The organism is Enterobacter cloacae complex sp. SHL020 (assembly GCF_049236945.1).
GTDB classification, from domain to species: domain Bacteria; phylum Pseudomonadota; class Gammaproteobacteria; order Enterobacterales; family Enterobacteriaceae; genus Enterobacter; species Enterobacter dykesii.
Map to the genome: position 1 here is coordinate 173,850 of NZ_JBMKJF010000005.1, position 115,343 is coordinate 289,192.

The 115,343-nt window shown below is 56.0% G+C and carries 99 protein-coding genes and 4 tRNA genes (1 of these 103 only partly in view); 33 read left to right on the forward strand and 70 right to left on the reverse strand.

Translation table 11 applies throughout. The features are described from left to right. The 13 genes from rpoS to cysG all read right to left on the reverse strand — a co-directional run. Nucleotides 1-711, reverse strand: partial view of an RNA polymerase sigma factor RpoS gene (rpoS, locus tag ACOTZB_RS14665; protein ID WP_008499600.1) — the 5' portion only. 282 nt of this gene lie to the left of the window's left edge; 711 of the gene's 993 nt are visible here — the first part of the coding sequence; the start codon lies at nt 709-711; its stop codon lies beyond the left edge, outside the window. A 59-nt stretch (nt 712-770) separates the two neighbouring features. Then, on the reverse strand, nt 771-1,895 hold the full coding sequence (nlpD, locus tag ACOTZB_RS14670; protein ID WP_045286502.1) for a murein hydrolase activator NlpD: 1,125 nt from the start codon (nt 1,893-1,895) through the stop codon (nt 771-773). A gap of 116 nt (nt 1,896-2,011) precedes the next feature. Further along, on the reverse strand, nt 2,012-2,638 hold the full coding sequence (locus ACOTZB_RS14675; protein ID WP_126329613.1) for a protein-L-isoaspartate(D-aspartate) O-methyltransferase: 627 nt from the start codon (nt 2,636-2,638) through the stop codon (nt 2,012-2,014). Continuing rightward, a complete protein-coding gene (gene surE / locus ACOTZB_RS14680; RefSeq protein ID WP_023308990.1) occupies nt 2,632-3,393 on the reverse strand; it encodes a 5'/3'-nucleotidase SurE in 762 nt (253 codons plus the stop codon). Before surE ends, ACOTZB_RS14675 begins: the two co-directional genes overlap by 7 nt. Beyond that, nucleotides 3,374-4,423, reverse strand: a complete 1,050-nt coding sequence (gene truD / locus ACOTZB_RS14685; RefSeq protein WP_421627587.1) for a tRNA pseudouridine(13) synthase TruD — start codon at nt 4,421-4,423, stop codon at nt 3,374-3,376. The genes surE and truD overlap by 20 nt, the downstream gene beginning before the upstream one ends. Next, the gene (gene ispF / locus ACOTZB_RS14690; protein ID WP_008499607.1) at nt 4,420-4,899 is read right to left on the reverse strand and encodes a 2-C-methyl-D-erythritol 2,4-cyclodiphosphate synthase; all 480 of its coding nucleotides are present in this window, start codon (nt 4,897-4,899) and stop codon (nt 4,420-4,422) included. The genes truD and ispF overlap by 4 nt, the downstream gene beginning before the upstream one ends. After that, on the reverse strand, nt 4,899-5,609 hold the full coding sequence (ispD, locus tag ACOTZB_RS14695) for a 2-C-methyl-D-erythritol 4-phosphate cytidylyltransferase (protein ID WP_058841070.1): 711 nt from the start codon (nt 5,607-5,609) through the stop codon (nt 4,899-4,901). The genes ispF and ispD overlap by 1 nt, the downstream gene beginning before the upstream one ends. Before the next feature lie 19 nt (nt 5,610-5,628). Then, entirely contained in the window at nt 5,629-5,940 is a 312-nt protein-coding gene (ftsB, locus tag ACOTZB_RS14700; protein WP_008499609.1) for a cell division protein FtsB, read from the reverse strand. 166 nt (nt 5,941-6,106) lie between these two features. Beyond that, a complete protein-coding gene (locus tag ACOTZB_RS14705) occupies nt 6,107-6,433 on the reverse strand; it encodes a DUF3561 family protein (protein WP_214577215.1) in 327 nt (108 codons plus the stop codon). 58 nt (nt 6,434-6,491) lie between these two features. After that, a complete protein-coding gene (gene cysC, locus ACOTZB_RS14710) occupies nt 6,492-7,097 on the reverse strand; it encodes an adenylyl-sulfate kinase (protein WP_010434543.1) in 606 nt (201 codons plus the stop codon). Next, a complete protein-coding gene (cysN, locus tag ACOTZB_RS14715; protein ID WP_421627589.1) occupies nt 7,097-8,521 on the reverse strand; it encodes a sulfate adenylyltransferase subunit CysN in 1,425 nt (474 codons plus the stop codon). Before cysN ends, cysC begins: the two co-directional genes overlap by 1 nt. A gap of 9 nt (nt 8,522-8,530) precedes the next feature. After that, the gene (gene cysD, locus ACOTZB_RS14720; RefSeq protein ID WP_010434549.1) at nt 8,531-9,439 is read right to left on the reverse strand and encodes a sulfate adenylyltransferase subunit CysD; all 909 of its coding nucleotides are present in this window, start codon (nt 9,437-9,439) and stop codon (nt 8,531-8,533) included. A gap of 9 nt (nt 9,440-9,448) precedes the next feature. Further along, nucleotides 9,449-10,807, reverse strand: a complete 1,359-nt coding sequence (gene cysG, locus ACOTZB_RS14725; RefSeq protein WP_421627590.1) for a siroheme synthase CysG — start codon at nt 10,805-10,807, stop codon at nt 9,449-9,451. A gap of 237 nt (nt 10,808-11,044) precedes the next feature. Between cysG and ACOTZB_RS14730 the strand changes: the two genes are divergently transcribed. Continuing rightward, on the forward strand, nt 11,045-12,088 hold the full coding sequence (locus tag ACOTZB_RS14730; protein WP_047650262.1) for an aminopeptidase: 1,044 nt from the start codon (nt 11,045-11,047) through the stop codon (nt 12,086-12,088). A 71-nt stretch (nt 12,089-12,159) separates the two neighbouring features. On the opposite strand, the gene cysH is transcribed toward ACOTZB_RS14730, so the two are convergent. From cysH to cysJ, 3 genes are read right to left on the reverse strand one after another with little or no spacing between them, the layout of a single operon-like run. Continuing rightward, entirely contained in the window at nt 12,160-12,894 is a 735-nt protein-coding gene (gene cysH / locus ACOTZB_RS14735) for a phosphoadenosine phosphosulfate reductase (protein WP_202771666.1), read from the reverse strand. A gap of 15 nt (nt 12,895-12,909) precedes the next feature. After that, a complete protein-coding gene (cysI, locus tag ACOTZB_RS14740) occupies nt 12,910-14,622 on the reverse strand; it encodes an assimilatory sulfite reductase (NADPH) hemoprotein subunit (RefSeq protein WP_032640784.1) in 1,713 nt (570 codons plus the stop codon). Beyond that, the gene (gene cysJ / locus ACOTZB_RS14745) at nt 14,622-16,427 is read right to left on the reverse strand and encodes an NADPH-dependent assimilatory sulfite reductase flavoprotein subunit (RefSeq protein ID WP_421627591.1); all 1,806 of its coding nucleotides are present in this window, start codon (nt 16,425-16,427) and stop codon (nt 14,622-14,624) included. Before cysJ ends, cysI begins: the two co-directional genes overlap by 1 nt. A gap of 306 nt (nt 16,428-16,733) precedes the next feature. On the opposite strand from cysJ, the gene queD reads away from it, so the two are divergent. After that, nucleotides 16,734-17,096, forward strand: coding sequence for a 6-carboxytetrahydropterin synthase QueD (queD, locus tag ACOTZB_RS14750; protein ID WP_023309002.1), 363 nt, complete (start codon nt 16,734-16,736; stop codon nt 17,094-17,096). Here the strand turns inward: queD and ACOTZB_RS14755 are convergent. Further along, entirely contained in the window at nt 17,081-19,426 is a 2,346-nt protein-coding gene (locus tag ACOTZB_RS14755) for a helix-turn-helix transcriptional regulator (protein ID WP_421627592.1), read from the reverse strand. The two genes, queD and ACOTZB_RS14755, sit on opposite strands and share 16 nt — an antisense overlap. Before the next feature lie 171 nt (nt 19,427-19,597). On the opposite strand from ACOTZB_RS14755, the gene ACOTZB_RS14760 reads away from it, so the two are divergent. Next, nucleotides 19,598-20,767 (forward strand): M20 aminoacylase family protein, encoded by a 1,170-nt coding sequence (locus tag ACOTZB_RS14760; protein WP_045355771.1) that lies wholly within the window; start codon nt 19,598-19,600, stop codon nt 20,765-20,767. 27 nt (nt 20,768-20,794) lie between these two features. Next, complete coding sequence (locus tag ACOTZB_RS14765) at nt 20,795-22,192, forward strand: MFS transporter (RefSeq protein WP_348941391.1); 1,398 nt, start codon at nt 20,795-20,797, stop codon at nt 22,190-22,192. 17 nt (nt 22,193-22,209) lie between these two features. On the opposite strand, the gene queE is transcribed toward ACOTZB_RS14765, so the two are convergent. Genes queE through ACOTZB_RS14780 form a run of 3 tightly spaced genes read right to left on the reverse strand, consistent with a single transcriptional unit; the run spans nt 22,210 to nt 25,202 of the window. Next, nucleotides 22,210-22,881 (reverse strand): 7-carboxy-7-deazaguanine synthase QueE, encoded by a 672-nt coding sequence (gene queE / locus ACOTZB_RS14770; RefSeq protein ID WP_126329631.1) that lies wholly within the window; start codon nt 22,879-22,881, stop codon nt 22,210-22,212. Nucleotides 22,882-22,935: 54 nt separating this feature from the next. Then, complete coding sequence (locus tag ACOTZB_RS14775; protein WP_421627595.1) at nt 22,936-23,643, reverse strand: N-acetylmannosamine-6-phosphate 2-epimerase; 708 nt, start codon at nt 23,641-23,643, stop codon at nt 22,936-22,938. After that, nucleotides 23,643-25,202, reverse strand: coding sequence for a PTS transporter subunit EIIC (locus ACOTZB_RS14780; protein WP_421627596.1), 1,560 nt, complete (start codon nt 25,200-25,202; stop codon nt 23,643-23,645). The genes ACOTZB_RS14775 and ACOTZB_RS14780 overlap by 1 nt, the downstream gene beginning before the upstream one ends. Nucleotides 25,203-25,367: 165 nt before the next feature. On the opposite strand from ACOTZB_RS14780, the gene ACOTZB_RS14785 reads away from it, so the two are divergent. Beyond that, nucleotides 25,368-26,192 (forward strand): MurR/RpiR family transcriptional regulator, encoded by an 825-nt coding sequence (locus tag ACOTZB_RS14785; protein WP_421627597.1) that lies wholly within the window; start codon nt 25,368-25,370, stop codon nt 26,190-26,192. Between the two features lie 358 nt (nt 26,193-26,550). Next, nucleotides 26,551-27,660, forward strand: coding sequence for an SDR family oxidoreductase (locus ACOTZB_RS14790; protein ID WP_421627599.1), 1,110 nt, complete (start codon nt 26,551-26,553; stop codon nt 27,658-27,660). Between the two features lie 52 nt (nt 27,661-27,712). Here the strand turns inward: ACOTZB_RS14790 and eno are convergent, their stop codons facing one another. The 5 genes from eno to rlmD all read right to left on the reverse strand — a co-directional run bounded on the left by eno (nt 27,713) and on the right by rlmD (nt 35,394). Further along, on the reverse strand, nt 27,713-29,011 hold the full coding sequence (gene eno, locus ACOTZB_RS14795; protein ID WP_126329641.1) for a phosphopyruvate hydratase: 1,299 nt from the start codon (nt 29,009-29,011) through the stop codon (nt 27,713-27,715). An 82-nt stretch (nt 29,012-29,093) separates the two neighbouring features. Next, on the reverse strand, nt 29,094-30,731 hold the full coding sequence (pyrG, locus tag ACOTZB_RS14800) for a glutamine hydrolyzing CTP synthase (protein ID WP_023309013.1): 1,638 nt from the start codon (nt 30,729-30,731) through the stop codon (nt 29,094-29,096). 223 nt (nt 30,732-30,954) lie between these two features. Then, nucleotides 30,955-31,746 (reverse strand): nucleoside triphosphate pyrophosphohydrolase, encoded by a 792-nt coding sequence (mazG, locus tag ACOTZB_RS14805; RefSeq protein ID WP_047650251.1) that lies wholly within the window; start codon nt 31,744-31,746, stop codon nt 30,955-30,957. Nucleotides 31,747-31,812: 66 nt separating this feature from the next. Then, nucleotides 31,813-34,044 (reverse strand): GTP diphosphokinase, encoded by a 2,232-nt coding sequence (gene relA, locus ACOTZB_RS14810; protein WP_421627602.1) that lies wholly within the window; start codon nt 34,042-34,044, stop codon nt 31,813-31,815. Between the two features lie 51 nt (nt 34,045-34,095). Further along, entirely contained in the window at nt 34,096-35,394 is a 1,299-nt protein-coding gene (gene rlmD / locus ACOTZB_RS14815; RefSeq protein ID WP_421627603.1) for a 23S rRNA (uracil(1939)-C(5))-methyltransferase RlmD, read from the reverse strand. A 57-nt stretch (nt 35,395-35,451) separates the two neighbouring features. On the opposite strand from rlmD, the gene barA reads away from it, so the two are divergent. After that, nucleotides 35,452-38,211 (forward strand): two-component sensor histidine kinase BarA, encoded by a 2,760-nt coding sequence (gene barA, locus ACOTZB_RS14820; RefSeq protein WP_421627604.1) that lies wholly within the window; start codon nt 35,452-35,454, stop codon nt 38,209-38,211. Nucleotides 38,212-38,294: 83 nt separating this feature from the next. Here barA and ACOTZB_RS14825 read toward each other — a convergent pair whose 3' ends face one another. From ACOTZB_RS14825 to syd, 8 genes are all read right to left on the reverse strand, one after another. Further along, nucleotides 38,295-39,434, reverse strand: coding sequence for a glycerate kinase (locus ACOTZB_RS14825; RefSeq protein ID WP_421627605.1), 1,140 nt, complete (start codon nt 39,432-39,434; stop codon nt 38,295-38,297). Nucleotides 39,435-39,511: 77 nt separating this feature from the next. Then, entirely contained in the window at nt 39,512-40,849 is a 1,338-nt protein-coding gene (gudD, locus tag ACOTZB_RS14830) for a glucarate dehydratase (protein ID WP_421627606.1), read from the reverse strand. 15 nt (nt 40,850-40,864) lie between these two features. Further along, nucleotides 40,865-42,205, reverse strand: coding sequence for an enolase C-terminal domain-like protein (locus ACOTZB_RS14835; RefSeq protein ID WP_421627647.1), 1,341 nt, complete (start codon nt 42,203-42,205; stop codon nt 40,865-40,867). Continuing rightward, nucleotides 42,205-43,560, reverse strand: coding sequence for a galactarate/glucarate/glycerate transporter GudP (gene gudP / locus ACOTZB_RS14840; protein WP_421627607.1), 1,356 nt, complete (start codon nt 43,558-43,560; stop codon nt 42,205-42,207). Before gudP ends, ACOTZB_RS14835 begins: the two co-directional genes overlap by 1 nt. Before the next feature lie 294 nt (nt 43,561-43,854). Beyond that, complete coding sequence (locus ACOTZB_RS14845; RefSeq protein ID WP_029741558.1) at nt 43,855-44,304, reverse strand: flavodoxin; 450 nt, start codon at nt 44,302-44,304, stop codon at nt 43,855-43,857. 24 nt (nt 44,305-44,328) lie between these two features. Further along, the gene (gene truC / locus ACOTZB_RS14850) at nt 44,329-45,105 is read right to left on the reverse strand and encodes a tRNA pseudouridine(65) synthase TruC (protein WP_421627609.1); all 777 of its coding nucleotides are present in this window, start codon (nt 45,103-45,105) and stop codon (nt 44,329-44,331) included. Further along, complete coding sequence (locus ACOTZB_RS14855; RefSeq protein WP_023309024.1) at nt 45,102-45,431, reverse strand: YqcC family protein; 330 nt, start codon at nt 45,429-45,431, stop codon at nt 45,102-45,104. The genes truC and ACOTZB_RS14855 overlap by 4 nt, the downstream gene beginning before the upstream one ends. A 631-nt stretch (nt 45,432-46,062) precedes the next feature. Continuing rightward, entirely contained in the window at nt 46,063-46,608 is a 546-nt protein-coding gene (gene syd / locus ACOTZB_RS14860; protein WP_023309025.1) for a SecY-interacting protein, read from the reverse strand. A gap of 69 nt (nt 46,609-46,677) precedes the next feature. Between syd and queF the strand changes: the two genes are divergently transcribed. The 5 genes from queF to xni all read left to right on the forward strand — a co-directional run bounded on the left by queF (nt 46,678) and on the right by xni (nt 53,112). Continuing rightward, on the forward strand, nt 46,678-47,520 hold the full coding sequence (gene queF / locus ACOTZB_RS14865; RefSeq protein ID WP_023309026.1) for an NADPH-dependent 7-cyano-7-deazaguanine reductase QueF: 843 nt from the start codon (nt 46,678-46,680) through the stop codon (nt 47,518-47,520). 116 nt (nt 47,521-47,636) lie between these two features. Then, on the forward strand, nt 47,637-49,001 hold the full coding sequence (gene ppnN / locus ACOTZB_RS14870; RefSeq protein WP_421627610.1) for a nucleotide 5'-monophosphate nucleosidase PpnN: 1,365 nt from the start codon (nt 47,637-47,639) through the stop codon (nt 48,999-49,001). A gap of 514 nt (nt 49,002-49,515) precedes the next feature. Continuing rightward, a complete protein-coding gene (locus ACOTZB_RS14875; protein WP_024909280.1) occupies nt 49,516-50,811 on the forward strand; it encodes an HAAAP family serine/threonine permease in 1,296 nt (431 codons plus the stop codon). Between the two features lie 65 nt (nt 50,812-50,876). Continuing rightward, on the forward strand, nt 50,877-52,244 hold the full coding sequence (locus ACOTZB_RS14880) for an L-serine ammonia-lyase (protein WP_033146431.1): 1,368 nt from the start codon (nt 50,877-50,879) through the stop codon (nt 52,242-52,244). A gap of 112 nt (nt 52,245-52,356) precedes the next feature. Next, complete coding sequence (xni, locus tag ACOTZB_RS14885) at nt 52,357-53,112, forward strand: flap endonuclease Xni (protein ID WP_421627612.1); 756 nt, start codon at nt 52,357-52,359, stop codon at nt 53,110-53,112. A gap of 107 nt (nt 53,113-53,219) precedes the next feature. Here xni and rlmM read toward each other — a convergent pair whose 3' ends face one another. The 4 genes from rlmM to ACOTZB_RS14905 form a co-directional block, all read right to left on the reverse strand. Beyond that, nucleotides 53,220-54,320, reverse strand: a complete 1,101-nt coding sequence (rlmM, locus tag ACOTZB_RS14890) for a 23S rRNA (cytidine(2498)-2'-O)-methyltransferase RlmM (RefSeq protein WP_111965427.1) — start codon at nt 54,318-54,320, stop codon at nt 53,220-53,222. Continuing rightward, nucleotides 54,313-54,708 (reverse strand): DUF423 domain-containing protein, encoded by a 396-nt coding sequence (locus tag ACOTZB_RS14895; RefSeq protein ID WP_023309031.1) that lies wholly within the window; start codon nt 54,706-54,708, stop codon nt 54,313-54,315. The genes rlmM and ACOTZB_RS14895 overlap by 8 nt, the downstream gene beginning before the upstream one ends. A gap of 39 nt (nt 54,709-54,747) precedes the next feature. After that, entirely contained in the window at nt 54,748-55,665 is a 918-nt protein-coding gene (gcvA, locus tag ACOTZB_RS14900) for a glycine cleavage system transcriptional regulator GcvA (protein WP_048976042.1), read from the reverse strand. Between the two features lie 349 nt (nt 55,666-56,014). Further along, complete coding sequence (locus ACOTZB_RS14905; protein ID WP_008499648.1) at nt 56,015-56,242, reverse strand: YgdI/YgdR family lipoprotein; 228 nt, start codon at nt 56,240-56,242, stop codon at nt 56,015-56,017. Between the two features lie 192 nt (nt 56,243-56,434). Here ACOTZB_RS14905 and csdA point away from each other — a divergent pair, with 192 nt between their 5' ends. Both csdA and csdE read left to right on the forward strand, forming a co-directional pair. Next, entirely contained in the window at nt 56,435-57,640 is a 1,206-nt protein-coding gene (gene csdA / locus ACOTZB_RS14910; protein WP_193805701.1) for a cysteine desulfurase CsdA, read from the forward strand. Next, nucleotides 57,640-58,086 carry a cysteine desulfurase sulfur acceptor subunit CsdE gene (gene csdE / locus ACOTZB_RS14915; protein ID WP_421627614.1) on the forward strand — a complete coding sequence of 149 codons (447 nt, stop codon included), beginning with the start codon at nt 57,640-57,642 and terminating at the stop codon, nt 58,084-58,086. Before csdA ends, csdE begins: the two co-directional genes overlap by 1 nt. Here the strand turns inward: csdE and tcdA are convergent. Further along, nucleotides 58,077-58,883 (reverse strand): tRNA cyclic N6-threonylcarbamoyladenosine(37) synthase TcdA, encoded by an 807-nt coding sequence (gene tcdA, locus ACOTZB_RS14920; protein ID WP_008499651.1) that lies wholly within the window; start codon nt 58,881-58,883, stop codon nt 58,077-58,079. The two genes, csdE and tcdA, sit on opposite strands and share 10 nt — an antisense overlap. Nucleotides 58,884-58,958: 75 nt before the next feature. Next, a complete protein-coding gene (mltA, locus tag ACOTZB_RS14925) occupies nt 58,959-60,056 on the reverse strand; it encodes a murein transglycosylase A (protein ID WP_045332000.1) in 1,098 nt (365 codons plus the stop codon). A gap of 208 nt (nt 60,057-60,264) precedes the next feature. Here mltA and ACOTZB_RS14930 point away from each other — a divergent pair. The 4 genes from ACOTZB_RS14930 (at nt 60,265) to ACOTZB_RS14945 (ending at nt 60,704) form a co-directional block, all read left to right on the forward strand. Further along, nucleotides 60,265-60,341 (forward strand) — tRNA-Met (locus ACOTZB_RS14930). Between the two features lie 44 nt (nt 60,342-60,385). Continuing rightward, a tRNA-Met gene (locus ACOTZB_RS14935) sits at nt 60,386-60,462 on the forward strand. A gap of 44 nt (nt 60,463-60,506) precedes the next feature. Beyond that, nucleotides 60,507-60,583 (forward strand) — tRNA-Met (locus ACOTZB_RS14940). Between the two features lie 44 nt (nt 60,584-60,627). Further along, nucleotides 60,628-60,704, forward strand: a tRNA-Met gene (locus ACOTZB_RS14945). Nucleotides 60,705-60,791: 87 nt separating this feature from the next. Here ACOTZB_RS14945 and amiC read toward each other — a convergent pair. Beyond that, nucleotides 60,792-62,045 (reverse strand): N-acetylmuramoyl-L-alanine amidase AmiC, encoded by a 1,254-nt coding sequence (gene amiC / locus ACOTZB_RS14950; protein WP_029740496.1) that lies wholly within the window; start codon nt 62,043-62,045, stop codon nt 60,792-60,794. Nucleotides 62,046-62,272: 227 nt separating this feature from the next. Between amiC and argA the strand changes: the two genes are divergently transcribed. Beyond that, nucleotides 62,273-63,604, forward strand: a complete 1,332-nt coding sequence (argA, locus tag ACOTZB_RS14955; protein ID WP_421627615.1) for an amino-acid N-acetyltransferase — start codon at nt 62,273-62,275, stop codon at nt 63,602-63,604. Nucleotides 63,605-63,638: 34 nt separating this feature from the next. On the opposite strand, the gene recD is transcribed toward argA, so the two are convergent. The 12 genes from recD to rppH form a co-directional block, all read right to left on the reverse strand. Beyond that, nucleotides 63,639-65,459 (reverse strand): exodeoxyribonuclease V subunit alpha, encoded by a 1,821-nt coding sequence (gene recD, locus ACOTZB_RS14960; RefSeq protein ID WP_421627616.1) that lies wholly within the window; start codon nt 65,457-65,459, stop codon nt 63,639-63,641. Next, nucleotides 65,456-68,998, reverse strand: coding sequence for an exodeoxyribonuclease V subunit beta (gene recB / locus ACOTZB_RS14965; RefSeq protein ID WP_421627618.1), 3,543 nt, complete (start codon nt 68,996-68,998; stop codon nt 65,456-65,458). Before recB ends, recD begins: the two co-directional genes overlap by 4 nt. Then, the gene (ptrA, locus tag ACOTZB_RS14970) at nt 68,995-71,877 is read right to left on the reverse strand and encodes a pitrilysin (protein ID WP_421627619.1); all 2,883 of its coding nucleotides are present in this window, start codon (nt 71,875-71,877) and stop codon (nt 68,995-68,997) included. The genes recB and ptrA overlap by 4 nt, the downstream gene beginning before the upstream one ends. Before the next feature lie 138 nt (nt 71,878-72,015). Then, nucleotides 72,016-75,390, reverse strand: coding sequence for an exodeoxyribonuclease V subunit gamma (gene recC / locus ACOTZB_RS14975; RefSeq protein ID WP_193805695.1), 3,375 nt, complete (start codon nt 75,388-75,390; stop codon nt 72,016-72,018). A gap of 12 nt (nt 75,391-75,402) precedes the next feature. Continuing rightward, nucleotides 75,403-75,726, reverse strand: a complete 324-nt coding sequence (locus ACOTZB_RS14980; RefSeq protein WP_059446909.1) for a prepilin-type N-terminal cleavage/methylation domain-containing protein — start codon at nt 75,724-75,726, stop codon at nt 75,403-75,405. Then, nucleotides 75,711-76,112, reverse strand: coding sequence for a DUF2509 family protein (locus ACOTZB_RS14985; RefSeq protein ID WP_193805693.1), 402 nt, complete (start codon nt 76,110-76,112; stop codon nt 75,711-75,713). The genes ACOTZB_RS14980 and ACOTZB_RS14985 overlap by 16 nt, the downstream gene beginning before the upstream one ends. Beyond that, nucleotides 76,109-76,669, reverse strand: coding sequence for a prepilin peptidase-dependent protein (locus ACOTZB_RS14990; RefSeq protein ID WP_193805692.1), 561 nt, complete (start codon nt 76,667-76,669; stop codon nt 76,109-76,111). Before ACOTZB_RS14990 ends, ACOTZB_RS14985 begins: the two co-directional genes overlap by 4 nt. Beyond that, on the reverse strand, nt 76,660-77,124 hold the full coding sequence (locus tag ACOTZB_RS14995) for a prepilin peptidase-dependent protein (protein WP_421627620.1): 465 nt from the start codon (nt 77,122-77,124) through the stop codon (nt 76,660-76,662). Before ACOTZB_RS14995 ends, ACOTZB_RS14990 begins: the two co-directional genes overlap by 10 nt. Nucleotides 77,125-77,308: 184 nt before the next feature. Next, the gene (gene thyA / locus ACOTZB_RS15000) at nt 77,309-78,103 is read right to left on the reverse strand and encodes a thymidylate synthase (protein ID WP_014885081.1); all 795 of its coding nucleotides are present in this window, start codon (nt 78,101-78,103) and stop codon (nt 77,309-77,311) included. A 6-nt stretch (nt 78,104-78,109) separates the two neighbouring features. Then, a complete protein-coding gene (lgt, locus tag ACOTZB_RS15005) occupies nt 78,110-78,985 on the reverse strand; it encodes a prolipoprotein diacylglyceryl transferase (RefSeq protein WP_023309046.1) in 876 nt (291 codons plus the stop codon). A 193-nt stretch (nt 78,986-79,178) separates the two neighbouring features. Beyond that, nucleotides 79,179-81,425, reverse strand: coding sequence for a phosphoenolpyruvate--protein phosphotransferase (gene ptsP, locus ACOTZB_RS15010; RefSeq protein ID WP_023309047.1), 2,247 nt, complete (start codon nt 81,423-81,425; stop codon nt 79,179-79,181). A gap of 12 nt (nt 81,426-81,437) precedes the next feature. After that, the gene (rppH, locus tag ACOTZB_RS15015; protein ID WP_047650229.1) at nt 81,438-81,968 is read right to left on the reverse strand and encodes an RNA pyrophosphohydrolase; all 531 of its coding nucleotides are present in this window, start codon (nt 81,966-81,968) and stop codon (nt 81,438-81,440) included. Nucleotides 81,969-82,651: 683 nt separating this feature from the next. On the opposite strand from rppH, the gene mutH reads away from it, so the two are divergent. The 3 genes from mutH to ACOTZB_RS15030 all read left to right on the forward strand — a co-directional run bounded on the left by mutH (nt 82,652) and on the right by ACOTZB_RS15030 (nt 84,863). Further along, nucleotides 82,652-83,344 carry a DNA mismatch repair endonuclease MutH gene (mutH, locus tag ACOTZB_RS15020; RefSeq protein ID WP_038417291.1) on the forward strand — a complete coding sequence of 231 codons (693 nt, stop codon included), beginning with the start codon at nt 82,652-82,654 and terminating at the stop codon, nt 83,342-83,344. 128 nt (nt 83,345-83,472) lie between these two features. Then, a complete protein-coding gene (locus ACOTZB_RS15025) occupies nt 83,473-83,691 on the forward strand; it encodes a YgdI/YgdR family lipoprotein (protein ID WP_008499668.1) in 219 nt (72 codons plus the stop codon). Nucleotides 83,692-83,822: 131 nt separating this feature from the next. Continuing rightward, on the forward strand, nt 83,823-84,863 hold the full coding sequence (locus ACOTZB_RS15030) for an NADP(H)-dependent aldo-keto reductase (protein WP_023309049.1): 1,041 nt from the start codon (nt 83,823-83,825) through the stop codon (nt 84,861-84,863). Between the two features lie 93 nt (nt 84,864-84,956). Here ACOTZB_RS15030 and lplT read toward each other — a convergent pair whose 3' ends face one another. Beyond that, a complete protein-coding gene (gene lplT, locus ACOTZB_RS15035) occupies nt 84,957-86,150 on the reverse strand; it encodes a lysophospholipid transporter LplT (protein WP_421627621.1) in 1,194 nt (397 codons plus the stop codon). After that, nucleotides 86,143-88,302 carry a bifunctional acyl-ACP--phospholipid O-acyltransferase/long-chain-fatty-acid--ACP ligase gene (aas, locus tag ACOTZB_RS15040; RefSeq protein WP_045888657.1) on the reverse strand — a complete coding sequence of 720 codons (2,160 nt, stop codon included), beginning with the start codon at nt 88,300-88,302 and terminating at the stop codon, nt 86,143-86,145. The genes lplT and aas overlap by 8 nt, the downstream gene beginning before the upstream one ends. Nucleotides 88,303-88,727: 425 nt before the next feature. Between aas and galR the strand changes: the two genes are divergently transcribed. Further along, on the forward strand, nt 88,728-89,744 hold the full coding sequence (gene galR, locus ACOTZB_RS15045) for an HTH-type transcriptional regulator GalR (protein ID WP_047650225.1): 1,017 nt from the start codon (nt 88,728-88,730) through the stop codon (nt 89,742-89,744). On the opposite strand, the gene ACOTZB_RS15050 is transcribed toward galR, so the two are convergent. Then, on the reverse strand, nt 89,705-90,181 hold the full coding sequence (locus ACOTZB_RS15050) for a GNAT family N-acetyltransferase (RefSeq protein WP_240608891.1): 477 nt from the start codon (nt 90,179-90,181) through the stop codon (nt 89,705-89,707). The two genes, galR and ACOTZB_RS15050, sit on opposite strands and share 40 nt — an antisense overlap. Nucleotides 90,182-90,409: 228 nt before the next feature. Here ACOTZB_RS15050 and ACOTZB_RS15055 point away from each other — a divergent pair, with 228 nt between their 5' ends. Further along, nucleotides 90,410-91,447 (forward strand): LacI family DNA-binding transcriptional regulator, encoded by a 1,038-nt coding sequence (locus ACOTZB_RS15055; protein ID WP_421627622.1) that lies wholly within the window; start codon nt 90,410-90,412, stop codon nt 91,445-91,447. Here the strand turns inward: ACOTZB_RS15055 and lysA are convergent. Continuing rightward, complete coding sequence (lysA, locus tag ACOTZB_RS15060) at nt 91,417-92,679, reverse strand: diaminopimelate decarboxylase (RefSeq protein WP_126785827.1); 1,263 nt, start codon at nt 92,677-92,679, stop codon at nt 91,417-91,419. The two genes, ACOTZB_RS15055 and lysA, sit on opposite strands and share 31 nt — an antisense overlap. A 121-nt stretch (nt 92,680-92,800) precedes the next feature. Here lysA and ACOTZB_RS15065 point away from each other — a divergent pair, with 121 nt between their 5' ends. Next, nucleotides 92,801-93,727, forward strand: a complete 927-nt coding sequence (locus ACOTZB_RS15065; protein WP_047646287.1) for a LysR family transcriptional regulator — start codon at nt 92,801-92,803, stop codon at nt 93,725-93,727. Here ACOTZB_RS15065 and ACOTZB_RS15070 read toward each other — a convergent pair. From ACOTZB_RS15070 to ACOTZB_RS15095, 6 genes are all read right to left on the reverse strand, one after another. After that, entirely contained in the window at nt 93,722-94,414 is a 693-nt protein-coding gene (locus tag ACOTZB_RS15070; protein WP_421627648.1) for an aspartate/glutamate racemase, read from the reverse strand. The two genes, ACOTZB_RS15065 and ACOTZB_RS15070, sit on opposite strands and share 6 nt — an antisense overlap. A 131-nt stretch (nt 94,415-94,545) precedes the next feature. After that, a complete protein-coding gene (locus tag ACOTZB_RS15075) occupies nt 94,546-95,961 on the reverse strand; it encodes a sugar porter family MFS transporter (protein ID WP_032660200.1) in 1,416 nt (471 codons plus the stop codon). Between the two features lie 312 nt (nt 95,962-96,273). Beyond that, on the reverse strand, nt 96,274-97,035 hold the full coding sequence (gene kduD, locus ACOTZB_RS15080) for a 2-dehydro-3-deoxy-D-gluconate 5-dehydrogenase KduD (protein WP_421627624.1): 762 nt from the start codon (nt 97,033-97,035) through the stop codon (nt 96,274-96,276). Between the two features lie 63 nt (nt 97,036-97,098). Then, nucleotides 97,099-97,935, reverse strand: a complete 837-nt coding sequence (gene kduI, locus ACOTZB_RS15085; protein WP_421627625.1) for a 5-dehydro-4-deoxy-D-glucuronate isomerase — start codon at nt 97,933-97,935, stop codon at nt 97,099-97,101. A 235-nt stretch (nt 97,936-98,170) separates the two neighbouring features. Beyond that, nucleotides 98,171-99,349 carry an acetyl-CoA C-acetyltransferase gene (locus tag ACOTZB_RS15090; RefSeq protein ID WP_047650218.1) on the reverse strand — a complete coding sequence of 393 codons (1,179 nt, stop codon included), beginning with the start codon at nt 99,347-99,349 and terminating at the stop codon, nt 98,171-98,173. Nucleotides 99,350-99,442: 93 nt separating this feature from the next. Further along, a complete protein-coding gene (locus ACOTZB_RS15095; protein WP_421627626.1) occupies nt 99,443-100,309 on the reverse strand; it encodes a LysR family transcriptional regulator in 867 nt (288 codons plus the stop codon). Between the two features lie 105 nt (nt 100,310-100,414). Between ACOTZB_RS15095 and ACOTZB_RS15100 the strand changes: the two genes are divergently transcribed. Both ACOTZB_RS15100 and ACOTZB_RS15105 read left to right on the forward strand, forming a co-directional pair. Then, nucleotides 100,415-100,876 carry a multidrug/biocide efflux PACE transporter gene (locus tag ACOTZB_RS15100; protein ID WP_023333288.1) on the forward strand — a complete coding sequence of 154 codons (462 nt, stop codon included), beginning with the start codon at nt 100,415-100,417 and terminating at the stop codon, nt 100,874-100,876. Between the two features lie 119 nt (nt 100,877-100,995). Continuing rightward, nucleotides 100,996-102,225, forward strand: a complete 1,230-nt coding sequence (locus tag ACOTZB_RS15105) for an amino acid permease (RefSeq protein WP_421627627.1) — start codon at nt 100,996-100,998, stop codon at nt 102,223-102,225. Between the two features lie 40 nt (nt 102,226-102,265). Here the strand turns inward: ACOTZB_RS15105 and ACOTZB_RS15110 are convergent, their stop codons facing one another. Beyond that, nucleotides 102,266-102,718, reverse strand: a complete 453-nt coding sequence (locus ACOTZB_RS15110; RefSeq protein WP_029742214.1) for an Lrp/AsnC family transcriptional regulator — start codon at nt 102,716-102,718, stop codon at nt 102,266-102,268. Nucleotides 102,719-102,833: 115 nt separating this feature from the next. Here ACOTZB_RS15110 and ACOTZB_RS15115 point away from each other — a divergent pair, with 115 nt between their 5' ends. Further along, nucleotides 102,834-103,445 (forward strand): LysE family translocator, encoded by a 612-nt coding sequence (locus tag ACOTZB_RS15115; RefSeq protein ID WP_421627629.1) that lies wholly within the window; start codon nt 102,834-102,836, stop codon nt 103,443-103,445. Nucleotides 103,446-103,472: 27 nt separating this feature from the next. Here the strand turns inward: ACOTZB_RS15115 and ACOTZB_RS15120 are convergent, their stop codons facing one another. Then, nucleotides 103,473-103,745 carry a GNAT family N-acetyltransferase gene (locus ACOTZB_RS15120; protein ID WP_008499687.1) on the reverse strand — a complete coding sequence of 91 codons (273 nt, stop codon included), beginning with the start codon at nt 103,743-103,745 and terminating at the stop codon, nt 103,473-103,475. 10 nt (nt 103,746-103,755) lie between these two features. Further along, a complete protein-coding gene (gene yjdI / locus ACOTZB_RS15125; protein ID WP_008499689.1) occupies nt 103,756-103,986 on the reverse strand; it encodes a 4Fe-4S mono-cluster protein YjdI in 231 nt (76 codons plus the stop codon). Nucleotides 103,987-104,287: 301 nt separating this feature from the next. Between yjdI and ACOTZB_RS15130 the strand changes: the two genes are divergently transcribed. The 5 genes from ACOTZB_RS15130 to ACOTZB_RS15150 all read left to right on the forward strand — a co-directional run bounded on the left by ACOTZB_RS15130 (nt 104,288) and on the right by ACOTZB_RS15150 (nt 110,777). Then, nucleotides 104,288-105,928 carry an ATP-binding protein gene (locus ACOTZB_RS15130; protein WP_421627632.1) on the forward strand — a complete coding sequence of 547 codons (1,641 nt, stop codon included), beginning with the start codon at nt 104,288-104,290 and terminating at the stop codon, nt 105,926-105,928. After that, nucleotides 105,912-106,607, forward strand: coding sequence for a response regulator (locus ACOTZB_RS15135; protein ID WP_193805683.1), 696 nt, complete (start codon nt 105,912-105,914; stop codon nt 106,605-106,607). Before ACOTZB_RS15130 ends, ACOTZB_RS15135 begins: the two co-directional genes overlap by 17 nt. Before the next feature lie 168 nt (nt 106,608-106,775). Next, nucleotides 106,776-107,864: an ABC transporter substrate-binding protein gene (locus tag ACOTZB_RS15140; protein ID WP_421627634.1), complete on the forward strand. Its 1,089-nt coding sequence runs from the start codon at nt 106,776-106,778 to the stop codon at nt 107,862-107,864. 80 nt (nt 107,865-107,944) lie between these two features. Continuing rightward, entirely contained in the window at nt 107,945-109,714 is a 1,770-nt protein-coding gene (locus tag ACOTZB_RS15145; RefSeq protein WP_023309073.1) for an ABC transporter permease, read from the forward strand. Beyond that, the gene (locus ACOTZB_RS15150; protein ID WP_023333294.1) at nt 109,707-110,777 is read left to right on the forward strand and encodes an ABC transporter ATP-binding protein; all 1,071 of its coding nucleotides are present in this window, start codon (nt 109,707-109,709) and stop codon (nt 110,775-110,777) included. Before ACOTZB_RS15145 ends, ACOTZB_RS15150 begins: the two co-directional genes overlap by 8 nt. Nucleotides 110,778-110,986: 209 nt before the next feature. Here the strand turns inward: ACOTZB_RS15150 and ACOTZB_RS15155 are convergent, their stop codons facing one another. The 5 genes from ACOTZB_RS15155 to ACOTZB_RS15175 form a co-directional block, all read right to left on the reverse strand. Further along, complete coding sequence (locus ACOTZB_RS15155) at nt 110,987-111,439, reverse strand: hypothetical protein (RefSeq protein WP_337281381.1); 453 nt, start codon at nt 111,437-111,439, stop codon at nt 110,987-110,989. Nucleotides 111,440-111,990: 551 nt separating this feature from the next. Further along, nucleotides 111,991-112,323, reverse strand: coding sequence for a hypothetical protein (locus ACOTZB_RS15160; RefSeq protein ID WP_421627636.1), 333 nt, complete (start codon nt 112,321-112,323; stop codon nt 111,991-111,993). Between the two features lie 87 nt (nt 112,324-112,410). Further along, a complete protein-coding gene (locus ACOTZB_RS15165; RefSeq protein ID WP_421627638.1) occupies nt 112,411-112,761 on the reverse strand; it encodes a DNA/RNA non-specific endonuclease in 351 nt (116 codons plus the stop codon). Nucleotides 112,762-113,249: 488 nt separating this feature from the next. Then, nucleotides 113,250-113,735, reverse strand: coding sequence for a hypothetical protein (locus ACOTZB_RS15170; protein ID WP_421627640.1), 486 nt, complete (start codon nt 113,733-113,735; stop codon nt 113,250-113,252). Continuing rightward, nucleotides 113,732-114,844, reverse strand: coding sequence for a VENN motif pre-toxin domain-containing protein (locus tag ACOTZB_RS15175; RefSeq protein WP_421627641.1), 1,113 nt, complete (start codon nt 114,842-114,844; stop codon nt 113,732-113,734). The genes ACOTZB_RS15170 and ACOTZB_RS15175 overlap by 4 nt, the downstream gene beginning before the upstream one ends. Nucleotides 114,845-115,343: the final 499 nt, after the last annotated feature.

The following is a 115,343-nucleotide window of genomic DNA, read 5'->3' on the forward strand; positions in this document are numbered from 1 at the left end:
GATGTCCAGCAGCGCTTTTTCGGAGTCGCCACCCAGCGGGGTGTCAACGGAGGTAATGCGCTCGTTGAGACGCAGCATACGGCTTACGTCATCAACCGGTTTATCGAGTTGCTCAGCAATCTCTTCTGCGCTTGGCTCGTGGTCCAGTTTATGGGACAACTCGCGCGCGGTGCGCAGATAAACGTTCAACTCTTTGACGATGTGAATCGGCAGGCGGATCGTACGGGTCTGGTTCATAATAGCCCGTTCGATGGTCTGACGAATCCACCAGGTCGCGTAGGTTGAGAAACGGAACCCGCGTTCCGGGTCAAACTTCTCAACTGCGCGGATGAGACCTAAGTTGCCCTCTTCAATCAGATCCAGCAGAGCCAGACCACGATTGCCGTAACGGCGGGCAATTTTCACGACCAGTCGCAGGTTACTTTCAATCATGCGACGACGCGAGGCGACATCACCACGCAAAGCACGACGTGCGAAATAGACTTCTTCTTCGGCCGTTAGCAATGGGGAGTAACCAATCTCCCCAAGGTAAAGCTGAGTCGCGTCCAGTACACGCTGTGTGGCGCCCTGCGATAACAGCTCTTCTTCAGCCAAATCGTTATCACTGGGTTCCTCTTCTACTAAGGCTTTTTCGTCAAAAGCCTCTACTCCGTTCTCATCAAATTCCGCGTCTTCATTTAAATCATGAACTTTCAGCGTATTCTGACTCATAAGGTGGCTCCTACCCGTGATCCCTGAACGAGACACCCTGGCTGGCATGCCCCGTCAAATTATCGCTGCGGCAAGTACTGCAGCGGGTTTACGGATTTCCCCTTGTAACGAATTTCAAAATGCAAGCGTGTAGAACTGGTTCCGGTGCTACCCATGGTAGCGATTTTTTGCCCCGCCTTAACTTCTTGTTGTTCCCGGACCAGCATTGTGTCGTTATGGGCGTAGGCACTCAGGTAATCATCGTTATGTTTAATGATAATAAGATTACCGTAACCGCGCAGAGCGTTACCGGCATACACAACGCGTCCGTCTGCGGTCGCGATGATAGCCTGTCCTTTACTCCCTGCGATATCGATCCCTTTATTTCCCCCTTCGGAGGAAGAGAAGTTCTCGATAACCTTGCCGTCAGTTGGCCAGCGCCATGCAGAGATTGGCGAACTGGAGGTCATACTGCTGGCAGTCGGTTCAGTAGAGCTAACCACAGGTGCCGTCACCGGTGCTGTGACAACAGTCGCAGTACCTTTATTATTCGGCAACATTTTGTTAGCAGTCTGATCACCTGAATCCTCAGAATACGTAATTACAGGTTGTGAAGCAACCACCGTGGTGGATTTTTGTGCAGGCTTAACGCTGTTATTTTGAGCCGTCACATCGGCCGCTGAAACGGTGTTGCCAGGCGTAAGCGGCGTGCCCGTCGCGTTGCCCACCTGGAGCGTTTGCCCGACTTCCAGACCATATGGGGCCTGGACGTTATTGCGCTGCGCGAGGTCACGGAAATCGTTCCCGGTGATCCACGCAATGTAGAACAACGTGTCGCCACGCTTCACGGTATAGGTGCTGCCGCCAGTGTAACTGCCTTTCGGAATGTTCCCATACTGACGGTTATAGACTATGCGGCCATTCTGAGTCTGGACAGGCTGTTCGACTGGCTGAACCTGCATTGGCTGTGTAACAGGATGTTGCACAGGCTGAATTTGTGGTGTTTGCTGCGGCGCAGCCGTCCCCATTTTAGGTGGCGGCGTGATTAACATTCCGCTGGACGTGTTACCGGAGCCGCTGTTTCCGCCGACGGAACTGACGGGCGCAGGCGCGTTGTTAGAACTTGTACAGCCTGCCAGCCAGAGCGAAACCAGTGATAATGCCGCAACACGGCTGATGGTGAATTTAGGGCTTCCCGCGCTCATTTATCCCCCAGGAATGTGTTAACTACCAGTGACTTAAAATTTACCGTGAAGGCACGAATCTTTCGCGCCACACCATACGCTGAATTTGCCTTAATAACCCTGGATAATTCCGAGTCTCAGGCCAACTCCCCCTTCACCAGAGGCACAAAGCGCACGGCTTCCACGGTGTCGATAATATACTCGCCGCCGCGCCGACGAACGCGCTTCAACAGCTGCTGCTCGTCCCCGACGGGCAAAACCAGAATGCCCCCCTCATCCAGCTGCGACAACAGGGCTGAAGGAATTTCAGGCGGGGCCGCCGTCACGATGATCGCATCAAACGGGGCGCGCGCCTTCCAACCCTGCCATCCATCACCGTGTCGTGTCGAAACATTATGTAAATCAAGTTGTTTCAGGCGACGACGCGCCTGCCACTGTAAACCTTTAATCCGCTCAACGGAGCATACATGATGAACAAGATGCGCCAGGATCGCGGTCTGATACCCCGATCCGGTACCAATCTCCAGCACGCGGGAGTCGGGCGTCAGCTCCAGCAGCTCCGTCATGCGCGCCACCATGTAAGGCTGCGAAATCGTCTGACCCTGCCCGATGGGCAGCGCTACGTTTTCCCACGCTTTGTGTTCAAACGCCTCGTCTACAAATTTCTCACGCGGAACCAGGGCGAGCGCTTCAAGCACGTGCTCGTCGCGGATCCCCTGCGCGCGGAGTTGTTCCAGAAGAGTTTGTACACGTTTGTTTACCATTGCGCGTTCACTCCTGCGCGATCCAGCCAGCCCGACACCACATCATGCGCGCTATACGCGGTTAAATCTACGTGCAGCGGAGTCACCGAAACATAGCCTTCGTCCACGGCGGCGAAGTCGGTATCCGGGCCCGCGTCGCACTTATCGCCGGGAGGGCCAATCCAGTAAAGCGTGTTGCCGCGAGGATCCTGCTGCGGGATGACCTGATCGGCCGGATGGCGGCTCCCGCAACGGGTGACGCGAATGCCTTTAATTTCATCAAGAGGAAGATCCGGCACGTTGATGTTGAGGATGCGCCCGGTACGCAACGGCTCGCGGCCGAGCGCCCGCAGGATCGAACAGGTCACCGCGGCAGCAGTGTCGTAGTGCGTGTGTCCGTTTAGCGAGACCGCCAGCGCCGGGAACCCCAGATGGCGCCCTTCCATTGCGGCGGCCACGGTACCGGAGTAAATCACGTCATCGCCGAGGTTAGGACCGGCGTTAATGCCGGAGACGACGATATCCGGACGCGGACGCATCAGCGCGTTCACGCCCAGAAAAACGCAGTCGGTTGGCGTGCCCATCTGCACGGCAATATCGCCATTTTCAAAGGTAAAGGTGCGAAGCGACGACTCCAGCGTCAGAGAGTTAGACGCTCCACTGCGGTTACGATCGGGCGCCACGACCTGCACGTCCGCAAATTCGCGGAGGTGTTTCGCCAGGGTCTGAATGCCCGGCGCGTGGATCCCGTCATCGTTACTCAGCAATATTCGCATAATCACCCGAGGTGTTGATAAGTTCCCTGACAACACTGGTGGCAAAGCTACCTGCCGGTAGCCAGAAGCGTAACTCGACGGTTACGTCATCCCACCAGTTCCAGCTTAACTGCTGCGGATAGAGCAGCATCGCGCGGCGTGCCGCCTCGACTTTTTCCCGCACCAGCAAGGATTGCAATTCTCGCGCATCCGCTACGGCTGACTGCTCGGTGGCCAGCGCGTCGCCCTGCGTTCCCCAGTCGCCCGTACCGGGCAACGCGGCGGTAATCATCAGCGCTTTTGCGTCCACGCGCGACTGCACATCGGCCATCTCTTCGGCCGTTGCCACAAACCAGCTTCCGCGTCCCGCTAATTGTAGCGCATCGCCAACAACAACTTGATTCGCGTCCGGTTTTTTCAGCCTTTCGCTCACAATCTGATTAAACAACGCGCTGCGGGCCGCCGACAACCAAAAACTGCGTTTATTCCTGTCGCGAACCGGCGCATCGCTTTGCGCCCAGCGCAGCGCGCCCAGCAGGTTGCTGCCGCCAATGCCAAAGCGCTGCGCGCCAAAATAGTTAGGAACACCGCGTTCACTGATAGCGTTCAGACGTTTTTCAACGTCTTCGCGGTCGGTCACTTCACGCAGCACCAGCGTAAAGTTGTTCCCTTTCAACGCCCCCAGACGCAGTTTGCGCTTATGGCGGGCAAACTCCAGTACCTTACAGCCTTCAAGCTCAAATTTGCTTAAATCAGGCATCGTATTGCCGGGAACGCGCGCGCAGAGCCACTGTTCGGTGACGGCGTGTTTATCTTTCTGCCCGGCAAAGCTCACCTCGCGGGCATGAATTTTAAGGAATTTTGCCAGCGCGTCGGCCACAAAGCGGGTATTGCAGCCATTTTTCAGAATACGTACCAGGATATGTTCGCCTTCACCATCCGGCTCAAAGCCCAGATCCTCCACCACGAGGAAGTCTTCAGGGCTGGCTTTCAGCACCCCGTTCCCCTGCGGTTTACCGTGCAGGTATGTCAGGTTGTCGAAGTCCGTCATTTGCTCGCCTTCACCAGCAGCGCCACAGCTTCACAGGCAATTCCTTCGCCGCGCCCGGTGAAGCCCAGCTTCTCGGTCGTCGTCGCTTTGACGTTCACGTCATCCATATGGCAGCCCAGATCCTCTGCAATAAACACGCGCATCTGCGGAATGTGCGGCAGCATTTTCGGGGCCTGAGCAATAATCGTCACGTCGACGTTGCCGAGTGTGTAGCCTTTCGCCTGAATGCGGCGCCACGCTTCGCGCAGCAGCTCGCGGCTGTCCGCGCCTTTAAACGCCGGGTCGGTGTCCGGAAACAGCTTGCCGATATCACCCAGCGCGGCAGCGCCCAACAGCGCGTCGGTCAGCGCATGCAGTGCCACGTCGCCATCAGAATGCGCCAGCAGTCCTTTTTCATAGGGAATGCGCACGCCGCCAATGATAATTGGGCCTTCTCCGCCAAAGGCGTGTACATCAAAACCGTGTCCAATTCGCATTATGCCTTCTCCTGATGGGTCGAACGGGTAAGATAAAATTCCGCAAGCTGTAAATCTTCCGGACGCGTCACTTTTATATTATCAGCGCGTCCTTCAACAAGCTCAGGGTGGAAACCGCAATACTCCAGCGCGGAGGCTTCGTCCGTGATGGTCGCACCTTCTTTAAGCGCTCGCGTTAAGCAGTCGTGGAGTAATTCGCGGGGGAAAAATTGTGGCGTCAGCGCGTGCCATAAATCGACGCGATCGACGGTGTGGGCGATAGCCTGTTTGCCCGGCTCGGCGCGCTTCATGGTGTCGCGCACCGGCGCGGCCAGAATCCCGCCAACCTTGCTTGTTTCGCTCAGCGCCAGCAGGCGCGCAAGATCGTCCTGATGCAGGCACGGACGAGCCGCGTCATGTACCAGCACCCACGACGCGTTTCCGGCGGCCTGAATGCCCGCCAGCACGGAATCGGCGCGTTCGGCGCCACCGTCAACGACGGTAATGTTTGGATGATTTGCCAGCGGCAGCTGCGCGAAGCGCGCATCGCCAGGGCTGATAGCGATAATCACACGCGTCACCCGCGGGTGCGCCAGCAGCGCCGCCACGGCGTGCTCAAGGATCGTTTTATCGCCAATAGAGAGGTACTGCTTGGGACATTCTGTCTGCATGCGCCGGCCAAAACCTGCGGCCGGCACCACGGCGCATACGTCCGAAAAAGTTACTGCCATGTCGTAATCCTGGGCCTGATTATCGATTGTTTTGTGCTGAGCCCTGATTGCGTTTAGACGCATCCGGAACCAGACGATAAAAAGTTTCGCCCGGCTTAGTCATACTGAGTTCATTGCGTGCGCGTTCCTCAATCGCCTCTTGCCCGCCATTGAGGTCATCAATTTCAGCGAAGAGTTGATCGTTTCGCGCCTTAAGTTTGGCGTTTGTTGCCTGCTGAGCCGCGACGTCATCGCTTACCCGGCTATAGTCGTGCAGTCCGTTCTTACCGAACCACAGCGAATATTGCAGCCAGATTAGCAAAGCCAGCAACAGCAGCGTTAGTTTACCCATCCTGCCCCCTGAAAAACGGCATCATCATCCCAAGACTTCCCCAGAGCACTACGCCGGGGTAACAGAGATGCCGCAACATCGCGGGCAAATGTACCACATTTTTTCCGCAGAATCGTCCTGCACAATATCGTTACACAGTTGGTTACGGTTTGAATTATGGCTGAAGTTAGCCCATGAGCCACAAAAATAACAGACCAAACATCAGAACCACCGTCACAATCGTGACCACGGTGCTGAAGAGGAGCTTACCGTTGAGCAGCGAGTGCAGCGCAATGCCGACGACAACCGCCACGGGCATCAGCGCCAGAAAGAAAGGCCAGGTGTAGAGAAAGAAGAACAGCGTGTTGCCGCCGTAGATGAGAAACGGAATGCCAAGCGCCAGCAGCCATGAGACGAAGCCAATGATGGCCCCGGGAAATGACCAGGTCGTTTCGTCGTCGGTCGCTAGCGGCTCCGACCCGGTGGTGGTGATGTAATGTTCACTGTTGCGCATAGCTAATCCTGTGACCGTGACTCATCGTTCGGGAAGACAGCTCCCGAACGATACCGCCTCAGGATCTGATAATATCGTCCCGTCGGAGCAGGTCTAATAATTGGCTTACTAAATTTGTTACCAATTGTTGACCTTCCAGGTGAATTTCAGGCGATTCAGGCGCTTCGTATACCGCGTCAATTCCGGTGAAGTTGCGCAGTTCTCCGGCTCGCGCTTTCTTGTACAGCCCTTTCGGGTCGCGCGCTTCGCAAATCTCCAGCGGCGTATCGACAAACACCTCGATAAAGCGATCCTGGCCCACGCGTTCGCGCACCATCTGGCGCTCGGCGCGGTGCGGAGAGATAAACGCGGTCAGCACCACCAGCCCGGCGTCAGCCATCAGGCTGGCGACTTCGCCCACCCGGCGGATGTTCTCTTTGCGGTCGTCGTCGCTAAACCCTAAATCGCTGCACAGGCCGTGACGCACGTTGTCACCGTCCAGCAGGTACGTGCTTACGCCCTGCTGATGCAACGCCTCTTCCAGCGCGCCCGCCACCGTTGATTTACCCGAGCCGGACAGCCCGGTAAACCACAGCACAACCCCACGGTGACCGTGGAGCTGTTCGCGCTGGGCGACGGTAACCGGATGAGGATGCCAGACGACGTTCTCATCATGGGCGGCCATTATTTGCCTCCCAGCAGATCGCGTGCGCCCCAGTGCGGGAAGTGTTTACGCACCAGAGCGTTCAGTTCCAGCTCGAAGGCGCTGAATTCAGACGTCGCGGCAGCCTGTTTAATCGGTTCGCGCACCATACCGGCTCCGACGGTAACGTTGGTCAGCCTGTCGATAAAGATCAGCCCTCCCGTGACCGGGTTCTGCTGATACGGATCCAGCACCAGCGGTTCGTCGAAGGTCAGATCGACCAGACCAATGCCGTTCAGCGGCAGCTCGGTGACGTCACGCTGGGTCAGGTTGTTGATATCCACCTGGAACTGAATACCGTCCACGCGGGCGCGGGTTTTCTTGCCGGCAATTTTGATGTCATAGCTTTGGCCTGCGGTCAGCGGCTGTTCGGCCATCCACACCACGTCCACGGAAGCCCCTTGAACCGCCGCCAGCGTTTCCTGCGCGTCGACCAGCAGGTCGCCCCGGCTGATATCAATTTCGTCTTTCAGCACCAGCGTTACGGCTTCACCGGCGCCCGCGTCCTGGAGGTCACCGTCGAAGGTGACGATACGGGCGATAGTCGATTCCACGCCGGATGGCAGCACCTTGACGCGCTGACCTACCTTTACGGAGCCTGACGCTAGGGTGCCCGAGAAACCGCGGAAATCGAGGTTTGGACGGTTCACGTACTGCACCGGGAAGCGCATCGGCTGGGTGTCGACCACGCGCTGGATTTCAACGGTTTCCAGCACTTCCAGCAGCGTCGGGCCGCTGTACCAAGGCATGTTCGCGCTCTGGGAGGCGACGTTATCCCCTTCCAGCGCCGAGAGCGGCACAAAGCGAATATCCAGGTTGCCCGGCAGCTGTTCGGCAAAGGTCAGGTAGCTCTGGCGGATCTCATCGAACTTCTCTTCGCTGAAGTTGACCAGATCCATCTTGTTGACCGCCACCACCAGGTGTTTGATCCCCAGCAACGTCGAGATAAAGCTGTGACGGCGGGTCTGATCCAGCACGCCTTTACGCGCGTCCATCAGCAGGATCGCCAGATCGCAGGTGGACGCGCCGGTCGCCATGTTGCGGGTGTACTGCTCGTGCCCCGGGGTGTCGGCGATAATAAATTTGCGCTTCTCGGTAGAGAAATAGCGGTAGGCCACGTCGATGGTGATGCCCTGCTCGCGCTCCGCCTGCAGGCCGTCCACCAGCAGCGCCAGGTCGAGTTTTTCACCCTGGGTGCCGTGACGTTTACTGTCGTTATGCAGGGAAGAGAGCTGATCTTCGTAAATCTGGCGCGTATCGTGCAGCAGGCGGCCAATCAGGGTACTTTTCCCGTCATCCACGCTGCCGCAGGTCAGAAAACGCAGCAGGCTTTTGTGTTGTTGCGCGTGCAGATACGCTTCCACGCCGCCTTCGTTGGCAATTTGTTGAGCAATAGTGGTGTTCATGGCGGCTCCTTAGAAATAACCCTGACGTTTCTTCAGCTCCATGGAGCCTGCCTGGTCGCGGTCAATCACGCGCCCCTGTCGCTCGCTGGTGGTGGACACCAGCATCTCTTCGATGATCTCCGGCAGCGTCTGCGCGCTGGATTCCACCGCGCCGGTCAGCGGCCAGCAGCCGAGGGTACGGAAGCGCACCATCTGTTGTTTGATCACTTCGCCCGGCTGCAGGTCGATGCGATCGTCGTCGATCATCATCAGCATGCCGTCGCGCTCCAGCACCGGGCGCTCGGCGGCCAGATACAGCGGAACGATCTCGATATTTTCCAGATAGATGTACTGCCAGATGTCCAGCTCGGTCCAGTTGGAGAGCGGGAAGACGCGAATGCTTTCGCCTTTGTTGATCTGACCGTTGTAGTTGTGCCACAGCTCCGGACGCTGGTTTTTCGGATCCCAGCGGTGGAAGCGGTCGCGGAAGGAGTAGATACGCTCTTTGGCGCGGGATTTCTCCTCGTCACGGCGCGCGCCGCCGAAGGCCGCGTCAAAACCGTATTTATTCAGCGCCTGCTTCAGCCCTTCGGTTTTCATGATATCAGTGTGCTTGGCGCTGCCGTGCACGAACGGGTTAATGCCCATCGCCACCCCTTCCGGGTTTTTATGCACCAGCAGCTCGCAGCCGTAGGCTTTGGCGGTACGGTCGCGGAACTCGTACATTTCGCGGAACTTCCAGCCGGTATCCACGTGCAGCAGCGGGAACGGCAGCGTGCCCGGATAAAACGCTTTACGCGCCAGGTGCAGCATGACGCTGGAATCTTTACCGATGGAGTACATCATCACCGGGTTAGAAAACTCGGCGGCCACTTCGCGGATGATATGGATACTCTCCGCTTCGAGCTGCCGCAGGTGTGTAAGACGTTTTTGGTCCATAACCGTTCCTTAAGCCAAATTTACAACAGAAGAACCAAAGCCTTCTGTATCGGTTGTATGTTGGAACCAGGCGAGCGTGCTGTGCAGCTGCACCACTTCTCCCACCACGATCAGGGCGGGCATCGGGGCGTCTTTCGCCAGGGTTGCAAGATGTTCCAGCGTGCCCGTCGCAACGTGCTGATCGACGCGCGTGCCGCGAGAAATGACGGCAACGGGCGTCGTCGCCTCGCGACCGTGCTGAATAAGCTGTTCGCTGATGTCCGCCGCCTTCATCGTGCCCATGTAGATCGCCAGCGTCTGGCGGCTCTGGGCGAGATGCGACCAGTCGAACGGCGTGCTGTCGGCCTTGTAGTGGCCTGTCACAAAGGTGACGCTCTGGGCGTAATCGCGGTGGGTCAGCGGAATACCGGCGTAGGCCGTAACCGCAGAGGCCGCCGTGATGCCGGGCACCACCTGGAACGGTACGCCCGCTTCGGCTGCCGCCTGCAGCTCTTCGCCGCCGCGACCGAAAATGAACGGATCGCCCCCTTTCAGGCGCACCACGGTTTTACCCGCTTTGGCGGCGTCAACCAGCATCTGGTTGGTGTCGTGCTGCGGCACCGAGTGCTCGCCAGCCCGTTTGCCGACGCAGATTTGCTCCGCGTCCCGACGGATCAGCTCGCGCACGCCGTCGGTGACCAGATGGTCGTAGAACACCACGTCCGCGTCCTGCAGCACCTGCAGGCCGCGCAGCGTCAGAAGTCCGGCATCGCCCGGCCCTGCCCCCACCAGTATGATCTCCCCGCCCGTGCTGCCGGGGTTATCCAGTTCGTCCTCAAGGATCTTCTGCGCCGCCGTCTCATTACCGGCCTGCATCAGGCTGGCAAAGCGGCCGCGAAATACGCGTTCCCAGAAGCGACGACGTTCCGTTACGCTGGTCAGGCGCGTTTTCAGGTGGTTGCGCCAGTAGCTGGCTTTTTCCGCCATTCGCCCGAGGCTGGTCGGCAGCAGCGCTTCGATTTTTTCACGCAGCACGCGCGCCAGCACCGGTGCGGTACCGCCGGAGGAGATCGCCACCAGCAGCGGCGAACGGTCAACGATCGACGGGAAGATGAACGAGCATAACGGCTGGTCGTCCACCACGTTCACCAGGCGGTAACGGGCCTGCGCGGCGTCGGAAATCCGCCGGTTCAGGTCGCGATCTTCGGTCGCCGCAATCACCAGCACGACGCTGTCGATGTGTGATTCGTCAAAATCCGCTTCTGCGACTACTCGCACCTGCGCCCCTGCGCGCTGCAAAAACGCGATTTTGCGATCGGCAATTTCACCCGTGCCAACAACCAGCACCGGCTTCTCTTTTATCGCGGCAAATAAGGGCAGATAGTCCACAAGCAACAACTCACTAACAACGAGGAATAAAGGGACTATAGGGGGCGGCTTAGACCGAATGAAATTACGAATTGGAATGAGTAGTTACTCAATGGAATAACGCCGTGAAAAAGCTAATACCAAAAAGTGCTTAACACGCGAAATTTCGGGCATTTAAGAGCAATTCAAATTGTGTATGGGCGATCACAGTTTCATACTAGGCGGGTTAATATTTTGCTCTGTTTTTAAGGACTCACTATGTTTTCCGCAACGCGCCACCGTATTGCTGCCCTGGCGCTCGGCGTTTGCTTTATTCTTCCTGCCCAGGCAAAAAACCAACCTTATGGTGAAATCGCCACTATGCAGGCGCGGCATATTGCCACCGTCTTTCCTGGCCGCATGACCGGCTCGCCTGCAGAGATGCTCTCTGCGGACTATCTTCGCCAGCAGTTTGCCGGGATGGGCTACCAGAGCGATATCCGGTCGTTTCACAGCCGCTACGTCTATACCTCACGAAATAAAACGAAAAACTGGCATAACGTGACCGGCAGTACGGTTATCGCGGCGCATGAAGGTCGCGCGGCTGAACAGATTATTATTATGGCGCACCTTGATACCTACGCTCCGATGAGCGATGCCGATACGGATAACAACCTCGGCGGGCTGACGCTGCAGGGCATGGACGACAACGCGGCGGGCCTGGGCGTGATGCTCGAACTGGCCGAGCGGATGAAAGATATTCCAACCCAGTATGGCATTCGTTTCGTGGCCACCAGCGGTGAAGAAGAGGGCAAACTCGGGGCTGAGAATCTCCTTAAACGCATGAGCGCTGAGGAGAAGAAAAATACGCTGCTGGTGATCAACCTCGATAACCTGATCGTCGGCGATAAGCTTTATTTCAACAGCGGGCAGAGTACGCCGGGACCCGTGCGGAAACTGACGCGCGACCGGGCGCTGGCGATAGCCCGCAGCCATGGCGTTTTTGCCACGACCAATCCGGGCGGGAATCCTGCTTTCCCACGCGGAACAGGCTGCTGCAACGACGGGGAAGTCTTCGATAAGGCGGGCATTCCGGTGCTGTACGTGGAAGCGACAAACTGGGCACTGGGCAAAAAAGATGGCTATCAGCAGCGGGCTAAATCGAAAGCCTTCCCGGACGGGACAAGCTGGCACAACGTGATGCTGGATAATCAGCAGCACATTGATAGCGCGCTGCCGCAGCGGATTGAGCACCGCAGTCGTGATGTGGTGAAGGTCATGCTGCCGCTGGTTAAGGAGCTGGCGAAGGCGGGGAAAGCCTGAGGTCGTTAAGCATAGCGCGGCCTGATGCCCTCACCCAAACCCTCTCCCACCGGGAGAGGGAGGATAAAGGATTATCCTTCGTGCAGCCCGCACTCGCGCTTAAGGCCAAAGAATCGCGTCTCTTCTTCCGCCATTCCCGGTTCCCATTTGCGCGTGGTGTGGGTGTCACCCACCGACAGATAGCCCTGGTCCCACAGCGGATGGTACTTCAGCCCGTGTTTTTGCAGGTACTGATACACCGTTCGGTTATCCCAGTCGATAATCGGCAGCACTTTAAATACCCCGCGCTGGACCGCCAGCACCGGTAAGGTTGCACGACTGCCGGACTGCTCGCGACGCAGGCCCGCAAACCACGTCTGCGCATTGAGCTCTTTCAGCGCCCGGTTCATCGGCTCGACTTTGTTGATCTCATTGTATTTCTCAATGCCCTCAACGCCCTGCTCCCACAGCTTACCGTAGCGCGCCTCCTGCCAGGCCGCGCTTTCCGTCGCGCGGTACACTTTGAGGTTCAGCTTGAGCTTGTCCGTCAGCTCGTCAATAAACTGGTAGGTTTCCGGGAACAGGTAGCCGGTATCGGTGAGGATCACCGGAATGTCCGGACGGATCTGATTCACCAGATGCAGGCTGACCGCCGCCTGAATACCAAAGCTCGACGAGAGCACATAGTCTCCCGGCAGGTTTTCCAGCGCCCACGCCACGCGCCCTTCGGCGTCCAGCTTTTCAAGGTGGGCATTGGTTTCTGCCAGCGCCAGAATGCGTTCGACTTTAGGCAGATCGTTAAGGGCGTTTAGATCGAGTAAGGACATAATTACCTCTCGTGGTTACTCCCAGAAATCCCTTGCGGGATCGAGCACCGGGCGAATGATGCCCGCACGCACCGTAAAGTCGCCGAAGCCTTCACCCGCTTCGCGCTCTTTCGCCCAGCGCCCGACAAGCTCGTCGATGGAATCAAGAATTTCCGGTTCCGTAATATTTTCACGGTACATACGCGGAATGCGCGTCCCCATACGATTGCCGCCAAGGTGCACGTTGTAACGACCCGGCGCTTTCCCCACCAGACCCAGCTCGGCCAGCATCGCGCGACCGCAGCCGTTCGGGCAGCCGGTGACGCGCATAACAATATGCTCGTCCGGAATACCGTGTTTTTCCAGAATCGCTTCTACCTTGTCAGTGAATGACGGCAGGAAACGTTCCGCTTCGGCCATCGCCAGCGGGCAGGTCGGGAACGACACGCAGGCCATCGAGTTTTCACGCTGCGGCTTCACCGCATTCATCAACCCATGATCGCGCGCCAGCTTCTCGATCTTCGCCTTCTGGCTCTCCGGCACGCCGGCAATAATGAGATTCTGGTTAGCGGTAATGCGGAACTCGCCTTTATGGATCTTAGCAATTTCCAGCAGACCGGTTTTCAGCGGGCGGCCCGGATAATCCAGAATACGGCCGTTTTCAATAAACAGCGTCAGGTGCCATTTATTATCGATACCTTTCACCCAGCCAATGCGATCGCCGCGACCGGTGAATTCGTAAGGGCGGATGGGCTCAAACTTGATGCCCGCACGACGCTCCACTTCCTCTTTGAACGTCTCAACGCCCACGCGCTCCAGGGTGTATTTGGTTTTCGCGTTTTTACGGTCGGTACGGTTGCCCCAGTCGCGCTGCGTGGTCACTACCGCTTCCGCCACGGCCAGCGTGTGCTCCAGCGGCAGGAAGCCGAACTCGCTCGCGGTGCGGGCGTAGGTTTTCTTATTACCGTGTTCAATGGACAGGCCGCCGCCCACCAGCAGGTTAAAGCCAATCAGCTTGCCGTTTTCGGCAATCGCCACGAAGTTCATGTCGTTGGCGTGCAGATCGATATCGTTCTGCGGTGGGATCACAACCGTAGTTTTGAACTTACGCGGCAGATAGGTCTGGCCAAGGATCGGTTCTTCGTCCGTAGTGGCGACTTTTTCCTGATCGAGCCAAATCTCAGCATAGGCGCGGGTGCGCGGCAGCAGATGCTCAGAGATCTTCTTCGCCCACTCATAGGCTTCGGCGTGCAGCTCGGACTCATACGGGTTCGAGGTGCAAAGCACGTTACGGTTCATGTCGTTAGCGGTCGCCAGCGCGTCCAGCCCGACCGAGTGCAGCATCTGATGCACCGGCTTCACGTTCTTCTTCAGAATGCCGTGGAACTGGAAGGTCTGACGGTTGGTCAGGCGGATGCTGCCGTAGATCGTGTTTTCACCGGCAAACTTGTCGATCGCCTGCCACTGTTTGGTGGTGATCACCCCGCCCGGCAGACGGCAGCGCAGCAGCATCGCATGGCGCGGCTCCAGCTTCTGTTCGGCACGCTCGGCGCGGATGTCGCGATCGTCCTGCTGGTACATGCCGTGGAAGCGGATCAGCAGGAAGTTGTCGCCTTTGAAACCGCCGGTGAGACCGTCATTCAGATCTTCAGCAATGGTGCCGCGCAGATAGTTGCTTTCCAGCTTCATGCGCTCGGCGTCTGTCAGTTTACCTTCGACCACCAGTGGCCCTGGATGTTTTTCGCTCATTAGTAGACATCTCGCTGATAACGGCGCTCAACGCGCAGCTCACTTAAAAATTCATCCGCCGTTTCGGCATCCATACCGCCGAATTCGGCAATCACTTCCAGCAAAGTCTGCTCAACGTCTTTCGCCATGCGATTGGCGTCGCCGCAGACATAAATGTGGGCACCTTCATTGATCCAGCGCCACAGCTCTGCGCCCTGTTCGCGCAGTTTGTCTTGTACGTATACTTTTTCTTTCTGGTCGCGGGACCAGGCCAGATCGATGCGGGTCAGTACGCCTTCTTTCACATAGCGCTGCCACTCAACCTGGTAGAGGAAATCTTCGGTAAAGTGCGGGTTGCCGAAGAACAGCCAGTTTTTACCCGGCGCACCGTCTGCCGCGCGCTGCTGCATGAAGGCGCGGAACGGCGCAATGCCGGTGCCCGGGCCAATCATGATGACCGGGGTTTCCGGATTCGCCGGCAGGCGGAAGTTGTCGTTGTGCTCGATAAAGACGCGCACTTCGCCCTCTTCTTCCACGCGATCCGCCAGGAAACTTGATGCCCCACCCGCACGGGCGCGGCCTTCGATGTCGTAGCGCACCACCCCGACGGTAACATGCACTTCGCTCTCCACTTCGGCCTGCGAAGAGGCGATGGAGTACAGGCGCGGCGTCAGCGGACGCAGCAGGCCGATTAGCGCATCGGCATCCAGCTGCGCCGGAGAGAAACGGACCATATCGACTATTGGCGTCGTCGCGGCGTAATGCTGCAGCTTCGCCTTGTCGCCCACCAGCGGCAGCAGGGATTCGCTGCGCGTTAAGGTGGCATAATTTTCGACGATATTCGGGGTGTTCACCGTCAGTTCGAAATGCCACTGCAGCGCCTCTGAAAGCGGCTGGGTTTTGCCGTCAACGGTGACGGGCTCGTCGCCCTTCAGCCACAGCAGCTCAACCAGCTCTTTCACCAGAGCCGGATCGTTCTGATACCAGATACCCAGCGCGTCGCCCGGCTGATAGCGCAGGCCAGAGTCGCCGAGATCGATTTCGATATGGCGCACGTCTTTTTCCGAGTCGCGGCCGGTAATTTTCTGGTTCACCGACAGGCTCGCCGTCAGCGGCGCCTCTTTGGTGTACGGGCTGGTATGGATGTCGTTGACGGCACCCGTCGCGGTGAACGCGGCCTGCGCCGACGTCTCTTTCGGCACGCGCGCTTTTAGCACCTCAACGATGCGGGCGCGCCATTCGGCGGCGGCGGTCTGGTATTCAACATCCGCGTCAACGCGGTCCAGCAGGCGCTCCGCGCCCAGCTCCGCCAGCCTGCTGTCGAAGTCTTTACCGGACTGGCAGAAGAATTCATACGAGGTATCGCCCAGGCCAAATACGGCAAACGCCGTGCCGTCCAGCTTCGGCGCTTTTTTCGAGAACAGGAACTTGTGCAGCGCCACCGCTTCTTCAGCGGGTTCACCTTCGCCCTGGGTAGAGGCGACCACCACCAGCAGTTTTTCTGACGCGATTTGCTTAAATTTATAATCCCCGGCGTTGACCAGGTTCACGTTCAGTTTGGCGGCCAGCAGGTCGTCACGCAGCGCTTCGGCCACGCGGCGGGCGTTGCCCGTCTGCGAGGCGGAAATCAGGGTAATGGCCGGAATTTCAACGGCCGTTGCCGGTGCACCCGCCACAGCGCCAGGCTGCTGATTGAGCATTCCCCAGAAATAACCGGAGACCCAGGCAAGCTGAGTGGGAGAAAAATCAGAGGTGGCGGCCTGAAGGCGCGCCAGTTGCTCCGGGTTCAGGGGAAGCAAATTTGAAGGTGGGGCCTGTGTTGTCATGCGTCGTTATGTTCCAGTAGCCAAGCGGACTTTAAGCGAATAAATCCAAACTGAAGATAAGGTTAACGGCGAGGATAATAACAATTAAAGAAGGGATGGAAATAATAAATAACCAAATGGACTAACCTGTTTTAGTTGTCATACTTAACGATAAAAGCGATTAATTAACCCACTGAAAATTATCGATAAAAACATCAAAAAACGCCCGTTAACGAGACGCCAGGCTTCAGAGCCGTTTTAGTTAATGCTAAAAATTGTGCTTTCCGGTACTATGCGGCGGTTTTTTCCGCATTACTGAGAGCGATCATGTCCACCACACTGTTTAAAGATTTCACCTTCGAAGCCGCCCACCACCTTCCGCATGTCCCTGAAGGGCATAAATGCGGCCGTCTGCACGGGCATTCGTTCATGGTGCGTCTTGAGATCACCGGTGAAGTTGATCCGCATACCGGTTGGATCATGGATTTTGCCGAGCTGAAGGCGGCGTTTAAGCCGACCTACGATCGTCTGGATCATTACTACCTGAATGATATTCCGGGCCTTGAAAACCCGACCAGCGAAGTGCTGGCGAAATGGATTTGGGATCAGATGAAGCCGCTGGTACCGCTGCTGAGCGCGGTGATGATCAAAGAGACCTGCACCGCCGGCTGCATCTATCGCGGAGAGTGATCCTCTTCATCACGCCCGTTTAGCGGCATGAACTCATAGAGCACGAGCGCGTTACTTTCCAGTGATTCTGTCATTTGCCAGCCGTCATTAAGCCGTTCATCGCGTAAGGAAAGCGTTGGACGCGCTTTGTGCGCAATCCAGCGCCACATCTCTTCATCAGGCCCGCTGTCGCTGCGTACCCCTTCCAGCAGCGGGTAGAGCGCACCATTGTGCCGATCGAAAAGATGGCGCCTGATGCGCCACTCGCCGCACATCCCCTGTAGCTGCAGATGATATTGCTGTTGAAAACGTTGGATGAAAGCCTCCTCGCTGGAGAGCAGCGGATTGAACACCACCACGTTACGCAGCAGCAGCTGATAGCCCCCCTGATGGCGGAGCAGCAGCACGCTCTTGTCGTTGACGAGCACCTCTCCCCGCAGGCGTTGCCACAGCCAGAGCACCCAGTAGATGGGCCGCGGAAGGCCGTGATTATACTGAAGCGCAAGGCTCGATGTATCGAGGGTGTTGTTCGCCCTGGCTTCCCCCTGCAAACCGGAATTCAGCCAGAACCCCGCCAGCCAGACCTGTTCTGAAAGCCCGAGTAAATTTTGCATAAGCAGCGCGCCGCGAAAAAACCAGCCGTTGGTTGCCCGCGTATTCCCGGTAAGGGTATTCCACGAGAGTAACCATACCGGCAGCGTGCGCTGCCGCTGGCGAAGGGCGGCGAGTATTTGGCGGATCTTCAGCACGGGATAGTTTTCAGACGAGGAGAGATGTGTAGGATCCAGCCGCGCCAGATCGAGCAGCTCGTTGGCATCCGCCTGACAGGCGAGGAAATCGGCCTGGTCCAGAATGCCAGAATGGAACAGCGCGTCGTCGCCGAGTTCAGTACCCACGGGAGAGAAGCGATGCCACACCCCAAACTTTGCCTGTGGAAGGTAGGCCCCGACCGTCGCCCGCTGAGCCTGCCAGGCGTGCTCCTGGGTTTCCGCGCTTGCCTGAGGAGACCAGTGCATCACGACGTGCCAGCCTGCGGTAATATCGGGTAAAAATCGGTTAACCGACAGCTGCAAAAAGCGCTTCAGAAGATCGCATCGGGTGGTGACCCCCGTGTGCAGCAGGATCGTCCAACCTTTTTTTGCTACCCAGGTAAACAGCTGCTGCAAATTGTACCAGCAGGCGTAACCCGCCATATGGGGATCGTCCCATCCCGTGGCGAACAGACGGCTGCTGAGAAAAGGTTCAGCAATATCAATCCCCTCAATTGGAATCGCCTCGTGAAGCGCCTCCAGATGCTGGCGAACATCCTCCCGCAGTAAATCGTCAAGCTCGCGCAGGGTGACGACCAGCCTCGCACGGCGCAGCGCGGACGAGAGCGGATAAAGCTGCTGCAGATCAACTATTCGCTCCTGACGCGGGGAGTGGGTTAGCGGAGCGGGTTCCCAGCCGCGGTTCTCAGCGCCTCTAAGCAAACTAAACAGCCTATCCACCGCGATGGGAAAGCGCTGCTCGCCCGTGCCTGCCCGCAGCGGAGACGCATCGGAGCGATGCCGCCTGGCCTTACGAAACTCGCCCGGAGACATATTGTGATAGCGCCGGAACCGATCGGTCATCATGCGCGTGCTGGCAAACCCGTGCTCCAGCGCAATCTGATGCAAAGGACGGCTGGTGAGGCGCAGGGCGTCAGCCGCTTTTTCCAGCCGCAGGGCGGTGATGTACTGCATAAAACTGACACCCATCTCTTTTCGAAAGAGGCGGGAGAGCCAGGCTTCGGAGACGAACTCACTCGCTGCAATTTCGGCCAGCGTAATGCGCCGGGTATAGCTGGCGTTGATCCGCTCCAGCACGCGGGCAATGCGCTTGCTGACGTCGGCGTGCTGGTCCCGGGGTTTCTGGCGGGCAGGCTGCTGAAAGCGGCCAATCAGCAGCAGCAGGATCTCGCTCAGCCAGCGATTTGCCTCCAGCCTGAAGCGGTGCGGATCGTTCACCAGCGTCACCACCAGAAGCTGACGCAGCAGGTGCCGAAGTTCGTCACACTGCGGCCAGTTTCCACCGGACTCTGTCGGAACCGCGTAGTCATGGGCAAAAAAGTCATTGTACAGCTTGATTACCCACCGCCCGGAGAGAACGACACGAAGCGTTACGTTCGCGCTCTGGCTACTGAACCGCCAGCGCTGATAGCGGTTTATCACCGCAAGACCGTTATTTGACACCGTCTCGCGTCCTGCGGCGGTTTGCAGTTCGGCTTGCCCTTCCAGAACCCACAGTATCGTCAGCGAATCACCTTCATCCTGCGTGAGCAGGCGAATGTCTTCAACGACTACCGCAAACTCGTTCCCATGCTGCTCCATTCGGCTCCCCCGCATGGACAAAAAATGATGCGCCATTTTTTGTCATAACTGAATCGTATGAAAAACAATCAGAAAAAAGGCGTCGCTTTACAACAAAAAAGAGCATTTTCCGGCAATGCGATCGACATAAACTCGAAACTAACACCGTTTGGCAGGAAAAGGATAACAAAAATGACACATCCAATTGTTGACGCTCTGCGGGACACCGAAGATCGGTTCACTGAACTTCGTCGCGAATTCCACCGACACCCCGAAATTGGCTTCGAGGAGCACAAAACCAGCGACCGCGTCGCGTCACTCCTTCAACAGTGGGGCTATGAGGTCCACCGGGGAATGGCAAAAACCGGGGTGGTTGGCACCCTGAAGGTGGGCAACAGCAGCAAAAGCCTGGGCCTGCGCGCCGACATGGATGCGCTGCCAATGCAGGAAAACAGCGGCAAGGCGTGGAGTAGCACCGTCGAGGGAAAATTCCACGGCTGCGGGCACGATGGCCACACCACCACGCTGCTCTATGCCGCAGAATATTTGGCTCGCACCCGCAACTTTAGCGGTACGTTACATCTCATTTTTCAACCTGCGGAAGAGCTGCTGTATGGCGGACGCGTCATGCTGGAGGATGGCCTGTTTGAGCAGTTCCCCTGCGACCATATTTTCGGCCTGCACAATATGCCCTCCCAGCCGCTCGGGAAAATCGGCCTTCGCGATGGCGCCATGATGGCCTCTTCGGACACCGTTCATATTGAAGTCAACGGGGTGGGAGGACACGGCGCCGTTCCGGAACACACCGTCGATGCCACGCTGGTTGCCTGCCACATCACCCTCGCCCTGCAGTCGATTGTGTCGAGGAATATTACCCCGTTCCAGCCGGTCGTCGTGACCGTGGGCAGCATCCAGGCGGGTCATGCTCCGAATATCATCAACGACAAGGTGTTAATGAAGCTGACCGTTCGCACGCTGGATGAAACGGTGCGTCAAACCGTGCTGCAGCGGATCCATGATATCGCCGTGGCGCAGGCTGAGAGCTTCAACGCCACGGCCACGATCCGTCACGTGAACGGGAGTCCGGTGCTAAGGAATAACCCGCAGGCCAATGAAATGGTGCGTACGGTAGCGACCGACCTGTTCGGTCAGGATGCCGTCTCGTCGGTGAATGCCTTTATGGGAAGCGAAGATTTTGCGTTCATGCTCGAGAAAAATCCCAACGGCTGCTACTTCACCCTCGGTGCGGGAGATGAGCCTGAACGCTGCATGGTGCATAACCCAGGCTATGACTTTAACGACAAGCTTCTCCTCACCGGCGCGGCACTCTGGAGCGCGTTGACCGAACATTATCTGCGTTAATTCCCGCCCACCCCGGAGGCTTGCACGATGAGTACCGTTCCCCTGACAGGCACACCGACCTACGCCGGTAACGATCGGCTGCTGGCCGGTATTGTGATGAGCGTTCTGACGTTCTGGTTATTTGCGCAGTCGGTGATTAACGTTGTCCCGGCAATGAAAAATAGCCTGACTATCTCCCTCGAAACCCTCACGCTGGCGGTCAGCCTCAGCGCCTTGTTCAGCGGCTGTTTTGTCGTTGCCTGCGGGGGATTTGCCGACAAGTTTGGGCGTATGCGCATGACCTATATCGGCCTGACGATGAGCATCGTCGGAAGCGCCCTGCTTTTCATCTCGTGGGAGCCGGTTCTGTTTCTGCTGGGAAGAGCGATACAGGGGCTGTCAGCGGCCTGCATCATGCCCGCCACGCTGGCGCTGATTAAAACCTGGTATGAAGGAAACGCGCGGCAGCGGGCCATCAGCTTTTGGGTCATTGGTTCATGGGGCGGCAGCGGCCTGAGTGCGTTTGTCGGCGGGACAATTGCCACCACGCTCGGCTGGCGCTGGATTTTTGTTTTTTCCATGCTGGTCGCGGTGGCGGCGCTGCTGCTGATTCGCGGTACGCCGGAAAGCCGAAGCGACGCCGCGAGCCGCCATAAGCTGGATATCAGCGGCCTGGTGAGCTTTGTCTGCATGCTGGTGCTGCTGAACCTGTTTATCAGTAAAGGGCACAGCTGGGGCTGGAGCAGCGTTTTATCGCTACTTGTGCTGGGTAGCGCCGCGCTGGCAGCGGTCTGCTTTGTGCTTACCGGGCGACGTAAAGGTGATGTGGCGCTGATTGATTTTGCCCTGTTTAAAAACCGGGCCTACAGCGCGTCGGTATTCTCTAATTTTTTGCTCAACGGCTGCATTGGCACCATGATGATCGCCAGTATCTGGCTGCAGCAAGGACACCATCTTTCGCCGCTACAAACCGGCATCATGACGCTGGGATATCTGGTCACCGTGCTGGCGATGATTCGGGTCGGGGAAAAGCTGCTCCAGCGTTACGGGGCGCGCCTGCCGATGATGACCGGGCCGCTGCTGACCGCAACGGGTATCACGCTGATCTCCTGCACTTTCTTAAGCAAAGAGATCTATATTGTCACCGTTTTTCTCAGCAACATTTTATTTGGCCTGGGGCTGGGGTGTTACGCCACGCCGTCAACGGATACTGCGGTAATGAATGCGCCTGAAAACAAAGTTGGCGTGGCCTCAGGGGTTTACAAGATGGGCAGTTCGCTGGGTGGAGCAATGGGGATCGCCGTTACCGCGTCGCTGTATGCGCTACTGCTGCCGCTGGGAATGGCCAGCGCAGCACAGTATGCGCTACTCTTCAACAGCGCAATTTGTCTCGCTTCGGCGGGAGTCACCTGGGCATTGCTTCCTTCAGAACGGGCCCCGCGATAGGCGGGGCCGCGCAACGATCAGGCGATATTCAAATATTTGTGCGTCTGCATCGACAGGCGCCAGTTACGCGCAATACAGGTTTCAATGCACAGGCGCGTTGCATCCTCTTTCTGGCTGATAGGCTGCAGGGCAATCACCCGCTGCTTTTCATCCGTCAGCGTTGCCAGCAGTTCTTCGAGCGCTTCGATATCACGCACGCGCCCTACCGGGTGCTTAATCTCATCCGCGCGTTCCAGCGCCTGAGACAGCACGTCATACCCGCCGCGCATATTCACTTTTGGCGATACCGTTACCCAGGTGGTGTGTGAACAGCGCACTTCATGGGTGCCGCTGGTTTCAATCTGGCAGCTGTAGCCGTTCTTTTCGAGCAGCTCGGTCAGCGGCGTCAGATCGTGGATGCAGGGTTCACCGCCGGTGATCACCACGTGGCGCGCCGTCCAGCCCTGACGCCCAATAATGGCCAGCAGATCTTCTGAACTGCCCGCGCCCCACTTATCGCTCTCTTTGGTTTTCGCCAGAATGCTAAACAGCGACACTTCCCGATCTGCGAGCTTATCCCACGTATGTTTGGTATCACACCAGGCACAGCCAACCGGGCATCCCTGTAAACGAATGAAAATAGCGGGAACGCCGGTAAAGTAACCCTCGCCTTGCAGGGTCTGGAACATCTCGTTAATCGGGTACTGCATAGTCATCTCAGTAAAGGGGATAAACGATAAGTATCGCAGATCCCCGCCGGATGGTCATGCTCCATCGGTGCTTTGCGCGCCAATCGCCGCCATAAACCGTTCCGTAATTTGCTGCGGGCGGGTGATCGCGCCGCCGACGACGACCGTATGCGCGCCCAGCGCCAGGCATCTGGCCGCGCGTTCAGGCGTATCCACGTTCCCTTCGGCAACCACGGGAACGGTCACGGCAGCCAGCACGGCCTTCAGAAACGCGCAGTCATTGTCCGGAAGCGAATGGCCCGCCGTTTCCGCCGTGTAGCCGTAAAGCGTGGTGCCGACGCAGTCAAATCCAAGCGCCTGCGCCGTCACGGCTTCGCCCACGGAGGAGATGTCCGCCATCAGCAGTACCGCGGGATAGCGCGAGCGGATGCGCGAGACCAGCGTTTCCAGGGATTCCCCACCGGGACGCTCCCGCGCCGTCGCATCAAGCGCAATAATTTCCGGAGAGATGCTCATGAGCTCATCCACCTCTTTCATCGTGGCGGTGATAAACACCTCGCTTTCCGGGTAATCCCGTTTGATGATGCCGATAACAGGCAAAGAGACCTGCTGCTTAATGGCCTCAATATCCACCACGCTGTTGGCACGAATAGCGGCGGCTCCGCCCTGCGCCGCCGCCAGCGCCATCCGCGACATAATAAACGGGCTATGCAGCGGTTCATTTTCCAGCGCCTGACAGGAGACGACCAGTTTTCCCTTCAGGTTATCCAGTACAGTTTTCATTACGATAAGATCTCTTCCACTTCGTTTTTGATAATCGTGACGTGCGGGCCATAAATGACCTGAACACCGTTACCGCGCACGATAACGCCGCGCGCGCCGGTGGCTTTCAGCGCCGCGTCATTCACTTTGCTGCCGTCCTTCACCGTGACGCGAAGCCGCGTGGCGCAGCAGTCCACCTCTTCCAGATTCTCTTTTCCGCCTAATCCGGCGATTACCGCAACGGCGCGCTCGCTCTGCGAGAAGGTCACTTCATTGACCATCGCCTCCTTTTCCCGACCCGGCGTGGCAAAATCAAAACGGTTTATCAGGTAGCGGAAGGTGAAGTAGTAAAGGAAGAACCACGGCACGCCGACCAGCGGAACGAACATCCAGTTGGTTTTGGCCTCCCCCTGCAAAATGCCGAACAGCACGAAGTCGATGAAACCGCCGGAGAAGGTTTGCCCGATGGTGATATGCAGCATGTGCGCGAGCATGAACGCCAGCCCGTCAAACAGCGCATGAATGACGTAAAGCACCGGCGCAATAAACAGGAAGGAGAACTCGATAGGTTCAGTAATTCCGGTCAGAAACGAGGTTAACGCCGCGGAGAGCAGCAGCCCGGCAACGCGCTTTTTGTTCTCCGGTTTTGCCGTGTGGTACATCGCCAGACACGCGCCGAGCAGGCCAAACATCATCGTAATAAAGCGCCCGGACATGAAGCGCGACGTGCCCTCATAGAAATGCTGCGTGTTCGGGTCGGCCAGCTGGGCGAAGAAGATCCGCTGTGTGCCCTCAACGAGGTGACCGTTAACAATCTCACTGCCGCCGAGCGCGGTGGTCCAGAACGGCAGATAGAAGATGTGGTGCAAACCAAACGGGCCCAGCATGCGTAAAATAAAGCCGTACAGCAGGGTGCCCAGATAGCCGGTGGCATCCACCAGCCCGCCGAGACCAAAAATCAGCTTCTGGAAATGCGGCCAGACCACGGTCATGAGCGCGCCGACGAGTATCGCCGCCAGCGAGCAGATAATGGGGACAAAGCGCGAGCCGCCAAAGAACCCGAGGAACTGCGGAAGCGCAATTTTATTAAACCGGTGATGGAGCGCGCAGGTCACCAGGCCAATCACCACGCCGCCAAACACGCCGGTTTCCAGCGTCTGAATACCCAGCGTCATACCCTGCCCCACGGCGCCCGGGTTCTCGTGCGCCAGTTTGCCGGTGAGGATCAGCAGCGCGTTGATGGTGGCATTCATCACCAGAAACGCGAGAAGCGCCGCCAGCCCAGCCGTGCCCTTATCGCTTTTTGCCAACCCGACGGCGACCCCAACCGCAAACAGCACCGAGAGGTTCGCAAACACGATTGAACCGGCGCTGCTCATGATGGTGAAAATGGCCTGAAGCCAGCCCACATCTAAAAACGGATAAGCCGCCAGCGTATTGGGATTCGATAGCGCACCGCCTATCCCCAGCAGCAGACCCGCCGCGGGCAGCACGGCGATAGGCAACATAAAGGATTTACCAAAGCGCTGCGCTTTTTCAAACCATCCCCCCGAAGAAGCGCCACTGAACATTTGCATCATTTTTTCATCTCCCCATTAAACGATGAAAATTTTTACCATATAAATTACATTTAGTGAAAATTATCATCAAAAACCAGGAAGCCGATCATACTTTTTCAAAATGACTGGCATCTTTCCCCTCCTTTCCGCCACACTAGTCGCAGCGAAACACATTAAGGACGTGGCATGTCGGACCATGAAAATCTGCTGCTGAAGCTCCGCCAGGAGGCTTCCGGGTACAGCCCAACGCAACAAAAACTCGGCGAGTTTGTCCTCAGCGATCCTGCCCGGGTGCTCTACCTGACGATCACTGAACTGGCGCGCGAGAGCCACACCAGCGAGGCCAGCGTCACGCGCCTTTGCCGGACGCTGGGCTGCAAGGGCTATAACGAATTTAAAATGGCGCTTGCGCTCGATATTCAGCAGGGCCAGCCCGCGCGTCAGGCGGGGGATGAGATTGATAACGTCGTGGATGAGTCGGTGCAGGCTTTGCAGGATACCGCCCGACTCCTCGATCGCACGCTGCTTGAAAAGGCTGCGCTGGCGCTGCACCAGGCGCAATCCGTGCAGATTTATGGCGTCGCGGCCAGCGCGATCCTCGGGGAGTATCTGCATTACAAGCTGCTGCGGCTGGGCAAACCCGCACAGCTGTTTAGCGATATGCACCGCGCGGCCATGAATGCGACAACGCTTTCGAAAGCGACCCTGGTTGTGGCCATCTCCAGCTCGGGTTCAACGCGGGATTTGCTCCACGTGGTGAAGCTTGCCCGCAAGCGCGGCGTTAAGGTTCTGGCACTCAGCAATACGCCCCGCAGCCCGCTGGCGTCCCTGAGCGACATGCAGCTGGTTGCCGCCAAACCAGAAGGCCCTCTAAGTGCAGGCGCGCTCAATGCTAAGGTTGGGGTGATGCTGCTGGTCGAGCTGCTGACCACGTCCATGATTGCGCTGGATGGTCATTACGGCGACGTTAGCCAGCAAACAGCCAGCGCCACGCTTCCCCTTTTGCTCTGAAAATAATTCGCAGGCTAAATAAATCGGCCTGCGACTTATGTTGTCTGATTTGAGTTAAGTGGTATTTAAAACATTTATTCGATAAATGTTTGGTGTAACAAAGTATTATATTTATTACATTTTGAATTACGTTAACCATTCGACACAGACCTCACAAAAACATTAAAATTCAATAAGTTAAAATTTAAATTTTAATAGAGTGAATTTTTACCCTTGCGATAGTGTCCAATATCTCCACCTGATTCCCTTTCCTTAAAATAAGCTTAAGACGCCATTGATTTCGGCGTTTTATTATTTAAATGCCGTTTACTTTTGCACGCCTACAATCCGCCTCATCAATCATAATGAGACGGTATTAATGAAGATGTTATTGATTACAGGCGTGACCGGATTTCTGGGCGGTGCAGTTCTTGAAAAAATCCTGACCAGCGCTCAACCTGCAAAACTCCTTTTGCTTGCGCGCGCCGGCGATACGCAGAGCGGGCTGGAGCGCGTGCTGGAGAATATGCGCAAGTTCAGCGTTCCTGAAGACAAACTGGCCTCCCTGAGCGTGGATAATATCCTGATTGGCGATCTCAGCCAGCCTGAAGCCTTCCTGAACGATCCCCGTCTGGATCGGGTTACGCATGTCGTTAACTGTGCGGCCGTCGCCTCATTTGGTAATAACCCGCTGATCTGGAAGGTCAACGTTGAAGGAACGCTGGCGCTGGCGCGCCGCATGGAGCAGGTCATGGGCCTGCAGCGTTTCCTCCACGTCGGCACCGCGATGTCATGCACGCCGGAGCAGGATTCCCTGGTCGCCGAAAGCGCGGAATTCAGAGAGAATGCTGAACACCTGGTGGAATACACGTTTTCGAAGTCAACAATCGAACAGCTGATGCGCCAGGAGTGCCCTAACCTGCCGCTGCTCATCGCCCGTCCGTCCATCGTCGTCGGCCATACCCGTCACGGCTGCACGCCGTCGAGCAGCATTTTCTGGGTCTTTAGCATGGGCCTGATGCTCCAGAAGTTTATGTGCTCAATGGAAGACCGGATCGACGTTGTTCCGGTAGATTATTGCGCCGACGCAATGTTAATGCTGCTCAACAGCAACGCGCGTCCGGGAGAAGTGGTACACATTTCTGCGGGAGAAGAGAACAGCGTTCGCTTTGCGGATATCGATCAGGCAATGGCGCAGGCGCTGGAGAAAGCCCCCGTCGGGGATAAATATGCGCAGGTCAGCTACGAAACGCTGGTCAGAATGCGCCGCGAGCTGAAACATATTTTTGGGCCGTGCAACGAACGTCTGATGCTGAAAGCCATGCGTTTATACGGTGCGTTTGCCACGCTTAACGTGCGCTTCAGCAACGATAAGCTGCTGAGCATGGGAATGCCGAAGCCGCCCCGGTTTACGGATTACATCGCCCGCTGCGTGCAAACCACCCAGGGGCTGACCATTCCGGAGCAAATGGCGGTCGATTTTAAATAGCAAAAAAAATGCCAGTCTTTCGACTGGCATTTTCATTTTAAGGCTTAAGCAATTATGCCTGGCCTTTGATCTCTTTCAGACCGTTGTATGGTGCTTTTTCGCCCAGCGCTTCTTCGATACGAATCAGCTGGTTGTATTTAGCAACACGGTCAGAACGGCTCATAGAACCAGTTTTGATCTGGCCTGCAGCGGTACCCACAGCCAGGTCGGCAATGGTAGCGTCTTCAGTTTCGCCAGAACGGTGAGAGATAACAGCGGTGTAGCCAGCGTCTTTCGCCATTTTGATCGCAGCCAGAGTTTCGGTCAGAGAACCGATCTGGTTGAATTTGATCAGGATGGAGTTAACGATGCCTTTCTCGATGCCTTCTTTCAGGATCTTGGTGTTGGTTACGAACAGGTCGTCACCAACCAGCTGGATTTTGTCGCCCAGTACTTTAGTCTGGTATGCGAAGCCAGCCCAGTCAGACTCGTCCAGACCGTCTTCGATAGACACGATTGGGTACTGTTTGGTCAGGTCTTCCAGGAAGTGAGTGAACTCTTCGGAGGTGAACGCTTTGTTGCCTTCGCCAGCCAGAACGTATTTACCGTCTTTGTAGAATTCAGATGCTGCACAGTCCATCGCCAGGGTGATGTCTTTGCCCAGCTCGTAGCCAGCAGCTTTAACTGCTTCTGCGATAACGGCCAGCGCTTCTGCGTTAGAACCCAGGTTTGGCGCATAGCCACCTTCGTCACCAACAGCCGTGTTCATACCTTTAGCTTTCAGAACTTTAGCCAGGTTGTGGAACACTTCAGAACCCATACGTACGGCTTCTTTCAGGGATTTCGCGCCAACTGGCTGAATCATGAATTCCTGAATATCAACGTTGTTGTCTGCGTGCTCACCGCCGTTGATGATGTTCATCATTGGTACAGGCATGGAGTATTTGCCTGGGGTGCCGTTCAGTTCAGCGATGTGCTCGAACAGTGGCATACCTTTAGCAGCCGCTGCCGCTTTGGCGTTCGCCAAGGAAACGGCCAGGATTGCGTTCGCACCGAAGTTAGATTTGTTTTCAGTACCGTCCAGATCGATCATGATCTTGTCGATGCCAGCCTGGTCTTTGGCGTCTTTGCCAAGGATTGCCTGAGCAATAGGACCGTTTACAGCGCCAACCGCTTTCAGTACGCCTTTGCCCATGAAGCGGGATTTGTCGCCATCGCGCAGTTCCAGCGCTTCGCGAGAACCAGTAGAAGCGCCTGATGGAGCAGCAGCCATACCAACGAAACCACCTTCCAGGTGAACTTCGGCTTCAACGGTCGGGTTACCACGGGAGTCGATGATTTCACGACCGATGACTTTAACGATTTTGGACATTAGATTTTCCTCAGTACAAGTTAAACTAAAACTCCAGACAAACAACGCGTACCAAAGGTACGCGTTGCCGTTCTAACTTTTTTTACTTCGCCTGACGCTTCTGGTAGTCGCTGGCGGCCTTCACGAAGCCTGCAAACAGCGGATGCCCGTCACGTGGCGTTGAAGTAAATTCCGGGTGGAACTGGCAGGCGACAAACCACGGATGATTTGGCACTTCAATGATCTCGACTAACTGATCATCCCCGGAGCGGCCCGCAACACGCAGGCCCGCGGCTTCAATAGGTTTCAACAACATGTTGTTGACTTCATAGCGGTGACGATGGCGCTCGGTGATCACCGGCTCGCCATACAGCTTGCGAACCACGCTATCGTCAGACAGCTGGCAGGCCTGTGCGCCAAGACGCATGGTGCCACCCAGATCGCTCTTCTCGGTACGGACTTCGACGTTACCTTCTTCGTCACGCCATTCAGTGATAAGCGCCACAACAGGGTACTTACAGTCTGGCACAAATTCCGTAGAGTTCGCGTTTTCCATTCCCGCTACGTTGCGCGCAAATTCGATCAGCGCAACCTGCATACCCAGGCAGATGCCGAGGTATGGAATATTGTTTTCACGCGCATAGCGCGCGGTGGCGATCTTGCCTTCAACACCACGGTAGCCGAAGCCGCCAGGGATGAGGATAGCATCCAGATCTTTCAGGATTTCAACGCCACGCGTTTCAACATCCTGAGAATCAATCAGCTTGATGTTCACGGAAACACGGTTCTTCAGACCACCGTGTTTCAGCGCTTCGATCACTGACTTATAGGCATCCGGCAGTTCAATGTACTTGCCGACCATACCGATAGTCACTTCGCCTGCCGGATTGGCTTCTTCGTAAATAACCTGTTCCCATTCAGACAGGTTCGCTTCCGGACAGTTCAAGCTGAATCGTTTACAAATATAATCGTCCAGGCCCTGAGATTTCAACAGGCCCGGGATTTTATAAATGGAATCGACATCTTTCATTGAAATAACGGCTTTTTCAGGCACGTTACAGAACAATGCAATTTTCGCACGTTCGTTCGCCGGAACCGCGCGATCGGAGCGGCAAACCAGGATGTCTGGCTGAATACCAATGGAGAGCAGTTCTTTCACAGAGTGCTGAGTCGGCTTGGTTTTCACTTCACCAGCGGCGGCCATGTACGGCACCAGAGTCAGGTGCATGAACAGCGCGTGCTCACGGCCGATATCTACCGCCAGCTGACGAATCGCTTCCAGGAATGGCAGGGATTCGATATCACCCACGGTACCGCCGATTTCAACCAGCACCACGTCGTGGCCTTCGCCACCCGCTACAATGCGTTCTTTGATGGCGTTAGTGATGTGCGGGATAACCTGAACGGTTGCACCCAGGTAGTCACCACGGCGCTCTTTACGCAGAACGTCGGAGTAGATGCGACCAGTCGTGAAGTTGTTACGACGGGTCATTTTGGTGCGAATGAAACGCTCGTAGTGGCCAAGATCCAGATCGGTTTCAGCGCCGTCTTCAGTAACGAACACTTCCCCGTGTTGGATTGGGCTCATGGTGCCCGGATCGACGTTGATGTACGGATCCAGTTTCATCATGGTCACATTGAGGCCACGGGCTTCAAGAATGGCTGCGAGGGAGGCTGCGGCAATGCCTTTACCCAGAGAGGATACGACCCCGCCGGTCACAAAAATATAGTTCGTTGTCATGCTGAACCTGAGAAGTTAGGGTGAAACGATGGAATAACCAGGACGGGAAAGTAGTATACCCGAACACGGCGAGCGCCACAAACTTTCATTCTCCGTCTCCACTCCAGGCCATGACAATCATAAGGAGTGAGAAAATAGCCCCTTTTGGGTAAATGTTTTTGACGCAAATCAAGCGCTTGTCATTTAAAAAATCACACAAATTGCGCTTGATCGCAAAATTTCGTTAGAGATCAGATTCCTGGCGCTTTACTTCCTGCCAGACTTCTTCCATTGCCTCGAGGTCAATTCCGCTCATTTCCAGGCCTCGCGAGGCGACAATCCGCTCAACTTCGCGAAAGCGCCGTTCGAATTTTAGGTTGGCTTTTTGCAGGGCGGTTTCCGCTTTTACACCCAGGTGGCGAGAAAGGTTGACGGTCGCAAACAGCAGATCGCCCATCTCCTCCTCAAGCTTTGCTTCATCCACCACCGCCTGCTGCGCTTCGTGCATGACTTCGTCAATCTCTTCGTGCACTTTATCCAGCACCGGGCCGAGGGAGGTCCAGTCAAAACCCACGGCGGAGCAGCGTTTCTGGATTTTGTGCGCGCGCATCAGCGCGGGCAGGCTCAGCGGAATATCGTCCAGCGCCGAATGCTGGGATTTTTCCGCTCGCTCGGCGCTTTTGATCTGCTCCCAGCGGGCCAGCACCTCCGCGCTGTTCCCTGCGGTGGCGTCACCAAAAATATGGGGATGACGGCGCTCAAGCTTGTCGCTGATGGCAGCGCAGATATCGTAAAAGTTAAAGCGCCCCTCTTCCTGCGCCATTTGCGCATAGAACACCACCTGGAACAGCAGATCGCCCAGCTCGCCGCGCAGGTCGTCAAAGTCTTCGCGGGAAATGGCGTCCAGCACCTCGTAGGTTTCTTCGAGGGTATAAGGCGCAATGGTGGCGAAAGTCTGCTCTTTGTCCCACGGACAGCCATTTTCCGGGTCGCGCAGGCGTTTCATGATGCCGAGCAGGCGGTCGATTTGAGTCATAGTGTTTTCCATTAAAAAACAAGCCGGGCGGCGGTAAAGCCTTACCCGGCCTACAGAAGAGTGTGTTTAACCGCCGTGCAGACGACGCGCGTCTATCACATCCGGCACCTGGTTCAGCTTGCCAAGCACGCGGCCCAGCACCTGCAGGTTGTAGATTTCGATGGTCATATCGATGGTGGCAAGCTGCTCGCGGGTATCGCTGCGGCTGGCGACGCCCAGCACGTTGACCTTCTCGTTGGCGAGAATGGTCGTGATGTCGCGCAGCAGGCCGCTGCGGTCGTTGGCAGTGACGCGCACCACCAGCGAGTAGCCAGCAGAATAGCTCTCACCCCAAACCGCTTCCACGATGCGCTCCGGCGCATGCGACTGCAGCTCGGCAAGCTGGTCACAGTCGGAACGGTGAATCGAAATTCCGCGTCCCTGAGTGATAAAGCCGACGATATCGTCGCCCGGGATTGGCTGACAGCAGCGGGCGATGTGGTGCATCAGGTTGCCCACGCCCTCGACCACCACGCGGCCGTTGTCTTTGCTGCGCTGCTGCGGCGCGTAGGTTTTCTGCTGCAGCTGCTTCAGCGCCGCCGCGTCCTGCTCTTCCGCGCTTGGCTTATTGAACTGCGCCTGCAGGAAGTTCACCATCTGATTCAGACGAATATCACCGCCGCCAATGGCCGCTAACAGCTCGTCAAGCTCGTTGAAGTTGTAGCGCGGCAGCAGGAATTTTTCCGCCTCTTTCAGGCTGATTCCGATATGCTCCAGCTCGTCGTCGAGGATCTGACGACCGGCAAGGATGTTCTTGTCACGATCCTGTTTACGGAACCAGGCGTGAATTTTCGAGCGCCCGCGGCTGGTAGTGACGTAGCCCAGGTTCGGGTTAAGCCAGTCACGGCTCGGGTTGGGCTGCTTCTGGGTAATGATTTCAATCTGGTCACCCATCTGCAGTTGATAGGTGAACGGTACGATTCGTCCGCCGATTTTCGCCCCGATGCAGCGGTGTCCCACATCGCTGTGGATGTGGTAGGCAAAATCTAGCGGCGTAGAGCCCGCCGGCAGGTCGACAACGTCCCCTTTTGGGGTAAAGACGTAGACGCGATCGTCAAAGACCTGGCTACGCACTTCGTCGAGCATCTCGCCGGAGTCGGCCATCTCTTCCTGCCACGCAATCAGCTTGCGCAGCCAGGCAATGCGGTCTTCGTGGCCAGAACGCGCTCCGCCGGACGTACCTTCTTTGTATTTCCAGTGCGCGGCAACGCCCAGCTCGGCGTCTTCATGCATCTGTTTGGTGCGGATCTGAATCTCGACCGTTTTGCCGCCAGGGCCAAGCACAACGGTATGGATAGACTGATAGCCGTTCGGTTTGGGGTTGGCGACATAGTCATCGAACTCATCGGGAAGATGACGGAAATGGGTGTGTACTATCCCCAGCGCGGCGTAGCAGTCCTGCAGACGCTCCGCCACGATACGCACGGCGCGCACGTCAAACAGCTCGTCAAAGGCGAGGTGTTTCTTCTGCATTTTGCGCCAGATGCTGTAGATATGCTTAGGCCGACCGTAGACTTCGGCGCGCACGTTCTCTTCTTTCATCGCCTGGCGCAGCCCGCCGACAAATTCCTCGATATAATGCTCGCGGTCGATACGGCGCTCGTGCAGCAGTTTGGCAATACGTTTGTATTCTGCCGGGTGCAGGTAACGGAAGCAGTAATCTTCCAGCTCCCATTTCAGCTGACCAATCCCTAAGCGGTTCGCCAGCGGCGCGTAGATATTTGTACACTCTTTGGCCGCCAGCACGCGCTCGTCTTCCGGCGCATCCTTCACCTCTCGCAGGTGGGCAATCCGCTCGGCAAGCTTGATGACCACGCAGCGGAAGTCATCCACCATGGCCAGCAGCATCCGGCGAACGTTATCGACCTGCTCAGATGAGACGGAATCGGTGTGCGCGGCTTTGAGCTGGCGAATGGCCGCCATATCGCGCACGCCGTGGATCAGCGCGACGACGGATTTCCCGACGCTGTCGCGCAGCACGTCTTCGCTGACCACTTCCGCATCCGCGAGGGGGAAGAGCAGCGCGGCCTGCAGCGTTTCAATATCCATGTTCAGCATGGATAAGATTTCCACCATCTCCACGCCGCGCCACAGGAGAAGATCGGCATCCGGATGCCCCTGCGTGGTGCGCAGACAATAGGCCCAGGTTTCGGTTAAGCGTTCACACGACTGCTGGCTGGAAATTCCCAGACTTGCGATCCATTTTTGTGGGTCAAACTCCCCAGCTTTATTGAGATGTGCACTTCTTACCGCAACCATTGTCCTCTCCTTTAGGGACCAGGGCCTGTCGAAGTCGACAAGCCAAACAAATTAGATGTGCTCGAACAACACCATCGATTCCAGATGTCCAGTGTGCGGGAACATGTCCAGCATTGCCAGACGCTGAATCTGGTAACCCGCGCTGAGTAATGCCTCGCTGTCTCGTGCAAGCGTTGCCGGGTTACAGGAAACATAGACCACGCGCTTCGGCGCGAGTTTAATAATATGTGCCATCACGCCCGGGGCACCGGCACGCGCCGGGTCGAGCAAAATTTTATCAAAGCCCTGTTTTGCCCACGGCTGTTGGGTGACATCTTCCTCAAGATTTTGATGAAAGAATGTCACATTTTGCAAGCCGTTCTGCTGCGCGTTCTCCTGCCCTTTCGCCACCAGCGCCTCAACGCCTTCCACGCCAACGACGCTGGCCGCTTTTCGCGCCAGCGGCAGCGTGAAGTTGCCCATTCCGCAGAACAGATCGAGCACCCGATCGCTTTTCTGAACATCCAGCCACGTCAGCGCTTTCTCAACCATCAGTTGGTTAACGCCATCATTCACCTGAATGAAATCCCGCGGGCTGAACGTTAAGCGTAGCCCGTTTGACGCATACCAGGGCGCCTCACCGGTAACCTGCTCAAGTATCTCGCTTTGTGGTGCAAGGAAAAGCGCCAGGTCGTGGGAATGCGAAAAGCGTTCCAGTTTTTCGCGATCTTTTTTCGACAACGGCGCGGTATGGCGCAGGACCATCAGCGGTCCATTGTTTGCCATGACCAGTTCGACATGCCCGAGGTGGCGAACGCCGTCCAGCCCGGAAAGACAGGTGCGCACTTCCGGAAGCAATGCCTCAAGATGGGGCACCAAAATGGGGCACTGCTGCACATCGACAATGTCACTGGAACCGGCCTTGCGAAACCCCATCTCCAGACGATCCGTTTTTGGCTGATAGCTGAGGCTCAGGCGCGCGCGTCGACGATAGCCCCAGGGCTCGTCGGCGAGGATCTCATTAACGTCGTGTTTAAGCAGACGCGCCAGCGCGCGGCTTTTGCTTTTTTGCTGTAATCCTGTACTCGCATGCTGTTGCTGGCAGCCCCCGCAGACGCCAAAATGGGGACAGCGAGGCACTTCGCGTTCCGGGCTATCGCTCAGTCGGCGCTTTACCTGGCCGCGCGCGTACTGGCGTTTATCTTCCGTCAGCGTAATTTCTGCTCGTTCTGATGGCAGCAAACCTGTTATAAACAGTGTCTTACCGTTGTGCCGCGCCACCCCCTGACCAAAAGGATCGAGGTCCGTGGCTTCAACAGTAATGATTTCACGCGTCGTCATGCGTCGCTTTGCAGAGTAGAATTGCGCCATCGCCGAGATTTTTCTCACATAAACATAATTATCTTAATTGTCCCATAACGGAACGCCATGACCAACTACAGCCTGCGTGCACGCATGATGATTTTGATCCTCGCCCCCACCGTATTGATCGGTTTGCTGCTGAGTATCTTCTTTGTGGTGCATCGCTATAACGATTTGCAGCGACAGCTGGAGGATGCAGGCGCCAGCATTATCGAACCGCTTGCCGTTTCCAGCGAGTACGGCATGAACCTGCAAAACCGCGAATCCATTGGTCAGTTAATTAGCGTCCTGCATCGTCGTCACTCGGACATCGTACGCGCCATTTCCGTTTACGACGAACATAACCGCCTGTTTGTCACCTCGAATTTTCATCTCGATCCGGCGGCTCTGAAGATCCCGGACGGTACGCCATTCCCGCGCCACCTCACCGTACTGCGGCGCGGCGATATCATGATCCTGCGCACGCCGATCGTGTCGGAAAGCTATTCACCCGATGAGTCAGCGCAATCCGACGCTAAATCCAGCAACAATATGCTGGGATACGTGGCGCTCGAGCTGGATCTCAAGTCGGTCCGGCTACAGCAGTACAAAGAAATTTTCATCTCTGGCGTGATGATGCTGTTCTGCATTGGCATTGCGCTGATCTTCGGCTGGCGCCTGATGCGTGACGTGACGGGCCCCATCCGCAACATGGTTAACACGGTTGACCGCATCCGCCGCGGCCAGCTCGACAGCCGGGTGGAAGGGTTTATGCTGGGTGAGCTGGACATGCTGAAGAACGGCATCAACTCGATGGCCATGTCGCTGGCGGCGTATCATGAAGAGATGCAGCACAACGTTGACCAGGCGACGTCCGACCTGCGCGAAACGCTGGAGCAAATGGAGATCCAGAATGTCGAGCTGGATCTGGCGAAAAAACGCGCCCAGGAAGCCGCGCGTATTAAATCGGAATTCCTGGCCAATATGTCGCACGAGCTGCGCACGCCGCTCAATGGCGTGATCGGCTTTACCCGCCTGACGCTGAAAAGCGAACTGAATCCTACTCAGCGCGATCACCTGCACACCATTGAACGCTCGGCCAACAACCTGCTGGCGATCATCAACGACGTGCTGGACTTCTCCAAGCTGGAAGCGGGCAAGCTGATCCTGGAGAGCATTCCGTTCCCGCTGCGAAGTACGCTCGATGAGGTGGTGACGCTGCTCGCGCACTCGTCGCACGACAAAGGTCTTGAGCTGACGCTTAATATTAAAAACGACGTGCCGGATAACGTCATTGGCGATCCGCTGCGCCTGCAGCAGGTCATTACCAACCTTGTCGGGAATGCGATTAAATTCACCGAAAGCGGTAACATCGACATTCTGGTAGAAAAACGCTCCATCAGCAGCAATAAGGTGCAGATTGAAGTCCAGATCCGCGATACCGGCATCGGTATTCCTGAGCGGGATCAGTCGCGTCTGTTCCAGGCGTTCCGTCAGGCGGACGCCAGTATCTCCCGCCGTCATGGCGGTACCGGCCTGGGGCTGGTGATCACCCAGCGCCTGGTGAACGAGATGGGCGGCGATATCTCTTTCCACAGCCAGCCGAACCGTGGTTCAACCTTCTGGTTCCACATTAATCTGGACCTCAATCCGAATGTCCTGACAGATGGCCCGGTGACGGACTGCCTGAAAGGCAAGCGTCTGGCCTACGTCGAACCTAACGCGGCGGCCGCGCAGTGCGCGCTCGATATTTTAAGCACCACGCCGCTGGAGGTGGTCTACAGCCCAACCTTCTCAGCGCTTGCCGTTGAGCACTACGATATTCTGCTGATGGGGATCCCGGTTACCTTCACCGGCGAACTGACCATGCAGCAGGAGCGGCTGGCGAAAGCCGCATCGATGACCGACTATTTGCTGCTGGCGCTACCCTGCCACGCCCAGATTAATGCAGAGGAGTTGAAAAACGACGGAGCCGCCGCGTGTCTGCTGAAGCCGCTCACCTCGACCCGCCTCCTGCCCGCGCTCACGGAGTATTGCCGTCATAGCCAGCATGCTCTCCCGCTGATTAACGATGAGCAAAAATTGCCCATGAGCGTGATGGCAGTGGATGATAATCAAGCCAACCTGAAGCTGATTGGCGCATTGCTTGAGGACCAGGTTCAGCACGTTGAGCTGTGCACCAGCGGCGCGCAGGCGGTTGAACAGGCGAAGCAGATGCAGTTCGATTTAATCCTGATGGATATTCAGATGCCGGGCATGGATGGCATTCGGGCCTGCGAGCTGATCCACCAGTTGCCGCATCAGCAGCAAACCCCGGTCATTGCGGTCACCGCGCACGCGATGGCCGGTCAGAAAGAGAAGCTGCTGAGCGCCGGGATGAATGACTATCTGGCGAAGCCCATCGATGAAGAGAAACTTCATAACCTGCTGTTACGCTATAAGCCGGGTCACATTGGCGGGACGTACACGGTTTCCAGCGAGCCGGTTGAAATCAGCGTTAACCAGAACGCCACCTTTGACTGGCAGCTCGCGCTGCGCCAGGCGGCCGGTAAACCCGATTTGGCCCGCGAAATGCTGCAAATGCTGGTCGCGTTTCTGCCGGAAATTCGCAATAAGGTGGAAGAGCAGCTGGTAGGTGAAAACCCGGAAGCGCTGCTGGAAGCAATCCACAAGCTGCACGGCAGCTGCGGGTACAGCGGCGTACCGCGGCTGAAAAACCTCTGCCAGCTGGTGGAGCAGCAGCTGCGTGCCGGCACGCCGGAATCGGAGCTTGAACCGGAGTTCCTGGAGCTGCTGGATGAGATGGATAACGTAACGCGGGAAGCAACGAAGGTGCTGGGAAGCTGAGGTAAAAGCCCGGTGGCGCTACGCTTACCGGGCCTACAATTGCGGTTGCGGCCTGATGTCCTCTCCCACAGGGAGAGGGAGCACTACATTCCCTGCCCCACTTTCAGCACCGCCGCGATATTCCTGGCGGCCATCCTGACGTTCTCGCTGGCATTTTCCAGCGCATCCTCCAGCGAGCAGATGGTGTAGATCACGCTAAAAACCGCATCAATGCCGTGATCGTGTACCACGCCAACGTCCGCCGTCAGGCTGCCTGCAATGCCGATGACGGGTTTGTTAAAGCGTTTCGCCACTTTCGCCACGCCCACCGGGACTTTGCCGTGGATCGTCTGGCTGTCGATGCGGCCTTCTCCCGTGATCACCAGATCCGCATCGGCCACCTGGTCGGCCAGGTGTAGCGCATCGGTCACGATCTCAATGCCCTGGCGCAGCTGCGCGCCGCAAAAGGCGTACAGCGCGGCCCCCATGCCACCCGCCGCGCCGCCGCCAGCAAGGTTTAGCACGTCGATATCCAGATCCCGGGCAATGGCTCTCGCATACTCCGCCAGCGCGTTGTCCAGGGTAACGATCATCTCGGGAGTGGCCCCCTTTTGCGGACCAAATACGGCTGACGCGCCATCCTTACCGGTGAGCGGATTCGTCACATCACAGGCGACCTCAATCCGGCACTCCGCCAGACGTCTGTCCAGCCCGCTCAGGTCGATACGCGCGAGTTTTCCCAGTTCACCCCCGCCCTGCCCAAGGGGCTGCCCGCTGTCGTCCAGCAGCTTTGCCCCCAGCGCCTGCACCATTCCTGCTCCGCCGTCATTGGTGGCACTGCCGCCAATGCCAATGATGATATGCTTAACGCCCGCATCCAGCGCGTGACGAATAAGTTCGCCCGTGCCCCACGAGGTGGTTTTCAGGGGATTACGCTGTGAAGGAACGACCAGCTCCAGGCCGCTTGCCGCCGCCATTTCAATAAAGGCACTCTGCTCGTCACCGGACAAGCCATAAAACCCTTCCACGCGCTCACCCAGCGGGCCGGTCACCGGAACATGCACAATGCGTCCCTGCGTTGCCGCGATCATCGCCTCAACCGTCCCTTCGCCACCGTCCGCGACCGGCAGTTTGACGTAAACCGCTTCGGGAAAGATCTCGCGAAAACCACGTTCTATCGCTGTCGCAACCTCAAGCGCACTCAAACTTTCCTTATACGAGTCCGGTGCGATAACAATTTTCATAAGCCATCCTTACGCATAGTCGTTACGTTAAGCATACACCACGTAAAAGACCGCTCATGGGAGCGGTCCCAATGCGTTTATCGTACCATGCACGGGCGTTTATTGTCGAATGCCCAGTCGGGAATCAGATACTGCATCGCCATCGCGTCGTCGCGCGCGCCCAGACCGTGTTTTTGATACAGCTCATGGGCTTTCATGACCTGGTCCATATCCAGCTCAACCCCCAGCCCCGGCGTGGAAGGCACCTGCACCATGCCACCTATTATCTCAAAGGGCTGCTTAGTCAGACGCTGATTACCTTCCTGCCAGATCCAGTGCGTGTCGATAGCGGTAATCGTGCCCGGTGCGGCGGCGGCAACGTGCGTGAACATCGCCAGCGACACGTCGAAGTGGTTATTAGAGTGCGAGCCCCAGGTCAGGCCAAACTCGTGGCACATTTGCGCCACGCGCACCGACCCCTGCATCGTCCAGAAATGCGGGTCCGCCAGCGGAATGTCAACTGACTGGAGGGATAAGGTATGTCCCATCTGACGCCAGTCGGTGGCAATCATATTGGTCGCGGTCGGCAGCCCCGTGGCGCGGCGGAACTCCGCCATGACTTCACGGCCCGAGAAGCCCTGTTCAGCCCCGCACGGATCTTCCGCATACGCCAGCACGCCTTTCAGCTGCTTGCCAATTTTGATCGCTTCTTCAAGCGACCATGCGCCGTTCGGATCCAGCGTCACGCGTGCCTGCGGGAAACGTTTTGCCAGCGCGGTAACGGCTTCCGCCTCTTCCTCACCGGCCAGCACGCCGCCCTTCAGTTTGAAATCGTTGAAGCCATACTTCTCGTAAGCGGCTTCCGCCAGGCGCACCACCGCATCCGGGGTCATCGCCTCGTCGTGGCGAAGTCGATACCAGTCGCATTGTTCATCCGGCTGGCTCTGATAAGGCAACGGCGTCAGCCTGCGGTCGCCGACAAAGAACAGATAGCCCAGCATTTCCACTTCGCTGCGCTGCTGCCCCTCACCCAACAGCGACGCAACGTTAACGCCCAGATGCTGACCCAGCAGATCCAGCATCGCGGATTCAATCCCGGTCACCACATGAATGGTGGTGCGCAGATCGAAGGTCTGCAGGCCACGCCCTCCGGCATCGCGATCGGCAAAGGTATTGCGCACGGTGTTGAGGACATTTTTGTACTCGCCCAGCGCTTTGCCCACCACCAGCGGAATGGCATCTTCCAGCGTCCGGCGGATCTTCTCCCCGCCCGGAATTTCGCCCACGCCCGTATGGCCGGAATTGTCTTTGATAATGACAATGTTGCGGGTAAAGAACGGCGCATGCGCGCCGCTCAGGTTCATCAGCATGCTGTCATGACCCGCAACCGGAATGATTTGCATGGAAGTGACGACAGGGGTCGTAAAAGTACTCATCGTGTAATCCTTTTATCAGTGACGTCCAAAAACAGGGCGCTTGCGGTCAAATGTCCAGCCGGGGATCAGGTACTGCATCGGGCCCGCGTCGTTACGCGCGCCGCCCGGTAGCTTTTTATACGCCTCATGGGCTTTATGGATCCGATCCCAGTCAATCTCCACGCCCAGGCCCGGCGCATCCGGTACGGCAATCTTGCCATTGATGATTTCCAGCGGATTTTTCGTCAGGCGGGCTTCACCTTCCTGCCAAATCCAGTGGGTGTCGATGGCGGTCGGGTTACCCGGCGCCGCCGCGCCAACGTGTGTAAACATCGCCAGCGAAATATCAAAGTGGTTGTTCGAGTGACAGCCCCAGGTCAGCCCCCAGTCATCGCACAGCTGCGCCACGCGCACTGCGCCAGAAAGCGTCCAGAAGTGAGGGTCCGCCAGCGGTATGTCGACAGCGTTCAGCATCACCGCATGAGCCATTTCACGCCAGTTGGTGGCGATCATATTGGTCGCGACCGGCAGCCCGGTGGCGCGACGAAACTCAGCCATGACTTCGCGGCCCGAGAAGCCCTGCTCCGCGCCACAGGGATCTTCCGCATAGGTCAGGACATCCCCCAGCCCTTTGCACAGGCTAATCGCTTCATCCAGCAGCCAGGCGCCGTTCGGGTCAACGGTGATCCGCGCATCCGCAAAGCGTTTTTTCAGCGCCCGGGCCGTGTCAATCTCCTGCTCGCCGGGCAGCACGCCGCCCTTCAGCTTGAAATCCTTAAAGCCGTAGCGATCCTGCGCCGCCTCGGCCAGACGCACCACCGCGTCGCTGGAGAGCGCTTCCTGGTGGCGCAGGCGATACCAGTCGTGATCGCCCGTGGATCGCGCCAGATAGGGGAGATCGGTTTTATTGCGATCGCCAACGTAGAACAGATAGCCCAGCACGGTGACCGCATCACGCTGTTTGCCGGGCCCCAGCAGCTCGCAAACCGGAACATTGAGCACCTTACCCAGCAAGTCGAGCAGGGCGGCCTCCAGCGCGGCGACTGCGTTGACCCGCAGTTCGAACGTCCAGGCACCTTTTCCGAAGGTATCAAAGTCCGCCGACTGATTGCCCTTATGCACACGCTGAACGACCTTGTTCAGGCGGGCGACCTCCTGACCCACGACCAGCGGAATGGCATCGACCAGCGTCTGGTAGATCACCTCTCCGCCCGGGGCTTCGCCCACGCCGGTATTCCCTGCGCTGTCTTTCAGCACGACGATATTACGGGTAAACCAGGCGTTATGCGCCCCGCCGATATTGAGCAGCATGCTGTCCTGCCCGGCCACCGGAATAACCTTCATCTCCGTGACGGTTGGGCTCGATTGCGTTGTCATCATCCACGCTCCGCAACAGGTTTAAGTTCGACGCGTTTGATATCCCCCACCAGCACCAGGTAGCTCAATACCGCCACCAGCGCATGCACCCCCACGTAGATTAGCGCACCGTTGAAAGAGCCGGTGGTGCCGACGATGTAGCCGATAGCGATTGGCGTAACAATCCCGGAGATGTTGCCGAACATGTTGAACAGACCGCCGCTCAGGCCGCTGATCTCTTTCGGCGCCGTATCCGCCATCACCGCCCAGCCCAGCGCGCCAATGCCTTTGCCGAAGAAGGCCATCGCCATAAAGCCGATAATCATCCATTCGGCGCTGACGTAGTTACAGAACACCATGGTCATGGAGAGCAGCATGCCGAGCACAATCGGGATTTTACGCGCGATGTTCAGCGAGCCGGTGCGGCGCATCAGCCAGTCGGAAATCACTCCGCCGAGCACGCCGCCGACGAAGCCGCAGATTGCCGGGACCGACGCGACAAATCCCGCTTTCAGGATCGACATGCCGCGTGCCTGCACCAGGTATACCGGGAACCAGGTGATGAAGAAGTAGGTTAAAGCGTTAATACAGTACTGGCCCAGATAGATGCCGATCATCATGCGCGAGCCGACGAGCTGCTTGATCTGCGCCCATTTCTGGCTGAACGGGACTTTTGCTTTTGCGGATTTCTGATCCATGTTGATCAGCGCGCCGCCTTCCGCAATGTACTCCAGCTCTTTTTTGTTCACGCCTGGATGCTGGTTGGGTTCATGGATCACTTTCAGCCAGATAAAGCTGATGACGATCCCAAGCCCGCCCATAAAGAAGAAGACGTGTGACCAGCCCACCTCATGGGTCAGCCAGCCCATAATGGGCGCAAAGATCACCGTCGCGAAGTACTGTGCGGAGTTAAAAATCGCCACCGCCGTTCCCCTCTCCTGCGCCGGAAACCAGGCCGCCACAATGCGGCTGTTACCCGGGAAGGAAGGTGCTTCCGCTAAGCCTACCAGGAAGCGCAGCGTGAAGAGCGCCACGATAATGCCGAAGCCGCTGAAGATATCGACGAAACCCTGCAACAGGGTAAACATCGACCAGATAAAGATGGACCAGAAATAGACGCGTTTAGATCCAAAACGGTCCAGCAGCCAGCCGCCAGGAATTTGCCCGATGACGTAGGCCCATGAGAATGCGGAGAAAACGTAACCCATGCCCACCGGATCAAGGCCGATATCTTTTGCCATTTCCGAACCGGCAATCGACAGCGTGGCGCGGTCACCATAGTTAAAGGATGTGACGATAAACAGCATCACCACTATCCAGTAGCGGGCATTAGTGCGCTTTTCAGCGCTGCTCGCTGCGTGGCTTAATGTACTCATTGTTGCACTCCTGAAACATAGCTTTCGCCTGGTTCATTCTGTACAGCACCGGTAGGGTAATCAGAATGAGATTGGTATTTGTCGTTTTGGTACGGCCTGACGCCGTTTTATAGTGACCGGAAAAGTATATGAAGGAGTGGTCCGTTCTCTCACCGTGCAAAAACACAGTATTGAAGGATGCATGAGAGGTTGTTTATGGCATAAGCCCAGGGGAATGGAATGTGGTTCACGGAATTGGCGTTTGGAGCGGGGTGTATCGCCGGGTGGCGGCTAAGCCTTACCCGGCCTGGAGAACTATTTAAGGAGCGTTGCCCAGTGTTCGACCCACGGGTTCGACTCGCTTTCGGGCTCCGGGTGCTCACCCGCGTCAATCAGCAGCATCTCGCCGACGCGCTGGGCGCTCTGTTCCTGCAGGAGCGCATCGAACTGCTTGCCGCCGCCGCAGAAGTTAGCGTAAGAGCTGTCGCCCAGAGCAATGATGCCGTAGTGCACGTCCGGCTGATAGCCAAGCTGGTCTTTAATTCCCTGGAAAAGCGGCACGATGCTGTCCGGCAGATCGCCCTGCCCGGTGGTGGAGGTCACCACCAGAATGTATTTATCTTTATACTTTTCCCAGTCTGCCAGCTCCGGGTCTTCATAGACCGTGGCTTTATGGCCCTGGCTGGCGAGTATTGCCTCAGCCTCTTCCGCTACCAGCAGCGAGTTGCCGTACATTGTCCCGACAAAAATGCCTACTTCAGCCATGATGTTTTCCCATAATGAATGCGCTTACCGTTCATCCTGAACGTTGCCCGATACAAACTCAACCCTTTCATTTTCGCGGAGTTGGCCCAGCCAGCCAAACTGTGACAGCGCCTGCATCCAGACGTCGTCCAGCCCAGCACGGATAGTCAGCGGCTCGCCGGTAAACGGGTGCGTCAGGCTCAGCTCGCTGGCGTGAAGCATCAGACGATGGCAGCCAAAGTGTTCGGCCGCACTGCGGTTCTGGCGCAAATCACCGTGTTTGCTGTCGCCAATAATCGGATGGCGCAGGTGCGCAAGATGGCGTCGCAGCTGGTGCTTACGCCCGGTTTTAGGCAGAAGCTCAACCAGGCTGTAGCGTGTGGTCGGAAATTTGCTGGTTGCAACCGGCATTTCGGTCGTCGCCATGCCGCGATAGTCCGTCACCGCGGGCTGCGGACCTTTGTCATCGCGGGCAAATTTATCGGCGATTTTGTCCAGTTCCTCCACCAGCGGATAGTCCAGCGTGGCGGCTTCCGTCAGCCAGCCGCGCACGATCGCGTGGTAGCGCTTTTGCATCTGATGCTGTTCAAACTGCTGTGACAGCAAACGCCCCGCCTCGCTGGAAAGCCCCATCAGCAGCACGCCGGAGGTCGGCCTGTCGAGACGATGGGCGGTAAAAACATGCTGACCAATCTGGTCGCGAACGGTCTGCATCACCACCACTTTCTCATCGCGATCGAGCCAGCTGCGGTGTACCAGCCAGCCTGACGGTTTATTCACCGCTACCAGCCACTCGTCCTGATAGAGGATCTCAAGCGTCATGCATCTTCACCGGCAAACAGGGCATCCAGTTTTTCCAGTTCGACCAGCATCACGTCGCGCGCAGGGTGCGTCGCCTCGAGCGCCATTTCATAGTAGGGAGAGACAGCAAACGCCTGCGGCAGCGGGTGACCGCCCTCAAGCAGGGCGTGCATGCGCGGAATTAACACCCACTGCAGCCATTCAAACGGGGCCAGCGTATCCAGGCAGAAGGGCTGAGTGCTCGCGAACGCTTCTGGCTGCGGCGCGGTCTCCTGCCACAGCTGATGTTGGCGCAAAAGGGCTTCGATGGCGTGCAACTGAGCACGAACGCTATCGTGTTGCGTCATAGTAACCTCAACTGAAAAAGTGAACGGCGCGCAGCATAGCATTGCGGAAGGCAGAAATAAAAAAAGGGAGCACTGTAAAAACAGTGCTCCCGGTTCGTTTCGCAGCATTCCAGCTACAATTCGTGCTCCCTGCTCATCCGTGACAACTTTTCCTGAAGCCCGAAGGCCTGGTCATCCGTAAGCCAATGCATCCTGCACACATCTTCCTGACGCGTTTGTTTCATCCCGAAACGTCCTGGCCTTCCTGACCCACCGACCATCCTGACCGGCTCTCATTCTCCTTCCTGGAGGTGTCCCTTACGCATCCTGCGTTATCCACTTCGCTTCATCCTGAAGCCTTCCTGCAGCGCCATCCTGACGAGTCCTGTGTGAGAAACGCCATCATCCTGATGTTCGTTTCTCGTGTCGGCGTCCTGTCGACGGAGATAGAATCCGCTATTCCGCTTCGTCTTACAACCCACTCAGCCAGAGTTGTAAGACGCACAGGCTCCCTAAAAATAATAGGATGAACAACTAATCTGTTGAAAAATAGAGTGATATTAATCTGAATTTAATGAGGTAATACTGAATGTTCCAGCGATCTCTCACAAACCTTGTAAGAGATCTCTCACACGCGCTGTAGCAGCATGGATTACAGAAGGGGCTCAAGTCGGGTGAGGAAATCCGCAAGAGAGGGGGCGAGAGTCTCGCGATTGCGGGTGCCGATAGTCTCTTTAACCACTTCACCTGACAGGTTACATACGGATAACACATCCAGTTCGCTGTCCAGCGTGGCAATAAAAAGCGTCGGAGAAAGCTTAAGGCGTTTTTGCGTAACCAGATGACCAATCAGGTTTTCCTGAACACGCTGCAGATCGTCTTCGCTCCAGGTCTGCAACAGCGTCAGCGTGATATCAGCAAAGCGCGCGGGCATATCCCCTGCGAACTGCGTGGTATAAAACGCGTGAACCGCTGGTTGTACCACAATGTCCATTGCACGCTCAACCGCATTTACATTTTGCTCGCCGTCGAAAGGTTTTGGCTGCCAGATAACGTAATCGTCGACTGAAGAGATAATGCATGGCGAGGGTACGCCATACAAATCAGTGCTTTGTGGCCATGTTCCGTGCTTTTCATGCCATGCATCGCAGTAGCGGGCCGTGAAGGTAGTGAGGGCATTTGCAGTTTCGATGTCCACCGATTTCTCTCTTCTTGTCAGACAGGATAAACTCAGGCCATAAGTGTACCTGTAAAGTGGCTATGAAACATGTCTTACGAAAATCATCAGGCGTTAACCGGCTTAACGCTGGGTAAATCGACCGATTACCGCGATACCTACGATGCAAGCCTGCTGCAGGGCGTGCCGCGCAGCCTGAACCGCGATCCTCTGGGCCTGCATGCGGATGCCTTGCCGTTTGTCGGCGGTGACATCTGGACGCTGTACGAACTCTCGTGGCTTAACGCGCGCGGTCTGCCGCAGGTGGCAGTGGGCCACGTTGAGCTGGATTACGCCAGCGTTAATCTCGTGGAATCCAAAAGCTTTAAGCTCTATCTCAACAGCTTTAACCAGACTAAATTCAACAGCTGGGACGACGTTCAGCACACCCTGGAACGTGATTTAAGCGCCTGCGCGCAGGGAAAGGTGAGCGTTTCACTGTATCGCCTGCACGAGCTGGAGGGGCAGCCAGTCGCCCGCTTCAACGGGACCTGCATCGACGATCAGGATATCGAGGTGGAGAATTATGAATTCAGCGCCGATTACCTCGAAAACGCGGCGAGCGGCAAAGTGGTTGAAGAGACGCTGGTCAGCCATCTGCTGAAATCTAACTGCCTGATCACCCACCAGCCGGACTGGGGCTCGGTGCAGATCCAGTACCGCGGCCCGAAAATTGACCGGGAAAAGCTGCTGCGCTACCTGGTGTCTTTCCGCCATCACAACGAATTCCACGAGCAGTGCGTGGAGCGCATCTTTAGCGATATTCAGCGTTTCTGCCAGCCAGAAAAACTGAGCGTTTACGCGCGCTACACCCGCCGCGGCGGTCTGGACATCAACCCGTGGCGCACCAACACCGATTTTGTGCCGGCAACGGGACGGCTGGTGCGTCAGTAATATAAATATTTTCACAATATGCGCGGTATCTTCCGCGCTTTAGGTTGTGAAACGTCACGCGCCAGGGCTATTGTAATCAACAGGGAAAGACGATAATCGTCCCGTAAGGAGCTCACTTGATTACACATATTAGCCCGCTTGGCTCAATGGATATGTTGTCGCAGCTGGAAGTGGACATGCTTAAGCGCACGGCCAGCAGCGATCTTTATCAACTGTTTCGTAACTGTTCACTTGCCGTTCTGAACTCCGGAAGCCTGACAGATAACAGTAAAGAACTGCTGTCCCGCTTCGAAAGCTTTGATATCAACGTGCTGCGCCGCGAGCGTGGCGTGAAGCTTGAAGTCATCAACCCGCCGGAAGAGGCCTTTGTCGACGGGCGCATCATTCGTTCACTTCAGGCTAACCTGTTTGCCGTGCTGCGTGACATCCTGTTTGTTAACGGGCAGATCCACAACGCAGGCCGTTTCCAGCATCTCGACCTGGAAAGCTCGGTCCATATCACCAACCTGGTGTTCTCCATTTTGCGTAACGCCCGTGCCCTGCACGTTGGCGAAGCGCCGAACATGGTCGTCTGCTGGGGCGGCCACTCCATTAACGAAACTGAATACCTTTATGCGCGTCGGGTGGGCACCCAGCTCGGCCTGCGCGAGCTGAATATCTGTACCGGCTGCGGTCCGGGTGCGATGGAAGCGCCAATGAAAGGTGCCGCAGTGGGTCACGCGCAGCAGCGTTATAAAGATGGGCGGTTTATCGGCATGACCGAGCCGTCAATCATTGCCGCTGAGCCGCCTAACCCGCTGGTTAACGAGCTGATTATCATGCCGGATATCGAGAAACGTCTTGAAGCGTTTGTCCGTATCGCCCACGGCATTATCATCTTCCCGGGCGGCGTAGGGACAGCGGAAGAGCTGCTCTACCTGCTGGGTATTCTGATGAACCCGGCCAACAAAGATCAGGTTCTGCCGCTGATCCTGACCGGGCCAAAAGAGAGCGCCGACTACTTCCGCGTGCTGGACGAGTTTATCGTGCACACGCTGGGCGAAGCCGCGCGTCGTCACTATCGCATCATCATTGACGATGCCGCAGAAGTGGCGCGCCAGATGAAAAAAGCGATGCCGCTGGTAAAAGAAAACCGTCGCGATACCGGCGATGCGTACAGCTTTAACTGGTCAATCCGTATCGCGCCGGACCTTCAAATCCCGTTCGAGCCAACGCACGAAAATATGGCGAACCTGAAACTCTACCCGGACCAGCCGGTGGAAGTCCTGGCTGCCGATCTGCGTCGTGCCTTCTCCGGGATTGTTGCGGGCAACGTGAAAGAGATGGGCATCCGCGCCATTGAACAGTACGGTCCATACAAGATCCACGGCGACCCGGAGATGATGCGCCGCATGGACGACATGCTGCAGGGCTTTGTCGCTCAGCACCGCATGAAGCTGCCGGGATCAGCCTATATTCCTTGCTACGAAATCTGCACATAACGCTCAGCAGCATCTGATCAAAGCCGGGTCGCCCTGTTGCGCGTCCCGGCTTTTTTATTACCGAGGTAATTCATACGCATCACTTATGTCTTTTACAAACTATGCGCAAACGCAAACGATTACCTGGTTTTTTCAACCGTAAATTATCAGCCTTAATCCAAATTACCTGCCAGAAAATACTAAAAACCCATTTCTTTACAGCGAAAGACACCTATATCACGGGGCGGTCTTTCAGCACACATGTCGTTGGTGGTAGCCTTCGCGCCCGTAAATTCTCTTTGATGTTTTTTTAACAGATAAATGGTCTAAAGATGCCCACATCATAAGTGGATTATTGCATTTGGGATCAGGATCACTGATAGATTCATAACTAGAATGTATCTTTCCGCCCGCCAATAGTTACGGGCAAAAATTATTAAAAAACCGTCACTGAACGAATTTCATATTACCGTCAGGCACTTTTTCATCGGATTTGACTAAAAACCTGACAATTCGCTTCCTCCAGGAGATACAGATGGAAACCACTCAAACCAGCACCGTTGCTTCGATTGAATCCCGAAGTGGTTGGCGCAAAACGGATACCATGTGGATGCTTGGCCTTTACGGCACGGCAATCGGCGCTGGTGTACTGTTCCTTCCTATCAACGCAGGCGTCGGCGGTCTGATCCCGCTGATCATTATGGCTATCATTGCTTTCCCGATGACCTTCTTTGCACACCGCGGTCTGACCCGCTTCGTGCTGTCCGGTAAAAACCCGGGTGAAGACATCACTGAAGTTGTTGAAGAGCATTTCGGCGTGGGCGCAGGTAAACTGATTACCCTGCTCTACTTCTTCGCGATTTACCCTATTCTGCTGGTCTACAGCGTGGCTATCACCAACACTGTTGAAAGCTTCATGATGCACCAGCTGCACATGACGCCGCCGCCGCGTGCCATTCTGTCTCTGATCCTGATCGTGGGCATGATGACCATCGTTCGCTTCGGTGAGCAGATGATTGTGAAAGCAATGAGCGTACTGGTCTTCCCGTTCGTTATTGCTCTGATGGTACTGGCTTGCTACCTGATCCCACAGTGGAACGGTGCAGCGCTGGAAACCCTGTCCCTGAGCAGCGCATCGGCAACCGGTAACGGCCTGCTGATGACCCTCTGGCTGGCGATTCCGGTGATGGTGTTCTCTTTCAACCACTCTCCAATCATCTCTTCTTTCGCCGTTGCGAAACGTGAAGAGTACGGTAATGGCGCAGAGAAGAAGTGCTCCAGCATCCTGGCGCGCGCTCACATCATGATGGTACTGACCGTAATGTTCTTCGTCTTCAGCTGCGTACTGAGCCTCTCCCCGGCGGATCTGGCGGCAGCGAAAGAGCAGAACATCTCTATTCTGTCTTATCTGGCGAACCACTTTAACGCACCGGTCATTGCGTGGATGGCACCAATCATCGCGATTATCGCCATCACCAAATCCTTCCTGGGCCACTACCTCGGCGCGCGCGAAGGCTTCAACGGTATGGTGATTAAATCTCTGCGCGGTAAAGGCAAGAGCATTGAAATCAACAAGCTGAACAAAATCACTGCGCTGTTCATGCTGCTCACCACCTGGGCAGTAGCGACCCTGAACCCAAGCATCCTGGGCATGATTGAAACCCTGGGCGGCCCGGTCATCGCGATGATTCTGTTCCTGATGCCGATGTACGCGATTCAGAAAGTCCCTGCTATGCGTAAGTACAGCGGTCATGTGAGCAACGTCTTTGTGGTTATCATGGGTCTTATCGCAATCTCTGCGATCTTCTACTCCCTGTACACCATGTTCTGATTATCACCCGCGCCGTCTTCGGACGGCGCACTCCTCCCTCTCTGACTGAAAGCAATGGACGCATCATGATTAGCGTATTCGATATCTTCAAAATCGGTATTGGTCCTTCCAGCTCTCACACCGTCGGACCAATGAAAGCCGGTAAGCAGTTCACGGATGACTTGATTGCACGCGGCATCTTGCATGACATTACCCGCGTGGTTGTCGATGTATACGGCTCGCTTTCCCTGACCGGGAAAGGCCACCATACCGATATCGCCATTATCATGGGCCTGGCGGGAAATCTGCCGGATACCGTTGATATTGATGCGATCCCTGGCTTCATCCAGGATGTGAACACCCACGGTCGCCTGCTGCTGGCGAACGGTGAGCATGAGGTTGAATTCCCGGTTGACCACTGCATGAATTTCCATGCGGACAACCTGTCGCTGCACGAAAACGGCATGCGCATTACCGCGCTGGCCGGCGACAAAGCGGTATACAGCCAGACGTATTACTCTATCGGCGGCGGTTTTATCGTCGACGAAGACCACTTTGGTCAAACCAATACCTCTTCTGTCGAAGTGCCGTATCCGTACAAAACGGCGGCGGATCTTCAGCGTCACTGCCAGGAGACGGGCCTTTCCCTCTCCGGCCTGATGATGAAAAACGAGCTGGCACTTCACAGCAAAGAGGAGCTCGAACAGCACTTCACTAACGTCTGGGAAGTGATGCGCGGCGGTATTGAGCGCGGGATCACCACCGAAGGCGTTCTGCCGGGCAAGCTTCGCGTGCCGCGTCGCGCTGCTGCGCTGCGCCGTATGCTGGTGAGCACCGACAAAACGACGACGGACCCGATGGCCGTTGTAGACTGGATCAACATGTTCGCACTGGCGGTGAATGAAGAAAACGCCGCAGGGGGCCGCGTGGTCACCGCGCCGACTAACGGTGCCTGCGGTATCGTTCCGGCGGTGCTGGCGTACTATGACAAGTTTATCCGTGAAGTGAACGCGAACTCACTGGCGCGCTACCTGCTGGTCGCCAGTGCGATTGGTTCGCTGTATAAGATGAACGCGTCTATTTCCGGTGCGGAAGTGGGCTGTCAGGGTGAAGTCGGCGTGGCGTGCTCCATGGCGGCGGCGGGTCTGGCCGAACTGCTGGGTGCAAGCCCGACACAGGTGTGCATTGCTGCGGAAATCGGCATGGAACATAACCTGGGACTGACCTGTGACCCGGTTGCCGGACAGGTACAGGTACCGTGCATCGAACGTAACGCGATTGCCTCCGTGAAGGCGGTGAACGCGGCACGTATGGCGCTGCGCCGAACCAGCGAGCCGCGCGTCTGTCTCGATAAGGTTATCGAAACCATGTACGAAACCGGTAAAGATATGAACGCCAAATACCGCGAAACTTCTCGCGGCGGCCTGGCGATGAAGATCGTCACCTGCGATTAAGCCTCTCAGGAAGCCTCGTTTTGCGAGGCTTCTTCCTGTTTTCCCCACCATTCATAGTTTCACGCTGCTGACAGTGTTACCCTTCACGCATGAGATAGAAGGGAGATTATCTGTGGCCGTTCATTTACTTATCGTCGATGCTCTTAACCTGGTCCGCCGTATCCATGCGGTACAGGGGACGCCTTGTAAAGACACCTGTCTGCACGCACTGGAACAGCTTATTCGCCACAGTGAGCCCACCCACGCGGTCGCGGTATTTGATGACGAAGCCCGCAACACGGGATGGCGTCACCAGCGTCTGCCCGACTACAAAGCCGGACGCGCCCCGATGCCGGACGATCTTCACGCTGAATTGCCCATGCTGCGCGCTGCATTTGAACAGCGGGGCGTTCCCTGCTGGGGCGCACAGGGAAATGAAGCCGACGATCTTGCGGCCACTCTGGCCGTCAAGGTGGCCAGTGCCGGGCATCAGGCCACTATCGTTTCAACTGACAAAGGCTACTGCCAGCTGCTCTCGCCGACTATCCGCATTCGCGACTATTTTCAAAAACGCTGGCTGGACGCGCCGTTTATTGCCAGCGAGTTCGGCGTCTCACCTGAACAACTGCCGGATTACTGGGGGCTGGCAGGCATCAGCAGTTCTAAAGTTCCGGGTGTCGCCGGTATTGGGCCAAAGAGCGCCGCGCAGCTGCTGACCGATTTTCAGAGTCTGGAAGGGATTTACGCCCGTCTGGATGAGGTACCGGAAAAGTGGCGCAAGAAGCTGGAAGCGCATAAAGAGATGGCGTTTACCTGCCGGGAGATCGCAACGCTACAGACGGATTTGCAGCTGGACGGGAATTTACAGCAGTTGCGGTTAGAACATTAATATCCCCTCACCCTAACCCTCTCCCCATAGGGGAGAGGGAACTGCTCGGTGCGGTCTTTTCCCCTAGCCCCTTTGGGGAGAGGGCCGGGTGAGGGGCAATCAGCGGACTATCGCTCGTCGCGACGTCCGCCGACCGCAGCCCACCAGCGACGAATATGCACCGTCACCTCTTCACGGTCGTGATACAGCTGACGCGCCTGGATCTCCACGTTGATTCCGTGTTCATCCATCTGCTCCTGAATGTAGGCCAGGTTCTGCGACACTTCCTCATAGCGCTTTTTCATCGGCAGCTTGAGGTTGAAAATGGTCTCACGACACCAGCCGTTCACCAGCCAGGAGGCCATCAGCGCGGCGACTTTTGCCGGCTTCTCAACCATATCGCATACCATCCACGAGATGTTGTTACGGTTCGGGCGATAGCGGAAACCGTCTTCACGCAGCCAGGTGACCTGCCCGGTGTCCATCAGGCTTTGCGCCATTGGGCCGTTATCAACGGACGATACCCACATATTGCGTTTCACCAGCTGATAGGTCCAGCCGCCCGGGCACGCGCCGAGATCGACAGCGTACATGCCGTTTGCCAGACGCTCATCCCACTCATCCGCCGGGATAAAGACGTGGAACGCCTCTTCCAGCTTGAGCGTGGAACGGCTTGGCGCATCGGCCGGGAAGCGCAAACGCGGGATGCCCATAAAGAAGGGAGAGTTGTTGGTGGTGTACGAATAGCCTGCATAGCAGCAGCCCGGTGCGATAAAGAAGATATGCACCACCGGACGCTTCGGCGTTTCGTAGTTCGTCAGCACGCCCGCATCACGCAGCGCCGCACGCAGCGGCACGGTGAACTTACGGCAGAACTTCATCAGCTCTTTACTTTCGTTGGTATCCGCCACTTCAACGCGCAGATCGCCGCCCTTCTCCACCACGCCCTGCAGCATGCCGACAATAGGCGTGATGCGGTCTTCCGGCGGAAGATCCTTCAGCAGCTCACCCGCGACAAACATCTGGCGAGCAAAGATCAGCGAGCTGAACGGCAGCTCGCGCGCCAGCTTGTCTGCGTCTTCAGGCTGATAGCACTCGAATACCACATAGCCCGCGTTCTCTTTTACGCGGGCAAAGCCGAAGACTTCGCGCTTCGCCGCTTTATCGGTAATTTCCGCGGCGCACTCTTTCTCAAACCCCGGGCGACAATATAAAACAACCTTATTCATGAACAACGCCCTTGCGTTTCAGACGGATAGCTCCGATAAACATTAATACCCAACCCGCCAGGAAGCTGAAGCCGCCGACAGGTGTAACGAACGCCCACAGGCGCAGATGTGAGAGCGCAAGGCAGTACAGGCTACCGCTGAATAACACGGTACCCAGCGCCATAAACACGCTGCTCCAGTAAAACCAGATACTGATACGACGCTGCATCGCCACCGCCAGCCCAAAAATAGCCAGCGTATGGAACGCCTGATATTCAAGGCCGGTCTGGATCCAGCCCATCTCTACTGCGCCCAAAGACTTGCTTAATACATGTGCGCCAAAGGCGCCCAGTGCAACAAAAATAAAGCCACTCACCGCGGCAAAAATCAGCATGAATCGGCTGGTCATGTTTAAGTCCTGAGTTGATGCGTGCCCGGCACACAAACGTTATTGTTCATACCTGAAGCGGAATTTTTCTTGCTCGGTTGCCGCTTTCGCCAGTATCCACTGCCGGAAGGCGGCTATTTTACCCAGTTCTGCCTGACTGTCATGACAAACCAGATAAAACGCATTCTTGCTGACCAGTACATCATTAAAAGGGCAAACCAGGCGGCCTGCCTCAATTTCGGACTGCGCCATGACGTTGTTCGCCAACGCCACGCCCTGCCCGTGTATGGCAGCCTGTAACACCATCGCACTGTGGCTAAAAATGGGTCCCTGCTGCACGTTTATATGTGTAAGACCTAATTGACGGGTATAAGTTTGCCAGTCGCGGCGAGAGGCATCATGCAAAAGCGTATGCTGAGCCAGATCGGCGGGTGACTTCAGCGCCTTATCGCCTGTTAACAGCAGGGGAGAACAGACCGGCAGTAGATATTCTGCGTATAATTTTTCAACGCGCAAGCCCGGCCAGTTACCGCGACCATAAAAAATGGCGACATCCACGTCATCGGCCAGCTTGTCCTCCTGACGATCTACCGCCTGGATTCGAACGTCGATCCCCGGATAAGCTGAGTTAAAGCTTGAGAGTCTTGGCACCAGCCAATGAATGGCAAAACTGGGCAATAAACTGACGGTCAGAGCACCTTTTGCACTGCGAGCCTGCAGCTTACGCGTGGCTTCCGTAAGCTGGGAAAAAATCTCTTTAATATCCTGAAAATAGCTCTGCCCCTCTTCGGTCAATAGCAACGAACGGTTGCGTCGACGAAACAGCTTAAGGCCCAGAAAATCCTCAAGAGACTTGATTTGGTGACTTACTGCGGCCTGTGTCACAAAAAGCTCATCTGCCGCGCGGGTGAAGCTCAGGTGACGTGCTGCTGCATCAAAAACACGTAATGCATTAAGGGGTGGCAATCGCTTTGACATGGTTATCTGGCTTAGATGTTAACGGATTTTAACAAACAGGAAACAACGTTTAACCTATTAGTTTTTTTTATCTGAGCCATTATAATTTGTCCGTTGAGGAACTACCAGCAAATACCTATAGTGGCGGCACTTCCTGAGCCGGAACGAAGAGCTTTTTTCGGAATGCGTGTTCTGAAGGGCTTTTGGCTTACGGTTGTGATGTTGTGTTGTTGTGTTTGCAATTGGTCTGCCATTCAGACCACGGTAGCAACGCTACCAATTTTTCACTTCCTGTACATTTACCCTGTCTGTCCATAGTGATTAATGTAGCACCGCCAATTTGCGGTGCTTTTTTTTCGCCTGCGATCTGTTAATGCTCGATCTCTTTCATCTCTTTCACGTCCGTGCGGTTGATCTGCTGCTTGTTCCCGTTAGCATCTTTGTACGAAATCATCCCGGTATCATTATCGGTAGTCGGTTTCCCTTCCGAAACGATAGAACGACCATCGTTGGTGTGCATCACGTAGTTGTTACCAGAACACGCGCTCAGGGCAAAAGTAAACGCACAGGCAGAAATGATTGCAGCTGTCTTATTCATGATTATTCTCCTTTAGCAATTAATGCTATTCAAACCTCGATTTATAACAGGCTAAAACATCCGCCTAACACTATTTAGCATAACCTGCTTTTTTGAGGTCGTAAGGATAAGCAGACAATTCTGATAGATATCAACCTCCTTGCCCTGCCGCTGAAATTGCGCGACGATCGCTATATTGAAATGAGGAATCCCATGAACGCTTTCAGTCCTGCGCAGTTCCGCGCACAGTTTCCGGCCCTGGCCGATGCCGGTATTTACCTGGATAGCGCCGCCACCGCCCTTAAGCCACAGGCGGTGATTGAGGCCACGCAGCAGTTCTACAGCCTGAGCGCCGGGAACGTGCATCGCAGCCAGTTTGCCGAAGCGCAGCGATTAACCGCGCGCTACGAAGCCGCACGCGATCAGGTCGCGCGCCTGATCAATGCCGAAAGCGGGAAAAACATCGTCTGGACGCGCGGCACGACCGAAGCCATCAATATGGTGGCCCAGTGCTACGCGCGCCCGCTGCTTCAGCCGGGCGATGAGATCGTCGTCAGCGAGGCGGAACATCACGCCAACCTGGTGCCATGGCTGATGGTGGCCGAGCAAACGGGTGCGCGCGTGGTGAAGCTTCCACTGGGTGCAGACCTTCTGCCCGATGTGGCCCGTCTCCCCGAGCTGATTACCCCCCGCAGCCGCATTCTGGCGCTCGGACAGATGTCGAACGTCACGGGAGGTTGCCCGGACCTGGCTCAGGCTATTCGCATAGCCCATGCCAGCGGGATGGTCGTGATGGTCGACGGCGCTCAGGGCGTAGTGCACTTCCCCGCTGATGTGCAGGCGCTTGATATCGATTTCTATGCCTTCTCAGGACATAAGCTCTACGGGCCAACCGGTATTGGGGCGTTGTACGGCAAGCCAGAACTGCTGGCAAAAATGACGCCGTGGCTCGGTGGCGGCAAAATGATCACCGAAGTGTCGTTCGATGGCTTCAAAACTCAGGATATTCCCTATCGCCTGGAGGCCGGTACGCCGAACGTGGCGGGGGTGATTGGCTTAAGCGCGGCGCTGGAGTGGCTGGCTGAAACCGACATTGTTCAGGCTGAAAGCTGGAGCCGGGGGCTGGCGACGCTGGCAGAGGAAGAGCTCAAAAAGCGCCCGGGCTTCCGCTCGTTCCGCGTTCAGGACTCAAGCCTGCTCGCCTTTGATTTTGCGGGCGTTCATCATAGCGACATGGTGACACTGCTGGCCGGATATGGCATTGCCCTGCGTGCCGGACAGCACTGCGCCCAGCCGCTGCTGGCGGCGCTCGGCGTTAACGGTACGCTGCGCGCCTCGTTTGCGCCGTATAATACCCAAAGCGATGTCGACGCGCTGGTTGCCGCCGTAGACCGCGCCCTTGAAATACTGGTGGATTAATGACTAGCGCTGCTTTAGCCGGACATCCGTTTGGCACCGTCATCACAGAAGATACCTTAAAACAGACCTTCGCCCCGCTCCAGCAGTGGGAAGATAAATATCGACAGCTGATCCTGCTGGGTAAACAGCTCCCTGCCCTTTCAGACGATCTCAAAGCGCAGGCGAAAGAGATTGCAGGCTGTGAAAACCGCGTCTGGCTGGGGGTGAGCGTCTCCGGCGAGAAGCTCCACTTCTTCGGCGACAGCGAAGGCCGCATCGTCCGGGGTCTGCTGGCCGTATTGTTGACCGCTGTGGAAGGGAAAAGCGCGGCGGAACTGCTGGCGCATTCGCCGCTGGCGTTATTTGATGAGCTGGGGCTGCGCGCGCAGCTCAGCGCCTCGCGTGGTCAGGGGCTGATCGCGCTCAGCGATGCGGTACTGGACGCCGCACGTCAGGCTCAGGCCTGACGTTCCGCCTTCGCCATCATTTTCTTAAGGGCATGAGACACCGCTACAAAGCCGAATGAGGCGGTCACCATGGTGGCCGCACCAAAACCTGAGGCGCAATCCATTCGTTTTGGCCCTTCTGCCGTGCTTTTCATCGCGCAGACTGACCCATCCGCCTGCGGGTAGACCAGCGCTTCGGTCGAGAACACGCAGTCGACGCCCAGCTTGCCTTTGCTGTTCTTCACCACGTTAAAGTCGCTCTTCAGGCGCTCGCGCAGCTTGGCCGCCAGCGGATCCTGGATCGTTTTCGCCAGGTCGGCCACCTGGATCTGCGTCGGATCGATTTGCCCGCCCGCACCGCCCGTCGTGACCAGCGGCACCTTATAGCGACGGCAGTAAGCGATCAGCGCCGCTTTTGGCCGCACGCTGTCGATGGCGTCAATCACATAGCTGTAGCCTTTGCTCATGTACTCCGCGACGTTATCGGCCGTCACAAAGTCGTCGATCACCGTCACGCGGCACTCCGGGTTAATCAAACGGATACGCTCCGCCATGACCTCAGACTTCGCCAGGCCAACGCTATCACGCAGGGCGTGAATTTGACGGTTGGTGTTGGTGACGCAAACGTCATCCATGTCAATCAGCGTGATTGCGCCAATACCGGTTCTCGCCAGCGCTTCTGCCGCCCACGACCCCACACCACCAATGCCCACGACGCAGACGTGCGCATCCGCAAACAACTGCAGGGCTTTTTCACCATATAAACGTGCCGTTCCGCCAAAACGCTGGCGCCAGGCGTCGCTGATTACCACAGACATAAAACCTCAGATGTAAAAAGGGTGAGGTTTTCCTCACCCTGAACAGTAATCCGTATTGCGCTCAGAATACCACAATCAGCCGCTGAATACGTTTCCTGCACCCGGCGCTGCCTTCAGTACCCACACGCGTCCGTAGTGGTTATACCAGCCCGCGCGATGGCCTGCGTCAGGGCCAATACCCTGATAAATGTCGAAGTGCTGGCCTTTAATTGCCCCGCCGACGTCCAGCGCCACCATCAGGCGCAGCTCATACTGGCCGTTGAACTTGCCGTTGTTGTCCAGCAGAGGGACTTCAGCCAGCAGCGTGGTGCCTGCAGGAATAATCGAACGATCCGATGCTACCGACGCGCGGCCAATCAGGGGAACCGCGCTGGCCCCTTTCACCGGCGCGAAGTTTTGCGGTTTGAAGAAGACGAAAGACGGGTTCTGCTCCAGCAGCTCACGTACCTCGGCTTCGCTGTGTTTCTCGCCCCACTCGCGGATCGCCTGCATCGACATATCTTCTTTCTTCACTTCGCCGCGGTCGATCAGCACCTTACCGATACTGCGATAGGCGTGGCCGTTTTTACCGGAATAGCTGAAGAAGTTAAGCGGTGAACCGTCGCCAAAATCAATGTAGCCGCTGCCCTGAACGTCCATGATGAAGTTATCCATCAGGGAGTTGCTGTAGGCCAGAACGTAGTTTTCGCTCAGCGCACCGGCGTAGATCTCGGCGCGCGACGGCAGACGACCGCGTTTTGGCGGCATACGGTAGATAGGATACTGGAACTCTCCCTGACGGGAGTGTCGTGCCTGGATAACCGGGGTGTAGTAGCCGGTAAACTGGACGTTGCCGTAGTTATCGGCCCCTTCCATCTGCCAGGCGTCGATACCAAACTGGCGCATGTTGCGCGTATCGCCACCTGCTTTCAGCCAATCCTGGACCGCGTTATACACGCTACTCTGGGAGCCATACAGACGCGGCGACGCGTTGCGGATCTGGTAGACCTGCTCGGAGAAATCACCGGCATTAATCGGTGCGCCAACGGCATCAGGCTGATTAACTAAAGAGAAAGGCTGGGATAACTTCCCGTCTTTATACTGTTGACCGCGATCGGTCGGTTTGGAAGAACAGGCCGCAAGAATCGCTACCATTGCGCCCGCCATCAGATACTTCGCCCAACGTCCTTTCATTATATCTCGTCTTTAAGTTGCCCATTTCCGCGTGATGAAGATAACAAACCGACAGGGCTAATGAAATGCGATCGCATGCCCTCTGGCAAATTTTGCGCAAAAAATAGTCCAAACAGCGCCATGTCGTTCAATTTGCATACAAAATCATGATAAATGTGAAAAAGGGGTTGCATCACAAACCTATCCGAGTATAGTGCGCATCCACGGACGCGGGGTGGAGCAGCCTGGTAGCTCGTCGGGCTCATAACCCGAAGGTCGTCGGTTCAAATCCGGCCCCCGCAACCAATTAAAATTTGATGAAGTATCTTCTACGACTGTAGAAAGACGGACGCGGGGTGGAGCAGCCTGGTAGCTCGTCGGGCTCATAACCCGAAGGTCGTCGGTTCAAATCCGGCCCCCGCAACCAATCAAATTTGAAGAAGTAAGTTTCTACACGAGTAGAAAGACGGACGCGGGGTGGAGCAGCCTGGTAGCTCGTCGGGCTCATAACCCGAAGGTCGTCGGTTCAAATCCGGCCCCCGCAACCAATCAAATTTGAAGAAGTAAGTTTCTACACGAGTAGAAAGACGGACGCGGGGTGGAGCAGCCTGGTAGCTCGTCGGGCTCATAACCCGAAGGTCGTCGGTTCAAATCCGGCCCCCGCAACCAACACTTCTAAAACAATAAACACCCTTAAGGGTGTTTTTTTGTATCTGTCGTTTGTGAATTTGCCGGGCGTTTACCCGGCTGAAAGCGTTATCCGCGTCGTGCCAGCGTCGCCCCGTCAGAGAAATACGCCCGTATCCCCGCCAGAATCGACTCCGCAACCTCCTGCTGGAATTTTGCCGTCTTGAGCTTACGCTCTTCTTCCACGTTACTGATAAACGCGGTTTCAACCAGAATGGACGGGATATCCGGTGCCTTGAGTACCGCAAACCCGGCCTGTTCAACGCTGTTTTTATGCAGCTTATTGATGTTGCCCAGCTTGCCCAGCACCGCTTTACCAAACTTCAGGCTGTCGTTAATGGTCAGCGACTGCACCATATCGAACATAGTGTGGTCGACGTAGCGGTCGCCGCTTTTGCTCACGCCACCAATCAGGTCAGAGGCGTTCTGGGAGTCCGCCAGGAATCTTGCTGCGGTACTGGTCGCACCTTTAGTTGAGAGCGCAAACACCGACGAGCCGCTTGGCTGGCGGCTGGTAAAGGCATCCGCATGGATCGACACGAACAAATCGGCGCGCTGCTTCTGTGCTTTCGCCACCCGGACCTTCAGCGGAATAAAGATATCTTCGTTGCGCGTCATATAGGCGCGCATATTGCCTTCTTTATCAATCAACGCCTTCAGGCGGCGTGCAATTTGCAGCACCACGTCTTTTTCACGCGTGCGGTATTTCCCCACCGCGCCGGAGTCTTCGCCGCCGTGTCCAGGATCGAGCATGATCACAATCGGACGATCGCGCCCTGCTTTGCCCGGCTGCGGACCGCTTTGCGCAGGCGGCACCTGACGCTGAAGATCGCCCTTGTTGTAGTCCTCCAGCAGAGCGAGAAGCGGATCCTGGATATCCGTTGCGTTGGCCGGGTAGAGATCCATCACCAGGCGCTCTTTAAAGGTCGCGACGGGCGCCAAGGCGAACAGCTGCGGCTTAACGTTCTGTTTAAGCTCAAACACCATGCGCACGGTTTGCGGATCAAACTGCCCGACGCGCGCTGATTTAATAAATGGATCGTCGCCGCGGATCTGCGCCGCCATCCCCTTCAGCACGGAGTTGAGGTTAACGCCTTCGAGATCCACCACCACGCGTTCCGGGTTGCTGAGGGCAAATTGCTTATATTTCAGCACGCGATTGGATTCGACCGTCACGCGCGTATAGGTCGACGACGGCCAGACGCGCACCGCAACCACCTGACTCGTGGCGGCAAGACCGACCTGACTGACGCTAAGCAACCACATTGCCCCGGCCCCTTTTAACAAACGGCGGCGGCTTATTGCTGAATTGGATCCCGACATGCTTCTCCCGAGCAAGAACACTGACTGATATACAAAATGTCCAAATTGACCGAAAACTTTAACGAATGACGCATAAACTGTCATCTATAAAAGGGTAAACAATCATACGCTAACGCACGGATTACTTACCAATTTCTGTGGGTCGCGGAAAATTTGCACTTGCACACACGGTCACAATCGAATAAAAATACAGAAATTACGAATAAACATTCATTAAGGGTTGTGCCATGGTGAAGGAACGTAGAACCGAACTGGTCCAGGGATTCCGCCATTCTGTTCCCTATATCAACGCCCATCGGGGAAAAACGTTTGTCATCATGCTTGGCGGCGAAGCCATTGAGCATGAAAATTTTTCCAACATCGTCAATGACATTGGCCTGCTGCACAGCCTCGGGATCCGCCTGGTGGTGGTTTATGGCGCGCGTCCGCAGATCGACGCCAACCTGGCCGCTCACCACCACGAGCCGATTTACCACAAACACACCCGCGTCACCGATGCCAAAACCCTGGAGCTGGTGAAACAGGCGGCGGGTCTGCTGCAGCTGGATATTACCGCGCGTCTCTCCATGAGTCTGAACAATACGCCGCTGCAGGGGGCGCATATCAACGTCGTGAGCGGCAACTTTATCATTGCCCAGCCGCTCGGCGTGGACGATGGCGTGGATTACTGCCACAGCGGCCGTATCCGTCGTATTGATGAGGAAGCTATTCACCGCCAGCTGGACAGCGGTGCCATCGTGCTGATGGGCCCGGTCGCCGTTTCCGTGACCGGCGAAAGCTTTAACCTGACGTCCGAAGAGATCGCCACACAGCTGGCGATCAAGCTGAAGGCGGAAAAAATGATTGGGTTCTGCTCCTCCCAGGGCGTCGTGGACGACGAAGGAACGATCGTGCCGGAACTCTTCCCGAATGAAGCCCAGGCCCGCGTGGAAGCGCTGGAAGCCGAAGGCGATTACTACTCCGGCACCGTCCGCTTCCTGCGCGGCGCCGTGAAGGCCTGCCGCAGCGGCGTGCGCCGCAGCCACCTGATCAGCTATCAGGAAGACGGGGCCCTGCTCCAAGAGCTGTTCTCCCGCGACGGTATTGGTACACAGATTGTGATGGAGAGTGCGGAGCAGATCCGCCGCGCCACCATCAACGACATCGGCGGCATTCTGGAGCTGATCCGCCCGCTGGAACAGCAGGGTATTCTGGTGCGTCGCTCACGCGAACAGCTGGAGATGGAGATCGACAAATTCACCATTATTCAGCGCGATAACCTGACCATTGCCTGCGCCGCGCTCTATCCGTTCCCGGAAGAGAAGATCGGTGAAATGGCCTGCGTGGCGGTGCATCCTGATTACCGTAGCTCTTCACGCGGCGAAATGCTGCTTGAACGCCTAGCGGCGCAGGCGCGCCAGATGGGGCTGAGCAAGCTGTTCGTCCTGACGACGCGCAGCATTCACTGGTTCCAGGAGCGCGGATTCACGCCGGTGGATATCGATTCTCTGCCGGAAACGAAGAAAGAGATGTACAACTATCAGCGTCGTTCAAAGGTGCTGATGGCTGACCTGGGATGATACGACGCCCTCACCGTCCGGCGAGGGCTTTCGTTCAGAGGGTCTCAAATATCGCGCCCAGCCCGCTTCGGCGTTCCGTTCGGGTGGCGATCGCCTGCACCAGCACCCGTTCATCGGCATACAGCGACAGGCGCTGACGCGCGCGCGTAATGGCGGTATAGATTAGCTCGCGGGTAACGACGGGTGAAAGCTGCGTGGGCAGGATCAGCGCCGCATGGTTAAACTCGGAGCCCTGGGATTTATGCACCGTCATTGCCCACGCGGTTTCATGCTCGGGCAAACGGCTCGGCTGGAAGGACTTCACGCTCCCGTCCGGCATCTGGAACCAGACGCGCAGGCCCTGACCGCAGTCGAGCGCAATCCCGATATCCCCGTTAAACAACCCCAGCGCGCTGTCGTTGCGGGAGATCATCACCGGCCGCCCTTCATACCATCGCGAGTGCGGGGTACGGTTAATTTTGCGTTTTTGCGCCAGCAGCTGTTCCAGCCTGTCGTTCAGACCCCGGACGCCAAAGGGGCCTTCCCTCAGCGCACAGAGCAACTGGTATTCACCAAACGCGGCAATGACCTGCTCCGGCGTACGTTGCTGTTGTACGCCCGTCAGAAAGTGCTGGTACCCCTGCAGGGCGTCGTCCAGCATCGCCTGATACTCTTCCCCGCTTTGCAGCGATTTTTTCTCAATATCCGTAAAGGTACCGTCAAATACCGCTGTGGTGGTACGCCGGTCGCCCCGGTTCACCGCCGCCGCAAGCTGGCCGATGCCGGAGTCGCTGCCGAAACGGTAGCTTTTTTGCAGCAAACACAGGCTGTCGCGCAGCGCCCCTGCAAGCGAATGTTTTTCAGACGTGAGCGAACATCCGGTGAGACGGGCTAACTCCTGCGCGCGTTCAGCTGTGTATCCCAGGCTGGCATAGGTGCATATATCGCCCAGCACGGCCCCGGCCTCTACGGAGGCAAGCTGGTCGCGATCGCCGAGGAAAATGACGCGCGCGTGCGGCGGTAGCGCATCGATCAAACGCGACATCATCGTCAGGTCAATCATCGACGCTTCATCCACGACCAGCACGTCAAGGTGCAGTGGGTTACCGGCATGATAGCGAAGACGCTGGCTACCCGGCTGTGCGCCAAGCAAACGGTGCAGCGTGCTCGCTTCATTGGGGAAAAGCGCAAGCTGCTCCCCGGTTAGCGGCAGTTTTTGCAGCGCGCCGCCTAACGATTCCGTCAGACGTGCAGCCGCTTTACCGGTGGGGGCCGCCAGGCGAATACGACACTTTTGCTCACCCGATAGCTGAATCAGCGCGGCAAGCAGTTTTGCCACGGTGGTCGTTTTCCCGGTGCCCGGGCCGCCAGAAATCACCGAGATCCGTCGCGTTAAGGCCACGGCTGCCGCCACTTTCTGCCAGTCTGTCGCGTCGTCAGAGATAAACAGCGCATCCAGCGTTTGCCGGAGCTTTACTTCATCGCAGGGAAGCGGGGCGTTGGTCTCGCTGAAGAAGCGCGCCACCGTCAGTTCGTTACGCCACAGCCGGTTAAGATACAAACGCTCGCCGACAAGGATCATCGGCGTCCCGGTATCGGTTCCGCTAACGGCCGGCGAACTGAGTAATATCGCTTCCCAGTCCACGGTTTCACCCAGCAGCGCGAAGCACGCCTGTAAAGCCGGAGGCATTTTCTCATCCACCGCCAGACGCAACAGCGGCAGACACACGTGCCCTTCCCCCGCGTCTTTGCTCAGAATGGCGGCGGCAAGCATGACGGCAGGCTCCTCGCCTGCCACCATCATGGCGAACTGCACATCCAGGTGGCGCAGTAATCGTTGTTCAACCGCGTCCAGCAGTAGCGCCTGCATCGTCATGCCACCTCCTCCGTGCTTGCAGCAAACAGGTTATCCATTTTTTCAATCAGTTCCGCAGACGGACGCGTGCTAAAGACGCCGGAACGCGGGTCGTTTGCATCCACTCCGCGCAGGAACAGGTAAATGACGCCGCCAAAATGCGTTTCGTAGCGGTAATCGGCCTTGCGATGACGCAGGTAACGGTGCAGCGCCAGGGTGTAAAGCTGGTACTGCAGATCGTAGCGATGCATTTGCATGGCAGAGGCCATCGCGTCCTGGGTGTAGGCCTCGCTGCTTTCACCCAGCCAGTTTGATTTGTAATCCAGCAGGTAGTAGCGCCCTTCGTGGCGGAAAACCAGGTCGATAAAGCCTTTGAGCATCCCCTGTACCTGGCGGAAGTTCAGCGGCGGGCACCCGGCGGATAACGGATCGTACTCGCGGATCAGCGCATCAAGCGCCTCGGCCCTGAGCGGGCTGGCGATGGGGAGATAAAACTCCATCTCCACCTGCTTATCTTTGGCGGTCAACTGGTTCAGCGAGATCCCCTGCGTCGTAAGCGGCGCATGCAGAACCGAGCGGATCCAGTCGGTAAGAACCGGCTGCCACTGTGCGTCGTAGCCACCGCTCTGTAACATCTTCAGCACCCACTCTTCGGATACCGGCTGGGTAAAATCCAGCTCTTCAAACAGGCTGTGCAAAAACGTGCCCGGCGAGGCGCCGCGCGGGAACTGGTGCGGCGTGAGCACCGGCTCAGCGGGTACGCTACCGGCTCCTGCGGCATCCACGTCCAGTTTTGGCATCAGATCCTGCGCAATACTCTGCCCGTGCTGCTGCAAACCGGAATAGCTGGTGACCCGCCAGTCGTCGGCAATGGTACGCACAACCTTGCGGGCATGTAGCTCTGACTCACGCAGCTCCGGCATCTGCCAGCGGCTGTTGTCGGGCTGAGACGGAATATGCAGGGCAACATGCTCTGTGCAAAGAGATTCGATGCACTGGCGCAGGCCCGCCGCGTCTTTGGGTTCGCCGTGCTGAATAAGCCGCCCCAGCGCGCTCAGATGAAAATCGCTCTCACCGGTCTTTTCGCCACGGCGACGGAACAGCGGCGCAACGCCCAGGCTGCAGTGCCAGACCGAACGGGTCAGCGCCACGTAAAGCAGGCGCAGATCTTCCGCCAGACGCTCGGCTTCGGCCAGCTCAACGCTGGACTCCGCGTTGCTGAGATCGAGCACCGCCTCAAAAGATTCGCGGTCGTGGTAAAAGGCCTGATCCTGCACGCGATAATTGGCGATAAACGGCAGCCAGACCAGCGGATATTCCAGGCCTTTCGATTTGTGAATGGTGACGATCTGCACCAGATGTTTATCACTCTCAAGGCGCATCTGCTGGCTGGACGAATTACTGTTCGGATCGGCAATCTGCTGCGCCAGCCAGCGTACCAGGGCGTGTTCGCTCTCCAGCTGCGTTCCGGCTTCCTGCAGCAGTTCGCTGATATGTAAAATATCGGTCAAACGGCGCTCGCCGCCTGCTGTCGCCAGCATATTCTCGGCAATGTGGCGCTGTGCCATGAGCTCGCGCACCATCGCCATGACTCCACGCTTCTGCCACTTTTCGCGGTAGCGAACAAACTCTTCTACCACGGCATCCCACGCGGCTTCGTCATTGTTTAGCGCATCGATATCCCGCGCGTTCAGCCCGAGCATCGCGCTCGCCAGTGCGCTACGCAGCGTGCTTTCCCGCTCCGGAGCCAGCACGGCCTGCAGCAGCCATAGCATCTCCTGCGCTTCCAGCGTTTCAAAGACGCTGTCGCGGTTGGAGAGGTAGACGGAGGGGATATTTAGTAACGTCAGGGCGTCGCGGATGAGCGCGGCTTCCTGGCGGCTGCGAACCAGCACCGTGATATCGGATGCATTTACCGGGGTTGGTTTATCCCCCTTCCACAGCAGCGCTTTACCGTGCGCGCCCGCGCTGAGCCAGTCGCGGATTTGTGCGGCACAGTGCTGGGCCATGGCATTTTGATAGTCGGCAACGCCGCAGCCTTCCCCATCCAGCAGCCAGAAGTTCATGGCGGGCTGCGTCTCGCCGTTGAATTCGAAGCGCAACGAGGCATTTTTCTCGGCGAACTTTACCGGCTGAAACGGGATCTCCCGGAACATAAACGCCGTATCCATGCGGCTGAAGAGCGCGTTGACGCTTTCCACCATGCCGGGAGAGGAGCGCCAGTTGGTATCGAGCGTGTAGTGCGCGTCAACCTCGCTGCGGGCTTTCATGTAGGTGAAAATATCCGCACCGCGGAAGGCGTAGATGGCCTGTTTCGGATCGCCGATTAACAGAAGCGCGGTCTCTGGCTGCTGGCGCCAGATACGGCGGAAAATGCGGTACTGCTGAGGGTCGGTATCCTGAAATTCGTCGATCATCGCCACCGGGAAGCGGGTGCGAATCGCGGCGGCAAGCGCTTCGCCGTTTTCACTGCACAGCGCCGCATCGAGGCGGCTCAGCATATCGTCAAACCCCAGTTCACCCCGGCGGCGTTTCTCACGCGCGACGGCGTCGCGAATTTCCGTCATGGCGCGGGTAATCATCAGATCGTTGAGCGTTAAGGGCTCAGCCAGCAGGGTTTCAATCGCCACAAACAGAGGATGCTCAGGCACAATGCCGTCGGCTTTGGTCCGCTCAACAAGGAAACGCCGGGAGAATTTCTCCAGCGCGTCCGGGAGCTGGTAGCCTCGCGTCTCTTCCTGCGCCCAGGCGCTGATCTTGTCGATCCATTTCCCCTGATTGCCACGGTTAAACTTGCGTCGGTCAATCCCGGAATTTTCGATGATTGCGTCAATCTCGCCGACTGACTCCATCCATTTTTGCTTGATGTCGGCAATTTGCGAGATGATTTTTTCATGCCGTGAGGCCAGGGTTTCATCCGCTGGCGGCGGGGATTTGATGACAGGTGCTTCACCCTGCAGATAACGATCGATAGCGCGCAGCAGCGCCTCCGGGCCCTTCCACAGCGCATGTACCGCTTCGGCGATATCGCGCTGTAACGGGTAGCAGTGGCGACGCCAGAAATCCGCGCAGGCCTGATAGCGAAGCACAGATTCATCTTCAATGAGCTGCTGTTCAAACAGCATTCCGGATTCAAATGCATTCAGGCTCAGCATGCGCTGGCAAAAACCGTGAATGGTGAAGACGGACGCTTCGTCCATCTGCCGTTCAGCGAGGAGCAGCCACTGGGCTGCCTGTTGCTTATCGGAAATCTCTTCCAGAAGGCTCGCGTAGAGAGGGTTATCCGTGCTCTGACGCAGACAGGCGATGCGCAGCTCGTGGATATTGCTGCGAATACGGCCCCGGAGCTCAGCGGTGGCAGCCTCGGTGAAGGTGACCACCAGCAGCTCTTCCACGCTCAAAGGGCGTGGAAAAGCGGCGTTGCCGCCAAGCCCCAGCAGCAGACGCAGGTAAAGGGCGGCAATGGTGAAGGTTTTTCCCGTTCCCGCTGAGGCTTCAATCAATCGTTCACCCTGCAGAGGTAAACGTAAGGGATCAAGGGACTCAGCGGTATCGGTCATTCTTTCTTACTCCAGGGCATAGATTGCTGCAGCGCGCTGACGCTCTTCCAGACTTTCCAGCCTTTCGGGTTTACGTACTCCGTTTTCCCGTTCTGGCTACCGGAAACCTGAGACAGGATGGTGATTCCCTGCGGCTTAATGACCGCCTGATGGAAGAAGTCGGCAACCTTCTGCGGCGTCAGCTGTTTTATCTCGGCCACTACTTTATCACGCGAATCAAATTTCAGATTACCGCGATCGAAATCTTTGCTCAGCTGTGACGCTTCTTCACCCAGCGTCTGCGGCGGTTGCATCACCTGTGCGATGACGGCCTGCTGGATCTGCGCAAACTCTTCCGGCTTCATGGCGCGCAGTTTTGCTTCCACCTGCGGGAAGAAGGCCTGGTAACGCTTCCAGAGATACGCCGGCTGTTTATCGCTGCTTTGCAGCAGGAAACCCAGCCCCCACTGTCGGCCTACGTTCATGGAGAAGGCAAACACCGCGTAGCCAAGCTGCTCCTCAGTGCGTAACTGATTGTAGAACCACGGCTGAATAATTTGCCCCAGTACGGCACTCTGCGCCGAGCTGGCGAATTCATCATAGCCCGTTGGCACAAATACCGCGGCCAGCGCGGAATCCGTGCTGTTACCCGCCTTTTCAAAAATCACATTCTGTTTTTTCTCAACCAGCACGTCCTGGTTGCGACACCACTCGTCGCCTTTCGAACCGAGCTGAGCGCGCACATTCTCCGCCAGGGTTTTGGCCTGCTCCTCACTCATGTTGCCGACGATCAGGAACTCCGGACGCGTGTTGGTTTTCAGCGCGTCGCGGTACGCCAGCACGTCTTTTAAGGTGATCGAAGGCAACAGCGCACGGCGATCCTCTCGCTGGAAATAAGGAACTTGCGACAGCATTTGCGCCGGCATAAGCGCCAGATCGTAAGCTTTGCCCTTCTCCGCAGAGTCCATCATCTGCGCATACCATGATTTGGCCTGCTCAAGCTGCTCTTCCGTCGGCGTGTAGCTGAAATACCCTTCCAGCAGGGCCTGGAACAGCTGAGGCAAACGCTGGGTATAGCCGTTTGCATTGAGCATCAAACCGTTGTTGGCGTTGGTGGAGAAGCTGATCCCACCCACGGCTGCCTGGTTGCTGAGCTGATCGAGCGCAATCCCGGCGAGATAGTCATTGAGCGCGAACATCACCTGATTTTTGGCGCTATTCATCGCTTTCGGGTTACGCAGCACCACGCTGACATCGGCCTTTGGCTCACTGGCGAAATAGCGGCTAGGGGTATACACCACGCGCAGCGTCGGCTCATCAACGATGAGCGCCGGGTGCGGATAATCTTGAGTCGTTTTGATCAGCGAAAAGTCATCCGGAATATAGGGGTTCAGCTCCGGCAGCTTCAACGCAATCTCCCCGGCCTTCTTCTGCCAGTCGGTGAAGGTCTGCGCGCTGATTTTGTCCATCTGATAAGGAGCATCGACAAAATACGCCGTCTTGTTATGCGGTTCGTTCGGGCTGATGTACCAGATGCGGGCATTCTCCGGCGTCATCATCGCCAGGCGGGCTTTTACCGCATCGGCATCATACCGGTCGGCAATATTGACCGCATCGAGGGTGTGCTCCACCGGCACGCGGATCATGGTATCCGCCAGCCACTCAACGTAATCCATGTCGCGGGTAATGGACGGGTAACGGAAATCGAGATCCAGCACGTGCGCGAGCTCATCAAAGTAGCGCTTATCGACGCCTTTCTCACGCAGTAAAGAGAGGTAGCTGAAGATCGCCGCCACCACTTCATCACGGTTTGCCAGGCCTTTGTCGGTCAGGGTGGCGGAGATCGCCAGCACGCCGCTATTGCCGTTTACAACTGGATCGGAGTCGGCGCGAATACCTTCCACCAGCCCCTGTTTTTGCAGCCAGTCAGAAAGCGTACCCGGGCTGCGGTTACCTATCAGGTAGGTCACCAGCTCATCGGTTTTACTGCGAAACTGTGCGGTGTTGTTATCAATGCGGAACTCCACGCGCAGCACTTTGCGCGGCAGCGCCGGCACGTAGTGGATAACGATCCCTTTTTGCGCGTCCGTGACCACCGGTACGTCTATCTGCGGCAGGTCGATATTTTTATTCGGCACCCGACCAAACGTTTTAGCCGCCATGCCTGCCAGTTCTGGCAACGGTTTATTGCTGTAGATGACCGCTTTCATCAGGTTGGCGGAGTAGTATTTATCGCGAAACGCGTGCAGGGCATCAAGCACCGGGCTGTTCGGTTTGTCGCTTAACGTCTCCAGGTTACCGCCGGAGAAACGCGAACCCGGGTGCGCAGGGTTGATGGTTTCAGCGCTGACCTGGGCCATGCGCATACCGTCTCGCGTGCGGGCCATGGTCAGCTCGGCATTGACGGCATTGCGTTCACGGTCGGCATATTTTTTATCCAGCAGGGGGGCGGCGATGGAATCAGCAAGGCGATCGACCGCGCCTTCCAGCGCATCATTTTCGACTTCGAGATAAAAGGCGGTGCGGTACGGTGCCGTACTGGCATTGTGGCTGCCGCCATGCATTTTCAAAAATTCGGACAGGCTATCCGGCTGCGGGTATTTTTTTGACCCCATCAGCGTCATATGTTCCAGATAGTGTGCAAGCCCAGGATGCGCGTCAGGATCTTCCAGCGATCCAACCGGCACCACTAATGCCGAGAGGGACTTCACCGCCTGCGGATCGGAAACCAGCAGTACGGTCATGCCGTTATCAAGACGAATAGCCTGATATTGACGGGTATCTTTTTCGCTTTTACGAATAGTTTCCTGAACGGGTTGCCAACCGGAGTCTGCCTGAGTGACAGGTGCCCAGAGGGCGACAAACAAAACAAATGCTTTAAACAAGGTGCTGCCTGGCATTACGACCTCTTTATCACGGCTACATCATTAACAAATTGCGTGCTGGACACGCCAACATCTCTTTATTGGGTACATCAGTCCGTGATAAGAAGTGCATCATAAATGAACACCCTATGTTGCGCAATTTTTATACAGCACTCAGGACTGATTAAATTTAAACAACGGCAGCAGGTAGCGCTGCGCCTCTTCCGTGATGGCCTCAAAGTACTCTGGCTCAAGCGTTCGCCATAAGCGCTGATACCAGACATCTTCACCTTCGCCCCGCACCATCATGTTTCCTTCGTAGGCCTGCATAAATTTACTGCGCGCTTTCTGCAGTGACGCCTCATCCGTTAACATCGCATCATTCTGCGCGTCATAACAGGCTTTTATCCAGGCACCGCCGCTTTCCGGCAGCAGCAGGAGCGGTTTATTCATTCCCTGACGGTAGCCTTCAATGTACAAAGACAGATAACCTAACGCCTGCTCTGCTTCCATCGGCGGGAAGCGCCATTCGCCCTCTTTGCGCACGAATATCCGACTTTCACCTTTATGACCATCCGCACTGTAGACAAGATGTTCCAGCCAGAGTTGCAAACCCTGTGAAACGCTAAGCATAGAAGGCCGCCAGCGCAGCAGCCCGTCCGGCTGAACCTGGGTCAACCAGCCCGTAAGCTGTACACCATTGCAGTTGAGATCGATTTCAATACTTTTCCCCGGCTGTCGGCACGCTCTTACGCGCTCTGCCAGGGCGGTCATCTCCTGACACTGCGCCTCCCAGACAATTTCCCCGAATGCCCCATAGGGCAGCTGCCCTGCAGCACGGTAGCGGCGGTAAAGTTTGTCAGCATCTTCTTCTTCAACCAGCGCATTCAGCAGTTGGAGGTTTAGCTGATAGCGCTCCAGCCCTTCCAGCGTAAAAGGCTCTGCATCCGGAATTTCGCTCTCTTCAGAACGGAAATTGACCTGCAATCGCTGCTGGAAGAAGGCCCGTACCGGATGCGCCCAAAACCGCTGAAGCTGTTCGAAGGTCAGGGTATCGACAGGGCGCGGGTCAAGCTCCTGAATGAAATCGGTATGCGCATTCCCCTCCTTTTTCGCCGCCGGTAGCCACTCCTGCGCATAGCTCTGGCGCTCGCTGGGCGTGTAGTTCACCGGGTCAAACGGCATGCGGCTGTGGAAACAGGTGATATGGGCTTTCACCCTCTTCTCGCTTTCATCGCAGTTGCGCTCTTCATCCCCCGGCAGATAGTGACTCTGGCCGATATAGTCCACCAGCTCCTGCACCAGAACGGAGGGAAAACGCTCGCTGTTGTCCTGAATGGAACGGCCGATATAGCTGATATAGAGCTTACTCTGGGCAGAAATGAGCGCCTCAAGGAAGAGGTAACGATCATCATCGCGGCGGCTACGGTCACCCCGTTTTGGATCTGCGCTCATCAAATCGAACCCCAGCGGCGCCAGCGCGCGCGGATAAACGCCGTCGTTCATGCCAAGCAGACAGACCACTTTAAACGGGATAGAACGCATTGGCATCAGGGTGCAGATATTGATGGGGCCAGCCAGGAAACGCTGGCTGATTCGCTCCTGATCGAGCCGCTGCGTTAGCTCATCCCTCAACAGCGAAAGCGGGATGGCCTCCTGATAGTGGGAGTTCACGCCTTCATCAACGATCGCCTGCCACTGCGTTTCAATCAGTGCCATTGCCGCTTCGGTGTCACTGTCTGGCAGGAAGAAATCATTTAGCAATGCCCTGCAAACCGGGAGCCACGCTTCAAGGGGACGCGGCTGCATCAGCTCGTGTCGCCAGCGGTTAAGCTGCATCAGGAGTGACGCTAAATGCCCCACCAGTTCAGCAATTAACCCGCTGGACTCATCGTAAGGCAGCACCTCATTCCACTCGCCCTGGCTGCTCTCCATGGCGTAGCCCAGCAGCATACGCGTCAGGCCAAAACGCCACGTATGCTGCCCGGTTGGAGGAAGTTCGAACTCCTGAACGTTATCGTCATCGATCCCCCAACGAACGCCAGATTCGTTCACCCACTGGCGAAGGTAGCGCAGACCCTCTTCAGTGATGCTGAAGCGTGCAGCCAGCACGGGAACATCCAGTAACGCCAGGACATCTTCGGAGATAAAGCGGCTATCCGGCAGTGAAAGCAGAGTGATAAAGGCCTGCAGTGCCGGATGCGACTGGCGGGCACGACGGTCAGAGATAGCGTAAGGCAGATATCGCTCGCCCGTCGCACTACCAAAGACAGCCTGAATGAAGGGACTGTAGCTGTCGATATCCGCCACCATCACCACAATATCGCGTGGCGTCAGTTCGGGATCGTCCTGCAGCATCGCCAGCAGTTGGTCGTGAAGCACTTCGACCTCACGCTGAGGGCTATGGCAAACATGGATCGTGACGCTGCGATCGTCAGCATCCAGCTTGCGCTTGCTGTCGCTACGTTCGAATTCTTTCGCCGTCACGCCCATCACGGCACGGTTTTCCAGATCGAGGATATCCAGCTGAATATGATGCAGCAGGCTATCCGGGGTAATATCGACAAAGGCATCCACGTCGCCTTCGCCTGATGAAGTGATGTCTGAAAGCATGTGAATGTAGTCACGCCCCAGCTTCCCCCACGAGGCAAGCAGTGGATTGGGCAGGTTCTGGATACCGTCTTCATCAAAAAGCTGCCCGGCAGTCGAGCCGTCTTTAAACAGCGGGACGGAACGTTCTTCAAAAAGACGCTTTCGCTGGCGAGTTACCAGCCGCGCAAGCCAACGTTCGTCGAGGATATCCCCCCAATACTGTCGACAAGGGTTGGTGAACAAAATATGGATATCAATATGTTTACCCAGCGCGTTCAACGCCTTCAGATAAACAGGCGGTAATGCGGATATCCCGCAGATAAAAACGCGTGACGGCAGTCGGGCCGGGCGCTCCGGGGCATTCTCGAGTATTGATATAAACCGCTCGTACAGGTTGGCACGGTGCCACTTAGGCTGCCCAAGTTTCTCCGTGTGTTCTACCAGCGCTTTCCACAGCGGTGCCTGCCATATTTGCGCCTCCGGTAGCCCTTCAACCAACTCGCCCGCTTCCCAACGAATTAACCAGTCAGAACGGTAAACAAGGTATTGGTCGTAGAGATCGGCGGTGCGCGACGCCAGCTGGAACAGCTTGCGCTTATCGGTATCGTCATTGAGGTAGTGGCGCAGCATGGCGAATTCATCGTGCTGCAGCATTTCCGGCAGCAGTGCCATGAGCTTCCAGCTCATGCCTTGTTTGTTGAAGGCGCTCTGCTCCGGGATGTCCGGCAACACGCGCACAAACATCTCCCAGATAAAGCTCGCGGGCAGCGGGAAATCAATATTTGCGGCTATGCCAAATTTACGGGAAAGCGACATTTGCAGCCACTGTGCCATACCGGTGCTCTGCACCAGCACCATTTCAGGCTCAAAAGGATCGTCAAGCCGCTCGTGCTCTACGATAAATTCCATCAGCGCTTCCAGCACATCCAGACGATTTGAGTGGTAGACCCTTAACATAGACGCTCCCGACTACTGGCTAACCGGGCAATGCAGACGCGTTATCTCACCGCGCCGCCCCAGAGGAGAAATAAGTGTGACCGTGATGCTGACACATCCTGCGTGCGTTGTCTGCCCCCGACTGGCCTGCCAGCCTGCCGGGAGAACATTTGTTGAGAGCTGAGACTGATTCCAGGCATGGTGCCAGAGCTGGCGATACTGATTAAACAGGGTAAACCGCGCCGCCAGGGCCCGGTGATAACCCGACAGAGCCGTCACGACGATCACCAGCAGCATCATCGCCAGCAGTACCTCAACCATGCTAAACCCTTTTTCTCTGCTCACGGCAGCTGACATAACGCACTCTCCTTAAGGGGACAAAAATCACTCCAGCCGTGAGGCGAAAAGCGAACTTTCCCGTCGACGATCTCTCCTGCGCGCCAGAGCAGCAGGTCGCTGTCTCCGGCAATCAGTAACACACGCGCTCCATTCAACTGGCGCAAACACACTCGCCACGCCGGTGTCATTTTGCACTGAACCTGTGGCTCCGAGGACCAGCTCTGAACCCGTCCCCACTCAAGCGCGGACTGCACCGTGGCCTGCTGCTGAAGCGAGCGCTTCTCCCCGCCGACGAGCGCGCTAAAGGTTGTAAGCTGCTGATTGAGACCGGTGAGGATTAGGGTACCGAGCACCAGTAAAAGCAGAACCATCGCCAGCGAAGACATGCCGCGTTGACGATTCACAGATTGTACCCCGTGACCGTATACAATGCCTGCCAGGGCTCCCCCTGCTCGCCTTTACGAATCGCCGCCAGTTCGATATTAACCTCTGGCGCAAAACCGGCATGTTCAACTGTCCTCACCACAAAATGCGCGATAGTAAGCCTGTCCGGGTCCGTGAGCTTTTCCCATCCTTTTCCTTCACAGGAGGTCGCTCCACGCTGGGTTTCAAGCGCGCCCGACTCCAGACGAAAACCAGTGCTGTCATTTTCTGATGCGCTGTTATCCCAGTTGCCGTTACTGTTGGCATCCCACCGCACAATGACGCAACCTCCAAGCCTCGCGGTCACCAGCGCCTGTCCCTGACAGTTTCCCGCGCAGTACCCTGCACGCTGAAGCTGTTTGCCCAGGGCAAACAGGTGGTGCCAGACCTCTTCCTCCAGTTGTCTCTGGCCAGATTGCGCTAAGACCGCCCGCTGCAAGCCGGGTAAAAAACGCGATGCGCTTATCAGCAAAAGGCTGCTAATCGCCGTTGCAATCAGAACTTCAGTCAGTGAGAAACCTCGCTGCTTCATCGACATGAACCTCCCGCAGAGACCTTACACATCCTGATGCGTCCTCCATTTGAGACAATAATCAGCCATTCTCCTGCGCGGCTTTGAACCCGTATCCGCCCAGCCCATGCCGTATCCTTTAATCCATAGAACGCGAGCGACGGCGTGACCTCGCCGATCGCGACCTCAGGCCAGAGTGGTATCAGCACAAAGGGACTGCCCTTCTCACAGCCTTGCGCGGCAGAGCTCACCAGACAGTCCCGCTCCCCCACCCGCTGACGGGTAATTTGATGGTCGCGATTGTAGCGGTTGGCATGATTGCGCAGAAACAGCAGGTAATCTCGCACCTGGCTGGCGGTTTGCCACAGCCGCTGCTGCCGCTGCCAGCTGTCCCAGCCGTATAGCCCTGAGGCGCTGAGGATAACGACAAGCGAAATCGCGACCAGCGTTTCGATAAGCGTAAAACCGTTCTCTTTTTTCATACTGGGAGTGTGGCGAAGCGCCGTGAACATGACGAGCGACGGTTCTTCGTTTTACGAGGCGTTATCCGGAGAATCAGGAGTGTTGCAGCACGTTGCACGCTTTCTGGATAGCGCTTCGGGAAACGGGATAAAGGCGAAAAAAAACCGGCGCTAAAGAGCACCGGTTGTGTCACGCTTTATCGCATCAGATAGCGACGGGCGCTTTGATGCCCGGATGCGGGTCATAGCCCTCAATCTCGAAATCATCAAAGCGGTAATCGAAGATTGATGCCGGTTTGCGCTTGATAATCAGCTTCGGCAGCGCACGCGGTTCGCGGGTCAGCTGGAGATGCGTCTGTTCCATATGGTTGCTGTAAAGATGGGTGTCCCCACCGGTCCAGACAAAATCACCCACTTCCAGATCGCACTGCTGAGCCATCATGTGGACCAACAGCGCATAGCTGGCAATGTTAAACGGCAGGCCGAGGAACACGTCACAGGAGCGCTGGTAGAGCTGACAGGAAAGCTTTCCATCCGCCACATAGAACTGGAAGAACGCGTGGCACGGTGCCAGCGCCATTTTATCCAGCTCGCCGACGTTCCAGGCGGAAACGATGATTCGGCGCGAGTCCGGATCGTTTTTCAGCTGGTTCATCACGGTGGTGATCTGGTCAATATGGCGGCCATCAGGCGTTGGCCAGGCGCGCCACTGCTTGCCGTAAACCGGGCCCAGGTTGCCATTTTCATCTGCCCACTCGTCCCAGATTGAGACGTTATTTTCGTGCAGATACGCAACGTTGGTATCGCCTTGCAGGAACCAGAGCAGTTCATGAATGATCGAGCGCAGGTGGCAGCGCTTTGTCGTCACCAGTGGGAAGCCTTCTTGCAGATTGAAGCGCATCTGGTGGCCAAAAATGGAGAGCGTACCGGTGCCGGTGCGGTCGTTTTTCGGCGTGCCCTCATCGAGCACTTTTTTCATCAATTCAAGATACTGTTTCATGGTTCCTCAGGAAATTTGTTGCTGTGGACGACGACGATACGCCCAAATCATCATAATGGCACCCGCGACAATCATCGGAATGGAGAGGATCTGCCCCATGCTGATGTACTGTACCCATTCGCCGGTAAATTGTGCGTCAGGCTGACGGAAGAACTCGACGATAATACGGAATGCGCCGTAGCCGATCAGGAACAGGCCGGAGACAGCGCCCATCGGACGCGGTTTGCGGATAAACAGGTTGAGGATGATAAACAGCACCACGCCTTCCAGCGCCAGCTCGTACAGCTGAGACATATGGCGCGGCAGCACGCCGTAGGTATCGAAAATGGACTGCCACTCCGGATGTGATGGCAGCAGCGCGATATCTTCTGCGCGGGAGCCCGGGAAGAGCATCGTGTACGGCACGCTCGGGTCGACGCGGCCCCACAGCTCGCCGTTGATAAAGTTACCCAGACGGCCAGCGCCGAGACCAAACGGGATCAGCGGTGCGATAAAATCTGACACCTGGAAGAAGTTGCGTTTGGTGCGTTTGGCAAAAATTACCATCACCAGGATCACCCCAATCAGGCCGCCGTGGAAGGACATGCCGCCGTCCCAGACGCGGAACAGATAGAGAGGGTCATTCAGGAATACCGGGAAGTTATAGAACAGCACGTACCCAATACGACCACCGAGGAACACGCCGAGGAAGCCCGCATAGAGCAGGTTTTCAACTTCGTTTTTCGTCCAGCCGCTGCCCGGACGACTGGCGCGACGGCCAGCGAGCCACATGGCAAAAATGAAGCCCACCAGGTACATCAGACCGTACCAGTGAAGCGAAACAGGTCCTACTGAGAAAATGACCGGATCAAATTCCGGAAAATGCAGATAACCACTGTTCATCTGTCACCACAAGATGTTGTTATTCCGCTGAAAGTGGACAGCGGTAGAAATGCGATTCTGCCGTAAGCAGAGGCTCCAAAGTTGCGAATCATAGCACAAGGCTGGCGCGGAGGATGCGCCAGAGATGTAAAAGATGTGTATAGGGTTTTATGCACGCTGGAGCCCTCTCCCGGGGGGAGAGGGAGAAAGGCGATTAGCGGCCGCCGCGGATCAGGCCGCCCATACCGCGTCGTTCCATAAACGCCGCGACCTGATGACGAACCTCTGCTGCCAGCTGCGCGTCAAGGCTGCGTTCAGCCAGCTCTCGGGCATCGTTGATGTCGATATGCCGCAGCAGGTACTTCACGCGGGCGACAGCGCGACCGTTCATCGACAGATGGCGGTATCCCAGACCAATCAGGATTGCAACACACATGGAATCCCCGGCCATTTCACCGCACAGGCGTAAATCAATGCCGTACTGTTCCGCTTCACGGGCAATCATCGCTAACGCGCGAATGATCGCCGGATGCAGGCTGTCGTAGATACTGGCGACGCGCGTATTGTTACGGTCGACGGCCAGAATATATTGCGTCAGGTCGTTTGTGCCGACAGAGATAAAATCAACACGGTTTGCCAGCTGCGGCAGCATAAAGACCATAGACGGCACTTCAAGCATCACCCCAATCCGCGGTTTCGGGATCGCATAGCCGATCATCTCTTCCACTTCACGGCCTGCACGTTCGATCAGCCGCCGGGACTCGTCGATCTCATCAATGCTGGTGACCATCGGGAGTAAGATGCTGAGATTGCCCGTCGCCGCGTTGGCGCGCAGCATCGCACGCACCTGGATCAGGAAGATCTCCGGCTGATCGAGCGTAATGCGGATCCCACGCCAGCCCAGGCACGGGTTTTCTTCGCTGATCGGCATATAGGGCAGCTGTTTATCCGCGCCGACATCCAGGGTTCGCAGGGTGACAGGTTTGTCGTTAAACATCTGCAGCATCCCCTGATACTGCGCCACCTGCTCCTCTTCGGAGGGGAAACCGCTCTGCAGCATGAACGGGATTTCAGTACGGTATAAACCAATACCGTCGATGCGGCTGCCAAGCTTTTCTTCATGCTCAGGGCTTAAACCGGCGTTGAGCATGACTTTGATCCGCTCTCCGCTCTTAAGCTGTGCGGGCAGGTTAACGTCATCCTCCGCCAGCTTGCTTAATTCATTCTCTTCGCTGATAAGACGCTGGTATTCCTGGAGCAGAACCGGCTCAGGATCGACCAGCAGCTCACCGCGATAGCCGTCAACGACCAGCGTACGGCGGTGCAATACCGAGGGCTGGATATCGGCCCCCATAACGGTTGGGATACCCAGCGCGCGCACCATAATGGCGGCATGCGAGTTGGCGGCACCATCGCGCACCACCACACCGGCCAGCCTGTCCTGAGGCAGTTCAGCCAGAGTCGTTGCCGAGAGTTCATCGGCGACCAGCACAAACCGTTTTGGCCAGGCATTCGGCCCCTGAATGGTGTCATCGAGATGGAACAGCAGACGTTGTCCCAGGGCGCGGAGATCGCCAGCCCGCTCTTTCAGATAACCGTCGGTCAGTGCCGCAAATTGGTCGGCAAATTTTTCGATGACCTTCTTAACCGCCCACTCCGCGACCGAGCCTTTGTCCACTTCCGCAAAAAGCTCACGGCGCAGACGCGCATCGGAGAGCAGGTGCGAATAGAGGTCGAAGATGGCCGCCGTCTCTTTTTGTGCGCCTGCGGCAAAACGCTTGCTGTAACGACGAAATTCATTCGCCGCCTCTTCCAGCGCGGCGGTAAGACGCTCGCGCTCAAGCGCTTCATCAAGCGTAGAGGCTTCGTAAACCTGCTCCATCAGCGGCAGCGTGGCGTCCATCCAGCCTTCAGCAATCGCTACGCCCGGCGATGCCGGAAGGGCACGAATGCGCGTATGGCGATATTGACCAAAGAGCGCGGCAAGCTGGGACTGGGAGAGGATCGCCGCCATCTGCGTGGCCAGCGTGACGAGGAAAGACTCTTCGCTTTCGTCGTACTGACGTAGCTCGCGCTGCTGGACGACCAGCACGCCGAGCAGCTGACGACGCTGGATAATCGGCACGCCAAGGAAAGCGCGGAAGCGCTCTTCTTTTACGGAAGGGATGTATTTAAAGCTGGGGTGTTTTTGCGCGTCAGCAAGGTTGATGGGTTCAGCCAGCCGCCCAACCAGGCCCACGATACCTTCATCAAATGCGAGCGTGACGGTGCGTCCACGTGGTTTTTTCAAACCACGGGTCGCCATCAGGTAATAGCAGCGCCGATCGTGGTCGGCCAGATACACCGAACAGACTTCGGTCTCCATCGCAAGACAGATGTCAGTGACCAGAATATTCAGCGCCTCGTTCAGACGCGGAGCACTGGCCACCTTCTCGACTATTTCTCGCAAGCGGGTGAGCATGATTTGCGTAGCTTAACCTCTTTTACGTCGCCATGCAGGTGCGTTCTGCGGCTTAGGCGGGATCTCCTGAAGCTGCATTACCACACTTGCAAACTCTTTCATCACCCTACGGTAAACATCGCGTTTAAATGACACGACCTGACGAACAGGATACCAATAGCTCACCCAGCGCCAGCCATCGAACTCCGGCGTACTGCTGGTTTGCATATTGATGTCTGAATCGTTGCCCACCAACTGCAACAGAAACCACTTCTGTTTCTGGCCGATACAAACCGGCTTTGTGTCCCAACGCACCAAACGTTTCGGTAACTTGTAACGCAACCAGTTGCGGGTCGAAGCCAGGATGCGAACATCTTTTCGGCTTAAACCGACCTCTTCAAAAAGCTCCCGGTACATCGCTTGTTCTGGGGACTCTCCCGGATTGATCCCGCCTTGAGGGAACTGCCAGGAGTGCTGACCATATCGCCGGGCCCACATTACCTGGCCCTGACGATTACAAATTACTATTCCTACGTTCGGGCGGTAGCCATCGTCATCAATCACCGGACTACCCCAAACTAAACCTTATATATGAATGATTGTTTCACACTACAGGGAGGCGGTAAACCACTCTCTTACAGGGCTGCAACCTAATAACATTTGAATAACTCACAAATAAGTGCTGAGTTATAAACAGATGAGAGGCAGTGAAGGGAATTTTATTCACCTTTTCTGTGGATATAGTTGTGAAGAAGTGTCTAATTACCGATGAACAACCTCAAACCCTGCCTTGCCACCGCTTTCGCGACAGTTAAATAACCTAATACTTTTCATAACGTTAAATGTATTTCCATGAACCAAAAACAGAATAGCGTGACGATCGTCACATCAGGGATCGTCGTGCTGATGAAAGATCGAACAGCGTCGGTTTTATCCACAGATTGTGCCAATAAGTTAGTCACAATTTGTTTGAAAATTCGAATTTCATCGCACGTCAAGGCTGTAAATTGAAACAGTAGTCAGGGTTATGCCCAGTTATCCCATTTTTCTGTGGATAACATGGTGTAAGATCCTGTTCATTGTCAGTGACCAGATTTGAACAACCGGTTTTCCGCCTCAGGTGAAACGATTTCAAACCAATAAAAAAACCTATAAATCATAGACATGGAATATTGGTACAGAAATAGTTAAACTCTATCCACAGGGGACAATTTCTTCGTTTATTTTTTAATCAAAAGGTTACCTTCATGCATCCGCTTACACCCTTGCTCTCGCCGCCGTCCAGCGAGGGCCAGTTGCTACAGCAGGCACAGCGTCTTGCAGGCTTTTCGCTTGGCGAGCTGGCGGCAATGGCAGGGCTTCAGATCCCGAAGGATCTGAAACGGGATAAAGGCTGGATCGGCATGCTGCTTGAGCTGTGGCTGGGTGCCAGCGCAGGGAGCAAACCCGAGCAGGATTTTGCAGCGCTTGGCGTGGAGTTAAAAACCATCCCCATAGACAGCCAGGGCAAACCGCTTGAGACCACCTTCGTCTGCGTTGCGCCACTAACCGGCAACACCGGCGTGACGTGGGAAACCAGCCACGTTCGTCACAAGCTGAAGCGCGTGTTGTGGGTGCCGGTCGAAGGTGAGCGTCAGATCCCCCTGGCTGAGCGTCGCGTTGGTGCGCCGCTGCTCTGGAGCCCGAACGACGATGAGGAGCAACAGCTGCGTCTGGACTGGGAGGAGCTGATGGACATGATTGTGCTTGGGCAGGTAGAGCGCATCACCGCCCGGCACGGAGAAGTATTACAGCTGCGCCCGAAAGCGGCTAACAGCAAAGCGCTTACCGAGGCAATCGGCGCGAAGGGTGAGCCGATACTAACGTTGCCGCGCGGTTTTTATCTCAAAAAGAACTTCACAGGCGCGCTTCTTGCTCGCCATTTTCTTCTAAAAACATAGTTTTTTACTTATTTTGCGAGCTCTCAAACATAATCAGCTGGTTTTTAAGATTTTACCGCTTCCTCCTGTTGCCATATCGGGTTAAAACTAAACTATGATTTGATACGAGCCAGATGAGGACGATAACGATGAAAAAATGGGCAGTGTTAGTTTCAGCAGTCGGTTTAGCGTTTGCCGTATCGGGCTGTAGCAGCGATTACGTCATGGCGACAAAAGATGGTCGAATGATCCTGACCGACGGCAAACCCGAAGTCGACGATGATACCGGTCTGGTCAGCTACCGCGACCAGGAAGGCAATAAAATGCAGATCAATCGCGACGAAGTATCGCAAATTATCGAGCGATAAACAGAGAGAGGTCAGTCGCTTGCTGGCCTTTTTGATTTTTTTCTTCCCCTTTTGCTTCCCCTCTGCCATGTTTATATTCCTTTGTCGGGCACGCCCTGACGCGGTCTATAAGTCTACTGAGGAAGCCGGCTATGCATTATCACCGTATCCCCCACAGCGCTCTGGAAATAAGCCAACTGGGGTTGGGCACGATGACATTTGGTGAACAAAACAGCGAAGCCGATGCCCATGCACAACTCGATTACGCCGTCAGCCAGGGGATTAACCTGATTGATGTCGCGGAGATGTACCCTGTTCCGCCACGTCCGGAAACGCAGGGACTTACCGAAACCTACGTCGGTAACTGGCTGGCAAAACGCGGCAACCGTGAAAAGCTGGTGATTGCCTCAAAAGTCAGTGGTCCCGCGCGCAACAACGATACCGGGATCCGCCCGAATCAGATCCTCGATCGTAAGAATATCCGCGCCGCACTGGACGCCAGCCTGAAGCGCCTGCAAACCGACTACCTCGACCTGTATCAGGTGCACTGGCCGCAGCGTCCAACCAACTGCTTTGGTAAGCTCGGCTATAGCTGGAATGAGAGTGCCCCCGCCGTAACGCTGCTGGAAACGCTGGAAGCGCTGACCGAGTGCCAGCGCGCGGGAAAAATCCGCTACATTGGCGTCTCTAACGAAACGGCCTTTGGCGTAATGCGCTATCTTCACCTGGCGGATAAACACGACCTGCCGCGTATCGTCACTATCCAGAACCCATACAGCCTGCTTAACCGTAGCTATGAGGTGGGTCTGGCCGAAGTGACGCAATATGAAGAAGTAGAACTGCTCGCCTATTCCTGTCTCGGCTTTGGCACGCTGACGGGGAAATACCTGAACGGCGCGAAACCGGCCGGGGCGCGAAATACCCTCTTTAGCCGTTTTACCCGCTACAGCGGCGAGCAGACGCAGAAGGCCGTTGCCGCCTATGTGGATATCGCGAAGCGTCATGGTCTTGACCCTGCACAGATGGCGCTGGCCTTCGTGCGTCGTCAGCCGTTTGTTGCCAGCACCCTGCTGGGCGCGACCACGATGGAACAGCTGAAAACCAATATTGAGAGTTTCCACCTGAACCTGAGTGAAGAGGTGTTAGCGGAGATTGAAGCGGTGCATCAGGTATACACATACCCGGCACCGTAATAAAAGCAAAACGGCAACACAGGTTGCCGTTTTTAGGGTTTTCTTCCTCTCCCTGTGGGAGAGGAGTGGCGTGAGGGCATCAGGCCGCACTTATCAACGCCGACGCTGCCAACCCCACAATCCCGCAATCGCCAGCGCAAACAGCCCACCAAACCCGACGCCAATCCCCACCACCGGCACACCGACTTTTACCGCCAGCGAGTAGAGCCCCAGCATTAGCAGCATCGCCAGGTTTTCACCCAGGTTTTGTACCGCGATGGCATTCCCCGCCCCGACGGTATGCTTGCCACGTTCCTGCAGCAACGCGTTCAGCGGCACCACGAAGAAACCGCCCAGAATACCAATCAGGATGAGGAGGACATAGGCAGGCAATAAAGCATGTTGTAGCGAGAAAATAAGCACTACGACGCCAATCAGGATCCCCGCGGGCATACAGCGTGCTACGGTCTCTAGCGTCACCAGCTTCGCCGCCGCGCCTGCCCCCACCACAATGCCGATGGCCACCATCGCATTAAGATAGGTCGGCGTCGCGTTGTCGGTAATTCCAAGCGCCACCGGCACCCACAGCACCAGCAGGAAGCGCAGCGTGACGCCCGCGCCCCAGAACATACTGGTTCCCATCAGGGAGAAACGCGTTTCTCCGTTACGCCACAGCACGCGACAGGCGGTAAAGAAATTGCCGGTCATCGGTTTAAAGCGCCAGGATTGCCCCGGGCGAGCCACAGGTAGCTTAGGAATAAACAGGTTCGCCACAACTGCCCCGCCATACACCACCGCGCAGATGCCCAGTGCCGCCAGGACATGCCAGTCGGCCAGTACGCCGCCCGCGACGGATCCGAGCAGGATTGCGGCGATGGTTGACGACTCCATCAGGCCGTTGGCTTTCACCAGCTTATCGCCCGTGGTCAGTTCTCCGAGAATGCCATACTTCGCCGGGGAGTAAGCGGCAGCGCCAATGCCCACCAGCGTGTAACCAATAAACGGATTGAAGCCAAAGCAAATGCTGGCAGCACCCAGCAGCTTGAGGCCGTTGGCAAACATCATCACCCGCCCTTTGGGGAAGCTGTCTGCCACCTGCCCTACAAACGGAGCAAAGATAATGTAAGCGCCCACAAACACCATCTGCATGATCGGCTGGCTCCAGTCGGGGTAAAACTCGGCCTTCAGCAGCGCCAGCGTGGCAAACAGCAGCGCGTTATCACCAAACGCAGAGAGAAACTGCGCAGCGATAACGGCCATCATGCCTTTCGACCTGAGCGATGTGTTAGTGTGTACTGACTCACGCATTTTGCTGTTCCGCCTCTTCAACCATGCCTTTGAGGGTCACGAAATCGGGCTTCCCGCTACCCAGCACCGGGAGCTGCTTCAGGTAGCGAATATCGCGCGGCACGGCCAGTTCAGGAATACCGTGTTCGCGCGCATAGCTCAGTAACCTGTCGCGCTTAAGCTCAGCGTCGGTCGTAAACAGCACCAGCGCCTCGCCTTTGCTGGCATCACTCTTCACCACCGTCGCATGCATTTTATCCGCGGAGACGGCCGTCGCCAGCTGCTCAACCATTTCCAGAGAGACCATTTCACCGGCGATTTTGGCGAAGCGCTTAGCGCGCCCCTGAATCTGTACAAAGCCCTGTTCATCAAAACGGACAATATCACCGGTGTCGTACCAGCCGGTTTCAACCTCCCCGTTGACGTTTTCAGCCGTCGGCACCTCAAGCACGCCTGGGTTTTCCACGCGCAGATAACCGTTCATCACGTTTGGCCCTTTCAGCTGCAGACGGCCACCGTCCTCAATGCCCGGCACGGCCAGCAGACGCGCATCCATCCCCGGCAGAATTCGACCCACCGTACCCGGCTTCGCCGCCATCGGTACGTTAATCGAGACCACGGGAGCACACTCGGTAACGCCATAGCCTTCGAGAATGCGCAGGCCAAACTTGTCCTGCCAGATCTGACGCGTGCTCTCCTGCAGTTTTTCCGCACCGGCCACCACATACCGCACGCGATAGAAGTCATACGGATTGGCGAAGCGCGCGTAGTTGCCGAGGAACGTTGAGGTGCCGAACAGGACGGTGCAGTTTCGGTCATACACCAGCTCCGGCACAATCCGGTAATGCAGCGGGCTTGGATAGAGGAACACTTCTGCGCCGGTCAGCAGCGGCGTAAAGAGTCCCACCGTCAGGCCAAAGGAGTGGAACAGCGGCAGCGCCGACATAAAACGGTCATTCGCGGTAAAGTCGGCAATGCTTTTGATCTGCTCAACGTTCGCCAGAATGCTCTTGTGGCTGTGGACGACGCCTTTCGGGTTGCCCTCCGATCCCGACGTGAAGAGAATGATCGCGTCATCTTCCGGCTGCTGTTTGACCTGCGCCAGACGCGGCATAAGCAGGTGAGCAAAAATCCACAGCTTGTCGCCGGTGGTTACGTCCGCTTTCAGATCCTCCAGGAAAACCCAGCGCACCTGGGTGAGCTGCTCGGGAAGATGCCAGAGCTTGCCTTTGTCCAGGAACTGACGAGAGGTAAAGACGGTATTAATCTGGGCAGCGGTAATGGCGCTGGTCAACCCTTTCACGCCCGCCGTGTAGTTCATCATTGCCGGGATGCGCCCCCGGGAAACCGCACCAAAAATCACCGCCGCGCTGATGCCCGCGTTAGGCAGCATCAGGCCAATCTTTTCGCCCTTCTTGCTGTACTTCTCAAGAATGCGGCCCACAAACAGGGTCTTAGTCAGCAGCTTGCGATAGGTATCCGGGGTAAAGTTGATGTCTTCGATGCAGTTTTTCTTCGCGCCATAGCGGTGCTGCGCGGAAAGCAGAGATTCGTACAGCGTTTCGCGCGGGCGCACGGCCATGCGCGCTTCCATCATAATCTGGTGCAGCATTTCTCCGGCGATTTTACGACGATCGCGGGCACGCGGCGCGTCCGGCATCGGTAACGACGTGGGCGGCAGAATATGCAGCGTGATTTTTGGGAACAGACGCTGCTTCACCAGCCCCTTCAGTCGGCTGAAATGGGTCAACTCTGCGCCTTCAATACGCAACGGCACCACGGTCGCTTTTGATTTCGCTGCAACAAACCCCGCGCCATCGTAGATTTTCATCAGCGAACCGGTCACGGAGATACGCCCTTCCGGGAAAATAACCACCGGACGCCCTTGCTCAACCAGACGCACCAGATGCTTAATCATCATCGGCTTTGTCGGGTCGAGCGGCACAAAATCAATCAGCGGCGTGAGCCAGCGCATGTACCACTGCTGGCTGATAGAGGTATAGACCGCAAACACCGGGCGCACGGGTAAAAATAGCGCCAGCAGAATGCCGTCTATAAAGGAAACATGATTTGGCGTGATAAGAACGCGTTCGCCGCGAAGGGCCTGGGCATCGCCAGTGACGCGGATGCGAAAAAGAATACGGAAGAGTGTACGGAAGAACCCAAATAGCATCTCAACTCCCTTTGCCAGCCAGTGTGGAGGGTTGATAGTAAATGGTGGCAGATTACACGAGAAGTGATACGGGAGCGACAGCAAAAGTGGAGGCGAAAAAAAACCTGCGCATCCGCGCAGGTTGGTGCAAGAGATGAGTACGAAGCCGTACTAAGAATTCTCACCAATCAATACCTCTGGGATCTCGACTGTATCAATCCTGTTAACGTTCCCGCTATCAGACAATCGCAACAGCCTGAGGCAAAGTGTAACCAAAGGTTCAGATTGACATTTTTCAGACATGACTGTGCGTGTAACGATTACACCGCCAGGGTTGTCCTGCGTCACGTTTGTGGAGAGCGGAAATCCGCTCCCCTTGAATGCGCGCCGCTTTTCCGCAACACTATTTGGTGTGTAAACGCTTACCCCCAACAAGAAGGTAATGAATGGCGACAATAAAGGATGTGGCCCGTCTGGCAGGCGTGTCGGTGGCAACCGTCTCCCGCGTGATTAACGACTCACCGAAAGCCAGTGACGCATCGCGCCAGGCGGTACAAAACGCCATGGAATCTCTTAACTATCATCCCAATGCCAATGCCCGCGCGCTCGCCCAGCAGTCCACCGAAACCATTGGGCTGGTAGTGGGTGATGTTTCCGACCCCTTTTTCGGCGCCATGGTGAAAGCGGTTGAACAGGTCTCTTACCAGACAGGCAATTTTTTGCTGATCGGCAATGGCTATCATAATGAGCAAAAAGAACGCCAGGCCATCGAGCAGCTGATCCGCCACCGCTGCGCCGCGCTGGTGGTTCATGCCAAAATGATCCCGGATGCCGAGCTGATTCACCTGATGAAGCAGATGCCTGGAATGGTGATCATCAACCGCATTATTCCCGGGTTTGAAAAACGCTGTGTGGCCCTCGACGACCGCTACGGAGCCTGGCTTGCGACCCGTCATCTGATTCAACAGGGCCATACCCGGATTGGCTATCTCTGTTCCAATCATCCGATTTCTGATGCGGAAGACCGCCTGCAGGGCTACTACGACGCCCTGCGCGAAAACGGCCTGCCGTGTAACGATCGTCTGGTGGCCTACGGTGAACCGGATGAGAGCGGCGGTGAACAGGCCATGACCGAGCTGCTGGGTCGCGGACGAAATTTCACGGCGGTTGCCAGCTATAACGACTCCATGGCCGCGGGGGCAATGGGGGTGCTGAATGACAACGGGATTGAGGTTCCGGCAGAAATTTCGCTGATTGGCTTCGACGACGTGCTGGTCTCTCGCTACGTGCGCCCGCGGCTGACCACCGTACGCTACCCGATTATCACCATGGCGACGCAGGCCGCCGAGCTGGCGCTAGCGCTGGCTGAACAGCGCCAGCCGCCGGATATTACGCATCTGTTTAGCCCGACGCTGGTTCGCCGTCACTCCGTTGCTTCACCTGCGGAAGCGCAGAGCGAATAACGATAGAGGTGAACCCGGGTGTTGGGGTATTCCAGCCCATCACCGATATACTGCCAGCCGTAACGTTCGTAGAAGTCGCGGCAGGCAGACCAGAGGTGCAGTTCTTCATATCCCGCCTGCGCGGCCCAGGAAATAACATGCTGCTGTAGCTTTCCTGCCAGTCCCTTGCCTCGCGCCGCGTCGTCAACGTAGAGCGCCGCCAGCCACGGAAAGAGATCCTGACGGGTGATCAAATCGCAGCGCCAGAGCCCTACCGTACCAACAAGCTGTTCGTCTTCTACGGCGATAAAGGTCAGCGGTAATGCTCCCGGCGTCTGGCTGTGCTCAATAATGCTGTGGAAAAATTCCCGAGAAAGCCCTTCGCCAAAGGCCTGCCAGAGCCAGTCGGTGACCTGCTCCGCATAGTGCGGTGCCTGGTAAAGCGGGAGGATGGCTATCTTTTTCACGTTTCACCTGCGTTTTCTCATGTTTTGCTGGCCTGTCGCCCCAGCTCGGTTCGGCGATTACTTTACCAGAGTCAGACTATTTAGTTTTACTTCACGCAGGCCAGACGAATCGTGACCAAAAAGCGTGATCGTGGCAGAAGTTTTGCGCTTCCCGCATCGCTTATACGCCGTGAGGTCTGTGTTAAACTGCAAATCATTACGTGGAAGCAGGAATGTAGAATGGCAACAATGCTGGATGTCTCACTGCGTGCGGGCGTGTCGAAGGCTACCGTCTCGCGCGTGCTGAACGGCACAGGTCAGGTTAAAGAGAGTACGCGTCAGCAGGTCTTTGCTGCGATGGAAGAGCTGGGCTATCGCCCGAACTTTCTCGCGCGTTCGCTGGCTAACCAGACCAGCAACAGCATTGGCCTGGTCGTCTCGACCTTCGACGGCTTTTACTTTGGTCGTCTTCTCCAGCAGGCGTCGCGGCAGACGGAAACTCACGGGAAACAGCTGATCGTCACCGACGGTCACGACGCGCCGGAACAGGAAGAACAGGCCGTGCAGATGCTGGCAGATCGCCAGTGCGATGCCATCGTGCTTTACACGCGCTACATGAGCGAAAAAGCGATCGTCAAACTGATGAACAACGTGAAAACGCCGCTGGTGATCATTAACCGCGAAGTGAGCCAGGCGCCAGATCGCTGCGTGTTTTTCGAACAGCAGGATGCCGCGTTTAAGGCCGTGGATTACCTGATCGCCCAGGGCCATCGGGAGATCGCCTGTATCACCGTTCCGATCCACACCCCAACCGGGAAAGCGCGGCTGATGGGCTACCGTAAGGCGCTGGAAAAGCACGGCATTCGCCTGGACGAGCGTCGGATAAAGTACGGCGATGCGGGAATGACGCGGGGATACGAGCTGTGCAAGGAGTTGATTGCCGACGGTGTGTCGTTTAGCGCCCTGTTTGCCTGTAACGACGATATGGCCCTGGGGGCGTCCAAAGCGTTACACCAGGCAGGGCTTAAAATTCCGCAGGATATTTCACTGTTCGGCTTTGACGATGCCCCAAGCGCGAAATGGCTGGAGCCTGCGCTCTCATCGGTTTATCTGCCCATCGACAACATGATTGTCACGGCCATCGATCAGGCGATCCGGCTGGCAAAAAACCAGCCGGTCGATGCCATCCCGCCGTTTACCGGCACGCTGGTGTTACGCGATTCGGTTACAACGGGGCCGTACTTTCATCAGATGAGTTCTAAAGCCAGCAGTTCCTGAATGGTCTGACGACGACGGATCAGCCGTGCCTTGCCGTTATCAAACAGCACTTCCGGCAGCAGCGGGCGGCTGTTGTAGTTAGATGACATCGACGCCCCGTATGCACCGGTATCATGCAGCACAAGATAATCACCCGGTTTGACCTCTGGCAGCGCGCGGGTCTCCACTTTGCCGCCTTCCTGCTGGGTAAACACGTCTCCCGATTCGCACAGCGGGCCCGCAACGACCGTCTCAACGCGCGGCGCCTGCGTTAAATCACGGCCGTCGGCGGCCAGGGCGGTAATGTGGTGATAGCTGCCGTACATGGACGGACGCATCAGATCGTTAAAGCCTGCGTCAATCAATACGAAGTGGCGAGACCCCATCTCTTTCACGCTGCGCACCTGTGAAACCAGCACGCCGGCTTCCGCAACCAGGAAACGACCCGGCTCAATTTCCAGCTTCACCGCGTGGCCAAGATGCGCGGCGATTTGGTCACGCGCGGCGCTCCACAGACCGTAATAGTGATCGGTATCGATCGCCTCTTCGCCTTCGCGATAAGGAATGGAGAGACCGCCACCGGCTGAGATCGCCTCCAGATCCTGGCCGAAGTCGACAACCTGGCGCACCATCGCACCGCACACCTGCTCCAGGTGGCCGTAATCGACGCCAGAGCCAATGTGCATATGAATACCCACCAGCTTCAGGCCGTAGCGCTGTAATACCTCCAGCGCGGCAGGCATATCGGCATACCAGATCCCGTGCTTGCTGTTTTCGCCGCCGGTATTTGTTTTTTGGCTGTGGCCATGACCAAAGCCCGGGTTCACGCGCAGCCAGACGCGATGGCCAGGAGAAACCTGACCCAGCTGCTCCAGCATATCTACAGAGCCGGCATTCACCGGGATCTGCAGTTCGTGGACGCGCGCAAGCGTCGCATCGTCGATCACATCGGCAGTAAAGACGATCGCGTCGCTGTCGGCTTTCGGATCAAATCCGGCTACCAGCGCGCGCTCGATTTCGCCAAGCGAGACGGAGTCGACCTTCACGCCCTGCTCACGCATCAGGCGCAGAATATGAATATTGGAGCAGGCCTTCTGGGCAAAACGCACCACGTCAAACTGATGCAGAGCAGCGATCTTCTCGCGAACGATCTGCGCGTCATAGACCCACACCGGACAGCCAAACTCGGCAGGCAGGCGCAGCAGGTTGTCGGCGTTCAAATCGGTATCGGTCTGGTTCAGCGGGCGTGGCATGGTCTTCTCCGGGTAAATGCGTTTTGATGATTACGCCACAGCGCGAAGAGAATAAAAAATATCGTTTTATCGCGAGTCTATGCAAAAATGATATGGACAGTAATCTGCTTTCAGGTGCCCTATGCCCGCCGTCAATTTACGCCACATCGAGATTTTTCACGCCGTGATGACTACCGGCAATCTCACCGAAGCCGCACAGATGCTGCATACCTCGCAGCCGACGGTGAGCCGCGAGCTGGCCCGCTTCGAGAAAGTGCTGGGGCTGAAGCTGTTCGAGCGCACCCGGGGCAGGCTTCACCCGACGGTGCAGGGGTTGCGCCTGTTCGAGGAAGTCCAGCGCTCCTGGTACGGACTGGACAGAATAGTGAGTGCTGCGGAAAGCCTGCGCGAGTTTCGCCAGGGCGAGCTGTCGATCGTCTGCCTGCCCGTCTTTTCGCAATCCTTTTTGCCGATGCTGCTGCAGCCCTTTCTGGCCCGATACCCGGAGGTCAGCCTCACTATCGTGCCTCAGGAATCCCCTCTGCTTGAAGAGTGGCTTTCGGCCCAGCGCCATGATTTAGGGCTAACCGAAACCCTCTCCACGCCGGCGGGAACGGCGCGCACGGAGTTGATCTCGTTAGATGAAGTGTGCGTTCTGCCCGCCGGGCATCGGCTTGCCGGTAAGGCGGTGCTCACGCCGGAGGATTTCCACGGGGAAAACTACATTAGCCTGTCGCAGACCGACAGTTACAGACAGCTGCTGGATACGCTATTTGCCGAGCATCAGGTCAAACGGCGAATGGTGGTGGAAACGCACAGCGCGGCTTCGATTTGCGCGATGGTGCGTGCGGGCGTCGGCGTCGCGGTGGTGAATCCGCTCACGGCGCTGGACTACGCCGGAAGCGGGATCGTCATCCGCCGCTTTAGCGTTTCCGTCCCGTTCACCGTGAGCCTGATCCGCCCGCTGCACCGTCCGGCTTCCGCGCTGGTGGACGCTTTCACCGAACACTTAAAGGAGCACGCGCGTCAGGTGGCGCTTCGCTTACCTGACCTGCAAAACCCCTTATGACAGCATAAACGCTACGGCATCTGCCGCGTGAAGGGCGGTAGTATCAAATACCGGGACAGGGCTTCGATCGGCCGGCACCAGCAGGCCAATCTCGGTGCAGCCGAAGATCACCCCTTCTGCCCCCTGCTGCGCCAGCTTTTCAATCACGCTGACGTAATACGCCCGGGAAGATTTGCTGAAGGTACCGAGGCAGAGCTCGTCAAAGATAATCTGATTGATGCGCGCCCGATCGTCTTCATCCGGGATCAGGCTCTCGATCCCAAATTCACTGTGCAAACGCCCGCGATAAAAATCCTGTTCCATGGTGTAGCGTGTCCCCAAAAGCGCTACGCGGCGCATCCCGGATGCCGCAATCGCACGCCCCGTTGCATCCGCGATATGCAGAAACGGCAGCGCGCAGCGGTCCTCAATATGCGACGCCACTTTGTGCATGGTATTGGTACACAGCACGATACTCTCGGCGCCGGCACGCTCCAGTCCCAGCGCCGCCTGGGCCAGAATCTCTCCGGCTTTATCCCACTCCCCGCTCGACTGGCAGGCTTCAATTTCATGGAAATCAACGCTGTGCAGCAGCAGGCTTGCGGAGTGCAGACCGCCAAGACGCTGCTTTACCCCTTCATTAATCAGGCGGTAATAAGGGATTGTCGATTCCCAGCTCATTCCACCTAACAGGCCAATCGTTTTCATCATCCCTCCTTATCTTTGTTCTTTTTGTAACACAACCGAAGTACATAAAAAAAGGCGCTTTATTCAGCGCCTTTTTAAACAAAAATCGGTTAGCTTCTGCATACGTTAGGATACGTAAACAGGCAATACAATCAGACGCCGATGTTCCGCAGTTTCTCTCCTGCCATCAGCTTGCGTTCAATGTGTTCCAGCGTCACGCCTTTGGTTTCCGGAATCAGCCAGAACGTGACGCCAATAAACGCTACGTTCAGCACCGTATAGAGCCAGAAGGTTCCCGCTGCGCCAATCGCGTCCAGCAGCGTCAGGAACGTCGCGCCGATGATCATGTTCGACACCCAGTTGGTGGTCGTTGAACAGGTGATGCCAAAGTCACGGCATTTGAGCGGCTGAATTTCGGAGCACAGGATCCACACCACGGGCGCGGCGCTCATCGCGTAACCTGCGATACACATCATGGTCATACCGACAGAAAGCCAGGAAAGCCCGCTTGAGGCCGTGCCGTTATCAAACTGCATCAGGCAGTAGCCGAGGATCAGCGTGCCGAGCGCCATCACGCTGAAGCCAATTTTCAGCGCCGGTTTACGCCCGGCTTTGTCCACGGTGAATACCGCAATAAAGGTGGCGAACATAAAGGTCAGCCCGACCACCAGAGTCGCGATCATCTGCTGTTCCGTGGTAGTGAATCCGGCCATTTTGAAAATGCGCGGCGCGTAGTACATGATGATGTTCATCCCGGTGAACTGCTGCATCGCCTGCAGCAGCATGCCGAGGAAGACCGCGCGGCGCACGTTGCGGTTGATCTTAAACAGCGCCCAGCCGCCCTGCTTTAACTTCAGGCTTTCGCGGATTTCGTTCAGCTCTTCGCGCGCTTTTTCCGAGGTATCGCGCAGCATGCGCAGAACCTCTTCCGCCTCCACGTGGCGCCCTTTTTGCGCCAGCCAGCGCGGACTGTTTGGCAGGAAAATCACCAGGACGATCAGCACCAGCGCCGGTAAGGCCAGCACGCCCAGCATCGCGCGCCAGTTGCCGCTGTAGCTGAAGTAGGTGTCAGACAGGAACGCCAGCACAATACCCAGCGTGACCATCAGCTGATACATGCTGATCATCTTGCCGCGCACGTTTTCGCTCGCCATTTCGGAGAGATAAAGCGGCGCGGTGTAGGACGCAATCCCCACCGCCACGCCCAGCAGCACGCGGGAGAGCAGCAGGATTTCAACGTTAGCGGCAAACGCCGAGCCAATAGAGCCGGCAACGAACAGAATCGCCCCGACCATCAGGCTGTATTTGCGCCCCAGACGGAACGACAGCCAGCCGTTGAACAGGGCGCCAATGGCCGCGCCGAGCATCATGCTGCTCACCACCCACTCCTGCAGGCGACTGCTGAGGGTAAAGTGATCGGTAATAAACGGTAACGCGCCGGCAATGACGCCGATATCCAGTCCAAATAACAGTCCAGCCACGGCGGCGGCAATGGAGACAAACTGGTTCATGCGGCGAGTATCGCGCAGCGCAGCGGGCATTAGGGTAGAGTCATTTATCGATGTCATATTTTTCCTGCCTCAACAGCAAAATTCGTTAACTGAAATTACGAGAAAGCGAGGAAAAGTGTCAGGCCGGAAATCGCGAAGTTATGGATTATTCCGCTACGGCATACGGTTCTGTGATGGACATTACAATTTCAACTCGTGTCGAATAATCACGCATTTTTACTAATCAGTTAATATTTAAGCAATAAAAGTGTGATTTCCGTCATTTGTGATTTTTTAGTATGGATTTTTCATCTTTATCGATATGGACTAAGCCAATTATTGCGCAAAAAAACCTCCGCCCACAGGCAGAGGTTCTTAATACGGGTGGAATTAACGCGCCAGCCAGCCACCGTCTACAGCCACGGTGTAGCCGTTGATGTAATCCGATGCGGAGGAGGCCAGGAAGACAATCGGCCCCATTAGATCGCTCGGCAGACCCCAGCGTCCCGCCGGAATGCGGTCGAGGATTTCCGCGCTACGCTGCTCGTCCGCACGCAGCTGCTGCGTGTTGTTCGTCGCCATATAGCCCGGCGCAATCGAATTCACGTTGATGTTATGTTTCGCCCATTCGTTTGCCAGCAGGCGGGTCACGCCCATTACGGCGCTTTTGGACGCGGTGTACGACGGCACGCGGATGCCGCCCTGGAACGAGAGCATAGAGGCAATATTGATGATTTTGCCGCCTTTCCCCTGCGCAATAAAATGCTTCGCCGCCGCCTGGGACATGAAAAATACGCTCTTGATGTTCAAATCCATCACGTCGTCCCAGTCGCGCTCGCTGAAGCTGATGGCGTCTTCGCGGCGGATCAGCCCGGCGTTGTTCACCAGAATGTCGATATGACCGAATTCAGCCACCGCGCGGTCCAGCAGTTCAGGAATGGTATCGATTTTACGCAGGTCAGCGGTCAGGCTCAGGAAACGGCGGCCCAGGGCCGTCACGCGTTCGATAGTTTCAGTCGGTTCAACGATATTAATTCCGACGATATCGCAGCCCGCTTCCGCCAGGCCTAACGCCATCCCCTGACCCAGCCCGGTGTCGCACCCGGAAACCACAGCCACTTTTCCCTGCAGAGAGAATGCATCCAGAATCATGTTTATTCCTTACTCTTTCAGAGCCTGTCACTCACAGGCAGGTTTATGCTTCACCGCCCGCGACTAGCGCAGATCGCTGACCGCAATATGGTCCATATCATCGAAGACCTGGTTTTCACCCACCATTCCCCAGATAAAGGTGTAGGCTTTCGTCCCTACGCCGGAGTGAATGGACCAGCTCGGTGAAATCACCGCCTGCTCGTTGTGCATCACGATATGGCGCGTTTCCTGCGGCTGTCCCATCATGTGGAACACGCAGGCGTCCTCATCCATATTGAAGTAGAAGTAGACTTCCATGCGGCGCTCGTGGGTATGGCACGGCATGGTGTTCCACAGGTTGCCCGGTGCCAGCTCGGTCAATCCCATGCTGAGCTGACAGGTCTCCAGCACGTCCGGCACGAAGTATTTATTGATGGTGCGGCGGTTGCTGGTGAGGTTGTCGCCCAGCGTCACGGGAGCGACGTCTGCGGTGGTCACTTTTTTGGTTGGGTAGGTGGAGTGCGCCGGCGCGCAGTTGTAGTAAAACTTCGCAGGCCTGCTGCCGTCGATGCTGGCAAAGTCTACGTCTTTCGCCCCTTTACCCACGTACAACGCCTCACGATGGCCAATCTCATAGCACTTTCCATCTACGGTGATGGTGCCCGGCCCGCCGATGTTAATCACCCCCAGCTCGCGACGCTCGAGGAAGTAGCTCACGCCCAGCTGTTTACCGACCTCACCGCCCACGAAGACGCTTTTCGTGACGGGCATAATCCCGCCCACAATGATGCGGTCGATATGGCTGTAAACCATGGTGTACCTGTCGGCCTCGAATACCTGCTCGACTAAAAATGCATTGCGCAGCCCCTGAGTATCCAGCGTTTTGGCGTGCGCACTGTGGATGCTTTCTCTGACGTCCACGGTAACCTCCAGATGTGGTCATGCCCGAAGGCGGAAATAAACGAAACAGCGTTCCGTTTTTCATAATAAGCACATACTATCGGCATAAAGTGGTCTTTTCAATTATATTTAAAACAACGTTTCATTTTTATTTTTGTTTATAACGAAAATGATGTTCGGATCACATTTGAGCCGCTGGGAGAAAAAGGGCACGAAAAAAAACCTCCCGGAGGAGGTCATTTTGTTTGAGAAGAAGTTAGCGTTCGATGGCCAGCGCCACCCCTTGCCCGCCGCCTATACAGAGTGTGGCAATCCCTTTGCGGGCATTGCGCTTTTTCATTTCGTGAACCAGCGAAACCAGGATCCGGCAGCCGGACGCACCGATAGGATGGCCCAGCGCGATCGCGCCGCCGTTAACGTTGACCCGCAGAGGATCCCACTCCAGCATTTTCCCGACGGAGATCGCCTGCGCGGCATAGGCTTCGTTCACTTCGATCAGATCCACATCCGAAAGCTGCCATCCCGCGCGCTCCAGACAGCGGCGGGTCGCGTAGACCGGTGCGATCCCCATTAACGCAGGATCAACCCCTACGCTGGCGAATGCTTTAATGCGGGCCAGGACGGGAAGATCGAGTTCAAGGGCTTTGCTTTCGCTCATCATCATCACGGCGGCAGCGCCGTCGTTAATGGAAGAGGCATTTCCCGCCGTCACCGAGCCCTGCATTTCAAACGCGGGGTTCAGTCTCGCCAGGCCTTCGGCGCTGGCGTCGGTGCGGGGCTGTTCATCGGTATCCACGAGGATACGCTCGCCGCTCTGACGCTGCGTGCTGACCGGGACAATTTCGTCGCGAAAACGACCGGAATCAATTGCCGCACGCGCTTTTTGCTGCGAGCTTAGCGCATAGGCATCCTGCACCTCACGGCTGATGCCGTACTCGCGCGCCAGGTTTTCCGCCGTCACGCCCATATGATAGTCATTGAACGCATCCCACAGCCCGTCATGCACCAGGCTGTCGAGCAGCTGACTGTTACCCAGCTGTGCGCCGGTCCGGCTGTCGGTCAACACGTGCGGCGCACGGCTCATATTTTCCTGCCCGCCCGCGATGATCACATCCGCTTCACCACACTGAATGGCTTGCGTCGCGAGATGCAACGCTTTTAATCCTGAGCCACAGACGTCGTTGATGGTGATGGCCGAAACGGTATTGGGCAGCCCGCCCTTCAGCGCCGCCTGACGCGCAGGGTTTTGCCCGGCACCGGCCGTGAGGACCTGTCCCAGGATCACCTCATCAACTTCATGTGCTGCGATCCCGCTGCGTTCCACCAGCGCTTTTACCACCACGCTGCCCAGGTCTACCGCCGAGTGACGCGCGAGCGATCCCTGAAAACAGCCGATAGCTGTACGCAACGCACCCACTATTACGACATCTTTCATCACGACCTCTGTGTTAAATGACATGACGATAGTAGAGGATTGTTACTGGCAATTATCTTAATTGTTTAAAAATAGTGAGTTTAATCACAAGGATCAGCGCGCATCCTGCAGATACTGCCGCAGCCAGCTGCCGGCAACGCCGGGAGGGGATCGTTTATTCCACAGCAGATCGATGCCGATCGCCCGCGGCCAGCCGCGAACATTGAGCTGTACCAGGGATTTCGCGGCGGCAAATTCATCCACCAGCGCGCACGGCAGCACGCACCAGCCAAATCCCTGTACCGCCATACTCAAGAGTAACAGGTAATTCGGGGCTGACCAGACGGGCCCGCGCGCGATCTCAGCCTCGCGCTCAAGATAGGTGCTGAGCCGCAGCTCCCGCCAACCGTGCAGTTCGTCATGCTGAACGTCATGTTGTCCGGCCAGCGGATGCGTGGTCGCGACGTAGATCGCCATGCGGGTCTGCATCGGCAACCGGATGACGCCAATATCCGTAGGGTAACTGTCGCGCGCTTCCGTCAGGCCAATCTGCGCTCGCTCCTTTTGCAGCAGATCGATCACATCCTCTTCCTCACCAATCAGACATTCGAATTCCGTATGGGGAAAACGCGCGTCAAACTGTTTCATCATCTCTTCCAGCACGTCCGGGTTAAGGGTATCGGAAAGGACAAACGTCAGACGCGCCTCCGTTTGCGCCGTTAGCGACACCGCCAGCTCGTCCAGCCGCGTGCTGGCGGCCAGGATGGCCTGCACGTAGCCCAGCACCTGTTCTCCCTGGGCCGTTAACACCGGCTGGCGCGCCGAGCGGTCAAACAGCTCGAAACCCAGATCGGCTTCAAGATTGGCAATCGACGTACTGATCGTCGACTGGCTTTTACGCATCCTTCGCGCGGCAGCGGAAAAAGAGCCCGCCGCAACGGTCTCGACAAACGCCTTAAGGGCTTCGGGTGAATAGCGCATAACCTATCTACTTTGGCGATGGATACCATCTTTAATATATCAGCTTTAGCGATGAAAATAGGCCACATCAACGCCCATACCGGCGAATTAATGAGGTCTATGACTATGCAACATCAGGATGCACTCCAACGTAAACTGCCGGAGCGGATCTTTCATGCTGTCTGTTTTGAAGGGATTGCGACGGCGATCCTCGCCCCTACGGCGGCGTGGCTCATGCAGCGTTCCGTGGTGGAGATGGGTGGGCTGACCATTATTCTGGCCACCACCGCCATGCTGTGGAACATTATTTATAACTTCGGCTTCGACCGTTTCTGGCCCGTTCAGCGCGTCAAACGTACCGCAAAAGTGCGTGCGCTGCATGCGCTGGGGTTCGAATGCGGGTTTATCGTGATTGGCGTGTCGATTGTCGCCGCCGTGCTGGGCGTTACCCTGCTTCAGGCATTCACGCTGGAAATAGGTTTCTTCCTGTTCTTCCTGCCGTACACAATGTTCTATAACTGGGCATACGATTGCCTGCGCGAGAAATTTCTTAAGCGTCGCCAGCAACGGCGCGCCCTGGCAGGCTAAACAGCCTCTGGCCGGACGCCCGTTCCGGCCAAACTCCTTCGAAGCAACTGCGCTCTCCGTGCATAACTATGGTAAATTGCACTCCATTCCGATGGTTTGATAGTTGATACGTTGCTCTAATGTCGAAAATTTGGTCAAAAGATGAGACTCTCTGGAGTTTCGCTCTCTACGGCACTGCCGTGGGTGCAGGGACGCTGTTTTTACCCATTCAGCTGGGATCCGCAGGCGCTATCGTCCTGTTTATTACCGCCCTCGTGGCCTACCCCTTAACCTACTGGCCGCACAAAGCGCTGGCGCAATTTATCCTGTCGTCGAAAACGAAAGGCAACGAAGGGATCACCGGCGCCGTCTCGCACTATTACGGCAGGAAGATTGGCAATCTGATCACCACGCTCTATTTCATCGCCTTCTTTGTGGTGGTGCAGATTTATGCGGTGGCCATCACCAACTCGCTCACGGAGCAGCTGGCGAAACACCTGACGGTGGATACCGCCGTTCGCGTGCTGGTCAGCCTGGGGGTGGTGCTGGTTCTGAATCTGATCTTCCTGATGGGGCGCCATATCACGATAAAAGTGATGGGCTTCCTGGTGTTTCCGCTGATTGCCTATTTTCTCTTTGTCTCGCTCTATCTGACCGGAAGCTGGCAGCCCTCGCTGCTGACCAGCCAGATGGCGTTCGATCGCCATACGCTGCACCAGGTCTGGATTTCGATTCCGGTGATGGTGTTTGCGTTCAGCCATACCCCGATTATCTCAACGTTTGCCGTTGACCGTCGCGAGAAGTTTGCCGACGGCGCCATGGATAAATGCAAGAAAATCATGAAGGTGGCGTACCTGATCATCTGCCTGAGCGTGCTGTTCTTTGTCTTCAGCTGCCTGCTCTCAATTCCGCCGTCGTATATTGTGGCCGCCAAAGAGCAAGGGGTAACGATCCTGTCCGCGCTGTCGATGATGCCTTCTTCACCGGCGTGGCTGGGCATTTCCGGGATTATCGTGGCGATTATTGCGATGTCGAAATCGTTCCTCGGCACCTATTTTGGGGTGATTGAAGGGGCGACGGAGATTGTGAAGTCGTCGCTCAATCAGATAGGCGTGAAAAAAAGCCGCGCCTTTAACCGCGCGATTTCCATTATGGGGGTGTCGTTAATCACCTTTGCCGTCTGCTGCATTAACCCGAACGCCATTTCGATGATTTACGCCATCAGCGGCCCGCTTATCGCCATGATCCTGTTTATCATGCCGACGCTGTCGACGTATCTGATCCCCTCCCTGAAACAGTACCGCTCGATTGGCAACCTGCTGACGCTGATCGTCGGCGTGCTGTGCGTGTCGGTGATGTTTGTCGGCTAATCCCCTTTCCTGCCCGGTGCTCTGCCGGGCAGACCATTGCTTACAGCGGAAAAGGCCTGTCCTGCACGACCGTTTTCATCACAAGCGTAGATCGAAGATGCTGCACGCCGGGCATGGCGGAGAGCTTCTCGTCATAGAGCTTCTGGAAAGCGGAGAGGTCGCGGGTCACGACGTGCATCAGATAATCGGGATCGCCAAACAGGCGCTGTGCCAGCACGATCTGCGGGATTTCCTCCACCGCCGCTTCAAACGCGCTAACCGCCTTACGGTCACCCTCCTTCAGCGTCGCAAACACTATCGCCAGGAAGTTGAATCCCATTTTGGCGGGGTCGAGGCTGGCACGGTATCCCGTTATCGCCCCGCTTTGCTCCAGCGCCCGCACGCGGCGATGGCACGGCGAGAGGCTCAGATTCACTCTTTCCGCCAGCTCGGTAAGGGATAAACGGCCATCAGACTGCAGCTCAGCAAGAATTTTTCGATCGATGCTATCCATGTGGAAGATTTTCTCATTTTCACGGTGTTATGAGCATAACATTGAAAGCCTATTTCGCAGGGTTAGCGATATTCTTTTTCTCAACTTTTGACGTACTGCGGGAGTCTTCAGGACGATGGAAATGAGTATTGTGGCAGGCTTTTGGGTGGTTTCTTTTCTGCTTATCATGACGCCGGGCGCCGACTGGGCCTACGCCATTAGCGCCGGGATTAACGGGCGACGCGTGGTACCGGCGGTGATGGGGTTAATGTCCGGGCATCTGTTAGCCACGCTGATTGTGGTGGCTGGCGTGGGCGTAGTGATTGCTCAACATCCGCTGGCGTTAACCGGGCTGACCGTCGCGGGGGCCGCGTATCTCCTGTGGCTTGGCATAACGTTGCTGCGTCATCCGGCCGCCCCGGAAAAGGCCAGCCACCACGCGGGAAACTGGAAACAGTGGGCGGTGAAAGGGCTCTGCATTAGCGGCCTTAACCCGAAAGTTTTTTTGCTGTTTTTGGCGCTGCTTCCGCAGTTTACCGACCCGACCGGAAGCTGGTCGATAGCGATGCAGATGTCCGCGCTTGGCGTGATGCACCTTATCACCTGTACGCTGGTCTATCTGCTGGTGGGGTATGGTTCGAAAGCGGTACTGGCGACCCGGCCACAGGCAGCGCGTCTGGTGAGCAGGGCGTCGGGAGGGATAATGGTGCTGATCGCGATGGTATTGCTGTTTGAGCAGGTAAGATAAAAAAACACCGGCCATCGCCGGTGTTATTTACGCCCGAATATCGTCATATTCCCGCGTTTTATCAAACTCATGCTTCGCGAACGGGCACAGCGGGATAATTTTACGGTTCTCACCGCGCATCTTCTCCACCACTTTCGCCACCAGCTGTTTACCGACGCCCTGCCCCTTCAGGCTCTCATCCACATCGGTGTGCTCGATAATGCTCAGGTGCTCGCCGGTCGGCACGAAGACAATCTCCGCAACCTGGTTGCCGTTCGCATCATTGACGTAAAACTTGTTATGGCCTTCCAGAATATCCATGGTTCCTCGCTTATTTTTGGCGATACTTCAGCGCACCGCTCGGGCAGGTATCAATTACGCGTACAACCGTTTCAACGTCCACTTCATCGGGAATGATCCACGGCTTACGTTTCAGATTAAACAGCTTTGCGCTGCCACGCACGCAGTTACCTGAGTGTTTGCAGATCCCGGTATTGAAGTAAACGTCAATTTTCTCGCCGGTATAGGCCCGGTAACCCGCATCCAGTAGTTCTTTATCCATGACATTGCCTCTGTAATTATTATCGTGCTGAATGAAGCATAGCCTTACGGGATCCTGATGGCTATATACCCGTCATACTTCAAGCTGCAGGTGCGTTGGCTGCACTCACTCCCCCCAGTCACGTACTTATGTACGCTCCCGGGGATTCGTTCCCTTGCCGCCTTCCCGCAACTCGAATTATTTAGGGTATAACGCCGAAAACGAAAAGCCAGGTCACAACTCTTTTCTCGCCAGATTGCGTCCGCTATTGGCCCATGTCAGGCTCGGCAAATGTCACTTTTACATAACTTCCGCAGGTTGAATGAAACGCAGACTCTCTTTTCAGGTAAAGCTGTTTTTAGCGCTGGTGTGCTTCTCCTGCCTGCTGTTAGTTCTGCTGGGAACAATCCTGTTTCATTTTATTGACCGACAGCTCCACCACGATCTCGGCCAGCGTGCCCGGGTTCAGGCCAGCCAGATCGCGCTGATGCCGGGTCTGGCGGCAATGGTTGCGGCCAGGGATATTCCGGGAATAGCCCGCTTAATTCAGCCGCTGCGCGCCGAAAGCGATGCCAGCTACATTGTGATTGGCGATACCGAGGAACAGCACCTCTATCATTCGGAATCCCCGGAGCGGATTAATTTACCGATGATCGGCGGCGATAATGCGGAGGTGTTAAAGGGTAAAACCATTATTTCCGTGCGTCAGGGCGGAATTGGGGTTTCACTGCGCAGCAAAGCGCCGATCTTTAACGCACAGCACCAGGTGATTGGCATTGTCTCGGTCGGCTATCTGACGTCGTATATTGCCAATATTAACGCCCGCATTCTCTGGCAGGCCGGGCTTTACGGCGCAGCGCTTCTGCTGCTGCTGTTTATTTTCTCCTGGCTGTTTACCCGCAATTTAAAAAAACAGATGTTCCGACTGGAACCGAAAGATATCGCTCAGCTGGTTTTGCAGCAGCGCGCGCTATTAGAAGCCATGTACGAGGGCGTATTTGCCGTTAATGGCGAGAAGCAGCTGATTTTAATTAACCGCGCGGCACGCGAAATGCTGGATATTCGGCAAAGTGAGAAAGAGCTTATCGGTAAACCGCTGGAAGACATTCTGCAGACGGCGCCGGGCTTTTTATCCCAGCGCTACGCCTCGGTAAGCAGCGGCAGCCATGACCAGATTGCCGTGCTGAACCAGCGCGAGGTGATCGTCAACCGGGTAGCGATTGAGGTCGAACCGGGCGTTGAAAGCGGTTGGGTGTACAGCTTTCGCGACAAAAATGACATTAACACGCTCAGCAGCCAGCTCAGCCAGATCAAACGCTATGCGGATAACCTGCGCATTATGCGCCACGAACAGCTGAACTGGACCGCCACGCTGGTCGGGTTACTGCAGATGAAACACTATGACGAGGCGATCCGCTACATTCAGGTACAGTCAGAAGGCGCGCAGCGCGTGCTGGACTTTGTCTCAGCCCATTTTGTCTCCCCGGCGCTGTGCGGGCTGCTGCTCGGAAAATACGTCAGCGCGCGCGAAAAAGGCATCGAACTGCTGTTTGACCCCGCCTGCCAGCTCACCCGCATGCCTGCCGCGCTGAGTGAAACGGAGCTGATGTCCATTATTGGTAACCTGCTGGATAACGCCGTGGAGGCGACACTCAACGCCCCGGTTCACGCGCCGGTAGAACTCTACATTTCTGACCGTAACCAGGAGCTGCTGATCGAGGTGGCCGACCGGGGCTGCGGGGTGGACGATGCGTTGAAGCCGCACATTTTCCGCCAGGGATTTAGCAGCAAGCCGGACAGCGAAAACGACATTGTGGGTACCGAGCACGGTATTGGCCTGTTCCTGGTGGCAGGATATATCGACAAGGCCGGCGGCAGCATTGAGATTGCCGACAATACCCCGCAGGGCACTATTTTTTCTGTGTTTATCCCGAATGGACAACAGCATGACCCGACCACTTGACGTTGTGATCGTTGAAGATGAGCCGCACCTGGCGGAGCTGCATCGCGAGTATATTGAGCAGAATTTTCATTTGCGCGTGGTGGGCATCGCCGCGTCGATTGAGCAGGCATGCAGTCTGATTCGACAGCATCAGCCGAGGCTGATCCTGCTGGACAACTATCTCCCGGACGGTAAAGGCGTGGAGCTCATCGATAATCCGCTGCTGAAAAGCTATGAATGCTCGGTGATCTTCATCACCGCCGCCAGCGATATGCAGACCTGCAGCCACGCCATGCGCAGCGGCGCGTTTGACTACCTGATTAAGCCCGTCTTTTTTCAGCGCCTGCACGCCTCGCTGGAGCGGTTTATGCGCTTCATCCACACCGTGCAGCAGGTGAAGGTGGTCGACCAGCATGCGCTGGATCGCCTGTTTCATCTACCTGCCGCTGAATCATCCGTTACGCCGTCCACGAAGGGCATTGAACCCCAGACGCTGGAACGAATAAAACGCCTGTTCGCCGAGCATCCCGACGATGCGATGTCGGTTGAAGAGGTGGTGGAAAACGTGGGGATCAGCAAAACCACGGGGCGTCGCTACCTTGAATACTGCGTGGAGAGCGGGTTAATCAGCATTGAAATGCTGTACGGCAATATTGGTCATCCTCGCCGGTTATACCGCAAAGCCCCCGATAAACCGTGATCCGCAACCGTTCGTTGGCTAACGTTCGCGGATTTTATGGTGTTAATTGCTGAAACGACGGCGACAATCACACTTCGGAATCATTGCCCTCGCCTCCCTATTGTCGGAGGCGCGCTTTACGCTATGTTGACAATTAGTTCCTCAAATGTAACTAAAAGGTTAACTATAATGTCGAACACGTTCCGAATTTCTCTGCTTACCGCTACTGTATTGTTCTCTGCTTCTGCACTTTCTGCCCTGCCGCAGGGCTATCCTGCTGAGTATCAAAAAGTTGTTGATGCCGCAACGAAAGAGGGCAAGGTTGTTATTTACTCCACCACCGACATCAAGGCCGCCGGGCCGCTGATCCAGGGCTTCGAAAAAACCTATCCCGGCATTAAAGTCGAATACAACGACATGAACAGCACCGAGCTGTACAACCGCTTCATCAGCGAACAGGCCTCCGGTGGCGTGAGCGGCGACGTGGTCTGGAGCTCCTCTATGGACACCGGCCTGAAGCTCGCCACCGACTACGCCATGGAGTATAAATCGCCGGAGCAAAGCCAACTGCCGAAATGGGCGGTCTGGAAAGATAAGGCCTACGGCACTACCTATGAGCCGGTGGTCTTCATCTACAACAAGCGCCTGATCCCGGCCGGCGACGTGCCGGATTCTCACGCCGCGCTGGCGAAGCTGATTGCCAGCCAGACGGACAAATTCAAAGGCAAAGTCACCACCTACGACATCGAAAAATCGGGTCTGGGCTTTATGCTCTCGGTTCAGGATCACAACGCCGATCCTAATTACTTCAAAACCCTGGCCGACGTCGCCAAAGGTGGCCTGTCGGTGCAGTCGTCAACCGGCACCATGATGGAGCGCGTCTCCTCCGGTGAAAACCTGATCGGCTTCAACATCCTCGGTTCCTACGCGGAAGCGCGTGCGAAGAACGATCCGTCGCTCGGCATCTCCTATCCAAAAGATTACACCCTGGTGCTGTCGCGCGTGTCGTTCATCAGCCAGCAATCGCAAAACAGCAACGCCGCGAAGCTGTGGCTTGACTATGTGCTGTCTGAGCAAGGGCAAAGTATTCTGGCCAGTCAGGCGGATATTCCCTCCATTCGTAACGATATCGAAGGGAAAAAAGATATCGACGGCCTGACCAAAATCCTCGGCAACGCGCTGAAGCCAATTCCGGTTGATGAAACGCTGCTGGAATACCTGCAGCCGAAAAAACGCCTGGAGTACATCAAAGAGTGGCGTACCGCCGCCGGTAAATAAGCGTCTGAGCGCGGCGCAGGCCGCCGCGCTCCCTTATCGACTGAGTTCGTTTTTCTGGGCTGCAACACCAGGGATACCCCATGAATACATTACGCAGAAAGTGGCAAAGCCTGCCGCGAGGCATCGTCGTGCTAATAACCGCCCTGGTTATCTACACCCCGCTGTCGTTTATCGTGATACAGAGCTTCCTGTCCGCCCCGTTCTTTTCGCCGTCAAAAGAGTGGAGCTTTGAATCGTTTGAGTTTATTTTCACCGACCCTGATTTTTATAAAGCCCTGAAAAGCGGCTTTATTCTTGCTTTCGGGCTGGTCTTTATCTCCATCCCGCTGGGCGGCGTGCTGGCGTTTCTGATGGTGCGTACCGACCTGCCCGGCCGCCGGTTGATTGAGCCGCTGATCCTGGTCCCGATTTTCGTTTCACCGATGGTGCTGGGCTTTGGCTACGTGGTGGCCGCCGGTCCAGTGGGCTTTCTCTCCCAGTGGGCTCAGGCGCTGATCGGCTTTGTGCCGTGGAATATCTACGACATGTCGAGCATTGTGGTCATTGCCGGCCTGACGCACGTCCCGCACGCCTATCTGTATATCTCGTCTGCGCTGCGCAGCGTGGGCTCCGATGTGGAAGAAGCCGCGCGCACCGCGGGCGCGTCGCCCTGGCAGGTGATGACCTCCGTCAGCCTGCCGATGGTGCGCCCGTCCATTCTGTACGCCACCGTGCTGCTGTTCTTCCTCGGGCTGGAAGTGTTCGGCCTGATGCTGGTCCTCGGCGACCCGGAAGGCAACATGGTGCTGGCGACCTATCTCTATAAGCTGACGAACAAGATGGGCACCCCATCCTATAACCTGATGGCGGCGGTTGCCGTGGTACTGATCTGCATCACCATCCCTCTGGTGATGCTCCAGCGTCGCCTGATGCGCACCGCCAACCGCTTCGTCACCATGAAGGGTAAGGCTTCGCAGGCCCGCGCGCTGCCGCTGGGTAAATGGCGCTGGGTGGCTGGCGGAGTGATTGCCTTCTGGCTCACCGTCACCATCGGCGTTCCGCTGCTCGGCGTGGTATTGCGCGCGTTTATCTCCAACTGGGGCGTGGGCGTTTCGCTGTGGGACGAGCTTTCTCTGAACACCTTCCGCACCATCTGGGCGCAGCCCAACCTGCTGCGCGCCATCGTCAACTCCATGGCGATTGGCGTCATTGGCGGCGCGCTGGCCGTGGTGTGCTACCTGTTTGTCGGCATTGCCATGCACCGCAAGCCGGACAACACCACGCGTTTTCTGGACTACAGCGTGCTGGTGCCGCGCGCCGTGCCTGGCCTGCTGGCGGGTCTGGCGTTCCTGTGGGTGTTCCTGTTCCTGCCGATGTGGCTGGATAACTCGCTGAAATCCGGCTGGCTTTCCGGGTTCGCCTGGACCGACTGGATGCGCGAAAACGTCATCGTCTGGCTGCGTTCGCTGCGCAGCACCATTTTCAGCGTCTGGCTGGCCTATACCGTGGTGTGGATGGCTTACGGGCTAAGGCTCATCTCTTCCACGCTGCTGCAGGTGGGGCCGGAGCTTGAGGAAGCGGCGCGCAGCACCGGGGCGACGCGCGGGCAGATCACCCGCCACGTCACCATACCGCTCTCCCGCTACGGTCTTATCGGTTCGTGGCTGCTGATGTTCCTGATCTTTGAGCGCGAATATTCAACGGGTGTGTACCTGCTTTCACCCGGCACGGAAACCATCGGCTCGATGCTGGTTTCCCTCTGGGCCGCGGGTGCCATCGATATCGTGGCGGCGCTCTCTTTCATTAACATCCTGCTGGTCGTGGTAGGTCTGGGCATTGCCCTTCGTTTCGGAGTGAAAATACATGATTGAATTAGCGGTTGACGATCTGCACTTAACCTACGGCGACAATCCTGTTTTAAAAGGTGTCTCCATGAACCTGAAGCGCGGCGAAGTGGTCTCCCTGTTAGGCCCCTCCGGCAGCGGTAAAACCACCCTGTTGCGCGCCGTCGCGGGTCTGGAAAAACCGACCCAGGGGTCGATTGTTATTGGCAACAATAAGGTTTACGACGGCACGCCGCGCAGCGAAGTCCCGGCGGAAGAGCGTAACCTGGGGCTGGTATTCCAGTCCTATGCCCTGTGGCCGCACAAGACCGTGTTTGAGAACGTGGCCTATCCGCTCAAGCTGCGCAAAGTCCCGGCCAAAGAGATCCAGCAGCGCGTGCAGGACGTGCTGGACCAGCTTGGTCTGGGCCATCTTGGCAAACGTCACCCGCACCAGCTCTCCGGTGGGCAGCAGCAGCGCGTGGCGATTGGCCGGGCGCTGGTGTACAACCCGCCGGTAATTTTGCTGGACGAGCCGCTTTCCAACCTCGACGCCAAGCTACGCGAAGAGGCCCGCGTGTTCCTGCGCGAGCTGATTATCAAGCTCGGGTTATCCGCGCTGATGGTGACGCACGACCAGAACGAAGCGATGTCCATTTCCGACCGCATCCTGCTGCTTAACAACGGCAAAATTGAGCAACAGGGCACGCCGCAGGAGATGTACGGCTCGCCGAAAACGCTTTTTACCGCCGAGTTTATGGGCAGCAACAATCGCCTGCACGGCAAGGTCACCGAAGTGCGCGACGGCAAAGCGCGTATCGAAGGTAAAGGCTGGGTGCTGTGGGGCCAGGCGGGTGAAGGGGTGCAGAGCGGTGAAGAAGCGACGGCGGTGATCCGCGTCGAGCGCGTGGCGGTGGTCGAGGGGCCTGGGGAAAATCAGCTTGAGCTGCCGCTGCTCACCAGCATGTATCTCGGCGACCGCTGGGAGTACCTGTTCCGCACGGTGGGGGATGATTTTGTCATTCGCGCGTATGGGCATGAGGTTCGGGATCCGCAGCACTGCCATCTTTCTCTGCCTGAGAAGCATGTTTGGGTGTTCCCGAAAGGGTGATGAGTCAATAATTAATCTGCCATGGCCCGGTGGCGCTTCGCTTACCGGGCCTACAAAACAAATAAATGCACAGATGCAAGATTGGTGGCGCTAGCCATTATTGTTAAGGCATTCTGACTAAAATAGCCACCTGACACTTCTTTCCGTCCGTACGTATAACGCGTTAAGACTCCATATCAAAATGTTATTACAGAGCATATAAAGAAAATTTATGCGTCATATCCAGCATTTTTGAAAACTAATTGAACGTGCTTCGTCAGTCCAACAAGATCTTCATAGGCGATTGGGCCAAAATCAGGATAATGGTTTTCAATATACTCGTTAACATCTTCCATACCTTCACTCGCTCTGAGATTCTTAACAAATGTAGGCAAAATACGATGATTAACACCAGTACCATACTCTTTCGGATGATGGGTCATACACCACTCAACTTTACCTTTATATGATTGAATCGCATCTTCCAGTAAGGTAATAACTTCTGGAACCTCTTTTTCAAAACGAAAACTGGTATAAGGAGGATACTTAGAGCGATCAATTTTTTCAAAATGGTCATTTATCCATTCATCTTCAATACGGCTCTGATAATGTAACCACTCCAGTTTTCCAAGAGAACCAATGAAGTCTAACAAGATTGTTTCTTTCTTACCTATCGGAAACATTATTTTAACCCCTGTAATTTATCAGAGATCGTAACACTTCCCTGATTTATAGATTTGATATGTTTTTCCCAATCTCCTTTAGGAATTGGTTTTAAGGACACTCTTGGATCGTAAACATACTGACCATCGGTATAAACCTGATGGAAAGCTTGTTCATGTACAATTTTTCCATTTTCATACACATTTAAGTTGTACGGAGTCGTCGGCCTTGCTTCAATAATTTTGGGGGTACTTTAGGAATTGAAGCTTTCGACATTCCATTCCCTTGAATGTCTCCATCAGCTTCCACAACTCCCGGTTTCAGCCAGCCCGGACGGATATCTATTATCGGAAGTTTTTATCCTTATCCCCCAGCGAATTATTCTCAGCAACAACTCTTTCCGACGCAGGTCGCTGCGATGAACCTGTTTTCCCCCTTTTATTTCAGTTAGTTATGTCCATCCCCCCCTTGCTGTACTTCCTGCACGCCAACTTTTTGCCCCGACGCGCCTTTTTCGACCGTACACGCTACGGGCATTGTGGGGATCCCGGCGCTGGGGCCGGGATCTCAGTTAGTCATCATATTGAAGGTTTATGCTTATTTTTTCTTCTGGTATATCAACGATTATTTCACAACCTGTCCATGCTGGTTTCCCGTTAGTCATATTATTTTGGATGTAAAAATCCCTCATTTTAACTAACAGTAGTCTAAGATCGTGGCTGGCTAATTTATCAGGAACGAACCAGTCTTCATCTCCCTCTTGATCAAGATAATCATACTCATACTCACATGACTCACCATCAAGTGATAATTTAGCACGAGCAATGATCTTCATCACATTAGCAGGACCGGCATCCACTAATAACTGACCTATTTTATTATGCAGATCATCTAATTCGTTCATTTTACCCCTCCAGGGGTGTTGCTGATGTCTTTGATAACAGGACGGCCTCCGTCAATAGAATATGTTACACTAAAGCTATCGGGACGCTTATTCCCCCCCAGTGTGAACAGGTTCTATTTTAATATTAATTTGTTTGCCATCTTTCAAAGCATTAACCCATGTGTTTTCCATCTGTTTCCATACACCTTTATTCAGGTTGCCATCCATAGGAACAAGATTGAGTTTTTCGCCAGGACCATTAAAAATACTGGCAATTAAATGACCACCTTCATCACCAGAGCTACCACATTTCCCGGCCTTGCATTTCTGATAAGTGTTTCTGTCGCTTTTCGAAGCAACTAGTATCCCTTCAGCTGAACTGGTTCTTCCCAATGCATCAGTCTGGAATGTTTTATTCCCATCGACTTTATAAACAGTGTTCGGTTCCGGCTTATTCATTGCCTTGTTCCAGGCCCCTTTCTTACCTGAGTTCTCCATTATTCACTACCGCACTTATTCGATTTTTGTCTGTTTTATTCTCGAGACGAAATCTGAGCGTTTCCATAACTATTTGTACCTAGTCCAAGAACTGAGTCAGCAGGATTTCTAGGCACAATATAGTTACCGCTGCAGGTTTAGGTATCCGCCCTCCGGCATTTTACTCGTTGCCAGATGATCAGCGGCTTCGCTGGGCGAGTTATTTTCAACAACAACTCTCTCTGACATGAATTGCTGTACTGAATCCTATTCCCTTATTACTTAAGTAAGATACAACCGATTTTTTTCTACTGCTTTCCCGAACTGGCAACTTTTTACCCTGACGCACCTTTTTCGTCTGGACATGCTACCGCCCCGGTAAAAAGTCCAGTGAGTAAATTGCCTGCGGCAGTTCAGCATAACACAAGGGCGATTATGCGCAGTTCATAACAATAATGTCTGGGCTGTTTTTAAGATACAGATAGAACATCAATGTAATTAATTTTTTCGTCTCGCTCATATTCTCTTAACAGAGAATTAAAAATTTTAATTTCATCCCCAAGATTAATGATTATTAAATTAAATCCTTCATCAAAAGCTAACTTTACACCAATTATTTGTTGCTCAACTTCAGAGCAGATCACGTAAAATTTTAAGAGTATTTTTCCAAAGGCCTTCTGAAACAAATATGAGTTTGACAAATCCATGATTACTTCTTTGCCATACTCTCCGAGATCCTTTTCTTGCATTGGTGAATCAATCAGTTCAAGTGAAGCCCCATCCAGTCCGCATCTACATATAATATTCTGATATGTATCGCAAAAAACAAGTTGAAGTTGTTGAGGACTCCCTAAATCTGGAACGTCATAAACATATATTAGCCCATTGACACTCTGAAGTTTTTGTCCCACGACATTACGTGCCAGATCTTGATACCGCTCGAAATTACGCATCATTGCGGTGCCCCCTTCAGCGCATTTTTAACTGATGTATTATTTATTACACCATCTTTAAGGATGGTAACAAAGCTACCATCAGGTTTAGTAACAACGACGTCGTTTCCTTTTATTCTGAAGAATACATCACCACGACTCGCTCCGGCTTCAGTTCTTTGCCCAGCAAATTTCCCTGCAACAACTTTATCTGGATTAGTACCTATATCATTTATAATATTTAAAACACGTTCTCGATCGGCCGCATTTGAGGCATTCCCACCAAAATCCTCAACATGTTTACCAAGTTTTTTACCAACCTGTGCGTTAGTTACCGAGAATTTGGCACTAGCACCAACACCTGAAGATGGTACAGATATTTTTCCAGGACCAGGAATATATCCAGAAATTTCATCACTGGCCTTGTTGAGCAACTTCGATGCTGTTTCAAGATCACCAACTTTCAGCGCTTTTTCCGCACCTTTGATGGCCTTACCAGCAACATCGCCAGCACCTGGTATGATGCCGATGGCCGCAGCAAGATAATCAAGTGCACTGTTTGCTTCCGCGACACTTTTGATATCCCCGACCACTGGCACAAAATCTGCGCCCGTCAACAGGATATCTTTCAGTTCTGCCTGACGTTGGGTATACATCTTCACCGAGCACGCTTCCGCGCTCATCCCGGCACAGTTTTCTTTCTTATAGCGCTCGTTTTCTGCTTCGATACGCTCTTTCGCGACCTGCTGAGGTGTCTTATTCTGAGATACCGCGTCCAGTACATCACTCAGCGAATTATGCTCAACCTCCACCTTCGCCGTTTCCGACGCCATCGCCGCCATGGAGACACTGCCGTCCGTCATCGCAGCGCCCGCCAGACCTCCCGCGATACTCACCAGGTTACTGACCAGCCGTTTCTCATCTGCCGTCAGGTCACTGGATTTTTTATCTCCATACAGGGCACTGACCAGATGGTCGGTCATCGCCGAGGCCGTAATGGCCCCTATGGCACCAGCCTTCAGGCCATCCGCACTGCTACCACCACTCAGTTGCGTCAGCGCCGCAGCCACAATACCGTGCAGCGCGGCACGGGCTGTCGGGTCTTTCTGCTCCTTGACCAGGGTCGCCAACATTAGCAGACCAAAGATGTTCCGGTACCAGGAAGGGTTTCCGGGAGTGCTGAACGATACCGGCGATATGCCGGTGATTAAGCGCCGGGACGGGCATTTTAGGTGAGCCTGACTGCTAAACGGTGACCGGGATTCTTTTTAAGCAATCATATTGTCTAAAATCCAGCCTATCTCACTAAGTAATGTACAGACTTCTTCCTTAGAAGCACCTATTCTGGTTTCAAACTCAGAAACAGAGATACCATTACAAATCTCATTCAAGGCTGAATTCAGGATTAATAACTCATTCTCACCAAGGGTTAATTGAGCTTGTTTCCCTTTACAGATATTACATCCATTCATCACCTCAAATTATCAAAGTATGTCCTACCGTTTACCGGTCTAAAAGACGTTCCGCCATCAGATGCTTTCTGATAACGAATTACAACAGTACCTGTAGACTGTTCCCAATAAGCCGAACGACCACGTACTATTCCCGCATCCCAGCCTGCGCCTTAATGAT

Bases quoted from the DNA above. Each gene is read 5' to 3' on its own strand.
- nlpD (WP_045286502.1), bottom strand. From the start codon at position 1,895: ATGAGCGCGGGAAGCCCTAAATTCACCATCAGCCGTGTTGCGGCATTA.
- ACOTZB_RS14675 (WP_126329613.1), bottom strand. From the start codon at position 2,638: ATGGTAAACAAACGTGTACAAACTCTTCTGGAACAACTCCGCGCGCAG.
- surE (WP_023308990.1), bottom strand. From the start codon at position 3,393: ATGCGAATATTGCTGAGTAACGATGACGGGATCCACGCGCCGGGCATT.
- truD (WP_421627587.1), bottom strand. From the start codon at position 4,423: ATGACGGACTTCGACAACCTGACATACCTGCACGGTAAACCGCAGGGG.
- ispF (WP_008499607.1), bottom strand. From the start codon at position 4,899: ATGCGAATTGGACACGGTTTTGATGTACACGCCTTTGGCGGAGAAGGC.
- ispD (WP_058841070.1), bottom strand. From the start codon at position 5,609: ATGGCAGTAACTTTTTCGGACGTATGCGCCGTGGTGCCGGCCGCAGGT.
- ftsB (WP_008499609.1), bottom strand. From the start codon at position 5,940: ATGGGTAAACTAACGCTGCTGTTGCTGGCTTTGCTAATCTGGCTGCAA.
- ACOTZB_RS14705 (WP_214577215.1), bottom strand. From the start codon at position 6,433: ATGCGCAACAGTGAACATTACATCACCACCACCGGGTCGGAGCCGCTA.
- cysC (WP_010434543.1), bottom strand. From the start codon at position 7,097: ATGGCCGCCCATGATGAGAACGTCGTCTGGCATCCTCATCCGGTTACC.
- cysN (WP_421627589.1), bottom strand. From the start codon at position 8,521: ATGAACACCACTATTGCTCAACAAATTGCCAACGAAGGCGGCGTGGAA.
- cysD (WP_010434549.1), bottom strand. From the start codon at position 9,439: ATGGACCAAAAACGTCTTACACACCTGCGGCAGCTCGAAGCGGAGAGT.
- ACOTZB_RS14730 (WP_047650262.1), top strand. From the start codon at position 11,045: ATGTTTTCCGCAACGCGCCACCGTATTGCTGCCCTGGCGCTCGGCGTT.
- cysH (WP_202771666.1), bottom strand. From the start codon at position 12,894: ATGTCCTTACTCGATCTAAACGCCCTTAACGATCTGCCTAAAGTCGAA.
- cysI (WP_032640784.1), bottom strand. From the start codon at position 14,622: ATGAGCGAAAAACATCCAGGGCCACTGGTGGTCGAAGGTAAACTGACA.
- cysJ (WP_421627591.1), bottom strand. From the start codon at position 16,427: ATGACAACACAGGCCCCACCTTCAAATTTGCTTCCCCTGAACCCGGAG.
- queD (WP_023309002.1), top strand. From the start codon at position 16,734: ATGTCCACCACACTGTTTAAAGATTTCACCTTCGAAGCCGCCCACCAC.
- ACOTZB_RS14755 (WP_421627592.1), bottom strand. From the start codon at position 19,426: ATGGAGCAGCATGGGAACGAGTTTGCGGTAGTCGTTGAAGACATTCGC.
- ACOTZB_RS14760 (WP_045355771.1), top strand. From the start codon at position 19,598: ATGACACATCCAATTGTTGACGCTCTGCGGGACACCGAAGATCGGTTC.
- ACOTZB_RS14765 (WP_348941391.1), top strand. From the start codon at position 20,795: ATGAGTACCGTTCCCCTGACAGGCACACCGACCTACGCCGGTAACGAT.
- queE (WP_126329631.1), bottom strand. From the start codon at position 22,881: ATGCAGTACCCGATTAACGAGATGTTCCAGACCCTGCAAGGCGAGGGT.
- ACOTZB_RS14775 (WP_421627595.1), bottom strand. From the start codon at position 23,643: ATGAAAACTGTACTGGATAACCTGAAGGGAAAACTGGTCGTCTCCTGT.
- ACOTZB_RS14780 (WP_421627596.1), bottom strand. From the start codon at position 25,202: ATGATGCAAATGTTCAGTGGCGCTTCTTCGGGGGGATGGTTTGAAAAA.
- ACOTZB_RS14785 (WP_421627597.1), top strand. From the start codon at position 25,368: ATGTCGGACCATGAAAATCTGCTGCTGAAGCTCCGCCAGGAGGCTTCC.
- ACOTZB_RS14790 (WP_421627599.1), top strand. From the start codon at position 26,551: ATGAAGATGTTATTGATTACAGGCGTGACCGGATTTCTGGGCGGTGCA.
- eno (WP_126329641.1), bottom strand. From the start codon at position 29,011: ATGTCCAAAATCGTTAAAGTCATCGGTCGTGAAATCATCGACTCCCGT.
- pyrG (WP_023309013.1), bottom strand. From the start codon at position 30,731: ATGACAACGAACTATATTTTTGTGACCGGCGGGGTCGTATCCTCTCTG.
- mazG (WP_047650251.1), bottom strand. From the start codon at position 31,746: ATGACTCAAATCGACCGCCTGCTCGGCATCATGAAACGCCTGCGCGAC.
- relA (WP_421627602.1), bottom strand. From the start codon at position 34,044: ATGGTTGCGGTAAGAAGTGCACATCTCAATAAAGCTGGGGAGTTTGAC.
- rlmD (WP_421627603.1), bottom strand. From the start codon at position 35,394: ATGGCGCAATTCTACTCTGCAAAGCGACGCATGACGACGCGTGAAATC.
- barA (WP_421627604.1), top strand. From the start codon at position 35,452: ATGACCAACTACAGCCTGCGTGCACGCATGATGATTTTGATCCTCGCC.
- ACOTZB_RS14825 (WP_421627605.1), bottom strand. From the start codon at position 39,434: ATGAAAATTGTTATCGCACCGGACTCGTATAAGGAAAGTTTGAGTGCG.
- gudD (WP_421627606.1), bottom strand. From the start codon at position 40,849: ATGAGTACTTTTACGACCCCTGTCGTCACTTCCATGCAAATCATTCCG.
- ACOTZB_RS14835 (WP_421627647.1), bottom strand. From the start codon at position 42,205: ATGACAACGCAATCGAGCCCAACCGTCACGGAGATGAAGGTTATTCCG.
- gudP (WP_421627607.1), bottom strand. From the start codon at position 43,560: ATGAGTACATTAAGCCACGCAGCGAGCAGCGCTGAAAAGCGCACTAAT.
- ACOTZB_RS14845 (WP_029741558.1), bottom strand. From the start codon at position 44,304: ATGGCTGAAGTAGGCATTTTTGTCGGGACAATGTACGGCAACTCGCTG.
- truC (WP_421627609.1), bottom strand. From the start codon at position 45,105: ATGACGCTTGAGATCCTCTATCAGGACGAGTGGCTGGTAGCGGTGAAT.
- ACOTZB_RS14855 (WP_023309024.1), bottom strand. From the start codon at position 45,431: ATGACGCAACACGATAGCGTTCGTGCTCAGTTGCACGCCATCGAAGCC.
- queF (WP_023309026.1), top strand. From the start codon at position 46,678: ATGTCTTACGAAAATCATCAGGCGTTAACCGGCTTAACGCTGGGTAAA.
- ACOTZB_RS14875 (WP_024909280.1), top strand. From the start codon at position 49,516: ATGGAAACCACTCAAACCAGCACCGTTGCTTCGATTGAATCCCGAAGT.
- ACOTZB_RS14880 (WP_033146431.1), top strand. From the start codon at position 50,877: ATGATTAGCGTATTCGATATCTTCAAAATCGGTATTGGTCCTTCCAGC.
- rlmM (WP_111965427.1), bottom strand. From the start codon at position 54,320: ATGAATAAGGTTGTTTTATATTGTCGCCCGGGGTTTGAGAAAGAGTGC.
- ACOTZB_RS14895 (WP_023309031.1), bottom strand. From the start codon at position 54,708: ATGACCAGCCGATTCATGCTGATTTTTGCCGCGGTGAGTGGCTTTATT.
- gcvA (WP_048976042.1), bottom strand. From the start codon at position 55,665: ATGTCAAAGCGATTGCCACCCCTTAATGCATTACGTGTTTTTGATGCA.
- ACOTZB_RS14905 (WP_008499648.1), bottom strand. From the start codon at position 56,242: ATGAATAAGACAGCTGCAATCATTTCTGCCTGTGCGTTTACTTTTGCC.
- csdA (WP_193805701.1), top strand. From the start codon at position 56,435: ATGAACGCTTTCAGTCCTGCGCAGTTCCGCGCACAGTTTCCGGCCCTG.
- csdE (WP_421627614.1), top strand. From the start codon at position 57,640: ATGACTAGCGCTGCTTTAGCCGGACATCCGTTTGGCACCGTCATCACA.
- tcdA (WP_008499651.1), bottom strand. From the start codon at position 58,883: ATGTCTGTGGTAATCAGCGACGCCTGGCGCCAGCGTTTTGGCGGAACG.
- mltA (WP_045332000.1), bottom strand. From the start codon at position 60,056: ATGAAAGGACGTTGGGCGAAGTATCTGATGGCGGGCGCAATGGTAGCG.
- amiC (WP_029740496.1), bottom strand. From the start codon at position 62,045: ATGTCGGGATCCAATTCAGCAATAAGCCGCCGCCGTTTGTTAAAAGGG.
- argA (WP_421627615.1), top strand. From the start codon at position 62,273: ATGGTGAAGGAACGTAGAACCGAACTGGTCCAGGGATTCCGCCATTCT.
- recD (WP_421627616.1), bottom strand. From the start codon at position 65,459: ATGACGATGCAGGCGCTACTGCTGGACGCGGTTGAACAACGATTACTG.
- recB (WP_421627618.1), bottom strand. From the start codon at position 68,998: ATGACCGATACCGCTGAGTCCCTTGATCCCTTACGTTTACCTCTGCAG.
- ptrA (WP_421627619.1), bottom strand. From the start codon at position 71,877: ATGCCAGGCAGCACCTTGTTTAAAGCATTTGTTTTGTTTGTCGCCCTC.
- recC (WP_193805695.1), bottom strand. From the start codon at position 75,390: ATGTTAAGGGTCTACCACTCAAATCGTCTGGATGTGCTGGAAGCGCTG.
- ACOTZB_RS14980 (WP_059446909.1), bottom strand. From the start codon at position 75,726: ATGTCAGCTGCCGTGAGCAGAGAAAAAGGGTTTAGCATGGTTGAGGTA.
- ACOTZB_RS14990 (WP_193805692.1), bottom strand. From the start codon at position 76,669: ATGTCGATGAAGCAGCGAGGTTTCTCACTGACTGAAGTTCTGATTGCA.
- ACOTZB_RS14995 (WP_421627620.1), bottom strand. From the start codon at position 77,124: ATGAAAAAAGAGAACGGTTTTACGCTTATCGAAACGCTGGTCGCGATT.
- thyA (WP_014885081.1), bottom strand. From the start codon at position 78,103: ATGAAACAGTATCTTGAATTGATGAAAAAAGTGCTCGATGAGGGCACG.
- lgt (WP_023309046.1), bottom strand. From the start codon at position 78,985: ATGAACAGTGGTTATCTGCATTTTCCGGAATTTGATCCGGTCATTTTC.
- ptsP (WP_023309047.1), bottom strand. From the start codon at position 81,425: ATGCTCACCCGCTTGCGAGAAATAGTCGAGAAGGTGGCCAGTGCTCCG.
- mutH (WP_038417291.1), top strand. From the start codon at position 82,652: ATGCATCCGCTTACACCCTTGCTCTCGCCGCCGTCCAGCGAGGGCCAG.
- ACOTZB_RS15025 (WP_008499668.1), top strand. From the start codon at position 83,473: ATGAAAAAATGGGCAGTGTTAGTTTCAGCAGTCGGTTTAGCGTTTGCC.
- ACOTZB_RS15030 (WP_023309049.1), top strand. From the start codon at position 83,823: ATGCATTATCACCGTATCCCCCACAGCGCTCTGGAAATAAGCCAACTG.
- lplT (WP_421627621.1), bottom strand. From the start codon at position 86,150: ATGCGTGAGTCAGTACACACTAACACATCGCTCAGGTCGAAAGGCATG.
- aas (WP_045888657.1), bottom strand. From the start codon at position 88,302: ATGCTATTTGGGTTCTTCCGTACACTCTTCCGTATTCTTTTTCGCATC.
- galR (WP_047650225.1), top strand. From the start codon at position 88,728: ATGGCGACAATAAAGGATGTGGCCCGTCTGGCAGGCGTGTCGGTGGCA.
- ACOTZB_RS15055 (WP_421627622.1), top strand. From the start codon at position 90,410: ATGGCAACAATGCTGGATGTCTCACTGCGTGCGGGCGTGTCGAAGGCT.
- lysA (WP_126785827.1), bottom strand. From the start codon at position 92,679: ATGCCACGCCCGCTGAACCAGACCGATACCGATTTGAACGCCGACAAC.
- ACOTZB_RS15065 (WP_047646287.1), top strand. From the start codon at position 92,801: ATGCCCGCCGTCAATTTACGCCACATCGAGATTTTTCACGCCGTGATG.
- ACOTZB_RS15070 (WP_421627648.1), bottom strand. From the start codon at position 94,414: ATGAAAACGATTGGCCTGTTAGGTGGAATGAGCTGGGAATCGACAATC.
- ACOTZB_RS15075 (WP_032660200.1), bottom strand. From the start codon at position 95,961: ATGACATCGATAAATGACTCTACCCTAATGCCCGCTGCGCTGCGCGAT.
- kduD (WP_421627624.1), bottom strand. From the start codon at position 97,035: ATGATTCTGGATGCATTCTCTCTGCAGGGAAAAGTGGCTGTGGTTTCC.
- ACOTZB_RS15090 (WP_047650218.1), bottom strand. From the start codon at position 99,349: ATGAAAGATGTCGTAATAGTGGGTGCGTTGCGTACAGCTATCGGCTGT.
- ACOTZB_RS15095 (WP_421627626.1), bottom strand. From the start codon at position 100,309: ATGCGCTATTCACCCGAAGCCCTTAAGGCGTTTGTCGAGACCGTTGCG.
- ACOTZB_RS15100 (WP_023333288.1), top strand. From the start codon at position 100,415: ATGCAACATCAGGATGCACTCCAACGTAAACTGCCGGAGCGGATCTTT.
- ACOTZB_RS15105 (WP_421627627.1), top strand. From the start codon at position 100,996: ATGTCGAAAATTTGGTCAAAAGATGAGACTCTCTGGAGTTTCGCTCTC.
- ACOTZB_RS15110 (WP_029742214.1), bottom strand. From the start codon at position 102,718: ATGGATAGCATCGATCGAAAAATTCTTGCTGAGCTGCAGTCTGATGGC.
- ACOTZB_RS15115 (WP_421627629.1), top strand. From the start codon at position 102,834: ATGGAAATGAGTATTGTGGCAGGCTTTTGGGTGGTTTCTTTTCTGCTT.
- ACOTZB_RS15120 (WP_008499687.1), bottom strand. From the start codon at position 103,745: ATGGATATTCTGGAAGGCCATAACAAGTTTTACGTCAATGATGCGAAC.
- yjdI (WP_008499689.1), bottom strand. From the start codon at position 103,986: ATGGATAAAGAACTACTGGATGCGGGTTACCGGGCCTATACCGGCGAG.
- ACOTZB_RS15130 (WP_421627632.1), top strand. From the start codon at position 104,288: ATGAAACGCAGACTCTCTTTTCAGGTAAAGCTGTTTTTAGCGCTGGTG.
- ACOTZB_RS15135 (WP_193805683.1), top strand. From the start codon at position 105,912: ATGACCCGACCACTTGACGTTGTGATCGTTGAAGATGAGCCGCACCTG.
- ACOTZB_RS15140 (WP_421627634.1), top strand. From the start codon at position 106,776: ATGTCGAACACGTTCCGAATTTCTCTGCTTACCGCTACTGTATTGTTC.
- ACOTZB_RS15145 (WP_023309073.1), top strand. From the start codon at position 107,945: ATGAATACATTACGCAGAAAGTGGCAAAGCCTGCCGCGAGGCATCGTC.
- ACOTZB_RS15150 (WP_023333294.1), top strand. From the start codon at position 109,707: ATGATTGAATTAGCGGTTGACGATCTGCACTTAACCTACGGCGACAAT.
- ACOTZB_RS15155 (WP_337281381.1), bottom strand. From the start codon at position 111,439: ATGTTTCCGATAGGTAAGAAAGAAACAATCTTGTTAGACTTCATTGGT.
- ACOTZB_RS15160 (WP_421627636.1), bottom strand. From the start codon at position 112,323: ATGAACGAATTAGATGATCTGCATAATAAAATAGGTCAGTTATTAGTG.
- ACOTZB_RS15165 (WP_421627638.1), bottom strand. From the start codon at position 112,761: ATGAATAAGCCGGAACCGAACACTGTTTATAAAGTCGATGGGAATAAA.
- ACOTZB_RS15170 (WP_421627640.1), bottom strand. From the start codon at position 113,735: ATGATGCGTAATTTCGAGCGGTATCAAGATCTGGCACGTAATGTCGTG.
- ACOTZB_RS15175 (WP_421627641.1), bottom strand. From the start codon at position 114,844: ATGTTGGCGACCCTGGTCAAGGAGCAGAAAGACCCGACAGCCCGTGCC.